The sequence below is a fragment of the Paenibacillus shirakamiensis genome (assembly GCF_017874255.1).
GTDB lineage: Bacteria > Bacillota > Bacilli > Paenibacillales > Paenibacillaceae > Fontibacillus > Fontibacillus shirakamiensis.
The window spans coordinates 57672-173014 of the sequence record NZ_JAGGLD010000001.1 but is presented as its reverse complement, the minus strand read 5'-3'; the positions used below and the strand labels follow the sequence as shown (position 1 = coordinate 173014).

At 42.9% G+C, this 115343-nt stretch carries 93 protein-coding genes, 3 CRISPR repeat arrays and 1 other annotated feature (2 of these 97 cut by a window edge); of the genes, 20 read left to right on the top strand and 73 right to left on the bottom strand.

Annotated features, from left to right (window positions below):
- Positions 1-202 (bottom strand) — a binding site (T-box leader) (it extends 58 nt beyond the left edge of the window).
- A 101-nt stretch (positions 203-303) separates the two neighbouring features.
- Both J2Z69_RS00715 and namA read right to left on the bottom strand, forming a co-directional pair.
- On the bottom strand, positions 304-1575 hold the full coding sequence (locus J2Z69_RS00715; RefSeq protein ID WP_209858287.1) for a methyl-accepting chemotaxis protein: 1272 nt from the start codon (positions 1573-1575) through the stop codon (positions 304-306).
- Positions 1576-1804: 229 nt separating this feature from the next.
- On the bottom strand, positions 1805-2824 hold the full coding sequence (gene namA, locus J2Z69_RS00710) for an NADPH dehydrogenase NamA (protein WP_209858285.1): 1020 nt from the start codon (positions 2822-2824) through the stop codon (positions 1805-1807).
- A gap of 197 nt (positions 2825-3021) precedes the next feature.
- Here namA and J2Z69_RS00705 point away from each other — a divergent pair, with 197 nt between their 5' ends.
- Complete coding sequence (locus J2Z69_RS00705; protein WP_209858283.1) at positions 3022-3333, top strand: ArsR/SmtB family transcription factor; 312 nt, start codon at positions 3022-3024, stop codon at positions 3331-3333.
- Positions 3334-3391: 58 nt separating this feature from the next.
- On the opposite strand, the gene J2Z69_RS00700 is transcribed toward J2Z69_RS00705, so the two are convergent.
- The 14 genes from J2Z69_RS00700 to spoVAC all read right to left on the bottom strand — a co-directional run bounded on the left by J2Z69_RS00700 (position 3392) and on the right by spoVAC (position 15318).
- The gene (locus tag J2Z69_RS00700) at positions 3392-4165 is read right to left on the bottom strand and encodes a class I SAM-dependent DNA methyltransferase (protein WP_209858281.1); all 774 of its coding nucleotides are present in this window, start codon (positions 4163-4165) and stop codon (positions 3392-3394) included.
- A gap of 23 nt (positions 4166-4188) precedes the next feature.
- Positions 4189-5109 carry a CvfB family protein gene (locus tag J2Z69_RS00695; protein ID WP_209858279.1) on the bottom strand — a complete coding sequence of 307 codons (921 nt, stop codon included), beginning with the start codon at positions 5107-5109 and terminating at the stop codon, positions 4189-4191.
- Positions 5106-5453: a ribosome silencing factor gene (gene rsfS, locus J2Z69_RS00690; protein ID WP_209858277.1), complete on the bottom strand. Its 348-nt coding sequence runs from the start codon at positions 5451-5453 to the stop codon at positions 5106-5108. The genes J2Z69_RS00695 and rsfS overlap by 4 nt, the downstream gene beginning before the upstream one ends.
- Before the next feature lie 11 nt (positions 5454-5464).
- Positions 5465-6067, bottom strand: a complete 603-nt coding sequence (gene yqeK, locus J2Z69_RS00685; protein ID WP_209858275.1) for a bis(5'-nucleosyl)-tetraphosphatase (symmetrical) YqeK — start codon at positions 6065-6067, stop codon at positions 5465-5467.
- Positions 6051-6644, bottom strand: coding sequence for a nicotinate-nucleotide adenylyltransferase (locus tag J2Z69_RS00680; protein WP_209858273.1), 594 nt, complete (start codon positions 6642-6644; stop codon positions 6051-6053). The genes yqeK and J2Z69_RS00680 overlap by 17 nt, the downstream gene beginning before the upstream one ends.
- Positions 6645-6658: 14 nt before the next feature.
- Complete coding sequence (yhbY, locus tag J2Z69_RS00675) at positions 6659-6955, bottom strand: ribosome assembly RNA-binding protein YhbY (RefSeq protein ID WP_209858271.1); 297 nt, start codon at positions 6953-6955, stop codon at positions 6659-6661.
- Between the two features lie 56 nt (positions 6956-7011).
- Positions 7012-7872 carry a shikimate dehydrogenase gene (aroE, locus tag J2Z69_RS00670; RefSeq protein ID WP_209858270.1) on the bottom strand — a complete coding sequence of 287 codons (861 nt, stop codon included), beginning with the start codon at positions 7870-7872 and terminating at the stop codon, positions 7012-7014.
- 54 nt (positions 7873-7926) lie between these two features.
- The gene (gene yqeH, locus J2Z69_RS00665) at positions 7927-9054 is read right to left on the bottom strand and encodes a ribosome biogenesis GTPase YqeH (RefSeq protein WP_209858269.1); all 1128 of its coding nucleotides are present in this window, start codon (positions 9052-9054) and stop codon (positions 7927-7929) included.
- Positions 9051-9578 (bottom strand): YqeG family HAD IIIA-type phosphatase, encoded by a 528-nt coding sequence (locus J2Z69_RS00660; RefSeq protein ID WP_209858268.1) that lies wholly within the window; start codon positions 9576-9578, stop codon positions 9051-9053. The genes yqeH and J2Z69_RS00660 overlap by 4 nt, the downstream gene beginning before the upstream one ends.
- A gap of 123 nt (positions 9579-9701) precedes the next feature.
- On the bottom strand, positions 9702-11927 hold the full coding sequence (locus tag J2Z69_RS00655; RefSeq protein WP_209858267.1) for a transglutaminase TgpA family protein: 2226 nt from the start codon (positions 11925-11927) through the stop codon (positions 9702-9704).
- Entirely contained in the window at positions 11920-13161 is a 1242-nt protein-coding gene (locus tag J2Z69_RS00650; RefSeq protein WP_209858266.1) for a DUF58 domain-containing protein, read from the bottom strand. The genes J2Z69_RS00655 and J2Z69_RS00650 overlap by 8 nt, the downstream gene beginning before the upstream one ends.
- A 3-nt stretch (positions 13162-13164) precedes the next feature.
- Positions 13165-14121: an AAA family ATPase gene (locus J2Z69_RS00645; RefSeq protein WP_209860390.1), complete on the bottom strand. Its 957-nt coding sequence runs from the start codon at positions 14119-14121 to the stop codon at positions 13165-13167.
- Positions 14122-14434: 313 nt separating this feature from the next.
- The gene (gene spoVAE, locus J2Z69_RS00640; RefSeq protein ID WP_209858265.1) at positions 14435-14785 is read right to left on the bottom strand and encodes a stage V sporulation protein AE; all 351 of its coding nucleotides are present in this window, start codon (positions 14783-14785) and stop codon (positions 14435-14437) included.
- A 41-nt stretch (positions 14786-14826) separates the two neighbouring features.
- Positions 14827-15318, bottom strand: coding sequence for a stage V sporulation protein AC (gene spoVAC, locus J2Z69_RS00635; protein WP_209858264.1), 492 nt, complete (start codon positions 15316-15318; stop codon positions 14827-14829).
- Positions 15319-15802: 484 nt separating this feature from the next.
- Here spoVAC and J2Z69_RS00630 point away from each other — a divergent pair, with 484 nt between their 5' ends.
- Complete coding sequence (locus J2Z69_RS00630; RefSeq protein WP_209858263.1) at positions 15803-16876, top strand: M42 family metallopeptidase; 1074 nt, start codon at positions 15803-15805, stop codon at positions 16874-16876.
- 890 nt (positions 16877-17766) lie between these two features.
- On the opposite strand, the gene J2Z69_RS00625 is transcribed toward J2Z69_RS00630, so the two are convergent.
- Entirely contained in the window at positions 17767-18240 is a 474-nt protein-coding gene (locus J2Z69_RS00625; protein WP_209858261.1) for a CBS domain-containing protein, read from the bottom strand.
- Positions 18241-18473: 233 nt separating this feature from the next.
- Between J2Z69_RS00625 and J2Z69_RS00620 the strand changes: the two genes are divergently transcribed.
- The 4 genes from J2Z69_RS00620 to J2Z69_RS00605 all read left to right on the top strand — a co-directional run bounded on the left by J2Z69_RS00620 (position 18474) and on the right by J2Z69_RS00605 (position 21326).
- The gene (locus J2Z69_RS00620) at positions 18474-19154 is read left to right on the top strand and encodes a helix-turn-helix transcriptional regulator (RefSeq protein WP_209858259.1); all 681 of its coding nucleotides are present in this window, start codon (positions 18474-18476) and stop codon (positions 19152-19154) included.
- A complete protein-coding gene (locus tag J2Z69_RS00615; protein ID WP_209858257.1) occupies positions 19154-19438 on the top strand; it encodes a hypothetical protein in 285 nt (94 codons plus the stop codon). The genes J2Z69_RS00620 and J2Z69_RS00615 overlap by 1 nt, the downstream gene beginning before the upstream one ends.
- A 153-nt stretch (positions 19439-19591) precedes the next feature.
- Entirely contained in the window at positions 19592-20053 is a 462-nt protein-coding gene (locus J2Z69_RS00610) for an SRPBCC domain-containing protein (RefSeq protein ID WP_209858255.1), read from the top strand.
- Positions 20054-20915: 862 nt separating this feature from the next.
- Positions 20916-21326 (top strand): NUDIX hydrolase, encoded by a 411-nt coding sequence (locus J2Z69_RS00605; RefSeq protein ID WP_209858254.1) that lies wholly within the window; start codon positions 20916-20918, stop codon positions 21324-21326.
- Between the two features lie 290 nt (positions 21327-21616).
- Here the strand turns inward: J2Z69_RS00605 and J2Z69_RS00600 are convergent, their stop codons facing one another.
- The 5 genes from J2Z69_RS00600 to J2Z69_RS00580 all read right to left on the bottom strand — a co-directional run bounded on the left by J2Z69_RS00600 (position 21617) and on the right by J2Z69_RS00580 (position 34452).
- Positions 21617-22129, bottom strand: coding sequence for a hypothetical protein (locus tag J2Z69_RS00600; protein WP_209858253.1), 513 nt, complete (start codon positions 22127-22129; stop codon positions 21617-21619).
- 4 nt (positions 22130-22133) lie between these two features.
- Positions 22134-28337: a toxin C-terminal domain-containing protein gene (locus J2Z69_RS00595; protein WP_209858252.1), complete on the bottom strand. Its 6204-nt coding sequence runs from the start codon at positions 28335-28337 to the stop codon at positions 22134-22136.
- 37 nt (positions 28338-28374) lie between these two features.
- Positions 28375-30840, bottom strand: a complete 2466-nt coding sequence (locus J2Z69_RS00590) for a chitobiase/beta-hexosaminidase C-terminal domain-containing protein (RefSeq protein ID WP_209858251.1) — start codon at positions 30838-30840, stop codon at positions 28375-28377.
- Between the two features lie 200 nt (positions 30841-31040).
- A complete protein-coding gene (locus J2Z69_RS00585; protein ID WP_209858250.1) occupies positions 31041-33071 on the bottom strand; it encodes a fibronectin type III domain-containing protein in 2031 nt (676 codons plus the stop codon).
- A gap of 940 nt (positions 33072-34011) precedes the next feature.
- The gene (locus tag J2Z69_RS00580; protein WP_209858249.1) at positions 34012-34452 is read right to left on the bottom strand and encodes a hypothetical protein; all 441 of its coding nucleotides are present in this window, start codon (positions 34450-34452) and stop codon (positions 34012-34014) included.
- A gap of 184 nt (positions 34453-34636) precedes the next feature.
- Here J2Z69_RS00580 and J2Z69_RS00575 point away from each other — a divergent pair, with 184 nt between their 5' ends.
- A complete protein-coding gene (locus J2Z69_RS00575; protein ID WP_209858248.1) occupies positions 34637-35488 on the top strand; it encodes a TolB-like translocation protein in 852 nt (283 codons plus the stop codon).
- Positions 35489-35803: 315 nt separating this feature from the next.
- Here J2Z69_RS00575 and J2Z69_RS00570 read toward each other — a convergent pair whose 3' ends face one another.
- From J2Z69_RS00570 to J2Z69_RS00535, 8 genes are all read right to left on the bottom strand, one after another.
- A complete protein-coding gene (locus J2Z69_RS00570) occupies positions 35804-37642 on the bottom strand; it encodes a fibronectin type III domain-containing protein (protein WP_209858246.1) in 1839 nt (612 codons plus the stop codon).
- A gap of 354 nt (positions 37643-37996) precedes the next feature.
- Positions 37997-38627: direct repeats of the CRISPR family, unit length 32 nt; unit sequence ATTTCAATCCACGCACTCACATGGAGTGCGAC.
- A gap of 225 nt (positions 38628-38852) precedes the next feature.
- Positions 38853-39656: a type III-B CRISPR module RAMP protein Cmr6 gene (gene cmr6 / locus J2Z69_RS00565; protein WP_209858236.1), complete on the bottom strand. Its 804-nt coding sequence runs from the start codon at positions 39654-39656 to the stop codon at positions 38853-38855.
- Positions 39653-40093: a type III-B CRISPR module-associated protein Cmr5 gene (gene cmr5, locus J2Z69_RS00560; protein ID WP_209858234.1), complete on the bottom strand. Its 441-nt coding sequence runs from the start codon at positions 40091-40093 to the stop codon at positions 39653-39655. The genes cmr6 and cmr5 overlap by 4 nt, the downstream gene beginning before the upstream one ends.
- Positions 40090-41004, bottom strand: a complete 915-nt coding sequence (cmr4, locus tag J2Z69_RS00555; protein ID WP_209858232.1) for a type III-B CRISPR module RAMP protein Cmr4 — start codon at positions 41002-41004, stop codon at positions 40090-40092. Before cmr4 ends, cmr5 begins: the two co-directional genes overlap by 4 nt.
- Before the next feature lie 16 nt (positions 41005-41020).
- Positions 41021-42259, bottom strand: a complete 1239-nt coding sequence (gene cmr3, locus J2Z69_RS00550) for a type III-B CRISPR module-associated protein Cmr3 (RefSeq protein ID WP_209858230.1) — start codon at positions 42257-42259, stop codon at positions 41021-41023.
- Complete coding sequence (cas10, locus tag J2Z69_RS00545; RefSeq protein WP_245338902.1) at positions 42252-44132, bottom strand: type III-B CRISPR-associated protein Cas10/Cmr2; 1881 nt, start codon at positions 44130-44132, stop codon at positions 42252-42254. Before cas10 ends, cmr3 begins: the two co-directional genes overlap by 8 nt.
- Positions 44081-45454 (bottom strand): type III-B CRISPR module RAMP protein Cmr1, encoded by a 1374-nt coding sequence (gene cmr1 / locus J2Z69_RS00540; RefSeq protein ID WP_209858228.1) that lies wholly within the window; start codon positions 45452-45454, stop codon positions 44081-44083. Before cmr1 ends, cas10 begins: the two co-directional genes overlap by 52 nt.
- Positions 45451-46356 (bottom strand): DUF6602 domain-containing protein, encoded by a 906-nt coding sequence (locus J2Z69_RS00535; RefSeq protein ID WP_209858227.1) that lies wholly within the window; start codon positions 46354-46356, stop codon positions 45451-45453. The genes cmr1 and J2Z69_RS00535 overlap by 4 nt, the downstream gene beginning before the upstream one ends.
- A gap of 347 nt (positions 46357-46703) precedes the next feature.
- A CRISPR array of direct repeats spans positions 46704-48460; the repeat unit is 32 nt; unit sequence GTCGCACTCCATGTGAGTGCGTGGATTGAAAT.
- Between the two features lie 370 nt (positions 48461-48830).
- Between J2Z69_RS00535 and sigK the strand changes: the two genes are divergently transcribed.
- Positions 48831-49529 (top strand): RNA polymerase sporulation sigma factor SigK, encoded by a 699-nt coding sequence (gene sigK, locus J2Z69_RS00530; protein ID WP_209858225.1) that lies wholly within the window; start codon positions 48831-48833, stop codon positions 49527-49529.
- A 211-nt stretch (positions 49530-49740) separates the two neighbouring features.
- A CRISPR array of direct repeats spans positions 49741-52093; the repeat unit is 32 nt; unit sequence GTCGCACTCCATGTGAGTGCGTGGATTGAAAT.
- A gap of 89 nt (positions 52094-52182) precedes the next feature.
- Here the strand turns inward: sigK and bshB2 are convergent.
- From bshB2 to J2Z69_RS00515, 3 genes are all read right to left on the bottom strand, one after another.
- Positions 52183-52842, bottom strand: a complete 660-nt coding sequence (bshB2, locus tag J2Z69_RS00525; RefSeq protein WP_209858223.1) for a bacillithiol biosynthesis deacetylase BshB2 — start codon at positions 52840-52842, stop codon at positions 52183-52185.
- 22 nt (positions 52843-52864) lie between these two features.
- Complete coding sequence (locus J2Z69_RS00520; RefSeq protein ID WP_209858221.1) at positions 52865-53212, bottom strand: YojF family protein; 348 nt, start codon at positions 53210-53212, stop codon at positions 52865-52867.
- A gap of 348 nt (positions 53213-53560) precedes the next feature.
- A complete protein-coding gene (locus J2Z69_RS00515) occupies positions 53561-53875 on the bottom strand; it encodes a hypothetical protein (protein ID WP_209858219.1) in 315 nt (104 codons plus the stop codon).
- Between the two features lie 377 nt (positions 53876-54252).
- Here J2Z69_RS00515 and J2Z69_RS00510 point away from each other — a divergent pair, with 377 nt between their 5' ends.
- On the top strand, positions 54253-54702 hold the full coding sequence (locus J2Z69_RS00510; protein WP_209858217.1) for a DinB family protein: 450 nt from the start codon (positions 54253-54255) through the stop codon (positions 54700-54702).
- Between the two features lie 73 nt (positions 54703-54775).
- Here J2Z69_RS00510 and J2Z69_RS00505 read toward each other — a convergent pair whose 3' ends face one another.
- Entirely contained in the window at positions 54776-55132 is a 357-nt protein-coding gene (locus J2Z69_RS00505) for a hypothetical protein (protein WP_209858216.1), read from the bottom strand.
- 161 nt (positions 55133-55293) lie between these two features.
- Here J2Z69_RS00505 and J2Z69_RS00500 point away from each other — a divergent pair, with 161 nt between their 5' ends.
- On the top strand, positions 55294-56160 hold the full coding sequence (locus J2Z69_RS00500) for an SDR family oxidoreductase (protein WP_209858214.1): 867 nt from the start codon (positions 55294-55296) through the stop codon (positions 56158-56160).
- Positions 56161-56633: 473 nt separating this feature from the next.
- On the opposite strand, the gene J2Z69_RS00495 is transcribed toward J2Z69_RS00500, so the two are convergent.
- The 7 genes from J2Z69_RS00495 to J2Z69_RS00465 all read right to left on the bottom strand — a co-directional run bounded on the left by J2Z69_RS00495 (position 56634) and on the right by J2Z69_RS00465 (position 66857).
- Positions 56634-56963 (bottom strand): SCP2 sterol-binding domain-containing protein, encoded by a 330-nt coding sequence (locus J2Z69_RS00495; protein ID WP_209858213.1) that lies wholly within the window; start codon positions 56961-56963, stop codon positions 56634-56636.
- A 14-nt stretch (positions 56964-56977) separates the two neighbouring features.
- Positions 56978-57439, bottom strand: a complete 462-nt coding sequence (locus J2Z69_RS00490; protein ID WP_209858212.1) for a PaaI family thioesterase — start codon at positions 57437-57439, stop codon at positions 56978-56980.
- An 80-nt stretch (positions 57440-57519) separates the two neighbouring features.
- On the bottom strand, positions 57520-59205 hold the full coding sequence (locus J2Z69_RS00485; RefSeq protein ID WP_209858211.1) for an AMP-binding protein: 1686 nt from the start codon (positions 59203-59205) through the stop codon (positions 57520-57522).
- A 26-nt stretch (positions 59206-59231) separates the two neighbouring features.
- A complete protein-coding gene (locus J2Z69_RS00480; protein WP_209858210.1) occupies positions 59232-61010 on the bottom strand; it encodes an acyl-CoA dehydrogenase family protein in 1779 nt (592 codons plus the stop codon).
- A gap of 28 nt (positions 61011-61038) precedes the next feature.
- On the bottom strand, positions 61039-62223 hold the full coding sequence (locus J2Z69_RS00475) for an acetyl-CoA C-acetyltransferase (protein WP_209858209.1): 1185 nt from the start codon (positions 62221-62223) through the stop codon (positions 61039-61041).
- A gap of 42 nt (positions 62224-62265) precedes the next feature.
- On the bottom strand, positions 62266-64671 hold the full coding sequence (locus J2Z69_RS00470; RefSeq protein WP_209860388.1) for a 3-hydroxyacyl-CoA dehydrogenase/enoyl-CoA hydratase family protein: 2406 nt from the start codon (positions 64669-64671) through the stop codon (positions 62266-62268).
- Complete coding sequence (locus J2Z69_RS00465) at positions 64671-66857, bottom strand: heterodisulfide reductase-related iron-sulfur binding cluster (protein WP_209858208.1); 2187 nt, start codon at positions 66855-66857, stop codon at positions 64671-64673. The genes J2Z69_RS00470 and J2Z69_RS00465 overlap by 1 nt, the downstream gene beginning before the upstream one ends.
- Positions 66858-67049: 192 nt before the next feature.
- On the opposite strand from J2Z69_RS00465, the gene J2Z69_RS00460 reads away from it, so the two are divergent.
- The 4 genes from J2Z69_RS00460 to J2Z69_RS00445 all read left to right on the top strand — a co-directional run bounded on the left by J2Z69_RS00460 (position 67050) and on the right by J2Z69_RS00445 (position 70149).
- Positions 67050-67631: a fatty acid metabolism transcriptional regulator FadR gene (locus tag J2Z69_RS00460; RefSeq protein ID WP_209858207.1), complete on the top strand. Its 582-nt coding sequence runs from the start codon at positions 67050-67052 to the stop codon at positions 67629-67631.
- 29 nt (positions 67632-67660) lie between these two features.
- A complete protein-coding gene (locus J2Z69_RS00455) occupies positions 67661-68428 on the top strand; it encodes an electron transfer flavoprotein subunit beta/FixA family protein (protein WP_209858206.1) in 768 nt (255 codons plus the stop codon).
- 24 nt (positions 68429-68452) lie between these two features.
- On the top strand, positions 68453-69427 hold the full coding sequence (locus J2Z69_RS00450; RefSeq protein ID WP_209858205.1) for an electron transfer flavoprotein subunit alpha/FixB family protein: 975 nt from the start codon (positions 68453-68455) through the stop codon (positions 69425-69427).
- 71 nt (positions 69428-69498) lie between these two features.
- Positions 69499-70149, top strand: coding sequence for a peptide-methionine (S)-S-oxide reductase MsrA (locus J2Z69_RS00445; RefSeq protein WP_245338901.1), 651 nt, complete (start codon positions 69499-69501; stop codon positions 70147-70149).
- A 293-nt stretch (positions 70150-70442) separates the two neighbouring features.
- Here the strand turns inward: J2Z69_RS00445 and J2Z69_RS00440 are convergent, their stop codons facing one another.
- Together J2Z69_RS00440 and J2Z69_RS00435 are read right to left on the bottom strand one after the other, a co-directional pair.
- Positions 70443-70859: a hypothetical protein gene (locus J2Z69_RS00440; RefSeq protein ID WP_209858203.1), complete on the bottom strand. Its 417-nt coding sequence runs from the start codon at positions 70857-70859 to the stop codon at positions 70443-70445.
- On the bottom strand, positions 70856-71350 hold the full coding sequence (locus J2Z69_RS00435; protein WP_209858201.1) for a zinc ribbon domain-containing protein: 495 nt from the start codon (positions 71348-71350) through the stop codon (positions 70856-70858). Before J2Z69_RS00435 ends, J2Z69_RS00440 begins: the two co-directional genes overlap by 4 nt.
- A gap of 494 nt (positions 71351-71844) precedes the next feature.
- Here J2Z69_RS00435 and J2Z69_RS00430 point away from each other — a divergent pair, with 494 nt between their 5' ends.
- Positions 71845-72150 carry a hypothetical protein gene (locus J2Z69_RS00430; protein WP_209858200.1) on the top strand — a complete coding sequence of 102 codons (306 nt, stop codon included), beginning with the start codon at positions 71845-71847 and terminating at the stop codon, positions 72148-72150.
- A 337-nt stretch (positions 72151-72487) separates the two neighbouring features.
- Here J2Z69_RS00430 and J2Z69_RS00425 read toward each other — a convergent pair whose 3' ends face one another.
- From J2Z69_RS00425 to J2Z69_RS00410, 4 genes are all read right to left on the bottom strand, one after another.
- Positions 72488-72973, bottom strand: coding sequence for a disulfide oxidoreductase (locus J2Z69_RS00425; protein WP_209858199.1), 486 nt, complete (start codon positions 72971-72973; stop codon positions 72488-72490).
- 3 nt (positions 72974-72976) lie between these two features.
- On the bottom strand, positions 72977-73624 hold the full coding sequence (locus J2Z69_RS00420; protein WP_245338900.1) for a DsbA family protein: 648 nt from the start codon (positions 73622-73624) through the stop codon (positions 72977-72979).
- 282 nt (positions 73625-73906) lie between these two features.
- Positions 73907-75733: a WIAG-tail domain gene (locus J2Z69_RS00415; RefSeq protein ID WP_209858198.1), complete on the bottom strand. Its 1827-nt coding sequence runs from the start codon at positions 75731-75733 to the stop codon at positions 73907-73909.
- 177 nt (positions 75734-75910) lie between these two features.
- A complete protein-coding gene (locus J2Z69_RS00410; protein ID WP_209858197.1) occupies positions 75911-76537 on the bottom strand; it encodes a 50S ribosomal protein L25 in 627 nt (208 codons plus the stop codon).
- A 324-nt stretch (positions 76538-76861) separates the two neighbouring features.
- Between J2Z69_RS00410 and ppk1 the strand changes: the two genes are divergently transcribed.
- Positions 76862-78955: a polyphosphate kinase 1 gene (gene ppk1 / locus J2Z69_RS00405; protein WP_209858195.1), complete on the top strand. Its 2094-nt coding sequence runs from the start codon at positions 76862-76864 to the stop codon at positions 78953-78955.
- Here ppk1 and J2Z69_RS00400 read toward each other — a convergent pair.
- From J2Z69_RS00400 to J2Z69_RS00350, 11 genes are all read right to left on the bottom strand, one after another.
- Positions 78915-80471 carry a Ppx/GppA family phosphatase gene (locus tag J2Z69_RS00400; RefSeq protein WP_209858194.1) on the bottom strand — a complete coding sequence of 519 codons (1557 nt, stop codon included), beginning with the start codon at positions 80469-80471 and terminating at the stop codon, positions 78915-78917. The genes ppk1 and J2Z69_RS00400 overlap by 41 nt on opposite strands.
- Positions 80472-80632: 161 nt before the next feature.
- Complete coding sequence (ptsP, locus tag J2Z69_RS00395; protein WP_209858192.1) at positions 80633-82345, bottom strand: phosphoenolpyruvate--protein phosphotransferase; 1713 nt, start codon at positions 82343-82345, stop codon at positions 80633-80635.
- On the bottom strand, positions 82338-82613 hold the full coding sequence (locus J2Z69_RS00390; RefSeq protein WP_209858190.1) for an HPr family phosphocarrier protein: 276 nt from the start codon (positions 82611-82613) through the stop codon (positions 82338-82340). Before J2Z69_RS00390 ends, ptsP begins: the two co-directional genes overlap by 8 nt.
- 82 nt (positions 82614-82695) lie before the next feature.
- The gene (gene ptsG / locus J2Z69_RS00385) at positions 82696-84861 is read right to left on the bottom strand and encodes a glucose-specific PTS transporter subunit IIBC (protein WP_209858188.1); all 2166 of its coding nucleotides are present in this window, start codon (positions 84859-84861) and stop codon (positions 82696-82698) included.
- A gap of 236 nt (positions 84862-85097) precedes the next feature.
- Complete coding sequence (glcT, locus tag J2Z69_RS00380) at positions 85098-85955, bottom strand: glucose PTS transporter transcription antiterminator GlcT (RefSeq protein WP_281069356.1); 858 nt, start codon at positions 85953-85955, stop codon at positions 85098-85100.
- Between the two features lie 116 nt (positions 85956-86071).
- Entirely contained in the window at positions 86072-87595 is a 1524-nt protein-coding gene (locus J2Z69_RS00375; protein ID WP_425354971.1) for a flotillin lipid rafts scaffold protein FloT, read from the bottom strand.
- A gap of 25 nt (positions 87596-87620) precedes the next feature.
- The gene (locus J2Z69_RS00370; protein WP_209858184.1) at positions 87621-88133 is read right to left on the bottom strand and encodes an NfeD family membrane protein; all 513 of its coding nucleotides are present in this window, start codon (positions 88131-88133) and stop codon (positions 87621-87623) included.
- Positions 88134-88284: 151 nt separating this feature from the next.
- On the bottom strand, positions 88285-89448 hold the full coding sequence (locus J2Z69_RS00365) for an iron-containing alcohol dehydrogenase (protein ID WP_209858182.1): 1164 nt from the start codon (positions 89446-89448) through the stop codon (positions 88285-88287).
- Between the two features lie 179 nt (positions 89449-89627).
- Positions 89628-91220, bottom strand: a complete 1593-nt coding sequence (locus tag J2Z69_RS00360; protein ID WP_209860382.1) for a UDP-glucose--hexose-1-phosphate uridylyltransferase — start codon at positions 91218-91220, stop codon at positions 89628-89630.
- Between the two features lie 38 nt (positions 91221-91258).
- On the bottom strand, positions 91259-92245 hold the full coding sequence (galE, locus tag J2Z69_RS00355; RefSeq protein ID WP_209858181.1) for a UDP-glucose 4-epimerase GalE: 987 nt from the start codon (positions 92243-92245) through the stop codon (positions 91259-91261).
- 1 nt (position 92246) lies between these two features.
- Positions 92247-93425 (bottom strand): galactokinase, encoded by a 1179-nt coding sequence (locus J2Z69_RS00350; RefSeq protein ID WP_209858180.1) that lies wholly within the window; start codon positions 93423-93425, stop codon positions 92247-92249.
- Positions 93426-93601: 176 nt separating this feature from the next.
- On the opposite strand from J2Z69_RS00350, the gene J2Z69_RS00345 reads away from it, so the two are divergent.
- Positions 93602-94489 carry an AraC family ligand binding domain-containing protein gene (locus tag J2Z69_RS00345; protein ID WP_209858179.1) on the top strand — a complete coding sequence of 296 codons (888 nt, stop codon included), beginning with the start codon at positions 93602-93604 and terminating at the stop codon, positions 94487-94489.
- Positions 94490-94602: 113 nt separating this feature from the next.
- Here J2Z69_RS00345 and mgrA read toward each other — a convergent pair whose 3' ends face one another.
- The 3 genes from mgrA to J2Z69_RS00330 form a co-directional block, all read right to left on the bottom strand.
- Positions 94603-95613: an L-glyceraldehyde 3-phosphate reductase gene (gene mgrA, locus J2Z69_RS00340; protein WP_209858178.1), complete on the bottom strand. Its 1011-nt coding sequence runs from the start codon at positions 95611-95613 to the stop codon at positions 94603-94605.
- A gap of 105 nt (positions 95614-95718) precedes the next feature.
- Positions 95719-96486 (bottom strand): NAD-dependent protein deacylase, encoded by a 768-nt coding sequence (locus J2Z69_RS00335; RefSeq protein ID WP_425354970.1) that lies wholly within the window; start codon positions 96484-96486, stop codon positions 95719-95721.
- Positions 96483-97244: an HAD family hydrolase gene (locus tag J2Z69_RS00330; RefSeq protein WP_209858177.1), complete on the bottom strand. Its 762-nt coding sequence runs from the start codon at positions 97242-97244 to the stop codon at positions 96483-96485. The genes J2Z69_RS00335 and J2Z69_RS00330 overlap by 4 nt, the downstream gene beginning before the upstream one ends.
- A gap of 215 nt (positions 97245-97459) precedes the next feature.
- On the opposite strand from J2Z69_RS00330, the gene J2Z69_RS00325 reads away from it, so the two are divergent.
- From J2Z69_RS00325 to J2Z69_RS00315, 3 genes are all read left to right on the top strand, one after another.
- Positions 97460-97720 carry a KGG domain-containing protein gene (locus J2Z69_RS00325; protein ID WP_209858176.1) on the top strand — a complete coding sequence of 87 codons (261 nt, stop codon included), beginning with the start codon at positions 97460-97462 and terminating at the stop codon, positions 97718-97720.
- A 204-nt stretch (positions 97721-97924) separates the two neighbouring features.
- On the top strand, positions 97925-99610 hold the full coding sequence (ilvD, locus tag J2Z69_RS00320; RefSeq protein ID WP_209858174.1) for a dihydroxy-acid dehydratase: 1686 nt from the start codon (positions 97925-97927) through the stop codon (positions 99608-99610).
- Positions 99611-99799: 189 nt separating this feature from the next.
- Positions 99800-100633 carry an alpha/beta hydrolase gene (locus tag J2Z69_RS00315; protein ID WP_209858172.1) on the top strand — a complete coding sequence of 278 codons (834 nt, stop codon included), beginning with the start codon at positions 99800-99802 and terminating at the stop codon, positions 100631-100633.
- A gap of 105 nt (positions 100634-100738) precedes the next feature.
- Here the strand turns inward: J2Z69_RS00315 and J2Z69_RS00310 are convergent, their stop codons facing one another.
- From J2Z69_RS00310 to J2Z69_RS00255, 12 genes are all read right to left on the bottom strand, one after another.
- Complete coding sequence (locus J2Z69_RS00310) at positions 100739-102133, bottom strand: polysaccharide deacetylase family protein (RefSeq protein ID WP_209858170.1); 1395 nt, start codon at positions 102131-102133, stop codon at positions 100739-100741.
- Positions 102134-102204: 71 nt separating this feature from the next.
- A complete protein-coding gene (locus tag J2Z69_RS00305; protein ID WP_245338898.1) occupies positions 102205-103995 on the bottom strand; it encodes a peptidoglycan D,D-transpeptidase FtsI family protein in 1791 nt (596 codons plus the stop codon).
- Positions 103996-104125: 130 nt separating this feature from the next.
- Entirely contained in the window at positions 104126-106360 is a 2235-nt protein-coding gene (locus J2Z69_RS00300) for a methyl-accepting chemotaxis protein (RefSeq protein ID WP_245338897.1), read from the bottom strand.
- A 224-nt stretch (positions 106361-106584) separates the two neighbouring features.
- Positions 106585-107919: a peptidase U32 family protein gene (locus tag J2Z69_RS00295; RefSeq protein ID WP_209858168.1), complete on the bottom strand. Its 1335-nt coding sequence runs from the start codon at positions 107917-107919 to the stop codon at positions 106585-106587.
- 25 nt (positions 107920-107944) lie between these two features.
- A complete protein-coding gene (locus J2Z69_RS00290; RefSeq protein WP_209858166.1) occupies positions 107945-108877 on the bottom strand; it encodes a peptidase U32 family protein in 933 nt (310 codons plus the stop codon).
- A gap of 13 nt (positions 108878-108890) precedes the next feature.
- The gene (mltG, locus tag J2Z69_RS00285; RefSeq protein WP_245338896.1) at positions 108891-109943 is read right to left on the bottom strand and encodes an endolytic transglycosylase MltG; all 1053 of its coding nucleotides are present in this window, start codon (positions 109941-109943) and stop codon (positions 108891-108893) included.
- 128 nt (positions 109944-110071) lie between these two features.
- A complete protein-coding gene (locus J2Z69_RS00280) occupies positions 110072-110398 on the bottom strand; it encodes a DUF1292 domain-containing protein (RefSeq protein WP_342591541.1) in 327 nt (108 codons plus the stop codon).
- A complete protein-coding gene (locus J2Z69_RS00275; protein WP_209858162.1) occupies positions 110367-110678 on the bottom strand; it encodes a DUF1292 domain-containing protein in 312 nt (103 codons plus the stop codon). The genes J2Z69_RS00280 and J2Z69_RS00275 overlap by 32 nt, the downstream gene beginning before the upstream one ends.
- A 12-nt stretch (positions 110679-110690) precedes the next feature.
- Complete coding sequence (gene ruvX, locus J2Z69_RS00270; RefSeq protein ID WP_209858160.1) at positions 110691-111107, bottom strand: Holliday junction resolvase RuvX; 417 nt, start codon at positions 111105-111107, stop codon at positions 110691-110693.
- Positions 111108-111136: 29 nt separating this feature from the next.
- Positions 111137-111397, bottom strand: coding sequence for an IreB family regulatory phosphoprotein (locus tag J2Z69_RS00265; RefSeq protein ID WP_209858158.1), 261 nt, complete (start codon positions 111395-111397; stop codon positions 111137-111139).
- A 137-nt stretch (positions 111398-111534) separates the two neighbouring features.
- Positions 111535-114159 (bottom strand): alanine--tRNA ligase, encoded by a 2625-nt coding sequence (alaS, locus tag J2Z69_RS00260; RefSeq protein ID WP_209858155.1) that lies wholly within the window; start codon positions 114157-114159, stop codon positions 111535-111537.
- A gap of 349 nt (positions 114160-114508) precedes the next feature.
- A protein-coding gene (locus J2Z69_RS00255; RefSeq protein ID WP_209860376.1) for an AI-2E family transporter crosses the window boundary here: on the bottom strand, positions 114509-115343 show its 3' portion. It continues 209 nt past the right edge of the window; only the last 835 of its 1044 coding nucleotides appear in the window; the start codon falls outside the window, past its right edge; its stop codon occupies positions 114509-114511.

Genomic DNA, 115343 nt, shown 5'->3' with positions numbered 1-115343 from the left:
TGCCTTGCACTCACTCAAACCCTCTTATCGCGAGGCACACGATGATCTTTCACCTGTTGTAACCGTCACAACTCACGGCACCTTTCAGGCTTGCATCATAACTCCGAGGCGAGTTCACATTCCATTCTCCATCCGGCTTACACCCTTGCACCGGTTCTCTGAGTGGAGAACATACGTTACTACTCCTCATCATCGTCTACATATTCCATTGAATTAACATTTATTATATAAAATTATACGCCCTCTAGTCAATGAGCTCGATATACAATCTAAGCATTCCTGCATAATTACTCTATAGTTCATTTACACCGTAAATTCCTGCGTCTTTGCAAATAACTTATTGGTCATAGTCATTAATTCTTCTGAGGACGTAGTGATCTCCTGCATAATAGCCGTCTCTTCATGCACCGATTCTGAAATCATCTTCGCCACGCCTGAGAAATTATTCGTCATTTCTAATACATCTGCTGCATTTTGATGAGACCGTTCCACCCGTTCTGTCTGGGCCGTAATAGCCGTCTCAATGAGTTCTATCGAATCAATAAACGTGTCCGCAATGCCAAATAGTCCATCTAAGTCCTTCGATGCGGCGCGGGTATATGTAGATTCTTCTTGAATTAGAGCCGTCTGCTCCTTCATCAGTTCTACGGTCTGCTGGATCTGAGCTTGCACCCGGTTCACAAGTTCGGTGATCTGATGCACAGACTCTGAGCTCTGACCTGCCAGCTTACGTATTTCCTGAGCCACTACCGCAAAACCATAGCCATGTTCGCCTGCTCTAGAAGCTTCAATCGAAGCGTTCAAGGCTAGCAAATGAGTCTGATCTGCAATTTCTTTGACCGTGAAGGTAATCGCCTCAATATCACTAGCTTCCTTAGCAAGTCGGTCTGTAGTATCCTTCGAGGAATCATAGGACGCAGTCAATTCTTGCATTCCAGTCGTAAGTTCAGAGAGGGAAGACTTCGTGCGGGTTACCGCTTGTGACATCTGACCCGAGAGCTGTTTCATTTGAACGGATTTATCTTTCATGGTTCTGAAAGACTGCAACATCTCGTCCGCATCCTCCAAAGATTCCTGCGAAGAATGACGCTGCTTCTCTACGCCTGCATAGATGCCATCCACGACATCTGACATCTGTCCAATTTGAGTTGTAGCTTGCGTAATTGCTTCTTTTAAAGTCTCTGCATTTCTAGAGGTAACATCACTACTTGCTGAGATATCATGAATCATATCTTTGATGCTATCCGTCATCATCTGAAAGGAACGATATAATACAGCAATCTCATCCTCGGATTGACGAACGGGAAGCTGTACTAAAAGGTTCCCCGACGAAACTTCTTTAGCAGCAAAGACCAATTCTGTAATGGGTTTGGTAAGCCATTTAGAGATCAGCCACCCTAGAATACCGCTCCACAAAATACCTAACAAGAGAACAACGGTTATGTACAGCCATTCCTGCATTGAAGCCGCAATCATAGAACGCAGATAGAAAATAAAAAAGGCACTTGTTCCAAACGTAACGATGGAAATGAGTACAAAAGCAGCGACTAATTTTGAACCTAGTGACATCTTCATCTTGCTCCACCTCTGATTTTATGTATAGTCATGTTACTTATGACCTAATTATATAGCGATTCTCAGATTTTAATAGGTATTTTATTCCACAACTTGTGACAACTTTACTTGACCATAATAAAAATGCATTATTCTAACTAGTTCAATAGAAAAAGGACATCCCCTAGCCAGTATAATTATGGCGTTTGGAGACATCCTCTTTATTTTACTTATTTACGAATTCTATTTATTACCAGCCCCTAGCATACTGCTCAGGAGCATTAATCTTGGCTTCGAGCTTCTCAGCGGCACGGCGCGGCCAGTAGGGATCACGTAATAATTCGCGGCCTAGGAAAATAAGATCGGCTTGCTCATTCTTCAGAATTTCTTCTGCTTGCTCTGGCTCTGTGATGAGACCCACTGCACCTGTAGGAATACTAGATTCCTTACGAATCTGTGCAGCAAATGGCACTTGATAACCTGGATAAATTTTAGGAGGAGCTGCCGGGAAATTCCCACCTGAACTCACATCAATCAGATCTACACCTAGCTCTTTTAGTTGTTCGGAAATTGTAACGAAGTCCTCGGGTACTAGCCCTTCTTCGTGATAGTCATGAGCAGATACTCTTACGAATAACGGACCTGACCATACGTTCTTAACGGCAAGCACGATCTCTTTTAAGAAGCGGAACCTACCTTCGGCATTCTGGCCATACTCATCCGTACGATGATTGCTGAGCGGGGAAAGGAATTCATTAATAAGGTAGCCATGAGCTGCATGGAGTTCTATAACATCATAACCCGCTTCTTTGGCGCGGCGAGCTGCATCCGCAAAGGACTGTATAGTAGATTGAATCTGTTCCGTAGTTGCTTCTTCAGGCAATTGATATTTATCGTTAAAAGCGATGGCAGACGGAGCAAGAATGCTACCCGGCACTTCTGACTTACGTCCAGCGTGGGCAATTTGAATGCCAATATGCGTATTTTGCTCATGGACAAGATCAGTTAATTGTCTGTGTCCTAAGATATGTTCATCAGACCATATGCCAAGGTCATTAAGGGAGATACGTCCATTAGGCGTAACTGCCGTAGCTTCAACAATAATTAATCCTACTTGACCTACAGCGCGCGCTGGATAGTGAATTTTATGCCAATCCTGAACTTTTCCAGACTCATCCGCAACAGAATACATGCACATTGGAGCCATCACAATTCGATTCTTCAACGTCAAGTCTTTAATTTGATAAGGGGTAAACAGCATCCTTCTCACACATCCTTTTCCAGATCTCTATAATCTAGTATGAAATTTTCTGTCCGTTACTATACGATTGTATAAGCTTTTCAACCTATGCATGGAGCACTTCTAAGACCAACTATACACTTTATCATGATATATCGCAATATCTAGATTAACAAATAAATAACTTTCCTCTTTGTTTTATACACTAAATTCCCTATAATGAAGCCATGGATTATTTAATGATATTTAAAGCACTAGCCAATGATACGCGCCTACAAATGATGTTATGGCTCAAAGAGCCTGAAGTGAATTTCCCTTCCGCTGTGCCGCTCACCTCGGAACACCATTTCGAAGGGGGTATCTGTGTAGGCAAGATTCAAGAAAAAACCGGATTATCTCAATCCACGACTTCACAATACCTTTCTTTGCTTCAACGTTCTGGATTACTAGAGGCAAGAAGAATCGGACAGTGGACCTACTACCGCCGTAGTGAAGAGACGCTCCAGAGATTATCCGAGTATATCGGAAAGGAGTTATAATAAAAAAGCAGCAGTCGATCATTCTGGGGAATGAGGGCTGCTGCTTTTTCGTATGCGTTTATTTTATGGCGACAAAAAATAACCTTGCGGCATCTTCCCCTGCTTCGGTCCATTCGAAATCAGCGTAACACTCTACCTGCTTAAATCCAGCCTGTCTCAGTTCATGCTTGAGCCAGTTCATCTCATAAGCTCGCTGCGTATGCACTTCTTCAAAGCGGCGATACATATCCTTGCCCTGTTCTTCTTCATGTGCAAAAATCGTCAAGTGGTGCTCAATTTCATGACGATTTGCATCTCGTTCACAGGTCCAGATATAAGATACCGATTTCTCGTCCCAGATGAATGGCTGTTCCTCTTCATAGCGGATGAGCGTATTTGGATGATGAACATCGAACAGGAAAGTACCCCCTGACTTCAGGCCATCATATGTCCTGCGAAATGTTCGAATAATATCTTCTTCTTCCAGCAGATAATTCAGACAATCACAGAAGGAGATCACCGTATCTACAGGTTCCGGCATTTCCCAGTCACGCATATCTTGCTGAACCCAACGAACGGAACCTTCTCTGAAAAGACGTGTCCCCCGTGGGGTCTGTTCCATTTTGCGCCGAGCTACTGATAGCATATCCGCAGACAAATCCATCCCGGTTACCTCGAAACCCGAGTTCACTAAGGGAATCGTGATACTTCCTGTACCGCAACCGAGTTCCACTACGGTCTTGGGCATCCCATAAGTCTCCCAAGCCGTTCGCGCGAACCGAATCCACTGCGGATAAGGCATATCTTCCATCAGTTCATCGTAGACGTAGGCAAATTTGCGATAAGATGACATACGTATTCCCTGCTTTCTGTAACTTAAGCTTGTCCATCCATCTCTGGAGCTGTATCTGTCGTTGACATAGGTTGAACCAGATAGGTCCAATTCTCTTCTTGACGAATCTTCCCTTCCTTCAATAGCTTACCCATAGCTCGCTTGAAGGCCGCTTTGCTAATCCCAAAGCGCTGCTTGATGACATCTGGAGGTGTAGCATCAGAATAGGGCATTCCACCACCCGGACGGTTCGTAAGATACTCCAAAATGTGTTCCGCATCTTCACTGCGACCGATTTCTTTACGAGGAGCCATGGATAAATTAACTCTTCCGTCCTCACGAATATGAGCTACACGAACTTTCAGCTGTTCGCCTAGACGAAGCAATCGATTGCGTTCAGATGAGTGAATCATGCCTATGGCACCAAATCCAAGCACACCGCCGTCGATGACCACAAAAGTACCCATTTGCAAAGGCTTATAGACCGTGACGTCTACCCACTCGTTATTCCAAGTCGTCGGAGCATGGAAAGTAAGGGGAATCAAATCTAGTTCATTCGCAATCTTGGCCTTGAGCCGCCCCTGTTTGTCATGATCCATAATGACAAAGACTTGGTCTCCTACCTGAGGTTGTAATTCTTTAAGTTCTGGCAGTTCCCGAATCGGAAGCAACAGCTGGCGTCCGAGACCCATCTCTAAGAAGCAACCCAGCCGAGGATGCACATCGGCAACTTCTAGCTTCGCTAGCTCCCCAAGCTGAATATAGGGCTTTTTCATTGTCGCTGCCAAACGATCTTCGGTATCATAAAATAAAAATACGTCTACCGTATCCCCAGGCTCTACTTCATGCGTAAGTTCGGTGTAATGAAGCAGTACATCCTGAGCGCCGCTCTGTAGAAAGAAACCGTAGGGCGATACCTCTCTATCAATCATCAGAGAGACTGTCGTACCTGCGATAAAATTCATACCGTTTCCACCACTTTGGCATCTGACCACAGACGCTCGATATTATAATATTCCCGCTCATCTCTATGGAAAATATGCACAATGACATCTCCAAGATCCATCAGCACCCAACGTGCCGAGTTCACACCCTCCATACCACGAATGGTGGAACCGGCTTCCATTACACGCTTGCGAACTTCACTTGCGATGGATTGAACTTGTGTATCAGAATTACCGTGACAGATTACGAAATAATCTGCGATGGAAGAAATTTCTTTGAGATCCAGGGCAACAATATTCGATGCTTTCTTATCATCTGCTGCTTCTAGTGCAATCGTTAACAATTCTTTTGGGCTTACCGTCATTCACTTACCTCCTAGGTTATAGAAGAGTCTTTAGTAGAAGCACTCTTCATCTGTCCAACCAAATCATTGCGTGCAAGAATGGTCAGGGGATAGATCACTTTCTTTTTGTCGAGCAAAAAACGAATTGTGGAGTCAAAACCTGCAATTAATCCTTCTTCAAGGCTTTGGTTAGCTTGTTCTCTAATATAATCCACGCCTGGGAAATCTCGTCCAGGTTCAATATAATCGGCAAGACATATGATTTTGTCCATTAACGTCATACCGATACGTCCTGAGGTATGGTAACGAATTGCATCAAGCACTTCAATATCGCTAACTCCATAATCACTTCTTGCAACGAAGTAACCTACTTCCGAGTGCAGTAATTGTTTATCATGGTTCAGAAGATCTTGATCCAATAAAGGATGATTACGGACTACAGCCTGCTGCTCCTGAATAGGCCAGTACTTAGCGACATCATGAAGAAGCGCAGCAAGATCTGCCTTTACGGGATCGCCGCCATACTTATTAGCTAGCTGAACAGCAGCAGCCATGACACCTTCCGTATGTTCCCAGCGCTTTATTGGCATCTGTCCTGATACGGCTGTCATTAGCTCTTCACGGCTGTAATCCATAGATTCCACTCCTTCTCATGTAATCATATACGCGCTCAGGTAACATATACCGAATGGACCGTCCTTGAGCTAAGTTCCTGCGAATTAAGCTAGAAGAGATATCGACAAGCGGCATATCTGCCAAAACAACGGCTTCTTCAATGAAAGCAGGCAGGGTATCCAATTCCAGCATAGTACCCGGACGCTGCAAACCGATAAATGTCAGTATATGCACAAGCTCATCAATGCCTTCCCACTTAGGCAAGTAATTAATCATATCGGCTCCGATAATAAAGTGAAAGTCTAGATCGGGGTACTGACTATGCAAGGCACGAATCGTATCCACTGTATAAGAGATACCGCCCCGAACCAGCTCAATATCGAGCGGCTTGAATGCGGGGTTCCCTTCGATAGCTAGTTCTACCATCTCCAGCCTTTGCTCTCCACTGACTCCTGCCTCACGTTTATGGGGAGGAAGATGAGACGGCATGAACCAGATTTCCTCCAATGTGAACTGATCTCTGGCTGCTTCCGCTGCAAGCAAATGTCCATGATGAATTGGATCAAATGCCCCACCCATAATCCCAATCTTCTTCATAGATCGATCCCTTCTTACTTCTTCGGAAGCTCGATTTGTTTGTTATCTCTGGATTCTTTGTATAGCACAATCGTTCTACCAATGACTTGCACTAATTCAGCACCCGACTCTTCGGCAAGTTCTTGACCGATAGCTTTGGGATCTTCTAGACAATTGTTAAGAACAGACAACTTAATCAGTTCTCTGGATTCAATGGCATCTTCGATGTGACGAACGATTTGTTCGTTCATACCAGCTTTACCCACTTGAAAAATAGGTTGTAAGTGATGAGCTAGACTGCGCAAGTGACGCTTTTGTTTACCTGTAAGCATGTAATTTCATAACCCCTTAAATGTCCAAAGCATCGTGCTCTGACTTATTCTTATCTTTAAATTCTAGTCTTTAGACTGAGACTATCCAATACAGCTTGACGCATCTTTTCAATGTCGGGTGTGACACCCGTCCAATATTCAAAGGCGTAAGCTCCTTGATAGATAAACATTCCAAGACCGCTATGAACACGGCAACCTTGTAGTGAAGCCTGACGCAAAAATTCCGTCTGTAGTGGATTGTAGATTAGATCACTAAAGACTGCACCTGATCGATAGGATTCTACAACGAGTGGAAGTTCATGTATATCCGGGACCATACCAACGGATGTCGTATTAACCACGATATCTGCTTCAGAAGCCGCTTTACTTGCATCATCCATAGAAATAGCTGTCAAATGGCCTATATCCGACCACTCCTCCACCAGCTTCTCAGCTTTGTCCAGTGTCCGATTCGCTATGATAATCTGCGCTGGGCGTTCTTGGAGAAGCGCATAGATGATTCCCCGCGCAGCGCCGCCTGCACCAATGACTAGTATGGTAGACCCTTCAAGATTAGATGTCACTTCTTCCTTCAAAGAACGTACATATCCTATTCCATCTGTATTGTATCCTGTTAGTACCCCGTGATCATTCACAATCGTATTCACAGCACCTATACGGCAAGCGGCTTCATCGATGTGATCCAGCAGCGGCATAACTTCCACTTTATGTGGAACCGTCACATTGACGCCCCGAAAATTCATGGCGCGTATCCCCTCTATAGCACGCGGCAAATCCCGAGCTAGTACATGCAGGGGAACGTAACGCCCTTGTATTGAACTTGCCTTCAAGGCCGATTCATGCATCAAAGGTGACTTAGACTGAGCGATAGGATCGCCCATAACGCCAAGCAGAAGTGGTTCAATGGGTTGACTCATGTATGAAGTACCTCCAAAGGCCCCTTCCGCCAAATAGAGCAGTCAGGCCTAAAATTAGATCAGTGACGGACGAACCAGCACTTTAACCCCTTTAGGAACATGAACAGCAATGACACAACCTGTGTCACCGTTTATTTTGATCCATCCGAGTCCCGACATAAATACATCGACATTGCTATTTTTTGTAATTCTGAACTCATGACGAGTCCAAGCTGGCAGTTTCTCTAATGCTTCACGGCTCGGAGGCGATAACATCTCACCCGCATGCTGTGCAAATAATTCATCGGCGCGCTCGAGCTTAGTCCGGTGTATCTTAATTCGACTACTCACGTAACTTGTGAACGATTGATGCTCGCCTTGAATGAAATCAAATCTCCCAAATCCTCCAAAAAATAGCGTCTGCCCTGCATTTAGCTGATTCACTGCAGGCTTAAGCGGCTTGTCCGCCATAATAATGCCGAGATCCGATGGACTAACTAGTTCACTATATCTTGAAGGATACACTATGCCTGGCGTATCAATAATATACTGGCCGTCATCCAGCGGAATGTTGACCATATCCAGCGTGGTTCCTGGGTATCTTGAAGTCGTAAGTTCCTGCTCTAGATCACTGTAATCCCGAATTAAGCGGTTAATGAGCGTGGATTTGCCCACGTTCGTAGCTCCGACCACATACACATCACGATCTCCGCGATGTTCTTGTACCATATCGAGAAGTCGATCAAATCCTTGATTCTGCTTCGCACTACAAAATACAATATCCAGCGTCTTCAAGCCCATTTCCTTCGCTTGCTTCTGTACCCAGTTCCGCACTTTGTTCCAATTCGTGACCTTCGGTAACAAGTCAATCTTATTGACAGCTAGAATCACTGGGTTGGAACCTACGAAACGCTGCAATCCACCAATCAGACTGCCGTCAAAATCGAAGATATCCACGATATGGATGACCAATGCATCTTTGTCTCCAATCTGGCTCAGCAGGCGCAAAAATTCATCCTGCTCTACCGTTACCGATGAAGATTCATTATAGTTCTTGATACGGAAACAGCGCTGGCAAATGACCGGTTCACGGTCCAGCGCTTGTTGAGGGATATACCCCGGCTTGCTGGTGTCTTCGGCTTGCAGCTGTATGCCGCACCCACTACACCGCATTCCATCTGGAATAGGTGATGCTTCTGTCATTTCGTCTTGTCCTCCTCCATCCATAATCCAACCTTACGCCAGCGACGATGCACATAACGTTCCACTTGGCGGTTGAATCTCGTACCGAATCCTTCATCTGCAATGGAAATGGGATCTACTAACACCGTGTGCAGACCCATACGATTCCCACCATACACATCTGTAAGGAGCTGGTCACCCACAACGATCGTCTCTTGTGCAGTGAAGCCAAGCATACGTAGTGCCTTATGAAAAGGTAAATTAGATGGCTTTCTCGCTTGATGTATAAACTGAATATTTAAAGGGGCCGCAAATGCCGAAACCCTGTTCAAATTATTGTTTGATACGATAATCAGTTTGAATCCACATTGCTTTACTTTCTCGAACCATTCCACTAAAAGCGGAGTGGCCAGCGGTTCCTTCGCCCCTACCAGCGTATTATCTAGATCTGTAATAATCCCGCGGTAGCCCGAAGCGTACAAGCCTTCCAAATCAATATCGAACACCGTCTTCACCCGTAATTTGGGTATCAACTTCTCAAACAATGACGTCACCTCAGTTTCTAAAGCAAACTATACCATAATCTTTGTGTCGAGTAAAAAGAAAAGGCCCCTGGAAACCCATCATCCAGGGACGTATTAACTCATTCTTATAGCTTACTATCAGCTCTATCTTCGAGTGCTCTTCTTGGCCTTTCGGTAACATTCTTCAAGAAGTCTATGGATATTCTCTATATCCGTTTCCTCTATCTGATGAGGACTATATTTCGCCTTCTCAAATATGGCTAGAATTCCTTCTAATTCAGGATGCAAGAACGGTGCATCTTGCTGCCAGCGAACTACAGCTTCTCTTACCGTCTGATGTTGATTCCGAGTGAATCCTTTTCGTTTCATCTGAGCTAACCATCGATTGGTATCCCCTACAACATGTTCACTGAACGTAAGGGAGCGACCTGCTCGAAGGCGAAGTCTCAGGAAGTATAGCGCTCTACGATGTCTCCACAGCATATATCCAGCCCAAGCAGCTAAGATGCCGACCGCAGTAAGAATAATCCAAGTCGTATTCAAGTTCGTTTCTTGTTTGACCTTTTTAGCGGGCTCTTCTGGCTTAGATTGAGGCTGTTTTTCCGGCTCATTGTCTTCCTGTGTCTTATCTACTGCCGCTTCTTGATCTACCGATGGAAGAGCAAAGCCGGGCGTAGCCTCAAACGAAATCCAGCCATACTCTCCGAAGTATATCTCTGCCCATGAATGTGCATCTGAATTTGTCACGGTGTAGGGGCCTTCTGGTGCTTTGGCTTCCTTATTACCGCTCAAATCAGGAGCCCCTTCATTTTGGTGGCCCGGAGCAAATCCCTTCACCCATCGAGCAGGAAGACCAATAGAACGTGCCATCGTCACCATCGATGTGGAGAAATAATCACAATACCCTGCCTTAATCTCAAATAAGAAACTATCTACAAAATCATCGCTTTTCTTGAGCGTAAGACTAGGTGTATTAGAGTAGGCGTAATGACCCTTCAAGTAATCTTGCAAAAGAATACTTTTCTCATAAGGTGTCTTCCCATTTTTCGTAATGTCGAGGGCAAGGTCCTTAGCACGCTTCGGGTAATTATTCTGAAGTTGCAAATACTTATTGTCGACGCCTTTAGATCCATATAGCTGGCTGTACGTCTCCGTTTTGATTGTATCTACAGGAATAATCGGGATTTCAGATATGAGCTTATACTCAGTCGGGTAATTCTCCTGCCGGGATGGAGCACGCTCGAAGCCGTTCCATCTAAGTACGCCATCCCTTGCACTCCATGACATACTAGGCCCATGATGCGCCGTATCCTCCACTACCGTAACTTGAGAAGCTGCAAAGGCACCAAATAAAACGGGGTACGTGTCTTTACCTAACATCTGAATTGTCTGTTCGACCTTGACGGTCTTCACTTTGCTGCTTACTTCATTTCCCGGCGTTAAAGGCTTGTTATCATATACATTCTCATATTGATCATCGGGAAGACTAATCCAACCCTGCCCCGTATAGAAACTAAGTGTCTCACCCCGCCAATAGGAACCTCTGGGGGTACTGATCGACATGACAGGACTATAATCATATTTGAATCCTCCCCCAAGCTCGCTATCACTACGACTATAGCCAGAAGAAGAGTTCGTGTGTCCATTCTTCGATGGTTGCTCAGACACTTTAAGCTTTCCTGTCCGATCATGCCAAGCAGAATAAGGGTCTGTGAGCAGCGGATCAATGGAGGGCATATTGATTCCGAGCAGCAGCACACAAGAGATCACAACTACTATATTTACCAACACTTTAAATGGATATAATCGCAATTGTCTCCAGCCCACAGGATACTTCGTCTGATATTTACGGAAATGATAACTAATTAAGATCAGCAGACCCGCTAACACAGTCCAAGCAATCTGAGGCCATAAATTATATAGAGTAAATGAATCCAGTATGCCAAATCCCGCGATATTGAGCGTTAAGAAGGCAAATATAAACCTTCGGCTCACAGATAGACGCACAGTCACTTCGAATAAAGCCCACGCTGGTAAAGAAAACCATAAGTAAGGAAGAACCGTTGTAAGAAATTGAATGAATCGTTCAGGAAAAAGAGGTCCAGAGCCCACGTAGATCAGATAAGATGTCATTATGTAATAATGAATCAGTACGATGGCTGCAAGCTTGACACCCCATTTCAGCCATATGTTCCAAGGTAGCAGAACTTCAGCTGCTCCTGCTGCGCAGAGTACATAGAGTACAAGTACAGACGTCTCATCATACCAGATGGGTCTGGCAAACGTGATCCATTGGAAGGATACTATCAATATCCATATCACACTTATGACGTAATACCAGGAATAGGGCATTCCCCAGCGTTTATTCATGACGGCCTCCTCTCATAGAGACCGGGAGTTCCTGCAGATTCGGTACATAAATTCCTTTAAATCCACTGCGTCCAAGAATCAAAGGCCATTTTTTGTTATCGCGCCCATCTCCCGTCAATATATGATAAGGCGTCATCTGTTTGGATTTGGCCCATTGAAGTACATCAAGTACTTCGCTACCCTTTGATGCGCTGATAAACACGAAGAAAGTACCGGGCTGAAACAGTTCTTTTTTGGCTATGAGATGCTTGGTAATCTTGCCCTCTCCTTCGCTACTCACTTCCACCAGATGCTGGATCATCCGCTGACGATCCGCTCCACTGTTGGCGGGAAAATAAGACCTAACCTCCCGTCCAAGCGTACATAGACCCATACTCATTCGCTCTCTTGAGCCATAATCGAGTAGCGAAGCGGCGGTAGATACGGCAAGTTCGAAGTCCGCAGATGTAGCATAATTGGCGGAAGTCGCATCTAGTACAAGCACCGTCTTTGGTAGAGATTCATGTTCAAATTCCTTAGACTTCCAAGTGCCTGTCTTCGCTGTAGCATTCCAATGGATTCGAGACATGCGGTCACCATATACATAATCACGCACGCCATTAATCTGGGTTGTCTCTCGCCGAGAAAGGGATTGAGCAGTCTCAGGACCTGCTAACTGGGAATTACGATCAAATAGCTGCCAGTACGGAATAAATACAGTTCTAGGTAGGACTTGAAATTCACCTGGGAAGCTGAATAAATGTACGTGTTTGACGATGCCGAAAATATCTTCTGAACTACACTCCGTCTCTTCGAAATAATATCGTCCTCTCTCAAGAGGCGGAGTATGAAAGGAAAGTTCTGCCCCATTGCGAAACTTCGGAATAACACTATCTTCAATAATCCATGACTCATCATTATGACGCTTTAGTACTTCTCGAACGACAATATACGGATGAGGCATCCACCCACTTAATTCCAGGTGCAACTTGACATGAACTTGATCACCAGCCTGCATCTGCATGCCATGCGTTCCATCTAGGGCAAGGGAGCGCATTCCTCGAATCGTAGATAGCCCAATCCAAGAACTCAACCCCCAGTAAACCATTAAAATGGTCATCATCGTGAGTAACATAACAGGTGTCTTGCCACCTTGAAACAGCATATAAAGTAGGCACCCGCACCACAGTAGTCCTGCTTTCCAGATCCAAGATGTCTTAAGTCCCCTCCGAACACGAAGTAAGATGGTATTCATAGTTCATCGCTCCAACGCTACAGGCACATGGACTTGTCTCAAAATATGGCTCAGTACAGCTTCAGTATGAAGGTTATCCATACGGGATTCGGGCCGAAGCAAGATTCGGTGCCCTAGCACATAAGGTGCCAGCATTTTGATATCATCAGGAAGGACATAATTCCGTTCATGTAAAAAGGCGTAGGCTTTAACGGCTTGAAGGAAAGCTAAAGAAGCCCGAGGGCTTGCTCCAAGCAGCACACTGTCATGTTCTCTTGTATGTCGGACGATGCTCACGAGGTAATCCATTACTTTGGATTCCACATGTACGTCTCTAATTTCACGCTGAATAGCCGCAATCTCATCCATACTCGTAACGGGAACCAATTGGTCTACAGGTTGTCCAGCATGATGAGCATGAAGCATCGATCTTTCTGTTGTTTCGTCAGGATAGCCAATTTTAATCTTCATCATGAAACGGTCAAGCTGTGCTTCAGGCAGCATATATGTCCCTTCAAAATCAATGGGATTCTGTGTAGCGCATAACATGAACGGATGTGGTAGAGCATAGGTTACCCCATCCACCGTAACATTTCGTTCCTCCATGACTTCAAGAAGTGCCGACTGTGTCTTAGTCGTAGCACGGTTAATCTCATCCGTTAGCAATATATTAGTCATGACAGGTCCTGGCCGAAATACAAAACGCTCCTCATGAGGATGATAGACGGATAAGCCTGTAATATCACTGGGTAAAATATCGGGGTTACACTGAATTCGTCGATATTCCCCGTCCATAGAGCGAGCTAGGGCCTTAATTAATTGGGTTTTTCCAGTTCCAGGCACATCTTCAATTAGAACATGTCCACCTGCTAAAAGAGAGGTCAGGAGCAATTTTATCTCAAACGTTTTCCCCAGAATGCAGGATTCTAAATTTAATCTGAGGTTCGTGATCGTCTGCACAGAATCATGTAGAACCGTCATGTGAATAAGTTCCCCTTTCGCTGTCATTACAGTTAAAAATAAGATAAGTCTGTATATATCTTCCTATTGTACATGATGAAATGGTCCTGCGTATACTTTTGTCTCCCTGTATAAAGTCACAAGAGCGGTATATGCTACGCCCTTTTATCAGGAAATCAGTTATGCACACATAGCAAAAAAGAGTATTTCATGACCATCTTCATGGTGAATGAAATACTCCTTTTATTGTATGGATAGATATCCTTTGATATAGATCCACTTCCTCATAACCTTAACCTGAAAAAATTATTCAATCCGATTTGTAACTATAGGATTAACCTTTTGGCTTAACTAACACAGCGGCGAAAAAGGAAAAAATAATGGCGGAGGAAATCCCCGCGCTGGTGACATCGAAAATCCCAGTAACTACGCCAATCCAGCCATCCCGCTGTAATTCCGTGAGCGCTCCATGCACTAATGCATTACCAAAACTCGTAATCGGCACAGAAGCTCCTGCACCCGCAAATTCTACTAATGGATCATACCAACCCAGAGCATCCATGAGTGCACCAACCACAACTAAAGTGCTCATCGTATGCGCTGGTGTTAACTTCAATACATCGAACATTAACTGACCCACTACGCAAAATAATCCACCGATTAGAAAGGCCCATAAAAAAATCAATGTGTTTTCCTCCTGTCTTCAAAGTATCGCTTTAAGTAAAGTTAGTGGACACCATTCAGACCAAAAATAATATGAACGATGCCAACCAAAAAAGCCGCTACAACGCCGAAAACGATGACAGCACCTGCTAATTTGAACATATTAGCTGCTAGCCCAAGCACCATTCCCTCTGCCTTATGTTCGATCGCCGCAGAGCACATGGAGTTCGCAAATCCGGTTACTGGAACAGCTGAACCCGCGCCCGCCCATTGCGCTAATTTGTCATATAGTCCTAAGCTTGTAACTACGACAGAGATGAAGATGAGGACAGCAACCGTGGGATTCCCCGCTTCTTTGGTCGTCATATCGAAGTAGGACATAAAAAACTGCTGAATACATTGTCCAATCAGACAGATTGCTCCTCCCACCAGAAAAGCTTTGAGGCAGTTCGTCAGGATATTTTTGCGAGGTTCATGCTGTTTGGCAATGGCTTGGTATTCCTTCGGGCTCAATCCTTTTACCTGTGAACGTGAGCTTGTTGGTTTTGTCGCCATATTTACTCCTCCTAACCCTAGTTCTGACTATGGGTTGATCCGGGAATGCTTTTTCTTCCTTATCAGTATGGTTCAAATATTAAATTGTTATGATTGGTAAATCATCCATATGGCTGAAGTGTATAAGGCTCAAATGGACATTGGAATTCAGACTTCAACATAAAAAGAACCCTTCCAAAGGATGGAAGAGTCATCGGTGCTCTGCTGCGCTGTTACATGTTCTTAGTGGACTAAAGATAGCCGCATTGATGAAGCACATATAACACCAATACCAACACAATAAATAAAAGACAAATGGTTAGCAGTTCCTTCACTTGAATCGTCAGCATACTAGTTGCCCCCCGCCTGAGATTCCGGCATTCTTCAACTAACGTATTCCTCTAGGCATCAGGTTGTGCCTGTCTTCTCTAAATCAGGTACGGGTTGCACAACTCGGCTGGATGGGTTCATACTAAGAGTACTGAACTTAAAGGAGGACATCATCATGAATGAACAAACACTGGATTTATTTCGTAATCTCACCGAATTCCCTTCAGCACCGGGCTTTGAACGTGAACTTCGGGGATTCGTAAAAGACAAACTGTCTGCTTATACCGAGGAATTTGTACAGGACCGACTCGGAAGCCTTTTTGGCGTTCTACGCGGCGATGAACAAGGACCTAAAGTTATGGTCGCAGGGCATTTGGATGAAGTCGGATTCATGGTGACCGGGATTACGGCCAAGGGTATGGTCACCTTCCAACCGCTAGGTGGATGGTGGAGCCAAGCCGTTCTAGCTCAGCGTCTACAGATTATTACGCCTAAAGGCCGCATTGTAGGAGTTGTCGGTTCTATTCCTACCCATCTTTTAGATGAAGTGACTCGTAACAAACCTGTGGATCTAAAGACCATGTACCTCGATATTGGTGCAGACAGTCAGGAAGAAGCGGAAAGCTTTGGCGTACGTCCCGGGCTACAAATTGTGCCGATCTGTGATTTTACACCGATGGCGAATCCTAAGAAGATCATGGCCAAAGCTTGGGACAATCGTTACGGAGTTGGACTTGCTATAGAACTTATGGAAGCACTACATACCGAACAACTTCCGAATGTATTATACTGCGGCGCTACCGTACAAGAAGAACTTGGTCTTCGCGGCGCGCGTACGGCGGCGAATTTGATTCAGCCGGACATCTTCTTCGGACTCGATGCCAGTGCAGCGAACGATATGATGGGTGATAAGCGTGCTTTTGGACAACTAGGGGAAGGCGCGCTTCTTCGGATCTTCGATCCAACGATGCTCACGCACCGAGGTATGGTCGAATATGTGCAGGATACGGCAGATACACACAAGATCAAATATCAGTATTTCGTATCTCCGGGCGGTACGGATGCCGGACAAGTGCATTTGAGCGGAATCGGTGTTCCCTCCACGATCATTGGTATCTGCTCCCGTTACATTCATACTTCGTCCTCCATCATTCATACGGACGATTATGCGGCTGCCAAAGAGCTGTTAGTGAAGCTGGTCAAGGGACTTGATCGCACAACGCTGAATACCATTTTGGAGAATAGCTAATAGGCTTGGATGCTTGGATGGTTCATCTAATGGACGCAGATATGCGCTAAGAGAAAGAGACAGTTCTGGATGAAAATTAGTGCTTAGAACTGCTGAATAGCTATGACTTTATAGCTTTGGAATTGAATAGAAGAATAAAATCAGCATAGAAAATCAGATGCAAAGACAAGAAAAGACCCTTTTTTGAGCTACCGGCTCGGAAAGGGTCTTTGTTCTGTAAGATCTATATGGAATTTGCTGTTGGATGAACTGTTGGATAATGTTGGATATACGATTGAATATCTGTATAAGTGAAGAGTTGGAACATTACTAGTTAAGTTTTTTAGTATTATAAGATCTTAGTAATAATTGATTTTTACTGTAGAATGGGTAATCGCACAATATGGATTAGTTATAAACTTCTACTCAAATACATTTTTACGAAAAACATGGATACGCAGTGTGTTTGCATTGAAGATATCTTTGCTGATGATTTTTGAGGAGCTTTTGCATAAATATCAACTTATAGTTATCATCTCTACTAATCTGAATCTAATACATTAATTTTTTTCTATGAATTTACTCGATTACTTATACTCTTCTATTCACTTATACTATTTATTCACTTATTGCATTTTGTACTTTTTTGTTTCATACAAATTTTCTGTTGTTTTCTTTTTATTCTTTTTCAATTGTCTTCTTCATCTAATTTTGTTTTTCACCCTCTCTTGAGTCTATTAATTACTATTAAGTTCAATTAAGTTATTTGAATTCTTTTTTAATTTCATGATTCTTTTAATCTTTTTGCTCCTCTTTTTAATTCTTTAAATTCCAATGAATTTCTTTGAAATTCTTAAATCACTTTGTTCTCTATCTCTGCTCTCTTTATTATTTATTATTGTTACATAGTATTAGCTTGGTGAAGGGGAATCTAGTACATACGTGTTCACTAACTGCCGAATGACATCGCCCCGGCTGATGACGCCCACTACTTTATCGCCATCAACGACAGGTATTTTTTTAAAATGATGTTTAGATAAAATGTCCAGCGCAGTGTCTATCGGATCATTCGAAGAGACCTTATAGAGCCCTTTTTTCACCATAACCTTGTCTACGCGTGTTTGCAATTTACTTGTCACGGATTCATCCAACGTCTGTGCATCCGTCTGAATAGTATAAGAGAAGAAATCATAGACTCGTCCGCTCATCGGCCGAATATACCTCAGAACGTCGCCATCGCTGATCATCCCAATAAGCTGATGTTCTTCGTTCACCACAGGAACCCCACCAATTTTGTTATCCACTAAAAGCTGAAGTAACTCTCTTAAGGTTGTACTACCACTTGCTGTAACGGGAGTCTGAATCATAAACTGTCTGACTTTCATAAAAAATCCCCCTTCTCTGGCTGTGTGTGACATGTCATACTTTGACTATACACTTCTATGTACATATATTATGTGCATTTTGTCACATACTTAATTGTTATTTTGTTATTTTGTTATTTTGTTATTTTGTTATTTTGTTATTTTGTTATTTTGTTATTTTGTTATTTTGTTATTTTGTTGTTTTGTTATTTTGTTGTTTTGTTATTTTGTCAGGCTTACAGGAGGTTACTCTATTGGCTAAAGCAGATTATATGATGTCCATTTTGTGGATTCTTCAAGCACGCCGCAGTGTCACTGCGCAGGAATTAGCTACAGAATTAGAAATTAGCACTCGCTCTGTCTATCGATATATCGATGGTTTATGTGCTAGCGGCGTACCTATTATTTCAGACGCTGGTCATCATGGAGGATACCGATTACACGAGGGATTCACATCAGCCCCTCTTTTACTAGATGTGTTAGGTCAGAGAACGTTAATTCAAGCCGTAAATTTTGCACTGGACACCGGCTTTCCCCATTCAGAACAATTACGCAAGATTATACATAGCTACAAACAATATATTGGCCCGGATCAAGTGGAATTAGCCAAACGCCATGAGAAAACACTTCAGGTGTTAGCGCCTTCCTCTTCTGCATGGGAAGTTTATTTGAAGTGCTTAGAACAAGGAGCGGCTGAGGGTTTTTCCGTTCAGATGCGCTACCGTAAACATAGTGACACGGAGGATGTTCAGCGAACTATTGATCCGTATGGCTTAGTCCAGTGGAAAAGTACTTGGTATGTCGTTGGCTACTGCCATCTTCGGCAGGATATTCGCAGTTTCCGGGTCGATCGCATGGCGGATGTAAGACTAACTGAGTGTTCGTTCGAAATTCCGGAGAATTTTGCAGCGGCTGATTATTCATTCAGCATCTAGTGCCAGGTGTTCAATCGGATGACACGCTGATAACAGTCATTATTTCCGGTCAGAACCAAGCTCTTGACGAACTATGTCGTCACTGGCTATTTTCATATGCCCTACAAGAAAGAGATGTAGAACGAGCGGTATTTCGCATTCAAAAGAAGGCAATACATACGTATGTACCTTATTTTCTACTTCCTTACGGACGGGCGATTGCTGTCGTGGAACCTGATATTTTACGCAAACGAATGATTGAAGTATTAGAAGAAATGATGGGTCATTATCGGCAACAAATCTGACATTGAACTTCATTGAAATTCACTCAACTCCACTAAATTTAACTGAACTTTACTGATCTTTACTGAACTTTACTGATCTTTACTGACCGTAACTGTCAGTGAATGCCCCATATAATGAATGAGAATCTATAATCTAAGGAGGTTTCACTTTACATGCATCCCTTAAAATATCAATTTTATATCGCGACCACACAAGACAAAGTATGGAAAGCCTTGGTGGAGCCCGAGTACGTTGCTCAAATCTATTTTGGTTGTATTATTCAGTCTACATATGAGAAAGGGAGTGCTTTAGCCTACGTTGGGCCTGGCAAAGATGGTGACGAGACGGTCCACGTGTTCGGAACGTTGCTGGACTACGAGCCGGGTCGTCTGCTTCAATTCACCCATCAAGTAGGTCCCAGTTATTTAGAGCAGCCGGACAGCTTCAATCCGACGTCCCGAATTACTTGGGAAGTAGAACCTGCTGGCTCAACTACTAAACTTATCCTTACCCATGATGAGTGGCAGGCAGAAGATCCTAACTATGAGCGCAGTGACGCATCATGGTGGTTTATTTTAAGCAGTTTAAAGTCGCTGCTGGAGACAGGCAGGCCGCTGGAGTATAGTGCTGAATAGTTGGGAAAGGCTAGATAAAGAGGAACTGGAGTAAGATAGAGATAGAACGAATACAGATTTAAAAAACGAAATGCACTGTTTAGATAAACACCTGAAATTAACCTATTATTTCAAAGTGTTCTCTGAATGGTGTATTTTATTATATGAATTATGGGACGACAGTACTCAAATATGCTTTTTTCACCTAAATAAAATTGCATCCAATCGTCTATATAATTAAAGATAAGCTAATTGTGTTACATGTAATGAGTTGTGAACAGTTGAATTTGGATGGAGGCTTAGGAGACAGAACTAATGTTATTTGTAATTGTTATCATTAACTCACTGCTATTTGGATTTAGTGGACCAGATCTCTAGTGAACATATCTAAGTAAATAAATCATGTATTCATGCCCCTCTTAGCCTCTTCAGAATACAATTTAAAGACATGGACGGAGCCTAGATTCATTTTATTAACTTTTTGAACTTTACTAGGATCAGTTCCATTTTTGAATTGTCAAACCAATGAATTTCCTTCCAATAGTCATTATAATCCTTAATTTGTGCATACATGGATAGAAGGATGCTTTTATCATAGGATGTAGATTCTTCGATAAGTAGGCTATGTAATAGAGCAAAACATTGTAATGGTAGTCCATTGACTTTCATGTCTTGGCATAGTTCTTTAGCTAACTTTATTTCTTCAAGTACATCTTCCGTAAAAATCTGCTCTCGAAAGTTCAACTGTATCCCTTCTTTACTATTGATTTCTCAATTTTTGTCGATTATGAATATAAGGATGTTAGGCTTGGTTTCAAAATTGTATATCTTAAGAAAAAAAGTGTAAACTACATAATTTCCGAACTAGCAATGGAGGATTCACATGAAAAAAATTTCCGTAGCCGCATTTATCACCGATGGAACACAGTTTCTCGCTTGCCACTCGACCGGCAACTCATTTTATGATCTGCCTAAAGGGCTACAAGAACATGGTGAATCACCTATTGAAGTGTGTCTAAGAGAGACGCAAGAAGAGACGGGACTGATATTAGATATACATGAACTTCAAGATTTATCTGTATTTCCTTATATGAAGGATAAAGATCTGCATGTATTTAGATGGCTGACGCCTCAATTGCCAGAGCTAGAAAAGTTAGAATGCACCTCCTATTTTAAACACTATCACAGCCATCAGATGCTACCCGAGGTAGATGGATATAAGTACGTGAAATATGAAGAGACTGAAAAGTATATGACGAAAAGTATGGCTGGGGTGATCAATAAACTTTTATGAGCAAGTTAGATATATTTCTATTATGTAAGATTGGGATTAGAATGAAAATTAGATTTATTATTCTTTTTTATATGATTGAATTCATAAAAATTGTATACCTAAAACATACTTTATTATAATGCTAGCTCACTTTAAATTACCTACCGAAAGAACCCCATAATTTAATGAAGATATACTGCAAATAAGACCTGATTAATGGTTGAGTGATAGATTCGTTCGTCCCAGGGTAACCCCACAAAAAAAGAAACCTTGAAAGGCATGAAGCCAATCAAGGTTTCTTTTTTAAAAAGTTAGCATAGATACGGTGAAGCAAATGGCTCTACAAATAACCCTGCCTTCCTAATTTCGTTTAACTTAAGTGGACACTCTTTTTGCAGTCCAATATACATATAGTAGTCGTAACCAAAATGAACAAACATGGAAGACATCGACAGCTTACCCCATAAATGATTTCGAAGAATTAGTTTACATAAATCGGGTACATTTGTAATGTCAATATGATCTCCATTTTTTATAGTTGCTAAAAGCTCAGTCATGCTTCTCGAAATATACTGATTATGACTTGCACTATCGTTATATTTCTCTACATTTGTAATTTTCAGTGAAAATAAATTCATATATTCCATTAGAGACGTTACTGCATTAATATATTTACTTTCTATAGACAGATAATCTGTTATGGTAAATTGACTTCCTTCATAAAATCTCCCAATATCAGAAAATGATGTCCATTCTTCTTTTTTAAATCTTCCTTCATTATCACGAAAAACTGGGTCATACTTTGTTATTCTCCAACAATACATTTTATTAATCCCCTATCCTTTTTAAATCTTTATTATAAGTACCCTTTCTTGTAGACTTGCTTCCTAAATTTTTTACTGAATCAGCCATTTTCCATACCCCACCAATATGACTATCGACATCAGGGGTAATATACTTGTTTCCCTTCCTAAAGACAGGGGCTCCATTAGAATAGAAGTTTGTCTTAGTATATCCAAGCTTTTTTGCTGCCGCTTCGGCCGCTTGAGAATTCATACGTCCAAACAGTTGCAAATCTAACTTTAACCTATACGTGCTCTCAACTTTAGTACCTCCAGTAATGGCTGTCTTAACCCATTTAAATCCATTCCATGCAAATCCAGCTCCCTTAACAATAACGAATTCGCCTCCAGCAGCTGGTGGATAGGCTAAGGCTGCTTCATTGGCTATATACCAAATTGTTTTTGCCGTTACTGTAATTACTTTAGCAGCTTTTACAAAACAGTCTCCAGCATCTTTCCAACTTTTTATACCGCACATTCCCGAGGGATCAATATAAATTAATGGATTGTTCGTAACATACGTATATAAATTAAGGCTCATCGGATTATTAATCTGGCCCTCGTACGTATCCTCACTAATAAATCTTCCTTCGCTTGGATTGTACCATCTAGCTCGAAGATATTCTAATTGAACAGTATTATCCCATAACTCCCCTGAATACCGGAATGGATTATATACAGTTTCCTCTTGCTTTAGGATGTTTCCCCAAATGTCATACTCATAGTGGTTTAACTCTGCTCCATTCTCATCTCGAATCTCAGTGATATCACCATGTCCATTAGTAAATGGATATACTTTCTTGCCATCTGGGTATTCAATAGCTTCCAGCTTCTGACCTCTTATATATCGAGCTTTCAGTTGAGGTTTATCATTAATAATTGATGCTTCCGCAATAATTTGATCGCCATCATAATAGTATCTACTCTTGGTACCATCCTCGGTACGATTTACGAGAAGTCCATCGCCATCATATTGATACTGTACCGATTTACCATTGACTTTCACTTGGATCAATTGATTTTGAGTATCAAATGTGTTCGTTTTTTCCTCAGCATTATGAACTTGATTGGTTGTTAATGATGAACGATTGCCTACCTTATCGTAAGCATATTCTTCATCAAATGCAGATGAAGCAGAAATACGATTCAACTTGTCATACTTGTAGGAATTCAACGTTCCATTGGGAGCAAGATCACTGATGATATTACTATTGGCATCATAACCATACTCGAAATTAGTTAACAATTGATCGCCTTTTTTGCGTTCAACTGATAATAATTTCAACCCCTCATAATTGTTTTTCGTGGTGATGTTGGACTTCACACTTGTCTGTTGCAACAGTCCGTTTGCTTTGTAAGCATATTCAGCTAACGGAATATCATCTTTACTACTTCCAATAGTCTTAAGTCTATTCATGTTGTCATAGGTATACGTCACGTTAAGTCCAAAAGGACCTGACAATGCTGTACGATTGCCCGCTGCATCATAATCCAACTTCAATATTTGACCATCAGAATATGTCTTCTGTTTTAATTCCTCTGTAGATGGATCATATTGATATAATGTCGTGCCCGTCTTATCTGTCATACTCACTCGTTTACCAGTATCATCATAAGCAAAGCTCACTGTCTCATCGGGGCTTATGCGTTGTATCAAACGCTCCTTCAGATCATACGTTAGATTCTTCGTAATTCCATTGCGGTCCACACTCTTAATTAGACTGTTGTTGGCATTATAATACTGCTTAGTTAGTTGTCCTACTTTATCTTTGGTTATTATAGCTCTTCCTAATTCGTCATAGGTACTTTCTTTCACACTCCCATTGGGATCTGTTTTAGAGATGAGCTGACCAAACATATCATAATTATACTTAGTGGTGTCTCCATTTGCGTCAGTCACACTCATTAATTGACCTAAGAGATCATAATTATAATTTGTGGTATTCATATTCGCATCGGTCTGAGTGAGTAACGACCCATTGATTTTATCATAGGTACTCTTGCTCATCACTTTCAAGGAAGTAGCCGCAGCAGTTTTTTCTTCGATTTTTTCTGTTCTTCCATATATATCCGAACTACTGGTTTGTACATTTCCTTCCGCATCGATTTGTGTCTGAGTTCTTGCACTATCATTGTAGGTAGTTCTTGCTTCCGTTCCATCTGCGGAAACTGTGGAAGTATTGCGTCCCCAAGAGTCATAACGATATTTCGTTCGATTTCCTAGAGCATCTTCACTCCAGTCTACTCTTCCATAGGGATCATACCCAGATTTCTCTTTTACTTCATAACCCTTGTTACCTATTATCCCCTTTTCGATCTGGGAACCTAGAGGATTCCATCTTGTCATGGACTGTATCCCTAATTCATTCGTTACTGTCCCTGTATTCTGAATATCATCATAAGTACTACTTAACGATGTGTGGTCAGGATATATGACTTTGGTAGCTCTACCTAAAGCATCATATTGATACTCCGTCCGATGATTCTCACCATCTACACTAGCTGTTACGTTGCCTCTCAAAGAATCATATTCCAAGGAGGAACTGACTGTACTCACTTTACCATCTGCATCAGTAACATTGACACTTTGCTTTGTCGGAAATGCTGATTGATAGACTGAGCTGTACTCCGTTGTCGTAGTAATTTGTTTGGAACCATTTAATAGCGTCTGCAAAGTCATATTACCAAAAGAATCAAACCCACTATAATTCACTTGTTGTAATAACGGTCCTGTGTTACTTCCCTTACGAACCACGATTTGAGTAATATCTCCAAATGAGTTCCTAGATAGTTCAGTGTATTTAGAATTATTCATGTCTACTTGTTCAGTAGAACTTACAAGCCAGTGCTTGTTGGAATCATAGGTATTGGTTACTGCAGCGCCCTTCTCATTCGTAGAGCTAGTTACATTCCCGTAATCATCATATTGCGTTAAAGTGGACAAGGAATCCCCATTTAAATTGTTAGTTGTTACTGTTCCTGTAGGGGTAGCTGAAGCAAGAGGATGATTAGCCACCGTCTTCCCATACGTATACGCTGTCGTCTTCTCTAATCCATCTGCTTTTATTACCATCTGATCCAGATAATATTGTGATGACTCTGAACTATATCGCTTCTTATACGTAGATTTAGTATTTGTTAATCCATTGTCCATGACGGTAGAGAATGTCATATCTTGATCGTACGAGGAACCTAAGTCACCATTATAAAAGAATGTCTGACGGTTATTATCACTCTTCGTACCATCTGCGTAAGAGATTTGATCTTTACGTGAACTCATACGATAATGATCTTCCACAGAACTCGTTCCTAAATAACGCTTGACTGGTGTTGCTTCGTACGTATAAATTGTTGCCGCACCGGTTGGATACTGAACTTGAGACATTAATACATATGGATTGGAAATTGCTCTTTCTGGATAATCATTCATCAGGTTGAATTTAGCATCGACTAACTTATAGGAATATGTCGTCTTTCTTCCGATCTCGTCCGTCACAGAATCTAGGAGTTCTATACCTTGTTCTGTATGCTTGTTATACTGCACCACTTTGTTACCTTTGCTTAAGGTCACTTGGGTCGCAGAGTAAGAGATTTGAATTGTATTACCAATTGCATCTTTCACTTGAGATAATAATTTACGGCCATAAACCGCATTCTGTTCGTACATGAATTGAACTGTATTCTTATAAGCATCTGAAATTTGTAAAATGCGACCATCTTGTGCAAAATATTGATTCGATGTTCCATCTACATTCGTCAGTACATATTGTGAAACTTCCCCATTGACTGTAACGGTTGTGTCTTTATTAAAAGTAAGTCCTTCCCAATCGCTTCCCTTGAGCTTGGTTCCCTCTACTTCATAGGATCCACCCTCTGCAAGATAGACTCTCTGCTTTCCATCTTGTGTGTCTACATAAGGAAGTTTCCAAGACCACCCTTTTCCAATAGGATAGAGTTTTTCATTGAGAGGCTTAGATGTGCTATTGTAATACGTCTCGCCTTCTCCAACATCATATACAAAGGACTGAACAGTTGCATTTGGGCTTGAAGATATATAATCATTATATTCGCCTTCATCATCATCATATAATTCTCCGGGATTATTCATAATTAGATTTTTAAAATCATTTGCTTCGGACCATGAATCAATTGGAACCGAGCTTAGCGATATGCTGGTACCTGGTCCTTCAATTATGGAAGTCTCCACGAAAGGTAGTTCTTTCAATGTGTATGCATATCTCTGCTTCGCACCACCTCCTAGAGATTCCCATTCTGTATATTTGGTATCTGTAGTATAAGAGGGTTTCGTTATCGTTCCCTTGTAATTCTGCTTATATTGACGGGTATCATATCCTGGCTTAGTTACATCACCTTTATACGAAGCCACATAAGTAACGGTGCAAGTATAAGTTGCGGAAGCTTTGCTAGGGGAAGGACAAGCTTTGGTCTGATTTGTATCGACCCGATTTAATGTTCCGCTGAAACCTCCTGAATTATAACTAATGGATGTAGGGCAAGGATGGTCGGATTCTGTGGGAGACCACACACCATTTTTGTCATATTTCCCTTGCTGTGCATTGGTACAAGAAGTACTTTCAGTCCTTGACTGCGTAGCTTGATAAGAACCTGATGTTACAACAGCAGCTCCATCTTGATATAAAGTTCCTCCCAAACCATTAGATGTGTAGAAAATGGATGAAGGAAAGCTATTCGAAGAGCTTGTTCTAGAATCCTTGATTTCTATAAATTCTGCGGGAATGGTATATGTGACACGTCTACTAGCCACTTGATTTGCTTCTGCTGCTGTTGCATAGACTCCCTTTGTAAGGGTCTGTGTGTCCAAAACGCCATAATCTGTGTCCGGAACCCCATCATTATTAAAATCAATTTGAGGAGTACGACTCTCAATGTACTTGACAGTATACTGAGGAATTTTTTGTTTCCTAATTCCATTAAATTGTACAAAATACTTATACATATTGTATGAATACTTGTTAACACCATGACCTACTTCGTAAAATTTAGAATCATCTGAATTATATTGACGACTCAGGGAGAAGGATAGTCCATTTCTACCAGGTAATGTTGCATCGGTCTGCTGTAATCCTAATCCCCCAGAAAGACTAGATACGGATTCATTGTTACTCCCAATAGAGAATGGCGCTGTATTAAACGAATTTTTATCATATTTCGGAGCTTTTTCTAATACAGGCTTGACTTCTTGTGCATCTCGTAAGAGCGATTTATTAGACTTTTTCTTTTCTTTAGCAGATTCTTTCGACTCTGTGGAAGCTCCTTGCTTCCCTTCATCTTTTGCTTTTTCTGTAGTTCCTTCTTCCTCATCTGTAGAGGCTTCTGTATTGCCAGTTTTATCTTTCTTATCCCCCTCAGAAGTGAGATTTTGTATATCAGCCTTCTGGTCTGTTTCTATAGTTGTCTTATCCGTCTCTTCTGTAGCTGCTGAATTTTTGCTATCTGTTGCAGAGTCTTGAGGATTTCCTTCGTCAGGCTTAGTATTAGGATTATTGTCTGTTGTTGGCTTCTCTGTTGCAGGTTTTTCTGTTGTTGGCTTGTCTGTTTCTGATTTATCCGTTGCTGGCTTATCCGAATTCACTTCATCTTGAGCACAATCCGATGGTTCACCCTTTTTGCTATCCAGCGTGCTCTCTTTTTCTGTATCTGTTTCCTTATTTTCCGGTGAAACTTGATCATCAGAAGGTGTACAACCCTTCTCCTCCTCCGTAGGCTTGTTCTGATCTGGCGTTCCTAGATCATGATCTGCTGGGAAAAAGTCTTTCGTCTTTACGATACTAGACTGACTACTTTCAACGGCATTAAATTTCTCAAATAATGGATTCACTAGTTTGTTAATTACTTTGGTTGTAGCTTCAGCTGATTTATTAACTTCTTTGGGATAAAGACTTGCTAAGGCAACGTCAAAGCTAGTCTTATCTTGCCTCGCTTTATAAAAAGCAGAACCAATCTGTCCAAGAGAATAGCCCTTGTCTCTATAATCTTGAATCACTGCTTCTGTTGTAGAAAATTGACTAACAAGGAACTGGATCTGTGGATCCGAAGTATCCTCTTCTGCATAGGCCGCTGTAGGCTCTATAACATCTGTTGCAAAGCTAGCAAGTAATGTAGCCGTTAATAAAACAGATAAGGCCTTTTTAAACTTCAAAAAATACATTATTTAATATTCTCCGTTCTATTGTTAATAGGTTGGTTTAATTGATAGTTATCTTGCTTTGTAACTGATTCCCTTGTGAATCATAAGTGTAGTTCATAGTGTAGTTTTTATTATTCAGCGTGTATTGAATCGTTAATAATCTACCTGCAGCATCATAGGTATATTTATAATTCTGCTTTGATCCATATCCATACATAAAAGTATAAGAACTAATTACTTTTCCTAATTTAAGAGCTGCTACTTTTACTGTAACGTTCTTGGCGATCGTTATAGGAGATATGAACACAGTGCCTGACTCTGGTGCTGAACCATCTAATGTATACTTTATTTCATCTGAATCTACCGAGCTAAATGATAGATTAAACGCAGTATTATAGGTACCAGAAGGTGAACTAGCCATAATAAGACTAGGTTGTTTCCAACTGTCTCTCTTAATCTGTGTATAAGACCATGCATATACTTCACCGAACTTTTTGTTGAATCCATCATTAATTGCCTGATTCATCCTGTTCCAAATTTCAGATTTATTAGGATCTTTCACAAATCCTGTAATGTAATGAATTTTATTCGAGGGATAATTTAGATTGCTTTGAATAAGATCTAGAGTTTGTAAATGTTGATCCATACGATTGTCAATAATATAGTCATAGTCTTCGAACATAACAAAATCCAGATTAGGATATTTCCACTGTTCCTTCGGGAAATTTACAATTCCCATCATGGGAGGGGTCTTTTCCTTATCCATAATGGCTGGCGTGTATAAGAGAACTGTAAATTTAGCGTTAGCAAATTTTGCTTTCAGAGCATTTTTCAAATACAGCGAGAATTCACCGTTCTTATCTCTCAACCAATTTAGCATTTTCTCATGTCCCTCGATGGGGTCATGACTCGACTTGTATTCGTACATGCTCTCGCCTGACTCTTGTTGGTATAACTGGCGTGTAGATTGGTCATAAAATGCAGGAGATGAAATAGAATTACTATCTGCTGTCCACCATGCAGGCTCTCCCAGTTGAACAATTGGCTCTAGATTATTTGTGGAAGCAATGCGTCCAAGCCCTTCAACCAAGGATTTATAATAATTTTTCACTTCCGCATTGGTAAAACTGAGTAGATAAGGAGTAGGGTCCCATCCCGATGTAACTGGTGTATTGTTCCAAGTTCTCTGCCACCAAGTCTCAGGGGCATTCACATTCTCCATGGATATGGAATTGATTAATTTGTAATGATTGCGTTGTAGATTTTGACAGTAATTGGAGTACCATGATTCAAATGCAGCATTAAATGGATGATCTTGAATAATCTCCATGTGGGTACCATTATACTTTCGATCGTAATACCTAGTAGTCCCAATATAGTTGCTTACCGTGCCTGTATATCCTAGTTTGCTATAATCTGAGACTATACGTTCTGGGGTTAGATTGTACGTATCATCATAGTCATCAGTCATTCTTAGGGATGTCTGGGGAGAGGTAATTGGATCTCTCATTAAAAATGTATTCCCTGTAACATTCCAATTGGACATTGTGATCGTGAATTCTTCTGAATTCTTCAAATAGGGTGAAGCGGAATTATAGTCATAATTTAAAGGAGCATAAGACCACATAATTTTTTTGATATTATTCACAGGAACTTTCACCCAGTCCGGATTAGGACTCCACTTGTCTACCATCATCGGAACACCATCGCCATATTTCATTGGCTGTCCATTGGCATCTAATAGGGGAACACTGGACCACACATAAGGAGTCCATCCAGCATACAGATTATTGAAATCTATCTGAATAGAACCTGTTGCACCATCTGCTTGTCCAGCAACACGATGCTGAGGGAAAGTAGTTCCAGTTGAAGTTTCCCAATTATCAGTTGGTCTATTAACCACGTAATTCCAGAGCCTCACATAATAATACTGACCATCATTCGTCTCAACTGTGAGTATAGGAGCTGCTCCACTATCCAGCGTGGGCGTATATCCCGTTATATTGTAGTTATAGCTGAGATTCACATCTGTAAAATCGGGCTGAGTTGGATATTTTAACGAAGAAGGGCTGTATTTATCTTCTACTTCCCATGCCATCCCACTTAGATCTTTTGTGGTTCTGAAATTTCCTTTTGTTATAAGGGTATGTTCATCATTCGTTACAGTGGACGAAGACATATCTGAGGAAAAATTATTCGTCATATATTTGGATTGGAATTTATAAATGTCCGTTGAAGGAATACTTCTCGGGTTCATGGTGGAAATAACTTTGGAACCTATACTAAATGGTTTGATAGGCTTATTAAGCTTATCTGTAGGTGCCATCTGCGATTTCCATTTTTTCAACTGTTCCGCATACTGGCTATTTAGTTTATCCATGTCTTCATTGGGATTCGAGCCATTTGACTGTCTGCTAGATTGCCTACTCTCTTCAGACGAAGCTGAGTTCGCAAACAAAGTTTGTGAAGGAAGAACTAACCAAATTATTATGCAAGTAACGAACAAAATACTAATCTTTTTCATATTTCCCCCTAGATTCTTAAATGATTGTTATGAACTAAGACTTTCCTCCTATATTTTTAAGCGCAAGATTTAATATACAAGATCTTACTTAGAAAAAACAACCATTTTTTAGGGGGGGGGAACTTTTAATTTTTCACCATATTTACTCGTTACACTTGGTAATATTATCCGTTATATTATTTTGAAATTGAAATGTGCATTTAATTAGTTATTAATGTCTTCGTGAGATGACTAGCAATACAGTTCCCATTGCTGTCGTAATCATATTGGATCACATATTGATATAGACCTTGTTCGTATTCAAGCTTGGTCAAACGACTCGCAGCATTATAGGTATAGACCTTATGCGGTGGTGGTGAGATTCTTATGAGGTAAGGACCCGAGCCATACGCTCCTAAATCATCATAAATGCGTAAATATACCGATTCATCATTTGCCACACTAAAAGATACATCGAGATCTTGTTTGTTAAGCGTTGTTCGTATAGCTATTTTTTTACCGGATGCATTGACTGCCTCTAACTTGTAATTCTTCACGGTAGGAGATTTCAATGTAAGAGAGTAGCTCCCGCCTTTTGTAGGAGTAAACTTATAATAATCTTGATCCGATGCACTAGAGATATTCGATGAGATTGTGTGAGATAGAGGTATATCTGATGCCGTTTCTATAGAATTGTTAGGTTCTAATGTGTCTTCAGCTACAGCTTCTTTAAGATAAAATGCATCAAGTGCCACAATATAGTTGCTGCTTGCCGTGTTCTTACCTGTTATCACAAATTTGATTGCATGTGTAGCACGGCTATCTAATGTGACATCCCCAACTGTGATGTTCTTATAACTTGCACTTGAATTGTAAAAGTCGATAGGTTTGCCAACAGCAGCTCCATCCACATACATCTGTGCCATTCCTCGGTTAGTGAATTGTTTTAATCTAAGATCAAGTTGATATTTGCCTGCTTTACTTATCTGAAAAGGATACTCAATGTAATCATCTGTTACATTGGATTCATAAAACGTATGATATCCATCACTAGAATCCTTTTCTCCAATTTTAGAAAGAACTTTTCCAGAGTGTTTGACACCTGTAAGAGATTCGAATTCCAAAACCGTCATACCAGTTAACGTACTAATATCTAGTACATTACTCCAGTCCGAATATACATTATCCTGATTTTTGGCTTTCACTTTGAACTTGTATGCCTGTCCGGAAGTTAATTTGGTTGCAGTGAAGTAGGTCTGAGTTCCTGGTACAGCTCCTATCTTCTGATTCTGTTCATAGATTTCATAACTAGATATCCCTTTTGCATCAGTTGCGGCTGTCCATTCTAAATTCACGCTAGTATCCGATTGAATCGTAGATTTCATTGCTGTAGGTGCTGAGGGAATTGTTGCTGCTTCTTTCTTACTTAAATAGAAACTATCAAGTGCCAGTATATAATTGCTACTCGCTTCATTTTTCCCAATTAGCTTAAATTTAATAGAGTGTTTTATAGACGCATCCAAATCCATAGACCCAATCATCGTATTTATATATCTTGCTGTTACATTATAAAAATCTACAGGATCACCGACTGGAGTATTGTCCACATAAACTTGTGCAATTCCACGATTTGTGAACTGCTTCAATCTGAGATTAAATTCATAACTCCCATTAGCATCAATTTGAAAGGGATATTCAATATAATCATCTACCTCATTCGATTGATAGAAGACGTGATATCCCCCACTTGCTTCTTTTTCATTTACTTTAGATAAGGCATCTCCAGAATGTTTAACATCGGCTAATTTCTCAAATTCGTAGACTTTTTTTCCTGATAGAGTTGTAAGGCTGAGGCTCTGACTCAAATCGGAATAGACTCCGCTAGTATTCTTGGCTTTCACCTGTACCGTATATGTTGTTCCTGCAGTCAAACCAGTAACTGTATAAAATAGCTGAGTTCCTCCTACCGTACCAGCCAGAGCATTATTAATATAAATCTCATAATTTGCTATACCCGAATCATCTGTTGATGCTGTCCATTCCACATTCAACGTAGTATCCGATTGTATTGAGGATTTAAGATTAGTAGGTGTTGTAGGAGCAAGAGCTTGGACTGCCAATTTGGACATAGTTTTGGATTTCGCACTTTTTAAGTTGGAGCTTAGAGCTTCAGTAACTCCCCCTGTACTTACGGAATAAAGAGTAAACAGACTAACGACCGATAATGTGAGTGTTTTTTTAAGTGAAATCAAAAGTAATTCACCTCTTCTAAAAATTTTACATCTTTTTTTAATAAATTTGATAAACCTCTAACATTTGAAGAACCATTAACCGATAGAATAATAGACTAGAATTATTCATTATTTATCCGCCATTTGTCTTATATATTTATATTTATCAGAGCCTTTCCGCCTATATTTTGAGTCGCAAGGACTAATATACAAGAATTAACATGGCAAAAACAACCATAATTTTAAGATTTTCAGTACTTTTTTTACTTTTATCTTAAAATATGGTTTTTTGTGATGATATTTTTATGTAATTTGTAATTTTTTTACTATTTAATACTAAAGATACAGCTAAGCTGTTATTGGATTATTCCAGACTATATGAGGCTCGTAATCTTGTAATATGTATATTCTAATAAGTTCTTTAATTTAAATATTAGAGCTAAGAAATCGCTTACAATAATTGGAGGAAATTTGTTCCAAATGTTGTAAGTCACCATAGTCTGTAGTACTATATGTATAAAGAACATCTGCGTAAGATACAATGAAATAAGGGACCGGCGGCTACCGATCCCCTGCACAACAACTTGAGTGGGCTACTCCCTCGAGACTAGAATTACACGAAGAAGTGACCTGCACGGTTCGCCAACCTTGCGCAGGTCACTTCTTTTTTCGTTCGATGTAGGTCAATAGCGCAATCAATAATGCACCAAACCCAATCACATCTGAAAAGGAGAAGTTCATAAGCCTCACCTCCTTCCGGAGGGAGACTTGCCTACTCAAGGCGTGTTGTACTAGCTAAGTATAACATGAGTATTTGGTTTTTATTAACAGTAATTTGAAATGCATACAGCCTTAAATCTGATTTGCGAGTTCTTGAAACAGGACAAGATAGATGCTACCCATGTTTTTATGTATCTTTAGTGAATTCGTAGTTCATTTTGTCTTTTCACTAGTTCTTTACTCAGAGGTACACACCAAAACTTACGTGTGTAAGATTAACATAAGCATTACAGATTTGAGAAGAATAATAAGGTTGAAGTTTTGGTATAATTCGCCTAGTAACAAATGATCCAAAATTTTCTATATTCTCATTGTTCTGTTCGTAGCTTACTACTGCAAAATGAGTGTCGTCATTACCTGCAATGAAATCGATTTCATGTGATACTGTTTTTAGAATCTCTTCATAAGCAAAAATCAATTTGTCAATATCATCGTAAATCCGTTCACTGGAAAAATCCACGTCAAACAAATCATTATCAAATTCACGATATTTGCTGTCATCATAATAAAAACTTTGAATTTCATACTTCTTGTTAAATTGAGATCGTAGAATATCTGTAGCTTTTGAAATATCGCTATCTGACATTTCTGTTTCTGTCATCATTGTCGTTACTAATCTCATTTAACTAACTACCCCCGTCTTCTCAATTAAGTATGCCAATGGGCATGACTCACTTTAATCGAATTACTCTTCCCCTCACCCCTACCATATTGATAGTCCAGCGCATTATCTATTCAGCGGAAACATTTTACCAAATTGTGGAGTCTAATGAATAATACATTTCAATTAAAAGGAGACCTCTAACGTGAAAAAGATCAATTGTACGTTAATGATCATAACTTTACTTTCGGTTTCACTTATAGGATGTGGTAATAGCTCTCCTCGGGTGAGCCAAGAACAGTCCTCTACTCAGACTCAGCTTCCAGAGAAAACTGCTGAAAATCAGAAAAAGGTAACGGTGTCACCTACGATGAAGAATAATGATAACGAATACGAAAGACTTAATTATTTTATGCCTAGCAACAAGGCGGAGATCACATCGAGCAAAAATCAAATTACGTGGAAAAAAGATAACATCTCCCTGATTGCCAGAACCTCATCTACAACAATTAATTCCATACAGGTCACCAACAGTAAGGCCCATTATGACATCCACATTCCAAAAGACATTCAAGTTAATCATGCTAAACTTACCTCCATCGCCTTATCCCCAAGCGGACGATTTTTAGCAATCAACATCTTTGTTGCAAATGTAGGTAACCAGTTAATTGTCGTTAATCTCGAGAATGGAACAAGTACAATAATGAATAAGTTAACCCAAGTTACTTACGAAACCATTCACGCTTATAACTGGGCCCCTCTAGGCAATAAACTTGCTTTTTCCTATGGAGATACAAGCTCCAGTACAATAGCTATATATGACTTTAAACATCAAGAGGTAAAAACCTTACCTCATAATAGCAATTTAATTAACACCCTATACATCATGTGGAATACTGAAGGTACACATGTAGATTTCATAAGTGAGGCCCCCTCTGATAAGTTCAAATTATATAGATATGCGGCAGGTGCGAATACCCTAAAAGAAATATCTGCGATCGCTCTAGATGAACTACCTAAATATAGTAAATATGCTCCACAACCCTTAAATCTTTAAATTAATGTTGTACTCGTGAGACATAGCTTAATTTTTTTGTTAATCGTCTAGAATTTTCAACTTGCTAAAAAATAAAAGGTAAACCATATTCGAAAGATACCGCTCTATATTAGAAAGTAGTGATTTCTAGATTGGATTTTCTTAGCCAATCAGAAAGCAATCTTATACAGAGTTATTAGAGTAGCAAAACGATAATGATAAAGTGATGGTAAATTTAATCAATAACGATTACATCAAAAAAACTCCCCCAATCTGCCAAAGCCTAAGTTGAGGGAGTTGTTTCTTTACTCTAATTTTTCCGCTTACAAACTAAATTTATTGAACTTGCCACAAAGCAGGAACGTTAGACGGTTCCCAGCCTACCAAAGATGTATGAGGCTGACGGCATACATAAGTTTTGCCACTATACGATACAACATCGCCAACTTTGTAGCTTACATTCGGTGCCCAAGCTTGCGGACCATTGTTAGCCGCTGTAGTAACACTAACATTGGACCCTGTGGACACGTTTCCAGCAGCATCTTTTGCCGTCACCGTGAACTGATATGCTGTGTTCGCTGTTAGTCCATTAATTGTAGCTGTGGTACCTGTTACATTTACACTGTTCGTACCATAAGTCACAGTATAACCAGTTACACCCACGTTATCTGTGGAAGCTGTCCACGTCAGTGTTACGCTAGTCGCTGTTTTTGCAGAAGCAGTTACGCTACCCGGTGCTGTTGGAGCTGTTTGGTCGCTACCTGTGCTTGCCGCATCTGTTTTTACAGTTAGAGCCGTACTAGCGGCGGAAAGATTGCCTTTTGCATCCTTAGCTTTTACTGTGAATACATACGAAGTGTTCGGCGTAAGACCTGTGATAGCAGCGGAAGTTCCTGTAGCGTTAAAAGTCTGTGTGCCATAAGACACAACATATCCCGTTACACCTACATTGTCTGTCGATGCTGTCCAACTCAAATTGACCGTAGTGGAAGATTTGGATGCAGCTACTACATTCGTAGGAACCGTTGGAGCTTGTGTATCTACTACTGGAGGACTGAAGGAATCTAGGTATGCCCGGTGGCTATTAGAAAATTCAAAATTGTTGAATTTGTCCCAGTTAATTGACCAAGTCATCAGACCGCGGAAGTCTGGGAAGCCACTTGTGCTACTGCGCATTTTATAACTGGATAGTTGAACGCCTTTCATTAGTGCATCGAGTGCTTTTTGCACTTCGGCTACAGAAGTAAATCCTCCACCTGCATTTGCATTAGCAGGCAGACCAAGTACGACTTGATCGGGACGAAGTGCCGGGAAGAAACTATTTGCATTTTTGGCAATAGGGAAACCGGCCAACAACATATCAGCCATAGCTACATGGAAGTCGGCGGTGCCCATATTGTGATATTGATCATCTAATCCAGTAATTGGACCAGAGTTGTAGTTCTGTACTTGAAGCCAATCTAAAATATCACGAGTCGCATAGATGACTGGTAAGTAGGCACCTGCACGACTATCACAGCTAATGCAGCTTCCACCATAGAAGGAATATCCCAGTTGTACAAAGAACGTCTCTGGAGCCATAGTCAGATAAAATTTATCTGTACCAAAGTGGCTGTTAATAGAACGTAGTGCCGAGATGAGATTAACGATAACTGGAGTTGTCGGATTTTTAAAATCACTGTCTCCTGCATTTAGGAAGAGAGAATGACCTTCAAAATCTACATCAAGACCATCAAATCCATATTTTTCAATAATAGCGGTTACTGAATTCACGAAATTATCGCGAGCAGCTGTAGTACCCAGTTGCACTTGACCATTGGCTCCACCAATCGAAATAATGACTTTTTTGCCTTGGCTTTGCAGATAAGCTACGTCTGCTTTGAAGTCCGCATCCGTATAGTTATAGGGTACGAATCCAATCGTTCCGTTCGTAACCCCCGCACTAGGTTCTGCAAAAGAAACGTTGATCACATCAAACTTAGGCGATACATCCCGCAATTTAATAAATCCCGAACCATTATCGAAATTGTGCCAATACCCTACAAGTGTCTTGCTTGCTACAGCGGCATTCGCTTTCGGAGCTCCCATACCTGAAAATGCAAAGAGTGACAAAAATAAAGCCGTGATTAATGCGATCATTAACGGCTTGCTTGAACGTGTGTGATTAACATTCATTCGTAATTTTCCCCCTTTTATAATAAAACTGATATCGTATCGTGACTAAGGCCTTTTATGTTCGTGGTCATGAATTGACTAACCTTTCTCACCTCCTGATAGACTGAAGTTATGGAATGAAATCAGTCTTCAACAAGTTTCGGAACCGCTTTCATTCTCCTTCATTATCAAGAAAATACGCTAGGCGCATAAGGGGGAATATCCAATTATAGGGGATAAATTCTTCTGTTTAGGTTAAGAAGATGACAAAAAAAGCCTGAGGATTCAGGCTTTTAAGAGAGCAATATCATATTTTATAGGATATGAGTCTGCATACATTAGGGCAACAAAAACTACAGGCGAGAGAAAGTGTGTCAATCTATCCACGCACTCACATGGAGTGCGACATAAGCTACACGCAATTCTTAAAATATGCACCGAAATTTCAATCCACGCACTCACATGGAGTGCGACCTCAGCCCATATATCTAAAGGCACACCGCCCTTGCATTTCAATCCACGCACTCACATGGAGTGCGACTGATCTTGCTGATGTACCATTGGGAACACAAGTTATTTCAATCCACGCACTCACATGGAGTGCGACTTACGCAAAGCTTCTTGATGCTAAGAACCTTCAAGCCATTTCAATCCACGCACTCACATGGAGTGCGACTCGATGAGGAGAGCGAGCTAATAGCAAGTGTGGAATTTCAATCCACGCACTCACATGGAGTGCGACTATTCCCCATTTGTTCCTGGTAAATCAAGAGCTGATTTCAATCCACGCACTCACATGGAGTGCGACAAAAACATCAAGTATCTCAATGACATTTTGTTAATTTCAATCCACGCACTCACATGGAGTGCGACTTCACACTGATTGGAAATGCGGTTTTAGGTCCTATTTCAATCCACGCACTCACATGGAGTGCGACTGTGTTTGGTAGGGGGTAGGGTATGCATACCACGTGATTTCAATCCACGCACTCACATGGAGTGCGACAGCAAAAATACGTTAATTTTAGTATTAAATTGATAAATTAATGCGTTTCATACTACATAACCTTAACAAGAATAAAAATTGATCATATTATTTTAAAAAAACGCGTCAACATCCCTCTAATTTCGACAAATTATGAGGTGCGAATCTCCCAGGGATTTCGTGGGAGCTTGAGGTTCGCACCTTAAGGTCCAACTCATCCAATGTTATTGGGAACTGCACTCAAATCTAAGTCTGTTCTCCATTTATTTCAACAAAAACTCCGTATCCTGCGTTCGTTTTGGCCCCAATTCCTTCATAATGGAGAGCTTCCACAAGGATGTCTTTAGCGAGATTTAGCCATGGGGTTGCTTCAGCTTCATTCCCTTCAAAAGATAATGCGATAGTGAACTCACCTTTTGCAATCAAGAAAGGAATAGGAATGGGTGAATCCATATCACTGGGTGCTGGATAATCCTGAGTGTCATTGTAAAGATCTACTGAAATCTGATTATACAGTTGATGGTGAGGAGTAAGAACATCTTGCTTAAGTGAATTTGCAGCCGTAGATGGTGTAATCCAGGCATCATGAAAATGGACATATCCCGCACACCCCTCTGTTCCAAACAACACCTGATAATCATACTCTGTTTTACCTAGGGCTGATGTATGAAGACTCAACGTGTGAGAAGCATATCTGGCTGCTAGTCCCTTTAGAGCTGAAGCGGGAATGTAAGGTATCCCGTAAATCGGATGAAGGGATAGATTGGTCTCCAAGATGGACACTCCTCCATGTCCAACAGCCAGCGGAGAGATAGAGCGGACCAAGAATGAACACATCACATGGTTCCCGAAATGACGCATATTGTAGTACCGCTCATATCCTTTTTGGTACACATTATACTTTTCTCTATCCCATGATTTTATATAGAATTCAATGAAATCTGAATAAAACTCACTCTTTTTTTCACTTTTTTGTACTACTTGATCTAACGTCGGGCCGAAAGGTTTCAGACTCCATTGGCTTTTGTGAAGTTCCAGATAGGCATTCATAATGAACTCCCAGATGAGGACGGGCCTATAGAATCAAGCAGACTGTCATTCATTTCGGTTGCCTGTTCCACTTTCAGAATAGCCTCCGCATATCTTTTGAACCACACTGAAGCACGCAACACCTGCTGAGAAATGAATAAATATTCATTATTAGCAATATTAGCATTGAACTCAGGACCTATCGCTTTCTCCATATGTATCAGAAACAGAGCATAGGGGTGTTCCTGGGATGTGGATACATTTGCCTTAGAAGATTTAGCTTGAATAAATATCTTAGCTAGACGTAGCCCATTCGTCAGCACTAATGAGGGGAACCGGTGGCACAATTGCCCGTATTCGCTTGCAAATACATTTTTCCCAGCCTGTTCAGATAGCTTCTGAACCTCCATAATGCTCTCATAAGCTACCTGAGCATAGTAGTGTTGACTCGACTTCATGACCGTCCTCCTGTGATCCGGCAACGTATTCTACCCTTGCCAAGGGTAATATTCCCGCCCATATGTAGCACCGTTTCACGCTCAAGTTGATCTAGAAATTGATCTCTTCCGATCGTGCTGGAACTTCCTCCTACACGATCGCACCAAATTAGTGCATAGAACACTGCCTCAGTGGGGACATATTCTTCGTACCATAATGCACCATGTTGGACGGTTTTGGTATCTTCGTTCATACGAATTCTTGGCACCACTTCGCAGCACATCGCCGCGAAATATTGAAATGTCTCATCACTCACGAGGACAACACGCTTCTGCCATAACTCCTGCGAAGGTTTATCTTCAAATAATTGTTGGCCCATCATTTGAGCCCAGTCAGCTAGACTCTGTGCTCGTATTCCGTTACCCGTAAATTCATCTAAAAACAGATTATCCGCATCTCTTCCTACATTAGGATGTAACAAGCCTGTATCGCTAACCCATGCTAACTGGGGTTGTACCGTTGCTTCTTGCTCGAATCTAGTCATATCAGGGAGCGTCATGGGAAGACCTGATGCCACTGCATCACGCTGAAACCTTTTTAATACTAACGGGCATGTCACATAAGCAAATATTCCGAAACGACTGGCCACGGGGAAGGCGAGCAGACGGCCATCCGTAAATACCAGAGCGCCTGCATTTCCCTCAACCTCCCCCTGTTGTCCAAATGCTGCATCTAACCATTGTGCAGAACGGTAATATCCACGCTGAGCTCCCTTAAGACTACTGCCCGGAATGAACGGCCACTCCGTTACTTTCTCACGTTGAATAGGCATATCTATATTACCCAAACCTTCTCCCGAACCTATATGTAGTGGTGACAGACAGTGCATCCACAGCCATCGACTTACTTGTGATCTCTGAACTTGTTCCATGAAATTTGCCCCTCCATCATTCTTTCGTTTGATCTGGATTCCAAGTGCCCCACACGGCTAATCCAGCACCATCTTCGTGGTCGAATGCACTTTTACGCCGATTGGCATCGGACACCGAGTGTAACCATGCATGCTCGGCTAATTGTGCTGCATTTCCTTCTATAACTTCAAAGAAATACACACTTCCTGCAGGTACCAACCTGCGAACTGCTTTTTCTCTACCTTCTTCAATCTTGGTGGAGTGACTCCATCCTGATATCGGTTGCCAGCGCGAGATGCAGGCCCATACTAGACGCAACTTAACGTTTGTTCCTTGGAACAACGGAGATTCTAATTGTTCGCTCAACCATCCGGGCTGCCACCCTTTTTCAAAAAAAGCAGGGGTGACTAACATCATCCGTACATACTTTGCGTCGTTCATAGCTGTGATGATTGCTGAAGGACATGCCCAAGAAGAGGATGCCTCGGGGGCATCATGAAAATGCACCAATCTTCGTTCTCCGCCCATGGTGTGTATGTCGGATAAATTTCCAGTCCAACCCTGATCCTCATTTGATAAATGAACTGCGGTCTCAAGCACCAGATCGTCTGGATATACGATAGACTCTGTTGAATATAAATGCTTATCCTTAGCGATCCCTCGCTCAAGATCTATTTCAATGTGTGTACGTTCTTGATGGGGGAATGCATTTAGGAATAACGGACTTGTATCACTTGAAGAACCTTGTAACCAAGCTGTCATCTGGGCGGCGCCAGTAGTCGTATCCAAAGATTCAGTAAGCCAGTCCTGTAGCCACTGAGCAGATACATAGGCTGGCCATTTCTGTACCTTCTTTCGCGTACCCGATCCTAGAGGAGGCCATAATTTGTCATGCAAGCGTCCTTCCGTCCCAACACCGTAGAATCCTAATCCGTCTTCTTCCAACCTCTCCGGACGTATGGGAACAATACATTGCAACCTAACTTGATCCTCATCTTCAAAAAATTCAGCATCTTGTGGCATAGGAAAATACAAATTCCCTCTCCAGCGGTGGAGGGGTCCTCTAATGATTAATTTGGAGAAATAAGATAATGGCGAAGCCTGCCCTAGCTCGTGTTGTCTTCTCTTAGCTAACATCGTCCTTATGGTACCTGCCATTACACTCGGAGTTACATCATTTAGCGTATACGCCCGAATGCCAGGTGTTCTGTTAAATGGCCTCCCATCACGAATCATCAGCGGATCTAATGGAGTAGCTTGCAACCATTTAATCATAGCTACATTCAACCTCCTTCATCTGCATCATGACAATACATTGTTCAGCGATACGTTGCAAAGACTTAAGCGGTTCATGCTGAAGATGTATCCATGGTTTCCACTCCGCTATGAACCAATTAGTCAACTCTTCGGTACTTATACACTCTGGCTTCTTTTTATATATGAGTCGCTCTATTTCCATGAGAAGCAAATCTCCCAAGCTAGACGGATCTTGCGACCACGCCGAGTGCTGAATCATACGCATATATGTGCGATATAGTTCTCGGAGTTCGTAAGCGAACTGAGCTGAGAAAAAGTTTTTTTCTTTCCAGCCTTTCATTTTTTTCATCATTCCAACCGGATCAGATGAGAATGGAAATGCCACCCTCATGTGATCTCCTCCGCTTCGTTTGTAGAAATGAATAGCCAGTGTATCTCTAGTTTCTTTGGCTAATTTCTCTGAAGCGCTTGCCATCCTGCGTACTTCCTCCAAAGGTTCTAACATATGTGCTATTACGATACCTATGGAAAGAGTTGAAGGTTGCCTAGAAGGGGTGTTCCCTTGCATACATGTGGAGAAACAAATTCTCAACTCCTCGGCAGCATCAAGGCAACGGTGCACAGGTAAGTAGGCCATAACATCATCCCCTCCACCATATACCAGTCTTCCTTGATGTTGTTCCATAATCGAAGCCGCCTTGTTAGCAAAGTTGGACAGCGCTTCCGAGAATTGAATATGCTGTTCCGTCTCTCTGATTTTACGTAATTGCCGTCCCATATGGTCACCATCGGCAACCAGAAAAGCATAGTAAGGTGAAGGTCTGCCTAACGCACGTCCATATTTCTCATCTTGACTGAATTTGCCTGTATATAGTAGTTCAAGACGTTCCAGAATTTTTTGCTTTACAATTATGTTAGTATCTTCGGTAAGTTCAAACCTCTCAGCTAGATAATCTTCTACACGGCGTGGATAAAAAAGCCGCGCATCTACAGGAGTCTCAGCTTGAGTTACCTCGCTAACTTGATCCAGATAGGCCTTAACCGCTTGTTGAAGATTAGGATTGTGTCGGATTTCGTGCTCGTAAGGTAAAAAAGCAGTCTCACACACCGACTTGAATGCCTGCTGCTCAGGAACAAGACGTAAAGACAGGCGCTTGATAACAGATATCGCATCTAATTCTTCATGGATGTGGATGCCAAGTGCAGGAAGCTTCTCCCTCTTATCTTCAGGTCGTCTCCATACCGATTCCCGTCCTCCATCTAGGGAAGATTTCTTCTCGCCATAGAGCATGCCAGGCACGTTCGGTTTGAAATCTCGGAGTAATTTTCTTGCTGCCATTAACGATTCCACGTGATGTAAGGCATAACTGTAGGGTGTAACATGCTCTGAAGTATGTATGGCAGTCTTGTAACGCCCCGATGATTCAATTTTGTCCAGATCTGCCCAAGTCGCATAAAATTCTACTAAATCGCTAACCTGTCTGTTCCAAGTACCGATGTTCACGTATGGCTCGACAAGCTCCATTGCCGCACGAGCATATCTTTTCCAGATTCCTGTAATTACATAGCGGATCTGCTTCGCTATTGCTTCAGGATGATCGCTGTGAATACGGCCGAGAATCTTATTAGGCGCATTAGAGCGATATCCTTCTGTAGTCGCATGTTCTTCCTTAACCAGTGCAGGATAGATTAATCTGCCGCCAAGACGAACAAATTCGCTAGCACCAGCACGACTCATCTCAGAGAGTAGAAATGAACCAAACCATAGATCTCTCGTCCTCCGCGCTTGATTAATAAATTCTTGTACAGGACCGATAGAGAACAGCATTAGGTATTCAATTACTTCCCTTTGTAGTGCTTCTTGTCCTGTTCGAAGTTCGTTGACTGACAAAATTTTCTAACCTCCCAGCTATCTAAAAATGCCTCTATGGCAGAGTTATAAAAAGTGTGACCATGTTTCCAGAGCGGATTTTGCTTGTACACAACGCGGTGTTTCACTTTAAGTTTCTTCAACAACCCCTCACCATTATGTTTCAGGGTCTGCCCAGAATTGTATTGTCCCTCTTTAAGCTCCTTCAACCTCTGACCCTTCTGTTTCAGTTCAACCTCTTCTAGAGGAGGATGATTCAATACAGCAATAACCCCAATGGCTCCCGTCTTACTATAGGCTAAAGGCTTCAAAATAACGGGTGAAGTGAGACGTTCTCTATCCACAGGCAAAAGCTCAGTGTCTTTAGGGTCTTGTTCTATCCCGTTCTTAACATCAGCGTCATTCTTTCGAAATTTAAAAATGATAGGAAGACCAAACTCGGCACGTGGAAAAGCGATTAATTTCTCCTTTTCCTCAGGAAAAGGTATTTTATGTTTAGGATGGGATGTATCAGTTAAGGCCCGAATAGAATCTGCCTCAGGCCAAAAGCTTCTTTTCAAATTATTCTTGTTCGCACGACCGCGAAATAACTTGTAAGCTTCAATGACTTCATGCCAGTTCTTATTCACACTAGAAGAATGCGTTCGCACTTTCATCTTTCGGGATAAGGTTGGCCACTCCCTATAGGTACCTGGCTGTAATTCAGAAATGTCTCGCATGCTAAGTTCATGTTCGAACCAAGACATGAACTGACCATTATGAATATCCTCCCTCTTTGGAGAGAATTGAGGGGAGTACAGACTCCCACAACCTCTTCGTGTTCTGGAACCCAGTCCTCCGAAATTAATCCAAGCCCATAGTGCTGCCTCCACCTCTGGTTTAAGTTCGGAATTTTTATAATTAATAGTTAGAAAAAAGGTAATACCGCATGTTTTTAAGGCTTCTGATTTGTTCGATTCATTACCAAAAAACAAAGCATATTTAGGAAATATCATTGTGTTATGTTTAGAGGAATGTTCTTTATCATTTTTAAGTATGACGGTTACTCTAATGTTACTGGGAAGGGTTGTGTCACCAAAAATCTCAATCTCATGCTTCCGAAGATCAAAGACATTTGTATATTTTGCTCCGCGAGTGGCTCTCCACCAGAAACGTAACTGCCCTCGAATAGAGCTCTCACGAATAATATGATCGGTGTCAATTCTCCCAGCAATATATCCCCCACCATACATGGGTGTAACAAGTGTAATCTCGTAATTTGCCTTACATGATGTAGAACTCTCTAATGAAGATCTAGAGGTATTAATTTTTGCGGTATGTGGAGTTCCCGGGCTTTGTCTCAAGACAAGATGCTCCCTTCTGGAACTTCTGTACTATTAGCTGTGAGCTTAGCAAAAGTTCGAGCATAAGCAAAGTGAGGGAACAACATAGGATTGTTAATTAGCATCAATAGTTGATTCAGTTGAAAGTTCAGACTTAACAAATCATTATTAGGAATGCGCAAATCGCTTAGTGGTTGCTTGAGTGCTTCTATGACGTGACCACCTTTACCTATTTCCTCTGCTTCTCCTATCCCATTTAGTTGCCTTCCCCACCAACCCAGAGTGTTATCTTCAAAGGGAACTTTTAACTTATACTCTTGTCCGCCATCGGTAGTAGAAGATTCTAATTGCTTTAATAGAATAAAATCGAAAGACTTTTCAAGTCCCTTAACAGTTTTACTTAGAGTACTATTATTTACCCTTTGAAAGTTACTAGCTAAAATGCGAATCGGCCGTGTCCTTGGCTGCATTGTATTGGTATCCCCCGTTACAAAGCCACTAAAAATTCTAGCTAATCCCGATGGCACAGGTTGTAGTTTCTTAATACTGTTAGCCCATAGTTCTAGATCATCAATATTTAATTTTTTGCTTTTACATTCAATCACAATAGCTACTGCTTCTATAGGAATGAATTTGAGGGTATTATATTGAAAAACATACGGCGTGTATTGTTCATCGTATACGGCGATATCCACTTCACTTGAGCGACGATTCTCCGAATCTATAATAATGACCCCTTGAGCTAACGAGTACTTAAGAGGAATAATATTACGAAAAAAATTCATCCACATGACTTCACGATTACTGCCAGATACTCCATCATGTGAAGAAGCCATATCAATTTCCTCAGACATCATTTTGTTCAACTTCTGATAATTACTAGAAATCAGTTCCATTGCGCTTTTTTCATTATTAGAACTCATCGCTTCCCCTCCTCACAAAATTTTACATAGGTTGAATTATATTATATAACCTAAAATTCCCCTTTAATTTTAATATTCGACATTTCTGACTAGCAAACCTTTAACAAAGCAAGAAATTAAAAAAGCGTAAGCAAAAGAAGATAGATTCAAACAACAATATAATGTGGTGCGAACCCCAAGCTCACATAAAAACACTAGGCGATTCGCACCTCAGTTTTTGTCGAATTATGAATTAATTAGGCTGCTTGCTGTGAAGTCAAGGATTGATTTATACTATTAATCAGGAAAATATACTGAAGTCATACCCAATTCATCTAGTTAATAGATCATTTGTGTGTAATTTTGCTGTCGCACTCCATGTGAGTGCGTGGATTGAAATTCCCAAGTGAAGCACCTCCATGTGGTTTGTTTGTCGCACTCCATGTGAGTGCGTGGATTGAAATTGTGTAGTGAGTGACTTTGTAATAATCGTCTGGGTCGCACTCCATGTGAGTGCGTGGATTGAAATCAAAGTATAAGGATACTGTTATTGATCTTGCAGCTGTCGCACTCCATGTGAGTGCGTGGATTGAAATATAAAAATCGTAAATGGCAACAACGAAAAAGGAAGTCGCACTCCATGTGAGTGCGTGGATTGAAATATAAAAATCGTAAATGGCAACAACGAAAAAGGAAGTCGCACTCCATGTGAGTGCGTGGATTGAAATAAAAACAGAAGCGGAAGCAGATTTCGTAATATATACGTCGCACTCCATGTGAGTGCGTGGATTGAAATCTGAAAAACCGTATCCGGGAAACCCGTACATTAGTCGCACTCCATGTGAGTGCGTGGATTGAAATAGTCAAGTCACCACAGTTTTCAAAAAACACTTCAGTCGCACTCCATGTGAGTGCGTGGATTGAAATACGTCTATCTAGTCCCGATGCGTCACCAATTTTTGTCGCACTCCATGTGAGTGCGTGGATTGAAATTTGCTAGACATTTCAAAGGTATCTCGGGAACGTCCGTGTCGCACTCCATGTGAGTGCGTGGATTGAAATTGCTGTCAAAGGGACTTCAAAAGCCAATGATCCTTGTCGCACTCCATGTGAGTGCGTGGATTGAAATAAACTATTCGGAGGTGTCAGGTAAGTATGAATGAGTCGCACTCCATGTGAGTGCGTGGATTGAAATTATGGATGACAAGACGCTCTCTTGGAGAGCTAAAGTCGCACTCCATGTGAGTGCGTGGATTGAAATCTCTATTTTACCTATTCTTACATGGGTAGATGCCGTCGCACTCCATGTGAGTGCGTGGATTGAAATATTACTGTTACTGAAACGCTTGGCGGAGTCAAAGTCGCACTCCATGTGAGTGCGTGGATTGAAATCATGACGCTTGCCAATCAGATAAAAAAGGTACAGTCGCACTCCATGTGAGTGCGTGGATTGAAATAACGTGGTCATTATCCAACCCCCTCTGCAATACCTGGTCGCACTCCATGTGAGTGCGTGGATTGAAATTACAAAAATCAATGATCTCAGATCCTTTAGTGAGTCGCACTCCATGTGAGTGCGTGGATTGAAATTTCTGAGTCGTCCGAGATACCCCGGGCAACAACTGTCGCACTCCATGTGAGTGCGTGGATTGAAATACCTTCGCTCCGCTTGATTGTTGTGGTGCAATTGCGTCGCACTCCATGTGAGTGCGTGGATTGAAATATAGGTGGATTGGCTTATCCATTTACTGATCTAAGTCGCACTCCATGCGAGTGCGTGGATTGAAATATAGACGACACTCCGGCGTTATCTGTCCATGAGATTGTCGCACTCCATGTGAGTGCGTGGATTGAAATATCTAATTCCGCACTGCTTGTCTTGTCCGGATCCTCGTCGCACTCCATGTGAGTGCGTGGATTGAAATTCCGTCTACTCTTACAAATTGAGCATCAGCGCCGTGTCGCACTCCATGTGAGTGCGTGGATTGAAATATAGTGCATATCAGCGGGTACCTGATAGTACCGACCGTCGCACTCCATGTGAGTGCGTGGATTGAAATACCGTTATCAATCCGTTTAGCTCTGTACTCTCTGTCGCATTCCATGTGAGTGCGTGAAGAAAAATTTTTTCATGATGTAACCGCATATACAGGTCCTCAATCGCACTCCTTGCAAATATCTGATTTCAATTAGATATAGTCTCTATTAAGTTCACTAACCTTGGATCTCCACATTATTCCTTGATCTCTTAGAAATCTTTAAATTCTGCTTTACAGTACAATTATTTTTCTCAAGTCGTCCTGTACATACAGGATGCCTTTTTTTTAGATGTTCCTTCTAATCTTAATGATCGGGGTCTTCATTCGATGTCATAAAAAAACGGATTTAAATCATCAAAGTTACTTTGCAGCGTACATGCACTTCTAGGCGACGGCCTACATACAATGAACAGACCGCAAAGCCAGGTTGCATGCATTCTGCAGGAGGTGGCACCATTGCCCGGATTATTTACCGCAATTGCCCTGTTCATTAAGCAGCTCACACTACTCGTATCGTATGTCAAAAACAATGCATTCCCCCAACCTCTTACCGAGGAAGAGGAAACCAAACATCTCCTCCGTATGGCAGAAGGAGACCCCGTCAGTCGAAATTTGTTAATTGAGCATAATCTACGGCTTGTGGCTCACATTGTGAAGAAGTTCGACAATACCGGCGAGGATCTGGAGGATCTAATCTCTATAGGGACGATTGGCTTAATCAAAGCCATTGAGAGTTTCCGTCTTGGAAAAGGCACCAAACTTGCTACTTTCGCGGCACGCTGTATTGAAAATGAAATTTTGATGCACTTACGTTCCTTGAAAAAGACACGTAAAGATGTCTCTCTTCATGATCCTATCGGTACGGATAAGGAAGGGAATGAGATTACATTAATTGATATTTTGGGTAGCGAAGCAGATGACGTAGCCGAACATGTACAACTCAAAATGGAGAAGAGCAAAATCTACCAAAATCTTGACATTCTCGACGAGCGGGAGCAAGAGGTCATCCGTGGACGATTTGGACTGGAACAAGGTGGCGAAGAGCGAACGCAACGAGAAATTGCAAAAGAATTAGGCATAAGTCGGAGTTATGTATCACGTATTGAGAAGAGAGCATTAATGAAGTTGTATCATGAATTTTATAAGAAAAAGTAGAATTACTGATAATTAAAAATATAAATAATGAGGTGCGAACCCTAAGCTCACATAAAATCCCTAGGAGATTCGCACCTCATATTTTGTCGAATTTTAAATTAATTAGGGTGCTTGTTCAAAAGTCAAGGATTGATCTATACTAGTTATAGCGATAAATTACAAGTTTCCTATTAATTCATCTATTATATGGATGAATTAATAGGGATTTCGCTGTCGCACTCCATGTGAGTGCGTGGATTGAAATATCAAGTACCAGGTTGTAGAGGAGAGTGTTTATGTGTCGCACTCCATGTGAGTGCGTGGATTGAAATAATAATATCCTCCAGAGCATGATACGACTTGCCCGGTCGCACTCCATGTGAGTGCGTGGATTGAAATCACCGGAGGACTTCAGACAGCTTGATATCCGGTTAGTCGCACTCCATGTGAGTGCGTGGATTGAAATCAACGGATACGTAGGCATAGCGAATACAGATCCGTCGCACTCCATGTGAGTGCGTGGATTGAAATAATATCATCAAGATGATAGAGACTCACAAGGTTGTCGCACTCCATGTGAGTGCGTGGATTGAAATTACATTGGCTTTGTTCTTGCGTTTCATAATGTCGTCGCACTCCATGTGAGTGCGTGGATTAAAATTATCCTCTTGCGACTTTAATCCATCGAGCGGGTCGCACTCCATGTGAGTGCGTGGATTGAAATAGCCCTTAGCGGCAACAGGATCTAAAAATATAGTCATAGTCGCACTCCATGTGAGTGCGTGGATTGAAATACCAACCGCTTATCCTAAACAGCTTCCAGATTATTGTCGCACTCCATGTGAGTGCGTGGATTGAAATAAATATTGTCGAGGGCGTTGTCAAAACGATTAGCGTCGCACTCCATGTGAGTGCGTGGATTGAAATCAGGAATGCCCTTTAAACATCTTGATATAGTTAAGTCGCACTCCATGTGAGTGCGTGGATTGAAATTATTCTGGGGTGAGAAATATTCCAGTAATCCTTCGGTCGCACTCCATGTGAGTGCGTGGATTGAAATTTCGACTTTCCCGAGATGGGCCACCTCATCGAGATAGTCGCACTCCATGTGAGTGCGTGGATTGAAATACCGGACGCTCCGTTGCGTTTTACTCCTCTATTGTGTCGCACTCCATGTGAGTGCGTGGATTGAAATCAGTTGATTTAACCGCCGGTTTACGTGTTAATCCAGTCGCACTCCATGTGAGTGCGTGGATTGAAATATGCATGTGACTTACTGGAAACAGTCACGGCAGCGGTCGCACTCCATGTGAGTGCGTGGATTGAAATCAGTAGTCACGGAAGTGTCCGTTTTCTCGGCACGTCGCACTCCATGTGAGTGCGTGGATTGAAATTAACTCAGCTAAACTGCTATATTGCGGCACTATCGTCGCACTCCATGTGAGTGCGTGGATTGAAATTCTCATCTGGTTTGGATGGATGTTTCCTATCCTTGTCGCACTCCATGTGAGTGCGTGGATTGAAATTCTTTGGGCTCGTCTATCATCACCTCATCATGTACGTCGCACTCCATGTGAGTGCGTGGATTGAAATTTAATTTCATAGATCTCTCCGTTAATAAATCCGCATAGTCGCACTCCATGTGAGTCCGTGGATTGAAATAAAGCAGGTATCTGACCTCAACAACGGTTTTGCGTCGCACTCCATGTGAGTGCGTGGATTGAAATCAATTCTGTGTCTGTCATCTGCAATCATTCCTTTTCGTCGCACTGAATGTGAGTGCGTGGATTGAAATCAGCTCACCATTCATACGTGCTAAGGCTGCCTCGTCGCACTCCATGTGAGTGCGTGGATTGAAATCTTCGTATACTTTTGTTGCAACACAGTTTGAAAGCGTCGCACTCCATGTGAGTGCGTGGATTGAAATTTTTGGCCTTTGCACATAGCACATACGCATTGCGTCGCACTCCATGTGAGTGCGTGGATTGAAATATCTTAGACCTCACGATTTCTAGAACATCTTGATGTCGCACTCCATGTGAGTGCGTGGATTGAAATCCCAGAGGATATGAAGCTTTTTATCGCGGCCGGAGTCGCACTCCATGTGAGTGCGTGGATTGAAATTACATTCTGAAAAGTACAATCGCTTTTTGTTACTCGTCGCACTCCATGTGAGTGCGTGGATTGAAATCTCCTAGAATACAGGTACAGGCGGTCGATGAATGTCGCACTCCATGTGAGTGCGTGGATTGAAATTCCTGTCCACTCTCTGTGACGGGCATCTTGGTTTTGGTCGCACTCCATGTGAGTGCCTGGATTGAAATCACTACGGCAGCCACTGCCAAAGATGCGGCAACAGTCGCACTCCGTGTGAGTGCGTGGGTTGAAATCAAGGACGAACGCTCTGCAAGCTCATCCATGATGTCGCACTCCGTGTGAGTGCGTGGATTGAAATATCGAATGGATCTCGCAGCAGCTCAAACATAACGTCGCACTCCGTTTGAGTGCGTGGATTGAAATCTCCACGTGCATCTGCGCTGTCAGCTTTATTTTGTCGCACTCCGTGTGGGTGCGTGGATTGAAATAAGTAAGGTTAGTTGCGCCCACAACAAGAAAAGGACGAGCTAATTAGCTCGTCCTTTTCCCTCTTCTATCTAACTATCTTGCCACTGACCTAGGACCAAGAGTACGTATAAAACTTCTCTGTTCCGAAGCGCTGTAGCAACTCAGCCTCAGCCATCTCTTCTTTGCCCATCAGTTCGGCAGCTTGGAACTGGGAACGGTGCGCACGAATGGATTGCAGCTTGTTTTGTAGAAATTCCTTAATATCTACACTTACGTCTGGATTGCCCAGATCTTTTTTCGTGTCCTTGGAGAAGGCCAAGCACTGCACGATTGGTCGTTCCGAAGCAGCTAGTCTTTCCACAATACGAACGACCGCTGCTCCAGTTGCATCATGATCGGGATGAACGCTATACCCTGGATAGAAGGTGAAGATCAGCGTAGGCTGAATTTCATGAATGAGATCGAGTAACGTCTGATCCAGCACCTTCGGATCTTCGAATTCAATTGTCTTGTCATGAAATCCCAGCATTCTGAGATCTTGAATACCAATAGCTCGGCAGGAAGCTTCCAGTTCTTTTTGACGAACGGCTGGCAAAGTGACGCGATTGGCAAAGGGTGGAATTCCCATGTTCCGCCCACGTTCACCCAAAGTTAGACATGCATAAGTAACCTGAGCGCCTTGCTCAATATATTTGGCTAGTGTACCTGATAATCCAAAAGCCTCATCATCTGGATGAGGAAGGATGACCAAAATTTTATCGTGATTCATATGCTCATCTCCTTTGGTAAGTTTAGAAAGGTTCCCGGCTCAATTGCAAAGACACAACAAGCTTACCTTGTGCATCATGCCCCGCTAGAATCAGCTGATCCGCATCCGTCTCGTCCCACTCGGTTAAGCCCTCGGTATAAATCCAGCCATGATCCATCTTCAAGCCGACGCGATAAAATGGTCCATCCCCTGCAATAGTACCGTGCGAATAACGAACGACAGCGTTCGTAAGAAAGTTCGCGGCAGGCTGTTTGTTGCTATCAAAATGGGCGGCATAGGCCCCCATCGTCATTTCCAAATGAACATAAAGATCCTGGTCTTGCCAAGAATCGATTCGATGCTGCACTTCTTCCTTGTGAATTACCTGCATGGGCCTGCTCCTCCTCAATATTAAGGTATCAATCTAGATTCAAAGCTAATTGAACTACTATACCACATTATACATCAAGTTGAAAAAAACCTACTAATTTTATCGGCAATTGCATTCAGACGTAAATTTAAAATTACAGAGCTGCTCCTATGATTTAAAAAAGGATCTGTATTCTGAATTCGCTACGATTTTCTTGAATTAATCACATGCATTACATGTACCTCATACACCTCTTACACAGCATGTATCTCATGCACCGCATACACCGCCTGTACCTCTTACAACTCATGCATCCCAAGCACCTCAAAAGCTTAATGGTTAAGCTCGGAATTCAAGCTACTTTCGTTCTCAAGACTCGTACAGTTTGATCTGGCCATATAACCTCTCGGACACCGTCATCAGTTCGAACTCTTTCATCTGAATTGCTAATAAAAGTAATGCATCTGCCTGTTGTTTTAGCAGCCGCACTCCTTCGGTAACTTTCCCCTGCTCAATCTGTATAAGCGCCGTCTCTACTGCTGAAGCCGTATTTAGGAGAACTTCATTTTTATTCAAAAGATACACATGAGACATAGACAAAAAGGATATTACATCCTCATGATTACACGATGGTGTGGATAAATGGTTATCATAGACATCGATCGTTGAGTTTTTATTAGACACCACAAAGCGACCTCCTTCAACATGTTCCGACAATTTATAAAACTTGAACACAGAGAAAAGAAGTTTAGTTTGGTTAATGTGCAGTAAAAAATTAAAAAAGCTCATCTAATAAAAATAAAAAAGCTTATCTAATAAATAAAAAATCGCTCTATAGACCAGACCGTGCTCATCTCTCAGCAGGTCTGACAATATGATTATCGACTTAGGAAAGATAAGTATACAGATTAATTACTTGAACATGGCTATGCATGAGCTTTACAGCAGCGGTATTGTCTTCTTTTTCCATTTTTAATAGAACCATCCATAAGCTGAAAAAGGAATTCATTCTGCATGGATCGAATCTTTATATACAATCATAAATTTTAGGAGGCAAATGGATGAGTACGATTCATAAGATGTTTGAACATGTGCACTGGGCAAATCAGAGAGTGCTAGAGACATTACAGCAAGCGGAGTCTGTTCATGCGGAGACTATTAGATTGTTCGCTCATATCTTGCATTCAGAGCAAGTGTGGCTTACTAGATTGCAGGGAAAGGATAGCTCCCATCTCCCCATCTGGTCCGATGCCAACTTGATAATCTGTGAACAGCTCGTGGTACAGAATGAACAAGGCTATAGGAGCTATCTACATGCTACTGAGGATAAAGATTTCAATCAGTTGATAACGTATAGAAATAGCAAACAGCAGCAATTCAGTAAGAGCATTGGCGATATACTAACGCATGTGGCGCTTCACGGACAGTATCACCGAGGCCAAATCAACCTGCGGCTCCGTCCAGAAGGAGTAGAACCTATCTCTTTGGACTACATTCTTTTCGTCGATTAAAGAAACATGAAATTTCAGGAATGACCATGATGAAGCGGCCAACTCGCGGCAATACTTTTTATAATATGATGGCTTATATCTTCTCTACTTGCACTAAGGGAATCGTTCGCACAGCAAATGTCTGCGCTAACTGATGTTCACTCAAAATATTTAATTTTAGAAGACTTGTGACTTTTGCAGGGTCTACTTTAGATAATAGCCGCCATAGGCCGGCTTCAGGGAGCGCCTCATACACTTTGAGATCATCATAGTCCTTACGCTGCTGCAAAGTCACTTTTAACCTATACCCGTCTACTTCTTCTACGATACCTACATCTAACGCTCCGTAAAAAGCCAGAATGTGTTCCCGTAAAATTGCGAGTTCCCTTTCCATCTCCTTCTGCTGTTGTTTAAGTGCATAATATCTCTGTACAAGCTGCGAATCTATCATCTGAATCACGCTCCTTTTATTCCTATGTCTATGAACAGGAAATAAATAATAGGACTTGCGGATAGATCAGCCTGATATCTACGACTCTGGAATATATTATAATAGGCATAGATTCAGAGTCTTATGCATATCCTATATCATAATAGAAAAGAGGAAACCTATTGGGACCTTTCAATAACGAACTTTTGAAAGATAAGGTGATTCTAATCACAGGTGGCGGAACAGGCCTAGGCCGCGCGATGGGCGAACATTTCCTTGCTCTAGGTGCTTCCCTAGCTATTGCCGGGCGCCGAACAGAAGTGTTACAAGACACTTGTGAAGCTTTTATTGCAAACGGTTACAATAAGGTTTTCTACAAAGGCTGTGATGTTCGCGATCCAGCGCAAGTAGAGGCGCTCGTCACTGCCGCGGAGGATCACTTTGGACGTATTGATATTCTGATTAACAATGCCGCAGGTAATTTTATCAGTCCGACTGAACGTCTATCTCCGCGTGCCGTTGACTCCGTTCTAAATATTGTGCTCCATGGCACGTTCTATACAACACTTGAGGTAGGCAAAAGATGGATCGAACAGGGGAGGGGGGGCACGATGCTGAACGTTGTGACAACCTATGCTTCCACGGGTTCGGGATTTGTAGCTCCTTCCGCGGCAGCCAAAGCTGGCGTATTGTCCCTCACGCGCTCCCTTGCAGTAGAGTGGGCCAAATACGGCATCCGACAAGTAGCTGTAGCCCCGGGTCCTTTTCCTACCGAAGGGGCATGGTCTAGGCTATCGCCAACCCCCGAACTAGAAGAACAAATGGTGAACCGCGTACCTCTTGGACGGGTGGGAAGCCCTGAGGAACTAGCAAATTTATGTGCTTTTTTAATCTCGGATTATGCATCTTATATCAATGGAGAAGTTGTTACGATTGATGGGGGAGAGTGGCTTCAAGGCGCAGGACAGTTCAATGATCTTCGTCAGGTTACGGACAAGCAGTGGGACGTCCTTGCAGACTTAACTCGCAAACCTAAAACATCATCTTAAACGGTTCCGATAACCTACAATACAATTTTAAAATAATTTAAAAGAATTTAAGAGAATTTAAAAGAATTTAGTTGAAGACACCTAAAAGGATTTAAACAAAGTTGGCTCCCCAATGTGTAACCATTTTTTACAAAATTGTAAATATACAAATCAGAAAAAAAGGAGTTACAAAAGAAGAGATGAATATGACACAGCGTAACAACGATTCTACTGCGAAGTTACATTACGAACTCTCATTACGAACTCTCATTACGAACTCCCATTACGTTACTAAAAACTAATATTCTTCATTCGTCAAAAGCTCCACTCCAAATCATAGGTTCTGCTTATTATTAGGAAGTTGATGGCTTGAAGTAGTTGCGCTACCACCACTAGGATGTGAAGCATCCATTTCTGCTTTCCATTGTAGAACAACACAAATAGGCAAGCAAAAGACCTCGTCCTCAGCTTGCCTATTCATTTACGCTCGCACCTCATATACGCGGATAGTTCTTCAAAATTTCTTGGAGTTTCAAAGCGAGACCTAGCTTGCCCTCGACTTTTAGCGTTCCCGTCATAAAAGCCATCGTCGTATTCAGCTCATCATTCAGTAGTTTGCGAAGATTCGCCTCGGACAGAATTAATGTACAATCGGGACTATATGTGCATCCATCTACCACTTCTACGGAACCTTCGCGAAAAGCCACTTGTACATCTTCCGCATCTTTCATCCTAAAATCGTAAATGGCATACAGTGATTGAATGGGCTCAGGTTGACTCGTCATATGGGCAGCAAGCTCGGCTAACTCTTCACGGATACTCATCCCTTCATCCTCCCTTAACCTCTTGAATCTCCTTTATCCTGTTTTTCAGGAATAGCTTTATCCAATACACGGAACGTTCCCGTACCGAAAGCTAGCAGTTCCCCAGTCTCTTGACGTGCATAAGCCTCAGCCGTAATCAGTTTGCGCGTGCTGTGAATGATATTCGCAGTTACGAGCACTTTGCCCTGCTTCGTAGGGGCTACGTAGTTCATATTCAGATTAATCGTGACCACACTAGATTCCGGTCTAGCTAGCATCACAATCAGACCCATGGTCGAGTCAATTACAGAGGCATGCACCCCGCCGTGCAGGATGCCAATCAAGTTCAGATGATGCGGCTGTATGTCGAAAGAAACGACGGCCTTCTCCGTGTCCAGCGACTCGATCTGGCACCCTAAATAATCCCAGAAAGTATCCTTGGCGGCTCGTTCCATACGTCGAAGCGCAGCCTGATCCACTACTGCATTAGTATCCATATTCCAGGCCTCCTGATGTCTAGTTAAAGGGTAAAGCCCTTCGCTAACGATCATCATCATTATGCGAAGAGCTTTCAATGTTATACACTTTTATTAAACGTGTCGGCTTCCTCATCAATCAGCTTGCGGCGTAATACTTTTCCTACCAGTGTCTTAGGAAGCGCTTCCCTAAATTCATATACCTTAGGAACCTTATACACAGCCAGCCGTTCTTTACAGAAACTTTTTAACTCGGCTTCGGTAGTCTCGCACCCGTCCTTCAATACGATATAAGCCTTCACACTCTCGCCCCGATAGGGATCTACGATGCCTGCCACGACAGCTTCAGCCACATCTGGATGTTCGAACAGCACTTCTTCCACTTCGCGAGGATAGATGTTGTAACCCCCAGCGATGATCAGGTCTTTACGACGATCCAAGATGAAAAAGAATCCTTCTTCATCCATTCTCGCCAAATCTCCTGTATATAGCCATCCATCTCTTAACGTAGCCGCCGTATCTTCTGGACGCTTCCAGTAGCCCTTCATTACTTGCGGGCCACGGACAATAAGCTCCCCAATCTCTCCAAGAGGTAGATCTTCACCTGTCAGACCATTGACAATTCTCGCTTCCGTATCGGGAAAAGGAAGACCAATCGATGCGGGCTTACGCCGTCCCCATATGTTGTTCACATGGGTCACGGGGGAAGCTTCTGTTAGACCATATCCTTCAATGAGGCGCCCCCCCGTAAGACGTTCGAACTTCTCCTGCACTTCTACAGGAAGCGGAGCTGCCCCGCTAATGCACGTCTCAATCGAAGACAGGTCATATTTGACAACTTCAGCGTTGTTAATAATAGCAATATACATCGTAGGCGCACCGGGAAAAATAGAGGGTCGCTGCTTATCAATCGCCTTCAGCACCTGCTTAATCTCAAAGCGAGGCATCAAGATCAGTGTACCTGCCGTATATATTGCCAAATTGAGTAGCACCGTCAAGCCAAACACATGAAAAAACGGCAACGCCGCTAGATACTTCTCCTTGCCCTTCTCACATTTGTAGAACCAGAGATTGGCTTGAATCGCATTCGAGACCAGATTCATATGCGTAAGCATAACCCCTTTAGCGAACCCTGTAGTGCCTCCCGTATATTGAATAAGGGCAAGGTCTTCCTCGGGATTCACCTCTACATGTACAGGGGCATCCGAAGAAGATTCAAGTAATTTTTTAAATGAAAGCACATGGTTACTATACTTCACGGGCACCGCCGCCGTTCCATCCTTCTTAGCTTTTAGAGGATAGAGCACATTTTTGGGAAACGGCAAATAATCTTGAACACCCGTCACTAAGGTGTATTCTAAGGGATGGTTCTCCATTGCTTTGGTAACTCTGCCAACGAGAGCATCGAGTGTCACAATCATTCGCACACCCGCATCCGTTAGTTGATGCTCAATCTCACGCGGGACATAGAGTGGGTTCGTCATAACGGCGATTCCACCAGCAAGCAGCGTCCCATAATAGGCAATGACGCCCTGAGGACAATTCGGAAGCATGACCGCAATCCGATCCCCCTTGCGAATACCCAACTTTAGCAGGGCATTCGCAAAACGGTAAGCGGATTTCAATAGTTCTCGATAGGATATTTTCTTTCCCATGAAATCCAGTGCCGTGTGGTTCGGATAAGCCAGCGCCGAGTCGACCAAAATGTTCGCAAGGTTCATTTTTGGATAATCATAAGAATGCGGGACCTCTTGCGGGTACTGATTCATCCATGGTTTGTTCGGCATTCAAGACACCCCAATCTAACGAATGGTTACAGTGCGTACTTCTCTGTCGCTATGACTCGATCCCCAATGTTACGTTTAATCTCCAAAGTGTTCATTACCGGCTTGCGCGTGAGCTTCTTGAGTATGGATAACTGAGTACGTAGCGTATCTCCCGATTCCATCGCAGCCAAGGTCTCTCTTGTGTAATTCTCAATCTGTCCAAAAGCTTCCTGTACAAAGACGGTGGTCATATATATAGCCAGCTGTGCTTTCGCTTCACCGGAACGATCAATGAGTTTGCGTGTACGCAGAATCGCACTTTCCATAGCAAAGACTTGAATCATAATGTCGGCTAGATTCGCTAGAATCTCTTGCTCTTCTTCCAGCTTCATTTGATATTTCTGCACCGCTTGGGCACCTGCCATCAGGAAGAGCTTTTTGGCCATTTTGAGCAAGTGTATCTCTTGATCCAGCGTATTCTCCAGCACGGGGGCAGGAATCGGTTCCATGAGTTCAGCTTGCAGGGCCATGGCCTTTTGCATCAAAGGCAGTTCGCCTTTCATCGCCCGCTTCACAAGTGTACCCGGTATAAGCAATCGGTTGATTTCGTTCGTGCCTTCAAAAATACGGTTAATGCGGGAATCTCGGTAATTCCGTTCTACACGGTACTCTTGAATGAATCCATACCCACCATGAATTTGTACACCCTCATCTACGACAAAGTCTAATGTCTCGGAACCAAACACTTTGTTAATCGAGCATTCCAATTGGTATTCCGCAATTGCTTTTGCAGATTGTTGTCCTACGTTATCGCTATTGTGGTCCACTTCGGCAAGGCCCGTGTCGAAAAGTCCCGCCGTACGGTACACCATGCTCTCCAGCACAAACGTACGAATGTTCATGTCCGCTAGCTTTTTGCGAATCAGAGAGAAAGAAGAGATCGATTTGCCGAATTGAGTACGTTCATTCGCATATTTAGCAGCATATTCAATCGTATCCTTAGAAGAACCTACACAACCTGCGGCTAATTTGAACCGACCAATGTTCAGGATGTTGAACGCAATCAGATGTCCTTTACCCACTTCCCATAGCAAGTTCTCTGCTGGCACTTTTACATCTTCTAAAATAAGCGGACAGGTCGATGATCCTTTAATCCCCATTTTCTTCTCTTCTGGTCCGATACTTACCCCATCCATCGTGCGCTCCACAATAAAGGTACTGAAGTCTTTGCCATTTACCTTGGCATACACAATGAAAATATCCGCAAATCCCGCATTCGTAATAAATTGCTTGGTTCCATTTAATGTATAGTAGGTTCCATCTTCACTTAGCACTGCGGAAGTCTTCGCACCAAGCGCATCCGAGCCCGATGAGGGTTCTGTTAAGCAGTACGCTGCGATCTTCTCTCCGGATGCAAGCGTCGGCAGATACTTTTGCTTTTGTGCTTCGTTACCGAAATAGACGATGGGCAAGGTACCAATTCCTACATGTGCCCCCACAGACAAGGCAAAAGAGGAAGCTTTCGTCAAACGTTCATTTAGCAGTGTAGCACTTACTTTATCCAGACCTAGACCGCCGTAAGCTTCGGGTACTTCTGCACCTAACAGACCGACATCCCCCGCTTTGCGAAGCAACTCCCGAGTAAGATCATAGTTCAATTTCTCAATCTCTTCATGACGCGGCTCAATCTCACCTGCAACGAATTCAGTAGTCGTCTCCCCTATCATGCGATGTTCTTCGGTAAAATCCTCGGGCGTAATGATCGTGTCAACATCTTCGATAATAAAGCTGCCACCAATGACTTTGTTATTTAATGTTGTACTCATAATTTATTCGCTCCTTTGTTCCTTCATGTTATTGAGGATGAACTTCGAATACACCAGCCGCGCCCATACCGCCGCCAATACACATCGATACCACACCATACCCTCCGCCTCGGCGACCTAACTCGCTAATTAAGGTCGTAGTAAGCTTTGTTCCTGTGCAGCCTAGAGGGTGACCAAGTGCAATAGCACCTCCGTTGACATTTACTTTATCTTCATCAAGCTGTAGTTCCCGGATGACCTGTATACACTGCGATGCAAATGCCTCATTAATCTCGAACAAATCTACATCGGCAAGCGTAATACCTGCCATATCCAGCGCCTTAGGAATGGCCTTAATCGGCCCCACGCCCATAATTTCTGGCTCGACGCCGCTTAGCGCGAAGGACTTGAACGTAGCCAGTGGCTTGAGTCCCAGTTCATCGGCCTTTTCCCGGCTCATCAGCACCACCGCTGCTGCACCATCGCTGATCTGCGAGGAATTACCCGCAGTGACCGAACCACCGAGCTTGAACACAGGCTTTAACTTACCGAGCCCTTCTGGTGTAGTGTCTCGGCGTACGCCCTCATCTGTATCGAACAGGAATGTATTTCGAACTACTTTCCCTTCCTCATCCACTTTCGTCAGCACTGCCTCAAAAGGCACAATCTCGTCTTTGAATTTACCTTCTGCAATCGCTTTTGCAGCTTTCTCATGAGAACGTGCAGCAAAAGCATCCTGGTCCTCCCGAGACACGCCGAAGCGTTCCGCAACTTGTTCCGCTGTGTGTCCCATGCCTATATATACTTCCGGCATCTCGTCAACAAGACGGGGATTCGGCGAGATCTTGAACCCTGTCATGGGCACATGACTCATGCTCTCTACTCCTCCGGCTACCATCACATCCGCATTCCCCAGCATAATACGCTCCGCCGCAAAAGCGATGGACTGCAACCCTGACGAACAGAAGCGATTAATTGTAAGCGCTGGGACGGTGTTCGGATATCCTGCATACAAGGACATAATTCTTGCGAAATTCAGTCCTTGCTCACCTTCAGGCATGGCACATCCAATGATGACATCCTCCACGTCTTCTTTACGCAGTCCAGGCGCCCGCTCGATAACAGCCTCTAGCACCACTTTGCCTAGATCATCGGCCCGTGTCTCTATGAGACTGCCTTTATTCGCTTTCCCGATGGCCGTCCGTGCCATGGACACGATTACAGCTTCTTTCATGGAATTTCAACTCCTTCAGAAAGTTAATAAGAATGACTAGAATTAGTTGCGTAGTGCTTTGCCTTTGGTGAGCATATGCTGCATCCGTTGCTGAGTTTTCGGTTCTCCGCACAGACTAAGGAATGCTTCCCTCTCTAGATCAAGCATATATTGCTCCGTCACAAGCGTACCTGCAGGGACGTCGCCCCCCGCTAGAACATGCGCTAGCTTCTTCGCAATCAGGAGATCATGGTCACTAAGATAACCGCTTTGCTTCATGCCAAGTGCTCCTAATTGAAGCACCGCTTTACCTTCTGAACCTACTACCTGAATTTTGTCATGTGGAATCGGCTCGTAACCACTTCTAGCTAAGCCAAGTACGGCTTGCTTCGCTTCATAGATCGAATGATCTTGACTGGCTACTACACGATCAGTAGCTCTTAAGTAACCAAGACGTTTGGCATCGTGTCCACTTGTAGATACTTTCGCCATACCTACCGTCTCGAAGATTTGGGTGATATACGGCTGCAAATCCGAACCTGTCAGCTTTACACTTTGACTAGCGCGCTGCGTAAGTTCCTTGCATCCGCCTCCGGCAGGGATTAGACCTACACCTACTTCCACCAATCCGTAATAGGTCTCTGCATTGGCTAACACAAGATCCGCGGGCATACACGCTTCTACTCCACCACCAAGACACATCTTGTGCGGAGAAGCAACGACGGGCTTCAAGGAGTGCTTAAGCTTGAACATCGTGCTTTGGAATGTATGGATGATGTTATCAATCTCATCCCACTCTTCATCTTGAGCTTCCATCAAGAGCAACATGATGTTCGCACCTACGCAGAAGTTCTTGCCTTGGTTAGCGATGACCATCCCTTCAAAATTGCGTCCCACTTCATCTACACTCTGGCTAATCATGGATAGAATGTCTTCGCCAATTGCATTGTTAGGAGAGTGGAATTCGAGGCAAGCTACACCGTCGCCAAGATCAATGAGACTTGCACCGGAATTGCCCTTTACGATTTTGTTTTGCTCTTTCAAATTTCGCAACGAGATGATCTCTGGTACGTGCTTAACTTCCTTGAACTGTCCCGTACTGATATTGGCCGTGTACAAGCTGCCGCTATCTTTCTTATAAAAGGAAGTATTACCGGCCGCAATCCACGATTTCACCCATGCGGGAACGAGGAGTCCTTCGGCCTCCATACGCTCCACAGAACGAACCAGCCCAATGGCATCCCAGGTCTCGAATGGACCTAAGTCCCAAGAGAAACCCCATTTCATCGCATCATCAATATCTTGAATGGAGTCCGAGATCTCCCCGACTTTATCTGCCGAGTAGATCAATACTTGCTTCAAAATATTCCACGCAAGCTGCGCATATCTGTCCTTGCCTGATATCATTGCTTTCGTCTTTTCCGTAGTCCCTTTGGCGGCCTTCGCCGCTTCAAGCGAAGCTCCCTTTGGCTTCTGCTGTACGGCATAGTCCAGCGTCTCCAGATTCAGAGCCAAAATCTCATTCCCTTTTTCGCCTTTTACTTTGCGGTAAAAGCCCTGACCTGACTTTTCGCCAAGCCATTTCCGCTGGGCCATCCCCTTGAGGACTTCCGGTGTACGGAATACTTCCTTCTCTGCCCCTTCCTCTATCTGATGAAATACGTTATCTGCGACGTGTATGAATGTATCGAGTCCCACCAGATCTAGCGTACGGAACGTAGCACTCTTCGGGCGACCCATCGCTGGCCCTGTAACGGCATCCACTTCTTCTACGGTATAGCCGCCGTTTTTTTGCATTTCCTGTAAGGTCACAAGCAGTCCATACGTCCCGATACGATTACCAATAAAATTCGGTGTGTCCTTGGCGATAACAACGCCTTTACCAAGCACACGCTCACAAAATTGCTTCATGCTCTGTACTAATTCAGGATCTGTATGTTCACCTGGAACAAGTTCCAATAACTTCATATAACGAGGTGGATTAAAAAAATGTGTGCCTAGAAATTGCTTCTGAAACTCTGCACTGCGCCCTTCAGCCATCGCATCGATCGATATACCTGAGGTGTTAGAAGTAATGATGGTGCCTGGCTTACTATACTGCTCTATCTTCTCAAAAAGACTCTTCTTCACATCCAGATTCTCCACAACCACTTCAATAATCCAATCTACATGAGCAATTTGAGATAGATCATCTTCCAGATTTCCCGGTGTAATACGGCTAGCGAACGAAGGATCATATAAAGGGGCGGGTTTGATCTTGGCTAATTTGGCGATGGCCGATGCCGCATATCGATTTCGAACAGCCGGGTTATCCAATGCTAGACCCTTACGGGCCTCCTCCTCCGATAACTCCTTCGGTACAATATCGAGCAGAAGTGTTGGAATCCCTACATTAGCAAGATGTGCAGCAATTTGTGAACCCATGATCCCTGATCCGATGACAGCAGCTTTACGAATCGTTCCATTCATCATTTGCTTACCTCCAATTCAAGTCCTTGGTTACGTTCAGCCGGTGTACCGCCGAATACAGAGAGTTCTAATATTTCTGCGATATCCTTAGCTTTCACGTGGTCGTCAACTTCCTTCATTTTGGTACCATCCTCCATCATGGTTAAGCAGTACGGACAAGCGCTACTGATAATGGTCGGATTCACTTCCAGCGCTTGCTCAGTCCGAGCCAAATTAACTCGTGTGCCGGATGTTTCTTCCATCCACATCATCCCTCCCCCCGCTCCGCAGCACATACCATTCTCGCGAGAACGTGCCATTTCTGCCAGTTCCACGCCTGGAATTGCACGCAGTACATTACGAGGTTGATCGTACACATTGTTGTATCTGCCTAAGTAACAGGAGTCATGATAGGTAATGCGTTCCTTGACTTCATGCTTTGGATTCAGCTTCCCGGCTTGAATCAATTGATCCAGCAGCTCAGAGTGATGAAGCACTTCCACATTCTCCAGACCGAAATCTGGATATTCATTCTTAAATGTATTAAAAGTATGAGGGCATGCCGTAACGATTTTGCGGACGCCATACTTCTCAAAGAGTTCGATGTTCTCCATGCATAGCTGCTGGAATAACATCTCGTTGCCCATCCGGCGAGGGGTATCCCCTGAGTTCTTCTCCTCGTTGCCAAGGATCGCGAAGCTTACACCTGATTCGTTCAATAACCTTGCCAAAGCTCTGGAAATCTTGCGACTACGCAGATCATAAGAACCCATCGATCCTACAAAAAATAAATATTCAAATTGCGGCTGATCCTTCACCGTTGGCACCTTGATGCCTTCGACTTCCCCGCTCCATTCCGCGCGGGCATTCCGGCTTAGACCCCAAGGGTTCCCTTGTCGCTCAATATTCTGAAGAGCGCGTTGCCCTTCGTGTGGCATGTTGCCTTCCATGAGAACTAAATGTCTGCGCAGGTCGATAATTTTATCTACATGCTCATTGCCAACAGGACATTGATCTTCACAGTTCCGGCATGTGGTACAGGACCAGATTTCTTCTTCAGTCATAACATCGCCAATGAGATTCAAGTGTTCAGGCGCTTTATCTTGCACGCTCCATGTTGATTTCTGCCAAGCCAGTGTGGGACGAATGTCCGTGATGCCCTCACTGTTCCACTGTGCCCCTTCACTTTGCACCTCTGTAGCTAAGGCATGGGCACCGTGAGTAGAGAATGCAAACTCAGGCACATAAGGAGACTTCCCGGTAACTGCGGTCCCTTTTTCAGTAAGATGATCTCTAAGCTTTGTAATCAGATGCATAGGTGAGAGCACTTTACCTGTATTGGTAGCAGGACATACATTGGAACATCTACCGCATTCCACACAGGCGTAGAAGTCAATCATTTGTTTTTGCGTGAAATCTTCGATCTTCCCGACACCAAAAGACTCGGCTTCTTCATCTTCCAAATCGAGCTTACTCAGCTTGCCTACTGGTGTAGAGCGACGCAGCCAAATGTTAATGGGTGCAGTAATGATGTGAAAATGCTTGGATTGCGGAACATACACCAGAAAAGATAACAAGATGATTAGATGCGCCCACCAACATATATAGAACAGAACTTCTGCGGCCGCAGGAGATATGCCCGAGAATACAGCGGCGATCCCCGAAGAGATCGGTGCATAAGCGGAACCCTCCATACCTAACCACAGTCGTTCGAATCCCAGCGATAACACGACAGAGAACATTAAAGTGAAGATAAAATAAACTACGATACTTGGCTTCACACCTCGTTTTAGTCTAGCTAGCTTCTCCCCATAGCGGCGGTATGCCGCATACCCCATCGCCACTAAAATGGCGAAGACGGTAAGCTCTTGAGAGAGTCCGAACCATGCATACAAAGGGATGGGAAGATGCCATTTCCCTTTGGATAATCCCTTGATAATGAGATCTAATGCTCCGAACTGCAGAATAATGAATCCATAAAAGATAACAATGTGCATGATGCCACTTTTTGGATCTTTGAGCAGTTTCTTTTGCCCAAATACCTGAGATAGGAATTCTCCCCACCTTCCTTTGCTCTGGATGCGAAAGTCTGAAGGCTTACCCATCTTGATGTACAAGTACCTGTGATACACAGCCTTGTAGAACAAATACACTCCATACGCGGAAATTGCCAAGAATAGTAATAAGTTCATAATCTGTCCTGCCATCATTCATCCGTCCTCTCTGTTACTTCAGAATAAGTTGTGACGGCTCTCTCATTAGTAAGCGGTTACATTTATTCTTCAAAATAAAATCTTAGTCTGAAACATTGACATCCCTTGCTGTTTCCCATAAGATTAAGAAAAATGAATGAGTATTCATTCAGTTGTTAATTCGAATTCTAACACCGAGGTGGCATAATGGCAAGTAGAAAAATGGATAAATATGAGCTCATTCTGGAAGCGGCCCTTAAAGTCATTGCAGAGAACGGCTTTCATGGATCGCAAATTTCCAAGATAGCTAAGGAGGCGGGCGTTGCCGACGGTACGATATATTTATATTTCAAGAAAAAAGAAGATATCCTTATTTCTCTATTCCAAGAACGATTGGGCGGACTGATTGCGCTCTTCCATGAAAGTGTTAAGGATTCAGCTTCGGCAGATGAAGCTCTAAGAACCGTATGTAACATTCACTTAAGTGAGCTTGAGAACAATGTAAATTTAGCCTATGTCACGCAGATTGAACTTCGTCAAAGTAATCTAGAACTTCGCGTAGCGATAGGTAATGTAGTGAAGCCCTATATTCAATTGATTGAGCATATTCTGGAAAAGGGGGTTCAGGAACAATCGTTCCGCGCAGATCTGGATATCAAGTTAACTCGGTTACTGATCTTTGGTAGTCTGGATGAAGTCGTCACCTCTTGGCTGATCTCAGGCCGTAAGTATTCACTCATCGGACAGGTCGACAAGACGGTCGAATTCTTCTTAAGAGGACTTAAATAATCTGATTATTTTAGAGGGGAGCTTGGCACATGAATATCTATGTATTGTTGAAGCAAACATTTGACACGGAAGAAAGAATCGTGATTCAGAACGGGGAAGTCTCCGATGATGGGGTGAAATATGTAGTCAATCCTTATGATGAATATGCTGTGGAAGAAGCACTTCGTCAAAAGGATATTCACGGCGGCAACATCACCGTCATCTCTGTAGGACCTGATCGCACAGCAGAGGCGCTTCGTACTGCACTTGCGATGGGAGCAGACGATGCCGTTCTTATGAACGATGATCGCATTCCAGCGGATGAATACAGCATATCTCGTGTATTAGCAGCATTCCTAAGCAATCAATCCTATGATCTGATTCTTGGGGGTAATTTCTCCGTGGATACTGGCGGCGGACAGGTAGCCGTTCGGCTAGCCCAGCTTCTTGGTATTCCTCACATTTCCTCTATAACGAAACTTGATGTGGAGTCCGGCAAGGCCAAGGTCCTTCGTGATGCGGAAGGAGATACAGAGACTTCTGAAGTGACGCTTCCTGCCGTCTTTACAGCGCAGCAGGGTCTGAATGAACCTAGATATCCCTCTCTTCCTGGCATTATGAAAGCGAAGAAAAAGCCGTTCCAGAACCTTACGCTGGATGATGTGGGACTTAGCCTAGCCGATATTACTGCCAAAACTCAGCGTCTCTCACTCACGTTGCCTCCTGCACGCAAAGCAGGTCAAATGATTCAAGGAGATCCAGCACAGCAGGCCGCTTCATTAGTTCAACTGCTTCGTACGGAAGCCAAATTAATCTAAGTAGATAAAAGGAGGATTTCACATATGAGCCAGACTTATTTGGTAGTTGCAGAAGTTCGTGGTGGAAGCTTGCGTCAAGTCACCTTGGAAGCGCTTCAAGCTGTGTCCCAAATCAAGAATCAGGATGATCTTGTGGCAGTGGCCTTAATTGGATCTCAAATCACTCCCCTTGCAAGCGAACTCGCCGGGTATACTCAGGGAAGTGTCTACGTTATCGATCGTCCAGAACTCGAGACCTATCATCCAGAACTGTATCTAGATGCGCTTCAGATCGTAATGGATAAAGTGAATCCCGAAGTCATTCTACTGGGTCATACAGCTATAGGTCGTGATCTTGCCCCTGCTGTCGCTTCTCGTCTGCACGGCGGGCAAATCTCTGATGTCATCTCTATCGCTAAGGAAGATGGCAAAGCTATATATACGCGCCCTCTCTATGCAGGCAAAGCTTTTGAGACCAAGCAGTTCTTAGAGGGCCCCCAAGTTATTACCATTCGCCCTAACAATATTAGTGCCGCAGCAACCGTCCCTACCCCTGGAGATATTGTGGAGCTTGAATTTACACCCAAAGCAGATCTACGATCCATTATCAAAGATGTCATTCGCAAAACCTCCGGGAAAGTAGACCTGACCGAAGCTAAGTTTGTTGTATCTGGTGGACGAGGCGTGAAAAGTGCAGATGGCTTCAAGCCACTGGAAGAACTGGCCGAAGTATTACAGGGTGCCGTAGGTGCCTCACGGGGAGCTTGCGATGCAGGTTACTGTGATTATGCCCTTCAGATTGGTCAGACAGGAAAAGTCGTAACACCTGAGATTTATATCGCATGCGGCATTAGCGGAGCGATTCAGCATTTGGCCGGCATGAGCCAATCTCGCGTCATTATTGCAATAAATAAAGACCCCGAAGCTCCAATATTCAAAGTAGCAGACTACGGCATCGTTGGTGATTTGTTCGATGTTGTACCTCTACTCACTCAAGAGTTCAAAAAGGTACTCGTCTAATCTAATCTCGGACTCGGTTTGGGGTATAATGTATACAATTATACTTAGATGAACAGGAGGCTATCTGGCTCATGCAATTTCCTGAACACATGCTTCCCCGAACTGAGACGATTACGTTAGCTATGGGATGTTTTTGGTCCCCAGATGCCTTATTCGGGCATCTCCCCGGTGTAGTTCGTACACGTACAGGTTATGCAGGAGGGACTACACCTCTTCCTACTTACCGCAATATGGGGGATCACTCCGAATCGCTTGAGATCGACTATGATCCTGAGATCATTTCTTTGAAATCACTGATCCATCTGTTCTGGAATTCGCATCAACCTTTGAACATTAATGATTACAAAGGACGCCAATATCAATCCCTCCTATTCTATAGAGATGATTATCAACAAGAAGTTAGCTCACACGTCATTCATGAACGACTGCAACAGGGCCATGATGAACCTGCCACAGAAGTCCTTCCCTATGAAGGTTTTGAACTAGCAGAAGAAAGACACCAGAAATACTATCTCAAACGCTTTCCTGATGCACTCGCTACTATGCTGGAACTCTATCCTAGCTTAGATCGTCTTACAGATTCGACCTTAGCCGCCCGATTAAATGGATTAGCTAAAGGCTTCACCAATCGTGAACGCATCATCGCTGAGATCGAGCAATGGCCTTTGCCCTTGGAAGAACGCGAGAGAAGGGTGTACTTAATCAAGTCGATTAAATGGTAATGCAAACAAGGAGGGACTTACACAGCTTGTTATAGCTGTGTAAGTCCCTCCTTGTTAATTTGTGATGCTAGAAAGAACGGGTATACTTGTGATTCATTTCGTTGTAAAAATTGTTTTCCATGTCATTGTAAGATTATCTCACTCTTAGATCATATAGGATGTCTCATTTTATGTCATTCAGAGTATCTTATTCTATATCTCATTAATAGTATCTTATTCTATATCTCATTAATAGTCTCTTATCCTATAGCCTATTTAGAGTACCTTGTGCTGTAACTCATCTATATCTTTTCCTATAGTTCCCGCGCTCCTGATTTTGCGGTATACTGCATCAATGCATAGCCCAATATAGCAAAGACGATAGCTGGTACTAGCGTAGACAGCGTAATATTCGGATATTCTAGCAGTCCGATAAGAGCGTAGATCCACAGCGCATAGGGAAGATATTTTACATTTGAGGAGACGAGTGAACCCCACACACCGACCCAGAATGCTAGACGACCTAGCTCATAGAGAGGCAGGTCAATGAAGAAGATATCTAAGGATGGATAGGCGGTGTAAGGCAGAATGAATTTTAAAAATATAAACAGCAGCATAATGCCAAGCCCACCGAATAGTAAGTGCAGTTCATAAGGTTTGAGAATGTAATAGATTTTGAACTGTTCCAACCATGCACGAATTTCCCGCCTGACCACAGAGAATTGATTCATTTAGGCTCCTCCCGCGTAGAGGACTGCTCATCTGTATCGGATATTCTAGCAGCATGGCCGTGCTGTTTAGATTGTTCCTTACTATCATCCAGGTCATAATCCACTTCGCTATTGTGACTGATCTCGAAAGTCGCTCCACAGGCTGTGCAGAATTTGGCTTCAGCAGGCATCTCTGCTCCACATTTTTTACACGTTTTGTGATCCTGTAAGTTCTGTATATGTAATGTATTCTGCTCGATCTCCTGCTTCAATGCACGGATTTTATTAAAAATCACATTCATTCCAGCATTGGAGATGTCTCCTCTTTCCGAATTTTGATGCTGATCTGGACCAAATTTATCATAGACCAGACGGCCGATATCTTCGAAATGTTGATTCATTTGATCTTTCAGATCTTTATTCTGTAACTTAATTCGATTGATCTCTACAAGCAGTTTTGCCTTATTCCCGGCTTCCGTCACTCCTGCTTTAAATTTATCAAAAAAACTCATCGTCATACACTCCCTTTTATAACATGATTCGACATATTCGGTATCTCTTCATAGATTTACCTATCGCTCAACTAATTGAAACAAAAAGCCTGATTCTCCCCCAATTACCCTAGACTCACTGGACTTTTGAGCTTTTTGTGCTTTTTGTGCTTTTTGTGCTTTTAGTAAATTCTATGATTTTTTTGCTTCTGAAACATTTTCCTATGCTTTATGCCTTTTATATTTATTTATATTTTATGTTTTTTTCATGCCATAAAGCGAACGACAGACACTTTCTGCTTCAGTTTGTCTCCAGCTTTTTCTTTGAAGTCTGTTATACTGTTATACTGTTATACTGTTATACTGTTATACTGTTATACTGTTATACTGTTATACTGTTATACTTTTAAACCTTTATACCTTTTTATCTTGTTGCCTTTATACCTTGATGTCTCGTGTAATTCTACAGTTTACTTGGTATAATAAAAGCACTACTCAGATTAGGGATGATCGATATGGCATTTGGCATTCAACGTTCCGAACTTAAAGCGTGGAAAGCAAGCGTGGCTGATGGAGAGATCGCTTATCTCACGCATTTTTGGTATGATTCACGCTTTCCAGACATCACAACCGTAACCAAGGTAGGTTGCTCTGATCTCACGAAACTCACACAGTGGTGTCAAAAGCATCAGCTTAATCCTAAATATATTCATCTTCGACCACCCTTTCCACATTTTGATCTTATGGGAAGAAGACAAAGAGAGATCCTCAGGCAAGAAGAAGTCTGGGAACAGATTGATAGATTTCATCTGACGGACTAACCTTCGCAGATGACCCTTTATTGCATCGTGTCGGCCATGTTTAATTTCTCCCCTCTCAGAAAATGCAACACAAAAGATGTAACACAAAAGATGTAACATAAAAGATGTAACATAAAAGATGTAACATAAAAGATGTAGATCAAAAAAGGTTGAGCAGCTAACATAGCCGCTCAACCTTTTTTTGATCTACATTTCTTTTAAATTATAACTTATACTTATTAGATCTAAATTTTATGAGTTCATACTTTTCTTTAAAAAACTAACGTTATCAGCAATCAGTGATACTTTTATAACCAATACTTAAACCTCTTCATTAATTCATTGGGTCTATCTAAGGTTACCTCACCCATTCCCGATTTATTCCTTCCTCCTCATCCATATCTAGATCCGGATCTTCTCCGCGTCTAGCCACAAACAAAAAGATCGTAATGAGAGCAAAGGCAATCAGAGCTAACAATGGAATTGTAATGAAACCGAACCAATCTAAGTAATCTGCATTGCAGGGTACACCTACTTTACAGGGTAAAAGCTTAGCGAAAGCCGGAATCTTTTGCTCCGCATAATGATAAATAGAGATACACCCTCCGATGATACTCATTGGGAGTGCATATCGGATAATGGAACGGTCATTGCGGTAAGCTGCGATGCCAAGCCATAATACTAATGGATACATGAATATACGCTGGAACCAGCACAACCGACAAGGCTCAAACAGCATCACTTCGCTAAGAAATAGACTGCTAGCTGTAGCTATAATAGCAACAAGCCAGGCTAAATATAATCCATACTCTTGTACAAATGAACGTTCCGTTCTCTGATTCATTCCCTACTCTCCTTCTGCAGCTTTATTAATCATCGTCTTCAGACTATTATAATCGAGATAGTTCCCAGTATACTGCAAGCCATTCACATAAATAGTAGGGGAGTATTGAATTTTAAGCTCATTGGTCTTTGCTGTATGCTCATCTAATTCTTTTTGATATGCCGCCTTTTCGATATCTTGCTTCAACTTATCATAATCGATAGGGAGCTTCTCTTGCTTAGCTAGGTTCACTAGGTAATCCGTGGTGAGCTTCCCGCCATTTTCTTTTTCATTTTGCTCACGGTACAAAGCTTCATAGTAGGTCCAGAACGCCCCGTTATTCTGATGATAGACCGATTGGGCTGCTAAAGCGGCGCGCGTAGATTCCTCACCTATAAAGGCAAAGTTCATGAAATAAAACGCCGCCGTTCCTTTATCAAGAAAATCCTTTTGAATCTCAGGCTTCACAGTATCTACAAAGCGCTTACACGAAGGACATTGATAATCACCGAACTCCACGATCTTGACCTTGGCATCCTTGTTACCTAGAACTGGTAATTGGTCGTAAGGAAATGATTGTGTCGTAGTGCTGGACTTATCCTTCGGTTTGTAACTGAATACAGCTGAGATGAGTACAATCAGTACGACAACGGATGTGATCCAGATCAACATCTTCATTCTTTTTTTGCGGATAGCTTGTTCCCTTTTGCTCTGAGCATAGACATTATTCTGTGGCTTAGGTGGCAGTGTAATCCCCTCTTTTCTATAAGTAACCTGCCCCAATTTTATGTTAACTTGGAAGCGTTCGTCAAGTTAAGCTAAGCCAACTTCCTTGCGAGATATTCATAAGCAGGAGTAAGAATGAACTTCGCTAGGACTTCAGGTATAGTCCTTTTGTAACCGCTATCATATTATTGAAAAAAAGATCAGGCACCAAGTGCCCAATCTTAAATTTTATGCTCCCTGCGCACGGCCGATGGCAATCCAGTTGATGATGACTTCATCCACCATACCTGGCTCATCCGTTCCTTGATCGCTAGAGTACACTACTTCATTTCGTACCGATACAAAAACCGCTGACTGAGGTGTTTTTTCCTTAAGAGATACTCGCCATGCAACATGGTTACTTGTAGCTACCATAACATAGTTCGCATCTACGAACGGTTGCTCGAACTCCACTACCACCTGAATGCTAGCTTCTCCTTGAGTAGAGGAGAACGGAACAATTCCGCATTGCTGAAATGTAGGTTGGCCCTTCTCTGTTCTCACAGCAGGGAAAGTCAGGTGCTTAGGCTCAATGCATGCACTAGACAAAAGATCTCCGGTTATCGCCTCTTGTGCAACATGATGCGATTGGACACTAGAAGCAGCTAGATGGATGCTCTGAACAGCTCCCTCGGCAATTTTAGCAGAAGTGACCGCTTGATCGTGCAATGTCGCTTCGCCAACAGCCCCTGCAGCAACATGATATTCATAGATAGACTCTGCTTGAAGATGAGTGAAATTCACAGCATTCGGTGCTAGATGAGCCGATTGCACGGCACCTTCCCCAATCGTCTTGGATCTCACACTGCCTGGAGCAAGGTGTTGATGATGTATGCTCTCCGTGGAGAGCTTGAGACTTGTCACTGCGTGATCCTGTAGATGATGTTCAGCAATCGATTCTTCGGCCACATGGATGGACTGGACCGCATCGTTAGCCAGAATCTCACTGGTAATAGCTTGGAGGGCTAAATGTTCCGTATTCACACTGCCGGTTGCTATATGACGTGAGATAATTGCTTCATCTGCCACTTTATTGGCTACCACACTTTGATGAGCCAACTTCCCCGAAGTAACACTCTGATCAATTAAGTGCACAGTACTGATAGATTTATCTGCAATTTTAGCTGCATTCACGCTTCGATCTGCTAGATGTGCACCTAGTATCTCTCCATGACTAATTTCCTTATGCCCAATACTCCCATGACCAATATGCTGTTGACGAATCGCTTGGGAAGCCAGATGCTCCGGCTGAATACAGCCCTCGGCAAGATGATCAGAGATGATCGCTTTTTTGTGGATTTTTGTAGAGGTAACCGCCTGATCTTGCAGAGAATCGCTATGAATAATGGCTGGGCTTAGATGCTGCGAGTGGATGGAACCCTCTGCAAGTTTTTCACTCCGTATCGATTGATCTTTCAGCTTTTCGGCGGATATTGAATTATCCTCCAAATGTTCCCCGGTTAAGGAATTCAATTGAACTTTAGAGCCGACAATTGCACGGTCTGCAATATTCATGGTGGTTACGGCGTAATCTGCAAGCCAAGCGGTTCCAGCTGACCCTTTAGGTTCATCTATACTGTTGATTTCTTCGCTATCCCTACGTAGCTCGCAAGTTTCGGAATGAGTTAACATGGTAGCTTCTTCTTCATCATCTTTTTGCCCAAAAGATTCAGGCTGCACATAGAGGCGACTTACTGGGGGCAGTTTATCTGAAGTACCTACAGTACTTTTCTGTTGTTCCTTAGTCAAAGTAGATGCTGCGTTTAATTCAGACTCATCGCTCTTAACTTGACGTAACAATACTCCCAGCTGCTCATCCCCCTCATCCGCAAACTTACTTTCCGCCTGATTCCGTTCATCTATAGATACCTCTGCTTGAGCAATTCTGACCTCCGCCTGACGAGCACGTCGATTGTTCTCCTGATCTATAAGCCGTAATTCATTTAAGTTCGGATTCTCGTTACGGTAAGCTTTAGACTTGCTCCTCAACGTCTTACTTGTTCTTCCCTTCTTCAAGTCATCGCTCCTTTCTACATACCTCTATTAGAGGCATTCTATGCAGGAAGATAGGCGAGTGCCACCCGTTCTCTAACCATCAAAGAAAATATCTCATTGCCTTCCACACAAAAAAACAAGCGGACAAGGATAATCCCTTGTACCGCTTGCTTAATAAATCTATAACCCGTGGGTTTCTTATTCTTTAGTGGACTCCGCTTCATTGGAAGCCTCAGCACTTTCAGCTTCTTCTGTCTCTTCTGGAAGTTCAACCGCACGTGGGATCACTACAGAAGCAAGAAGAGTGTCATCTGGAGTAACTAAATTTACGCCTTCTGGAAGAACAAGTTCTGCTGCTGTCAACTTATGACCATTATCGAAAGGCGTTACATCGATATCAATGCCCGCTGGCAATGCATCTGGAAGACCTTCCACTTCTACTTGATTCTCAGAAATTTCAAGCATCCCGCCTGATTTTGTACCTTCTGCTGTTCCGTTATAATGAAGAGGTACATTTACGCGGATCGATTTATTTTTAGATACATGTTGGAAGTCAACGTGAAGGATTTTACCTTGTTGTTGTTGAACATCCTTGATCAAAGCTGGGAAGCTTTCGCCACCAGCAATGGTAAGCTGGAAGAACTCAGAACGGCCTGTCCGAGCGACTTTAGCCAATTCCTTTGCATCTACATGAAGAGATACGCTTTCCATCTCCGTACCATATACTACGCCTGGAACGCGACCTTCTTGTCTTAGTTGACGCATAGAGCTATTCGATTTACCGTTTCTTTTCTCTGCATTTAATTTCACATTATGTTCTGACATCTGATTACCCTCCTCAAAGTTTTGCCAAGGCCTAAAATTCATCCTTCGCAAACTGACACAAAGACTACGATTTACTTCTAGCTTTTACTTATTTAAGAAGTTTAAGCCACCTACGAAGCAAATTCCTTATTTATTATGTACCCAAAAAGATCTAGATGCTTTCACTTTTGGGTAAAAAATATTTAGAAAGTAAAAAAACCTTACATGCCGTCGTAATTTTTACATAGAGATTACAAAAGTCGGCTTTTCAATTCTCTACATCAGAGTAAAATGATAAGGATAGCGCTCGTCCACAGACTGAATCGATGTGAAAGGTTGTTATATATGACACAAGTAGAAATGAAAGACACGGGTTCACGTTATCTCAACCGAGACTTGAGTTGGATTGAATTCAACTGGCGCGTACTGCAAGAAGCCCAAGACCCCCTTACTCCTCTTTTAGAAAGAGCCAAATTTTTGTCGATCGTCTCCAGCAATTTAGATGAATTCATGAGTGTACGTGTAGCTGGCATTCAGGACCAGATTCGTGCAGGGTATAGCAAAAAGGATTTCACAGGATACACTCCTGCGGGCTTGTACAAGCGATTGATTAGTAGAGTAGATAAAATGGTCAGCGCTCAGTATCGCACATACAGAGAAATTTCGAGACTTCTCGTCAAAGAACATATCCAGCTTCTTAAATACGACGATCTGAATGCTACTCAGTGTAAATCTATGGAATCCTATTATCATGATATTATCTTCCCAGTTCTAACGCCTATGGCCGTGGATCAGAGTCGTCCTTTCCCCCTAGTTCACACACAGTTCGTCTATCTGGCTGTCGTCTTGAAAAAGGAAGGTGACCGTCCCGAGGAGGAACCCTATTTCGCTATTGTACAAATTCCTTCGAATTTAGCGCGCTTCGTTAAGCTTCCCCTGCATTCCAATAGTAAGAAGCAGGCTTACATCTTAATTGAAGAATTGATCAAGCATCATATTCAGACCTTATTTAGTGGCTACATTCCACTTGCTGTTCACGAATTCAGAGTAACCCGGAATGCGGATTTGACCATTGATGAAGAAGGTGCAGAAGATCTACTAGAAGAGATTGAGAAAGAACTACGCAAGCGCCGCTGGGGTGCGCCTGTTCGGTTGGAAGTGCAGAAAGGATTCCATCCATATGCCTTGGAGCTTCTGCAAGAGGAATTTGAAATCCCAGATGCTATCTTTGAAATAGATGGCCCGCTAGATCTTACCTTCTTGCGCCATTTTACAGGAGCAGTAAAAGGCAATCCCAAACTTCGTTACCCTCAAGATGATCCACCGTATCCTCGGGAGTTCGAGGGGCATGATGATTTCTTCGAAGTGCTGAGAGAACGGGACGTACTCATGTATCACCCTTATGAATGTTTTGATGCGCTCACAGATTTCATCGTGCAGGCCTCTGAAGACGTTCAAGTTATGGCGATCAAGATGACGCTGTACCGGGTAAGTGGAAATTCTCCGCTCATTCAAGCACTAGCGGATGCTGCGGAGTCAGGCAAGCAGGTAACGGTTGTGGTCGAACTTAAAGCACGCTTCGATGAGGAACGGAATATTGCTTGGGCGCGTAAGCTGGAAAAAGCAGGCTGTCATGTCGTCTACGGGCTCGTTGGGCTTAAGACACATGCCAAAATTCTTTTGATTGTCCGTCAAGAAGGTAAAGACCTGAAACGCTATGTTCATGTTGGCACAGGAAATTATAACGACAGTACAGCACGCCTTTACACGGACATTGGGCTATTTACGACGCACCCAGCAATTGGTGAGGATGCTTCCGAATTATTTAATCTCATGACAGGCTACTCCGCTGTACAAGATTGGCAAGCAATCACACTCGCACCAGACAATATGCGAACCAAACTTGAAGAGCTAATCGATAGAGAGACTGAACATGCTAAGGCCGGCAGACCTTCTCGAATCATAGCTAAAATGAACTCTTTATCAAGCCAAGATATTGTCGATGATCTGTATGCGGCTTCCCAGCAAGGAGTCTATATCGACTTGATTATTCGTGGTGTATGTTGCTTGCGGCCAGGCGTTGAGAATTTAAGTGAACGGATCACCGTTCGAAGTATTGTAGACCGCTTCTTAGAGCACTCACGTATTTATTACTTTGAGAACGGGGGACAACCCGAAATCTGGCTATCGAGTGCCGATTGGATGACCCGTAATCTTACACGGCGTATTGAATTAATGTGTCCCGTCTATGACGAGAGAGCCCGCAGCATCGTGATTCAGATTCTTCGTTTATCCCTTGAAGATAATGTAAAAGCAAAGCAGCTTATGCCAAACGGCAAATACGAGAGCATCGCGAACGACCTCCCGTCTTGCCGCAGTCAATTTGCTGCGATGGATATTAAGATGTGGAAGAAGGATCAATCTCCCACTTCAATTTAATGTCCCATACCTTTTGAAAATGTTTGGCTGCCGCTTCCAGCTCTTTGAGTTCCACAAAGGGTTGGGCGCGGCATTTTAATTTTAAAAGGAGAACTCCGTCCTTCTGCTCTGCTTCTAGACGAACAACAGGCTGCGTCTCAGTCACGTCCAAGGCAATAGCTAACTGGAGAAGCGTACTGAGCTTCGGAATCCACACTGCATCTTCATCTGTTATAATGTGTTCTTGGTACTGATCGGTACTGAGCTGCTTCCCTTTGGCCGCGCGGTATTCAGCGATGAGTGCAATCATGACTACCTCTCGGTGAGTTAACGCTCCAAGCGGAGCATTCAACAACCAATAAAATGTATGCTTCTCATATTGATGATACCAAAGTGAGCTACCAATTCGGTAAAGCATAGAAGATACATAGATGAGTCGCTCCAGTTCAGCCTCCTCATCTTCTTCCTTTAATTCGGACACCAACGAACGAAGAATGCCCTGCGCTAATGTATGCACTTGGTCCAGATGAACTCTAGGTGAGGAAGAGTGGAAGGCCAGCAGACCATTCACTTGACCCTTAATTACATCCTTCGCTCGCGGGAGCTGCACTCCTATTCGATCTTGAAGCAATCCTTCCCGCAGCCCCGTACCGCTAATCATGCATACTTCTGATTTCAAATATTTCAGAACCGTATGGAAAATAAGCACGCCCGGCACAATTAAGTCCACACGATTTTTGGAAAGACCATTCAGTCGCTTACGCTGCTCCACAGAAAGAGAAGGAAGCAGTTCAGCATAATGATCGACATCCTCGTCTCGGATGACATAGTGATGCGTCATGGGAAGAGGATATTTATTGCGGCGTTGGTCGAGCTTCCCTAAAGAACGGATCGTTCCTCCAAGCCCGATCATGGGAAGTCCTGCATGTTCCTTAATCCAAGCATGCTCTTTAAGATGCGTTCCTACATCCTTACATAATTCATGAATACTTTCTTCAGACCATTTCGTCCGATCCGCTGGACCAAATCTCGCATTAGAATTCACGGCTCCAATGGGTAAAGAGACACTCTTTTGCAGCTCCCGATTGCGGTACAGCGTAATCTCTGTACTTCCCCCTCCAATATCAATAATGAAGCCATTCTCAATCGGCATACCATGAGCCACGCCGAGGAATCCATAATATGCTTCTTCTTCACCAGATAAAAGCTCAATCGCAAGTCCTGTTCTCTCATCTAGCATCTCTACAATTTCTGTTGCATTGACAGCATTCCGAATCGCTGCCGTTGCGGCGCATCGAACCGAACTACATTGATAAGCATCACATATGTTTTTGAATTCGCGCAAAACCGGTACGATGGATAGAATCCCTTCTTGGGTCATCGATCCAGATAAATCTATTTTTTCACTTAGACGGGCAGACTCCTTGGACTCCAATATCACTCTATAGAAACCTTCCGGTGAGATTTCATAGACAACTACCCGAATGGAGTTCGACCCAATATCAATAATGCCGATGTTGCTCAAGGTGCTTTTCATGGATTTACCACTCCTTTATCTTCTACCACTTTAGCCCATTAGCGCCCAAAAATAAACGTCCACCCATTCAAATTGCAAAAAAAAGACCGATATCCCAAGGATACCGGTTAGGCATAGACCTAATATGAATTGGAAAAAGAAAACGTACAGAACCCAAATGACTATACGTCGAGACTATTCACCAAAGCGATAACTTGGTCATTCGTCTGCATATCCAGTGCTTTCGCAGCAAGTTCTTGCATGTCCGCTTTGGACAATTTCGAAATTAAAGAACGGGCTGGAAGTATGGACGTTGCACTCATACTGAACTCATCCAGTCCAAGACCTAATAACAATGGAATGGCCGTAGTGTCGCCCGCCATCTCTCCGCACATTCCGGCCCAGCGGCCTTCTTTGTGGGCTGCATCAATAACCATTTTTACCAGACGTAGAATGGCTGGGTTATAAGGTTGATACAGATAAGATACACGTTCATTCATCCGGTCAGCAGCCATCGTATATTGAATAAGGTCATTCGTTCCAATACTGAAGAAATCAACTTCTTTGGCAAACTGATCCGCAATAATGGCCGTGGACGGAATTTCAACCATGATACCGAGCTGGATACTATCGGAGACCTCTATACCTTCAGAAGCAAGCTTCGCTTGTTCTTCCTGAAGCAAACCCTTCGCATTTCGGAATTCATCCAAAGTGGCAATCATAGGGAACATAATTCGCAAGTTACCATACACACTTGCACGAAGCAAAGCACGAAGCTGGGTACGGAAAATATCTGTACGATCCAAGCAGAGACGGATGGCACGGAACCCTAAGAAGGGATTCATTTCTTTCGGAAGATCTAAATAAGGAAGCTCTTTATCTCCACCGATATCCAGGGTACGCACTACGACCGGCTTACCTTCCATACGCTCAAGTACCGTCTTGTAGGCATTGAACTGAATTTCTTCACTCGGAAGTTTGTCCCGGCCCATATAGAGGAACTCTGTACGGTAAAGACCTACGCCTTCGCCGCCATTATCCAGAATCCCTTGTACATCGTTCGGCGTACCAATGTTGGCTGCAAGCTCTACATGCACACCATCTTTGGAAACGGTATGCTCATCACGTAGCTTGTTCCATTCTGCCCGCTGCTCTTGGTACACCTTCTGCTTGTGCTTGTATTGTTCTAGTAACTCTTCGGTCGGATTAATGATAACCTTACCATCCAGACCATCCACGATAATCAAATCGCCGTTATTTACTTTGGCTACGACTTCTTTAGTTCCTACTACCGCAGGAATTTCAAGGGAACGAGCCATAATGGCGGAGTGGGACGTACGCCCACCGATGTTCGTGGTGAAACCTAGAACGTATTTACGGTTCAGTTGCGCTGTATCCGATGGAGTCAAATCTTCAGCGATCACGATCACTTCTTTATCGATCTCTGCGGGATTCACATAAGTTAGTCCTAGAAGATGCGTCAAAATACGCTTTGTAACGTCCCGCATATCCGCCGCTCTTTCTTGAAGATAAGCGCTCTTCATATTTTCGAACATCGAGATGAACTGAGCAGCCGTCTCATTCAAGGCATACTCTGCGTTTATGGAATCTTCCGTAATTTTATCTCGAACGGGATTAATCAACTCGGGGTCATTCAAAATAAGCAAATGAGACTCAAAAATCTCAGCCTTCTTATCTCCTAGCTCCTGGCGTGTACGTTCCTTGATACTTTCAAGTTCCTGTTGAGATTTGGCAAGCGCCTCGTCCAACTTTGCGATTTCAGCGGGAATATCTTGAATATCCCGCTTCGTCACGGTGTAATCAGGGTGTTCAAGCTTGAAAGCAGGAGCTATCGCCACGCCCGCAGATGCGGCAATACCCTCCAATTTAACCATTGATTTCGCCTAGCCCTTCATTAACCATAACTTCAGACAAAGCGTTCAATGCAGCTTCTGCTTCTTCCCCTTCGGAAGAAAGAACAATGGAATCTCCTTGTTCAAGGCCCAGAGAAAGAACACCTAGAATGGATTTTAGTGTAACTTTTTTACCATTTGCTTCAGCAAATGATTCAGCACCTTTAAATTTATTAGCTGTATTTACCAAAGCTGTAGCTGGGCGTGCGTGGATTCCATCTTCATCAACGATTTTAAAGTTCTTTTGCATAATTCAAACATCTCGCTTTCTTCTTATAATTTGGATTGTTGTTAGCTATATAGATGAGGTAAGTTACCTCGGATAAAAACAATTATTTGATCTCAATGATGTCGCCTTGGCCTCGCTTCGTCGTGCCTGGTGTGAGGAGCGTCACCTCTGAGCCTTCCGGTAAGTTAGAGAAGATGATCGGTGAAATGATTGAAGGTGCATGGGCTTTCACATAATCTAAATCCACTTCCATGATCGGTTGCCCTGCGGAGACTAAGTCTCCTTCTTTGATCAAGACATTAAATCCTTGACCTTTCAGCTTAACCGTATTCACACCAATATGAACGAGTACTTCCTTACCGCCGTCTGACATGATACCAATCGCATGTTTGGTTGGGAAGACATTGAATACTTTGCCGTATACGGGCGACCCAATGGTGCCATCCGAAGGTAAGAATGCAAATCCATCACCCGTCATTTTCTCAGCAAATACAGGATCGGGTACTTCGGTAATCGGCAGCAATTCACCATTCGCAGGAGCGACAATGTCTTCTTTAATTAGAGCATCTCCGTCTTGCGCAGCTTCTTGTTCCGCCTCGGCTGGCTTAGTTCCCGCATTTACTTTAGCTGTATCTTGATTGAGTTCATCTTTCTTCAATACTACTGAATCCGAACCCGGAGTACCTACTTCTGGAATTGTCTCTGCTACTTCTTCAGCAGAAGGGACTTTTACTGTAGGCGTCTTGCCACTAATGATGTCTTGAATCTGACTCTTAATTGTATCTGAACGTGTCCCGAAAATCGCTTGTACGTTGTTACCGACTTCGAGTACACCGGAAGCACCTAGTGATTTGAGACGATCTTTCTTCACTTGACCTTTATCCTTAACCTCTACACGAAGTCTTGTAATACAAGCATCCAGATGAGTAATATTCGCCTGACCTCCAAGAGCCGCTAGAATATTACCAGGTAATTCATCATTCGTAACTTTACCCCTTGGAGCTTGGTTATCCTCTGCTTCATCTGTAGGATCTTCGCGACCCGGAGTCTTCAGATTGAACTTACGGATAATAAAGCGGAATCCAAAGTAATAAATAACCGCGAACACAAGACCTACCACAATTACTAAGTACCACGGCGTTCGGTTAGGAATGACACCGAAGATTAAATAATCAATTAATCCACCCGAGAACGTCATCCCGATCTTCACGTTCAGTATGTACATGGTCATAAAGGAAAGACCTGCGAACACACAGTGAACGGCGAACAAGATAGGAGCTACGAATAAGAAGGAGAACTCTATCGGCTCTGTAATACCAGTTAAGAAAGATGTCAGTGCCGCAGAACCCATAATCCCTGCAATATACTTCTTATGTTCTGGGCGGGCTTCATGATAAATCGCTAGCGCCGCAGCAGGAAGTCCGAACATCATGAACGGGAATTTACCTGTCATAAATGTACCGGCAGTGAATGGCACGCCATCACGTAATTGTTGCATAAAGATATGCTGATCTCCTCGAATCACTTGCCCTGCCTTGCTTGTATATTCTCCGAATTCGAACCAGAATGGCGAATAGAAAATATGATGGAGACCAAATGGAATCAAAGATCGCTCGACAACACCAAAGATAAATGCTGCCAGTGTTTTGTTGGTATCAATCATGTTGTGAGACAAGTAATTCAGTCCATGCTGAATCGGGGGCCACACAATAACCATAATCAACCCAAGCAAAAGGGAAGTGGCCGCCGTCATAATGGGAACGAACCGCTTTCCTGCAAAAAAGCCTAAGTAAGAAGGTAACTCAATTCTGAAGAAGCGATTGTACATGGATGCGGCTAAAATCCCGACAATAATACCACCGAAGACGCCTGTAGCCAGTGTCGGTATACCGAGCACACTAGCATACGCTTGATTTTGACCAACCATCGCAGGGGTTACACCGATGACACCACTCATCGTGATATTCATAACTAGGAATCCGACAATGGCTGCCAAAGCGGCTACGCCTTCTCCTCCAGCTAATCCTATCGCTACCCCCACTGCAAATAGGAGCGACAAGTTATCAAAAACAATTTGTCCTGCATTCATGAGTACAAATGCTACGGCATGCACACCTGAATTATTAAGGAATGGTACTAATTTCAAGAAGTCCTCACTAATTAACATGTTCCCAATTCCCAGAAGCAGGCCTGCAGCTGGAAGAATCGCAACCGGAGTCATCAAAGCCTTACCTACTCTTTGGAGAACACCGAAAAACCTCTTAAACATTACAAATCCTCCTCAAGGAGCACAAAAAAGGCATGAGCTCGAAAGTAATTTATGTATTTCCTCGTTAGGGATATAATACCCCGCCAAGTGAAAATACAATCAAATTCCTCTCATCAACTCATGCCTGATCGAATCAGTTACACATTTGATGTACACTTATTTAATTCGCATGCCTATAAATGGATTATAGCATTCTCCTAAAGCGCAGTGCAACACTTTCCAGAACGTGTAAATTTTTAGGATTTCTCTGTCAAATCCCCCTCCGGAACAACCCGGTGTAAATGCATCGTTAGATAGGATGTCTCTGCTTGATATACAGGCTTCTGTAGACGCGCTTCCATCATTTGTGTTAATTCCATAGCAAGATGATATAGACTCGGATATTCCTGACGCAAAATTGCAGCCAGCTTGTCCGGTTCACTGACTTTATCTCCTTTACGTACCCGTTCTATAGCGAATCTGAGGTGCGTAAGTAACCGAGCATAGTCTAAAGAACTACGTTCAAGCTGAATAGCTAAGCGAGTCTCGATCATCTGAACTAAGTCTACAATCAGTTCCGAATGCATCTTGACGTCCGTAATATGTTGATTCGTTAAGGAGCTATGAATATGCAGGGCAATGAATCCAATCTCATCTTGCCCCAAGTCAATCCCAAGCTTCTTGTGTATCAACTTAATTGCATATTGAGCTAGATCATATTCCAGCGGATAGATTTCCTTCGTCTCGAATAAAAATGGATTGTGAATCACGATATTCTGCTCTAGTCGCTTGATGGCAAACGCAATATGATCTGTAAGAGCAATGTGAATATGCTCATTTAATTTCTGATCGATCTTGGAACTAATATAAAGGATCACTTCGTTGATAACTTCAATTAATTGTTCATCCACTTGAGGAAGAAGCTGCTTATATTGTTCTTGTTCTTGTATGTTTTTCAGAAAAAACATCTTCTCAACCGAATGGCTAGGAATACTCTCCCCTGCTTTTCGATTGAATCCGATACCTTTACCAATGACCACCACTTCCCCTTGATCTGGATGCTGGGCAATGATGACATTGTTATTCAACACTTTACCTACCACTATACTACTCAATATGTGCACCTCTCTACCCGTTGCCATGAAAGGGTTCATAGCTTATAGGCTAATTATAATCTTTCTAGTCAACCTTGGCAAAGATGGTGCACAATTTATTGTTTTCACACTTGGAGTTATACTTCTTTGGTAGCCACGGCTTCACTATAAGCGATTTCCCGCACAGGTTCGGGTTCAGGCAAAGTTGGATTAGAGCGTTGTGTAAGCCCTTTAACCAGCCCCTCCAGATCAATTCCAGATACACTTCGCAGCATTTCAGGCGCAGTAGCCATAAGTTCCGTTACATAGTTACTAACTCGAGCGGCCCCTTCGCCTTTCCCGGTATCCACTACTGTCAATTTATCAATTGAACTCAGAGGTGCAGCGATTTTGCCTGCAAGTTCTGGAAGCATTTTGACCACGATATCCAAGATCGCAGCTTCGCCATATTTTTGAAAAGCCTCGGCTAGCTTCTCTTTGGCTTCCGCTTCAGCCAGACCTCGCAGACGTATAATTTCGGCATCTGCTGTCCCTTTAGCCCGCTCTGCATCCGCGATAGCCAATCCTTCAAGTCGCTTCTGCTCAGCTGAAGCTTTGGCCTGAGTCTCGATGGAATATTGAAGAGCATCCGCTTCCCGCATTCTCCGTGCCTTATCTGCTTCAGCCGCTTGTTCTACAGCATAACGATCTGCATCAGCTTTCTTCTTCACTTCTGCATCATATTGCTTCTGACGTACCAGAATCTCCTTCTCTTGAAGATCAATTTCGCGATCTTTCCTTACTAACTCCACCTTCATTTGTTCTTCTACCATGGTCTGCTTGGCCCGCGCTTCTTGAATGTGATAAGCTTGATCGGCTTCCGCCTTAGCGGTATCTTGATCTTTCTTAAAAGATGCTACTTTCAGTTCCTTTTCTTTGCCCGCTTCGGCAATGTTCGTATCCCTTAGCAATTCGGCCTTCTGTCCTTCTTCCTCAGCACGCGCTTTTTGAATTCTAGAGTCACGAATCGCTTCCGCTTCCGCAATGTCAGCATCTCGCTTCACGGCAGCAATACGAGGTTTCCCAAGCGCTTCCAAATATCCATGCTTATCGCGTACGTCTTTAATTGTAAACGAAACAATCTGAAGTCCCATTTTCTTCAAATCTCGAGCGGCGACACCTTGGACTTCTTGAGCAAATTTATCACGATTACGGTATACTTCTTCGACGGTCATTGAGCCTAAAATAGAACGCAGATGGCCTTCTAACACTTCTTGAGCTTCGCCTTTTAAGGACTCTATAGGCTTGCCCATGAACTGCTCTGCTGCCGTAGCAACATCTTCAATGGAACCCCCAACTTTAATGATAGCAACCCCATCAGCAGAGACTGGTACCCCCTGCTCCGTGTAGACTTCAGGCGTAGTCACATCCAGCTTATGAGATAACAAAGACAAAAATTCAGATTTCTGAAATACAGGCCAGATAAAGGCTCCGCCGCCGCGGACAATTTTAATTTTGCGTCCCGCCTCATCGTCTGAAATATTTTTGTTCCCTAGGAACGTACCCGTTACAATCATTGCTTCATCCGGACCCACTGTCTTAAATCTTGCCCAAAAAGCCAAACCCATGATCAAGATTACACCCACGACGATTGCAGGAATAACCAAATATTCTGGAATCATATACAACATCTCCTCAAGATTAGACTTAAAATGCTGCGACCTGAACTACGCCTTCCTTCACATCGACAACTACTACGCGTGAACCCACCATAATTGCCGTTTGATCACAGCTGGAAGCAATATGTAACGTATTGCCTGAGATCATCGTAATCATAACCTCACCATACCCTATAGCAGGCAGGGGAATCGTTACCTCACCAATTTTGCCAGGTAGATCCGTATTGGAATAACCTGAAGAATTCTCACTATTCTCCATCGGTTTAACGTAGCTATAATAGACAAGGATACCTAGAGCTACAGCTATAAGCATAGATAGAATGAATTCAACGCCCCAACTCATGTTAAAGTACTTGTGAAAAAGAATGCCCGCGCCTCCAAAGCCTGTAATTGATCCGGCTAAGATCATCGGTTTGAGGATATCTAACGATAAAAAATCAAGTAAACCTCCTAAAACATCACTGATGACATCTCCAACAAGCACACTTACTAAGGCAAACATTACGCCTCCTATCAGACACCCCCAATATAGGGCTTCCAAGTTTGCTCCCCCCTTTAAATATCTATACCTTACATACGTATTAGATTTTACATTGTTTCAATATATTCCCTTTATAGTAAAATAACTAAATAGCAAAAAAGCCCCGCACAAGGCGAGGCTTAGGATCACAATGCTTGATATTAAATCAGGTCTACAAAGAGGCTTTGTAGATTTCCAGCACATCAGCTTTGTCCATTTTGGCAAAGTTACCGAAAGATCCAAATTTCACAGCCTTATCGGCCATAAGCTCGAGATCACTATCATTGATGTCATAATCATGCAAGCGGCTTGGCGCTCCGATAGAAGTCCAGAATGCACGAAGCGCGGCAATTCCTTCTTGACCCACTTGTTCATCCGTTTTACCTTTAGCATCTACACCGAATACATTCACAGCCAGACGTTTGAAGCGTGCAGGATCCACGTTCAAATTATGACTCATCCAGTTCGGGAAGAGAATCGCTAGACCTCCGCCATGAGGAATATCATATACGGCAGACACCGCATGCTCAATGTTATGTGTACCCCAGTCGCCTACAATACCCATACTGATCATACTATTTAAAGCCATCGTACTGCTGTACATAACCGTTTCACGGAGTTCATAATTTTCTGGATCTTCAATCAGTTTGGGAGCCGTCTCAATGACGGTCTTGAGAATCGTCTCACAGAATCCATCTTGAAGTGGGGCATTCACCGGCTTATGGAAATAGTGCTCCAATACATGGGACATGATATCTACAACACCATACACCGTTTGATCTTTAGGCAAAGAGTACGTATGCTCTGGATCTGTAATGGAGAAAACAGGTGCGGCAAACGGACTTCCCCAACCTAATTTTTCCTTAGTGTCATCATTAGTAATTACGGAACCCGAATTCATTTCGGAACCTGTAGCTGACATTGTCAGCACGGTAGCGAGAGGGAGTCCATCGGTTGCTGCGGCTTTGCGCTCTGCAAAGTCCCACATATCTCCGTCATATTTTGCACCTACGGCAATAGCCTTCGCACAATCAATTACACTACCGCCGCCCACAGCCAAAATGAGATCGATGTTTTTTGCTTTGCATAGATCTACACCTTTATGTACAGTGGATAAGCGAGGGTTAGGCTCTACACCTGCAAGCTCAGTAACTACAGCACCAATTTCACTTAAGTTCGCAAGTACACGCTCGTATAGACCACTGCGTTTGATACTTCCTCCACCGTATACTAAAAGCACGTTATTACCATATCTCGGGACTTCTGTCTTCAAGGCTTCTAATTGGCCCTTACCAAAGATCAGACGAGTTGGATTATGAAATGAGAAATTAATCATATTGTATTTCCCTCCATCAATGCTAAATTGGTAAATCGCAAAAACTAAATACAAGTTCGGACTTCATTATAACGCTTCTCCCCTCTGGAAAACAAATCCGCTCTTGGCATGCCCTGAATCATTCTCTTTTATTCAAGATAATTCTCAACTTGCTTACAGGTACAAAAAAAGCCGCCCAATTAGGACGACTTTGAATACCCTAGATGTGTGATGAACTTGTGGAGAGCTATACGGCCGGCATCTGTTCGTTTGAATACACCCGCATGGGCTAGTATTTCGGAGAACTTTCTTCCTACCTCTTGACGAAGAAGTTCTTCGGCTGCCTCGAATGTGAATGTATTGCCATGTTCCAAAATAAGCTCCTTGATCCACCGCAGATGCGGAGACAATTCTGGATGTAGCCCTTCGGTTGTCTCGTTGTACAGTTGCTCATTCCCCGCAAGGATCAAGGCAATGGTTCCAAGCTCATCCTTAAGACGACCCGGAAGAATGGCTAGACCCATCACTTCTATAAGTCCGATATTTTCTTTCTTAATATGATGCATATCCTGATGTGGATGATAAATACCATCAGGATGTTCAGCGCTCGTTAGATTACTCCGAAGCACTAAATCCATCTCGTAACTACCTTCAGCTCCCCGGCGTACAATGGGCGTCACGGTATGATGAGGAATTGCATCCTCCCCCAGCGTTGAATGAGTGTAAGGAATGATCTCTGAATCGGCATCTTCATACTCTTTCCAAGTGCTATAGACTTCATCAGCGGCATGTAACAATGCATCGGGATCTTGGCTATTTAATCGCAGCACAGACATTGGCCAGTCTACGACGCTCAATTGAACGCCCGGATGTAAAGTGTGTCCATAATTCGCATCGATCTTGGCTTTTTCCAGCGGAAAGACATGTCTTCCGGCCTGGAAATGATCATGCGTAAGAATAGAGCCTCCAACAATAGGCAGATCTGCATTCGAACCGATGAAATAATGAGGGAACTTGCCTACAAAATCTAACAATCGTTTGAATGTACTTTTTGTGAGCTTCATAGGTACATGATCATGATGGAATACAATAGAGTGTTCATTGTAGTAGACATACGGAGAGTATTGGAAGAACCAAGCTTCCTCATTTAATTCCAGCGGAATTACCCGTAAATTTTGTCTACCTGGATGATTCAACCTTCCCGCATAACCTACATTTTCTCTACATAACTGACACTTCGGATAAATCGGTGGTGGCAAAAGCTTTGCCATAGCAATCTCTTTGGGATTCTTCTCTGGTTTGGATAGGTTGATGGTAATCTCCATCTCCCCATATATCGTCTCCTTTGTCCAATAGAGATTCTCTACGACGCGGTCCATGCGGATATAATTAGATGCCACCGATAATTGATAGAAGTCATCTGTAGCCGCTGCAATGCCTTCGCTCTCTGACAAATTTTGAAACTTTGCAATCACTTCGGATGGGCGAGGGGTAAGCAGACCCATAATTCGCGCATCTAGCAGATCTCGGTAGGTTGTACTATTATCTGGGATTAATCCAATCTTATATCCATAGTCAATAAGGGTGTGCAGAACATCTGCTGGGGTAGTTGGTATGTTAATGGTTTCTTCCCCTTGATAATTCTCATCCATTCCATACAATTCTAGCAACTGATTCCGTCCATAATCCGCATCATAGGTGCCTAAAAGACCTTGATGTAATGCATAGCCTACGAGTTGTTCGATCGCATACTTTGCCAGCTCGGATGGTACCTGTGTATCGCCTTCATTCATCGCTGTCATGGTAATATCCTCACTTTCACAAAAATCTACTAGTTCCCATATCCATCTGGATGTTCTTGATGCCATGTCCATGCACTGGAGATGATCTGATCTAGTCCACTACGACTTGGATTCCAGTTCAAAGTTTCACGAGCTTTCTGCGAAGATGCAATGAGCACCGCTGGATCACCTGCACGTCTTGGGTGTACGGATACAGGAAAATCGATTCCAGTGATGTCTTTTACTTTAGCAATCACTTCTTTTACTGAGAAACCTTGACCATTTCCTAAGTTGAAAATGTTGCTATCCGCACCCTTACGCAAATATTCGACCGCTAACACATGTGCATCTGCCAAGTCACTGACATGGATATAGTCCCGGATGCAAGTCCCATCTTCTGTAGGATAATCTTCTCCGAATACAGAGATCTCTTTACGCTGACCAAGAGCTGTCTGTAAAATTAGTGGAATGAGATGGCTCTCTGGACGATGATCTTCCCCAATTTTGCCACTATCATGCGCACCTGCTGCATTGAAATAACGTAAGGACACGTATTTTATACCGAGAACCTGGTCGAACCACTTCATCATTCGCTCCATCGTTAACTTTGTCTCGCCATATACATTCGTAGGCTCAGTGCGGTCTGTCTCCTCAATCGGCACTTTCTCGGGCTCTCCGTAAGTTGCTGCGGTCGAAGAGAATACTAATTTTTTCACGCCAGCCTGTTCCATCGCTTCAAGCAGACACAGCGTGCCATAGACGTTATTATCATAATAACGAACCGGCTTTTGCATACTTTCACCTACAAGAGAGTTGGCTGCAAAATGAATGACGGCATCTATTGTATTCTCAGAAAATACATTCGCTAGAAATTCCTTATCTCTCAAGTCCCCAACGTATAACTTGCCTCCAAGCAAAGCTTCCTTGTGTCCTGATTGCAAATTATCTACGATTACGACCTCTTCACCACGAGCAAGCAATTCGGCTACCGCATGCGAACCAATATAACCCGCACCACCTGTGACTAATACTGCCATTTTAATTCTCCTCCTTCAGTTCAGATACGCCTTGCCCTACACTGCATACATAGAACTCGCCTTGAAGTTCAGTACGCTCTTGATAAGCGGTTCCTACCTGATCTACAAATTGTTCCACAGAATCCTTATGGACTAGAGACACGGTACAACCACCAAATCCGGCCCCGGTCATCCTTGAACCTAATGTGCCTTCAATTCTCCTAGCCTCTTCTACCATCACATCAAGCTCCCTGCAGCTCACTTCATATAAATCTCGCAAAGAATCATGGGAAGCATTCATATACTGACCAAAACGCTGAAGCTCACCTTGAGATAAAGCATCTACGGAAGACAGCACACGTGCATTTTCTTGTACTACATGCTGCGCTCGTTTCTCCAATATATCGTCCTGTAAAGTCCCTTTTACTTGCTCGAACTGCTCTGGAGTAAGTCCAGCTAAATGTTTAAGTTCTGGCATAAGCGTATGGATTCGGCGTAAAGCTTCATCACACTCACTTCTGCGCTCATTATATTTGGAATCTACGAGTCCTCTACGCTTGTTCGTATTTCCAATGACCAGTTTGTAATCGCCTGCTTCAAAAGGGACCAGCTTGTACTCGAGCGTACCGCACATCAATAAAATTGCATGATCCTTTGCGCCATTAGCGGATGCAAATTGATCCATAATACCGCTGTTCACACCCACATATTTGTTCTCTGCACGCTGAGATAATTTAGCAATTTCAACCTTGTCGATTGTAGCTTTTTCCATTTGAGAGAGTGCATATGCTGTAACTACCTCAATAGATGCAGAAGAAGATAATCCAGCTCCGTTCGGAATTTCTCCGAAATACATCAGATCATATCCACAGGTAAGCTTCACACCCAACTGTTCTAATTCATGGATGACACCGCTAGGATAATCGATCCACTGGTCTATTTTACCTTGAGCCACTTCTTCTAGTGGAAGAACGCTAGTATATTCGTAATGGTGAGATTTAAATGAAATCAAAGAATCCTTACGTCTACGCACCAACAAAGTCGTGCCAAATTCTAAAGCTGCTGGAAGTACATAACCTCCGTTGTAATCAATATGTTCTCCAATGAGATTGACTCTCCCCGGAGCTTGAAAGCTATACACTTGCTCTTGGTGTTCCCCATAATAATTAGCAAACTGTTGTTTCATTTCCTTCAAGTTCATGCCCTTCCACCTGCTTCTTCAAATTGTTGGTAGCAATCATGTTGTCTATGAGTAAAGTATATAGGTTCGCTTCAGTTTTGATAATGCAACTATGCGTTTTTCACATGGATTAATGTGACTTTTTAAGCTATGCTAATTTCATATCGTATTGTCAATATAGAAAGAAGTGAAATTCTGTGCAGCCTGAGACGTATGTTGCCGCCGCGAATCCCGCACCTTCGATTGATAGCCCTGTACAGGTTCTTTTTTGCGGGGCGAGTCAGACTCGCCCGAACCACTTGCTTGGGCCCAAAGTTGTTGATTATTATTTGTTGCACCTTATTGAAGAAGGACAAGGTACTTTCACGAACGAATGGACAAGCTATAGCTTATCCGCAGGGGATGGATTTCTAATTCACCCCGAGCAGCTGATTAGCTATGGTTCTCATTCTGAGAATCCTTGGCGCTACCGCTGGATTGCTTTTACGGGAATAGGAGCTTCATCAATCGTTGCTGAAGCTGGATTCGATTTACATCATCCAGTTATTCATGCCTGTAATGTGGAGAAATTCTCGCAACATTTTATTAACGTACTAGCCGCTTTTCAGCAGCGCCAAGGTCATGCACACCTCCTGTCTTTAGGGCATCTCTATATGTTACTAGCGGAAGCTGAGGACACGCTGAAGGAGACCGCTATCCCTCTAGAAAGTGAATCCGGCCTTCAATATATTGTGAAACAAATGATTCAGACGATGACTTCACAATATGCGTATCCTGTATCTATCGAAGAAATGTCCAAGAGTATGGGATATAATCGGGCCTATCTCTCCCGCATTTTCAAAAAACAAATTGGCGTATCTCCAGTAACCTATCTATTAAGGCTGCGTATGGATAAAGCCCGTCTTTTGCTGCGAGAACGTCCTGATTTATCCACTCAGCAAATTGCTGCGTCTGTTGGGATGCCTGATGCCTTATACTTTTCACGCCAATTCAGCCGCCTTCATGGCCGCCCACCTAGTAGTTATCGCAAAATGACCGCAGGTGATCTCAATGGATCAGCTCTAATCCAAGATTCAGAACACTAGATCAAGGAATATCCCTATATTATTGCACACAAAAAACCCGCTACAGTGTCTGTTAGCGGGTTTACTTTTTTAGAACCTATTACACATAGATTTGATTATTTAGAGTTGATTATTTATTGTTCTGAATCATTTTCTGTCTTTAATATAGTCTCCACACGACTCAGCTCTTCTTCAGTGAAATCAAGCTTGTTAAGTGCAGCTACATTCTCCTCAATTTGGCTAACTCGACTTGCCCCAATTAAAGCAGAACTTAATCTACCTCCACGGAGCACCCAAGATAAGGAAAACTGAGCTAGACTTTGACCTCGGGAAGAAGCCACTTGATTCAGCGCCCGGATTTTGCGAAGGGCTTCTGGCGTAATTTGATCCTTCTGTAGTGCTCCTGTGGAACTCGCAGCGCGGGAGCTCTCTGGCACACCATTCAAATATTTACTGGTCAGAAGGCCTTGTGCCAATGGACAGAAGGCAATGCTCCCCACGCCTTCTCGGTCCAGAACATCCTGTAATCCATGCTCAATCCAACGCTCGAACATTGAATATTTAGGTTGGTGTATCAAGAGAGGCGTACCTAATTGTCTCAGGATATCCACAGCTTTCTCCGTTTGTTCCGCAGAATAGTTGGACAAGCCAACATAGAGAGCTTTACCTGAACGAACCATGTGATCGAGGGCCTGCATCGTTTCTTCCAAAGGCGTATTGGGATCTGGGCGATGGGAGTAAAAGATATCAACATATTCAAGGCCCATCCGCTTCAAGCTTTGGTCGAGACTTGCGATCAAATATTTACGTGAGCCAAAGTCTCCATAGGGACCTGGCCACATCGTATATCCTGCTTTGGAGGAAATTATAAGTTCGTCTCGGTAAGGAGCCAGATCTTTTTTCAGCACTTGTCCGAACATTTCTTCTGCTGAACCTGGAGGCGGGCCATAATTATTCGCCAAATCGAAATGTGTGATGCCTAAGTCAAATGCTCTTAAAAGCATATTCCGTCCATTCTCAAATGTATCTACCCCGCCAAAATTGTGCCAAAGTCCCAAAGAGATTGCCGGGAGTTTCAGACCAGAACGGCCAACACGGTTGTACTTCATAGTCTCATAACGGTTCTCTTGCGCACTGTATACCATGTTTTGTTTTCTCCACCCTTCTTCATGTGTCTAGAGGTATAATAGCTCTTTCCTGAATGTGATTGCAAGAAACCGCTTCCTTTTGAAACCTAATTTTATCGACATTCAAATTAAATTAAGCCGTTTACGAACACCGCTGAACACGCTGCCTATAGGAGCTTGGAGACACAAATCCACCTTGGTATCATAAGAAGTTGAGGTTATATTCACGAGTACGCTATGTCTGCCTTCGAAATAAGAAACAAAATGAGCCGCTGGTTGCACCGTTAGAGAAGTCCCCCCAACTAAAAGCAGGTCAGCTTGCCGAATCGCATCTATGGAAGCTTCCATGATTAATGGATCTAGCATTTCTTCATATAGGACGACATCAGGCTTCACCATGCCATGGCAGACATCACATCTAGGGACTAACTCGTCTTGGTTCATTATCTCGGCAAGTGAGAAAAATTTACGACAATAAATGCAATAATTCCTATGAATAGATCCATGTAGTTCAAGGACCTGCTCGCTTCCCGCTTTTTGATGTAGTCCGTCTATATTTTGAGTGATAATCGCATGTAATTTCCCTTCACGCTCTAGCTCCGCAAGAAGTTGATGCCCTGCATTAGGCTGGGCTTCTGGATGAAGCATCTTGGACCTATAGAAGTCATAGAACACCTCAGGATGCCTATCAAAAAAGGATCGGCTCAAGATCTGTTCCGGCGTATAAGGAGTTTGATGTTCGGTCTGATACAGTCCTGCGGCCGATCTAAAATCCGGAATGCCGCTCTCCGTTGAGATCCCAGCCCCTCCGAAGAATACAATTCGACTACTGTCCTGAATCCATTCACTCAGTTGGTCCAGTTGTTCTTCCATATTCCCTAGTTGCCTCATTCCCGCACCTCCAAATCAGCGTAACTACGTATACATATCTCGGCATCCTTTAGCAAGACCTCATCTTTACGATCTGGACAGTAGCCGATAGTTAAGCCTACGTTAGCCGCTTTCCCCATCTGCATATCGGCATTGCTATCTCCTATAATAACCGCATCTGATAGTCGTGTCCCAAGTTCATTACAAGCGAGAATTACAGAATCTGCCGCAGGTTTGCCCTGCTTGACTCGATCATTACCTACAATGGTATTAAAATAATACGTTAAGCCATCTAGATGTCGAACTGCATGTTTAGTAAGATCGGTGCTCACGACGCCCATAGGAATACCATGTGCGCGGCAATTATTTAGAAAAGGAATTAGATCTGGCATAGGATCAGCCTGTTTCTTATACTCTATCTCTGCGCTAGCTGATGCACAAATTTCGCGTATTTCGCTGATCGCCTCGTTCCAAGGCATGCCAGCAGCATATAGTTGCCAAGCTAGCAGACCTTCCGTCTCTTGAACGGATGCCATAGCAAGCGGCCCCTTTTTATCATAGCCTATAAGCTGATTCAGTTCATCATAATACAGCCCGAGTATATCTCTTCCTCTGTGAGGAAGCTGACCACCTAGCGAGGTAACCCGGGTATACATCTGATGTGTTACCTGCTCAGCCCAATGTCCCCAAAGTCGCATGAAATCAAGTAAAGTTCCATCCTTGTCGAACAAAATACAAGAACATGCATAGGCCTTTCCATGCACATGAAGCGTAGTCATAACCCACCCCTCATCGATCAATTCTTCTTTATTTAGTTTACAGGAATTTACTGTGTTAGCCAAAAAATTCTTGTCCTGCTTAGTCTATTTCGGTAATAACCCACCTTACTTTTCCATTTATATGGCTGTTTTATGTTTCAGCTTCCAGCCCGGTGGTATATACAACTAAGCAATGTAACAACCTAAATCCAATACTTAATAAGGAGTGATTTTTGATGGCACGTAACACCAAAGCAAAGCTGAGTCGGGAAGAAGCAGGTCGTCTTGGAGGCGAAGCAACAGCCAAAAATCACGGTAAACAATTCTATCAAAATATTGGTCAGAAGGGCGGACAAGCTACCTCTAAGAATCATGACCGTGAGTTCTATCAAGAAATCGGTCAAAAGGGTGGCGAAGCGACTTCAGATTCCCATGACAAAAACTTCTACCGTGAAATTGGAAAAAAAGGCGGCGAAGCCCGCAGTAAAAACAGTTAATTTGGGTTCATCCCCATATAGTTAAGATTAAGGTCAGTCTTCTCTCCATTTAGGGACAGGAGACTGGCTTTTTTCTTTAAATTTTCACGGATAAAGTGAGTAGGTGTCTATGCTAGAAAAAAATTCCCGGTTGTGATAGACTTTGATAAAGCTTTAGCGGATTACATTCTTAAACTATTATCATATACAGGGGGAAGCGACATCATGAAACCAAAAAAAATGCGTTCAGATATGATCAAAAAAGGCTTTGACCGAGCACCTCACCGGAGTTTGCTCCGTGCTGCAGGCGTGAAGGAAGAAGATTTCCACAAACCTTTTATTGCAGTATGTAACTCTTATATTGATATTGTACCGGGCCACGTGCATTTACAAGAGTTCGGTAAGATTGTAAAAGAAGCGATTCGTGAAGCGGGCGGGGTACCTTTCGAATTCAATACTATTGGAGTTGATGACGGAATCGCCATGGGTCATATTGGTATGCGTTACTCGCTTCCTTCCCGTGAGATTATTGCAGATTCCTTAGAGACTGTAGTATCCGCTCACTGGTTCGATGGCATGGTCTGTATCCCGAACTGTGATAAAATTACACCCGGCATGATGATGGGCGCACTTCGTGTGAACATCCCAACAATCTTTGTGAGCGGTGGTCCGATGAAGGCTGGCGTGGATAGCAAAGGGAATAAATTATCACTTACGTCTGTATTCGAAGGTGTAGGTGCTTATCAGGCGGGTAAGATTAATGATGCTGATCTTCTTGAACTCGAACAATTTGGTTGTCCAACCTGTGGATCTTGTTCAGGGATGTTCACCGCGAACTCTATGAACTGTCTTGCTGAAGCTATGGGTCTTGCACTACCAGGTAACGGTACGATTCTAGCGGTTGCAGAAGAACGTCGTGATTTTGTTAGACAATCCGCTCGTCAATTAATGGAACTAATTCAACTAGATCTCAAACCACGTGATATTGTAAATATAGAAGCGATTGATAATGCATTTGCTCTAGATATGGCTATGGGTGGATCTACGAATACTGTACTTCATACTTTAGCGCTAGCGCATGAAGCTGGATTAGAATATCCATTGCAACGCATTAATGAGGTAGCTAATCGCGTACCGCATATTTCCAAGTTAGCACCAGCATCGAACCATTTTATTGAAGATGTGCATCGTGCGGGCGGCGTAAGTGCCGTAATCAACGAATTGCTGAAGAAACCAGGTGCAATCCATGGAGACTGTATAACGGTGTCCGGCAAAACATTGCGCGAAAATGTAGAAGGCGTTGAAATTCAAGACTTTGAAGTCATTCATGCAATTGACAATCCTCACTCCGAACGTGGAGGACTGGCTGTACTATATGGTAACTTAGCACCTGAAGGATCTGTAATCAAGGTGGGTGCTGTGGATGCTTCCGTAGGAGGCTATCACAAAGGCCCAGCCATTTGCTTCGATTCCCAAGAACAAGCGCTCGAAGGCATTGCGAACGGCAAAGTTAAAGAAGGCCATGTTGTCGTGATCCGTTATGAAGGACCTAAAGGTGGACCAGGTATGCCTGAGATGCTTGCCCCTACTTCCCAGATTGTAGGTATGGGCCTTGGTGCAAAAGTCGGCTTGATTACCGATGGACGCTTCTCTGGCGCATCACGCGGAATCAGCATTGGTCATATTTCTCCAGAAGCTGCAGAAGGTGGACCGATTGCCTTCGTTGAAGATGGTGACATCATTGAACTAGATCTCAACAATCGTAAAATCGAGTTGCTAGTAGATGAAGAAGAATTATCCGTTAGACGTTCTCATTGGAAGGGCTTTGAACCTAAAGTGAAGACAGGTTACTTAGCTCGTTATTCCAAATTGGTTACAAATGCTAGCTCTGGCGGCGTTCTGAAGATCTAATCCAGCACTTATTTTATTTCCTATATTGCTTTTAACTTGTAACAAAAAACCTATCCTAACCATGATGTAGGTTGGAGATAAATATTTTTCTTATTATACAGAGGACATTACAAACTGCGACAGTTTGTAATGTCCTTTTCCTTTCACAACGCTTGAGGCTATTTAAAATGAGAGGAGGATGTTCGTAATATGCAGAGCGAATTTATTAGTAGAGATGAGGGCTTCACAACCCACTTTTTACACTGGACACCCACTATTGCATCGGATAAATTACCTATAGTGTGTATACATGGGAACCTATCTAATGCACGAATGTTCAAATGGATGGGAGAATTGTTGTCCTCCGAGGTGAGCAAGAACCCAAGACAAGTTGTAGCTGTGGATCTCCGAGGACGTGGAGATAGTGGACTCCCGGATACCGGATGTACCTTACAACATATGAGCTCTGATATCGAAGCTGTACTTCATCATTTGGGTATATCAAAAGCTCATTTTATAGCGTATTCTATGGGTGTTCCTTATACACTTCACTATGCGTTAATGCATTCAACACATGTGCATGGGCTTGTAATTGGAGACTATCCTACACAATATCCAAAATTCAATGAAGAATGGGCTCAGAGAATTCAACAGTCTAACAAGCCCTATAAATCTTGGAATCAGTTGTTCACAGAAATCTCTACAATTCATAATATTAGCCGGGAAGAATTTGAATATAAGAAAGATGAATACTACGTTGAAGTTGACGGAATCATTCGCAATAGGTATTCCGCAGATCTACCCATGCGGATATATCGCGATTCAACAGCATGTAATGTTTCAGCGGGGTTAGAATATGTTCAGGGGAAAATATTAATCTTCAAAGGTACAGAGGAAGGATCTTTATTAAATGAGGAACAATTGCAAGTGTACCAAGCATATGATCCTGCACTTGTCCATGTAAGTAACGCAGGGCATGATGTTTCTGAACCGAGACCTCATGTAAAAAAAGCATTATTAACTTATTTTAATGACGTTATTTAAATAAAAACACAAAAAGGATGGCACATACATAGCCATCCTTTTCACTTTCATTACCTCTATTTGAATTCCTACTTTAGATAAAATTAAAATCATTTTTCATTTAGATCAACATGGAATGGTAGCTTCCAGCCCTTCGGGATCGTTCACATGATTAGCTATAGGACGATGCGATCCTTTATCAGCAAAACGACTTAATAACAAATCGGTAGGCATCACAATAAGCTTAGGAACTAGCTGCTCCGCATGTCTTCGTACATGTTGGTTCCCTCCAGGATGAATGACTCTCATCAAAAGCTTCAAATAGAGCTGGGACGATAAGGCAAAGAATCCTTTGGGTAAGTCTGCTACGGTAAAGCCAAACTGTTCAGGACCTCTGTTCAGCATACTCACGCCATACAGTGCCTTAATTTTACCGAGTTCTGGATGATTTCGGATGTATGCAGCAAGTTCCGGGAGTGTCTTCTCTACTCCACGAATCATTTGAATAGCTAATTGAACGGTTGATTTGGAACGTGAACCAATCTCAAATAACTTCTTGTTATCAAAATGAAGTTCCAGCACTCTATCTCCTTTTTCAAGGCGGGCTCCCCCCTGCATTACCACGGCTTCCCCTTGGTAGGAACGACTTCTGAAATGGAAGATGGGATCTTCTTCATTCGTAGTCTCCAAATGGAACACCAAATGAAATATCTTTTCCCATACCAGCCAAAGGAAGACCAGCACTTTTTTGTACCACGGTAAAATAGGCACCTTATGCCGACTTTTCCAAGCTTCATCTAGCCTTGCGAGATTACCGGGATTCGATAATTCAATCATTTCGTCAATTCTAATGCTGCGCAGTCCTCTCTTCGATGCTTCATGTAGTACATGCTCTAGCGCTTCAAGCATATGAGAAGGTGCGTCACGGTTAGCACCTAGCGTAGCCCCACAATCGTGAAGGAGAAAGATTTCACCAGGTGACAGCTTTTTCAGCATGCGCCGAGTCAAACGTTCTGTCCCTACTCGGTAACGCCAATCTCCGAACATAGAAGACCATAATACGATTTGAGTATCATTTTTCTTAGAGAAATCAAACAAATTAACAATGCCCCAAGGCGGTCTATAGAAGTAAGTTCGTTCTCCAGTTATCTGGTGTATAATATGATCGGTCTGGGCTATTTGTTTTTTTACCATAGCTGGACGCATCAGCCAATTGGTCTTGTGGACATAATTATGAATTCCAATCTGATGACCCTCTTCATGGATTCGCTTGATTATTTCGGGGTATCGCTCTGCATTCGAACCCACTACAAAGAAAGTAGCCTTGGCATCGAACTGCTTGAGTAGATCAAGTAGTTGAGGTGTGTATAACGGATCCGGCCCATCATCAAAAGTTAAAGCAATCTGTCGTTGTGTCCGCCCTTTCCTAAATACCCGAAAACCAAACATCCGGCTGATCATCCCTGGAATAAAGGCGTAAAGCGTTGAAATGTAGAATAACCACAGTAGTAAAGTCTCCATGTGCTCTCCCCACTTTTTTGTATCTCGTATCTAATTATTTTATCATAGGTGAATGAATTATAGACAGTTTTTTATCTAGCTAATTGATTCATAGCTTCTTTAAATACAGCGGTAGCTTGATGTTCAGAACCTGGTGTTCTGCTTTGAACTAATACGGCTACTGCATATTTAGGTTGCTCGGTAGGACCGTAGCCTATGAACCACTGATCATTTAACTTATGTCCTGAGCGTTCCACTTGCGCTGTTCCCGATTTTCCAGCTAAGTTCCATTTTGCATTCTGTAACGATTTACCTGTTCCTTCTGTGACGACTTCTCTCATCCATCTCAAAAGTTTTTTCGAGGTTCGACCGCTTACTTTACCTTGTGTAGAGATCGATGTGTGCGGTTCGAGGCTTGCCATTAAGCTTCCATCGGCATATCGAATTTCACTAACCAAACGTGGAGACATGACCTTTCCTCCATGCAAAAGAGTGACTACTAAGTTGGCTGCCTGCAAAGGGGTCACCAGCACATCTCTTTGTCCAATCGCCGCTTGTGCACGAGTGCCCCCATCTGTATTAGAGTTTGCTTTTGCAAATATCACTCCACGCTCTTCTTGATCAATCTGTTGCAAATTACCTCCTCCGAGGAAGTGTTGTTCTTGCCATCCTATTTTACGACCCATCCCTAATTGATCTGCGGTCCGCTCTATCTCTTGAGAAGTAAGACGCTCCCCTAGTGAAGCAAATACAATATTACAGGACTTAGCAAAACCTTCTTCTAATGTAATTCGTCCATGTCCATGTATTGCAGAGCATGATAAATTATATTTCCCATAATCTCCATGACACTCAAAATTTTCACTTGGTTTTGCTTTGTTGGTATCTAAAGCCGCTGCTGCAATAATGCTCTTAAATATAGAACCCGGAACCGCTGCTTTCACCGCTCGGTTACTCCAATTCCCCTGGTCTAACTCAATATGCTGAGGGTTGAAAAAAGGCCTGGACACCATGGCTACTATATCCCCTTGATGTGCATCCAGTACGACAATTGCTCCTTCTTTCATGTGCATATTTTCTGTCATTTGTTCTAATCTGCTCTGGATCCCTTGATCTATAGTAGTTCTAAGACGAAGAGGATAATAATGATTTGTGGGGCTTGAAATTCTACTAGGTGTCTTTGGCAGAGGTTGTTTTCTTCCATCAACCATAACCATGGCTTCCGTGACCCCTTGCGATTGCAGCAATGAATCAAAACTTCGTTCGAGCCCGGCACTTCCCACTTTTACATTTGTAGGCAGATGTTGTGTTCCAAGGGAACCTTTTGCTCTAACTACATAATCAGGCCGCTCGGAAATGAAGCCAAGCCACTGACTACCTGAAGAAGTAGAGGGATATCTTTGTGCAAAAGGTAACAATGCTACACCTGCAATGCCTAAATTAGTCCATTCTTTCGAAGGCTGAATATCTGCCGTTTGCGTGTGAATATTTTTCCAGATATAAGGCTGTTTTATCGTGGACCACGTATGAGAAAGTTCTTTCTCCGATGTATGAAGCAAGGCAGCTGCCCTCTGCATTTGTCTAGCAGATGTACCCGTATGTATAGGAAATAGAACGGGAGACCACTTGATGTGACCTGTAAGGAGATGACCATGTCGATCTGTAAAGTGCCCTCGACCAGAATCAAGCTGAATTCCCAATTGCCGTTGACGCACAGCCATTTCATTCAGACTATATCCAGCAGCGGTCCAGTTTTTACGAGCTGCCATCCATTGTATCCAGCCCAAGCGTACAGCTAATAAAAGCAACAATGAGGTCAGCAAGATGAGCACCCACAATATGCGTTTCCTCTGTTCTAGTCGCGTCACTCCTTGAGCTGCCAATTCGTTTCCCTCCTTTTGTGGTTAGTCTTTCCGTTATGACTACAATTCACTCTTGGTCTAATTCATTAGTGTATACAAAACAAGCTATGTTCCTCTCCATTTAGAGAAGACCATAGCTTGTTAGTAAGGACTATACTGTGAACTCCGATAAAGCACTCTTCAGTTCATTCGAAACACTGCTGAGCTTGTTAGAAAGAACAACAAGTTGCTGTCCGATATTCTGCTGCTCATTGCTTAAGGATGCTACTTCCTCTGATGTAGCGGATGATTCTTCGGCAACAGCACTGACGTTACTCATCGCATCGGACAATACAGACTGGGATTGATTTAAATTATCTATTGACGCGGTGACTGAGTCCAAATGATTAATGAATGTACCCATCTGATCCTGCACAGATACAAAAATTTGGCTAGTCTCTTGAACTGAACTAATCTGCTCTTCAAATAATGGATTGGCCGCGGCAATAGCTTTCACGGTTTCATTCATTTCCGTTTGAATCTGATCGGTTATCTGACCCACCATTGTAATAGATTGGCGAGATTGCTCGGCTAACTGGCGAATTTCATCGGCAACTACCATGAATCCACGCCCCGCAGCTCCCGCTCTTGCAGCTTCTATCGTTGCATTGAGGGAAAGGATATTGGTCTGCTTCGTAATATTTTGCATCACTTCCAATACTTTACGAACAGAGGTAGTACTGGCTCGAAGCGATTCAACTTTATCACTTAAGGAGTGAGTAATCTCAACGGTCATATGCGTTTTTTGAAGTAATGCATGTAAATATTCTGTTCCCAACTGACTGACTCTTTCAACTTCTTTGGCTGACGTCTGCATTTCTCCGTTGGCCTCAATAACAAGCTCCATCTGTGAGCCAATGGCTTCAGTCAGTGCGTTCCCCCGTTCTGCTTCACCAGCAAGACTTCCTGCTCCGTTAGCAATTTCTTCTGTAGCAACGGCAATCTCCCGAGCAGATAAAGCGGTTTTGTGCGAGGCATCTTCAAGCTCTGAAGCTGTATCTAATACTTCTTGCGCAGAAGTATTGGTCTTCTTCACTAGTTCGGTAATCTGTTCCATCATCAGATTGAAACTGCCTGATAGCTGTCCAATCTCATCTTTGGAATGGTGATCTATCCGCACATTCAGGTTACCTTTCGCACCTTCTTGCATGAGGTTCATCAATTTTCTCAATGGCAATGAAATCATTCTTACCATCCATAACCCGATTAGTACAGCAATCAGAGCAACTACAGCCGCAGAAATATACGTAGTCATGAGAATACCTTTGGCATCTTTGACTAGAATATCTACAGGGACAACACCAAGTAATCTCCATCCCGAAGTGGAAAGTGTACTATAGATGCCAAGAATAGACTTTTTGTTAGCATCCTTAGTATAGGCACTATTCGACAAGGATTTATTCCCGTTAGCATAGGTATACGGAGTAGGCTTTCCGTTATCTTCTTCCTTTGTAGCAGAAACAATAATTCCTTTGCTATCGACTAACTGAATCTGAGATCCTTCTCCTAAATTTATTTTCTTCAGTTGATCTGCAATCATTTGAACTTTGATATCTGCAATTACATAATAGCTATGATTGCCGTTCACGTTAGACATCGATTTCACAAGACGGAATACGGGTTCTATAGTTGACATCGCATTAGCTGGCTTCACTACTTGAACCCACATCTTGTTGTTGCTAGCCTTCAAAGCATCCTTGGTATACATCTTGCTGTAATCATTTAGTAAAGTCTTATCTTGAATACCTGTTGTAACTGGTGCGAACGTGTCATTCTGAGGGATAATATATACAGCTTGAACGCCTTCAGATGAGAATGCCCAGTTGTTCAATTTGGTCGAGATCTTCGTAGAGACCGTAAATTTCTCATAATCATCTGCACTTGCTGCTGCTAAATCTGTGAGCCAACCCTGAACATCTTTGTCAAAATACGCCTGTTGCAGTCCTTCTTCATACCTTTTAAGAATAATGTCCAGCTTTTCTGTCGTCTGATTAATCGTCTGTTGATTAGCTATTAGTGCGTTGTCTTGAATAGTTTTCTTAGCCATCTGGTAAGATAAAATCCCTAAAGAGAGCACAAAAATCATTGTGGCTACAAAAAAGATGAGAAACAGTCGTACGCCTACCGATTTGGTAGGATCCATTCGATTAAGTTTTATGTATTTTACTAATGATACTGCTTTGTTCTTCATATTTTCTAGATTATTGGACTGTTTCGTGTGAACTTCAGGAACGTTGGGGTCTTCAGCTTGCTCTGACTCAGGCTGTTGTAACTTAGAATCTTTTTCAAGTTGTACATTGTTTCTTTTCCCTTTACCCGGCTTGTCCTTCATAGGATTCCACTTCATCAACATCACCCGCCGATTCTATAATATGACCTCCCAATAGGTTCTCAGACCTACAAGAGTATTTCGATCTTACCATAACATTCCTTTCTTCTCCATTTTAAATCAAAACATCTACCAAATGATAGGGGTAATTCTAGTATTTTATTATAAAATACAAGCTTTTTCGATAAATTACTACATAAAAAACCCCCTCATCTAAGATGAAGGGGCTATAGACCTATTTCCTATTTATGCTTACGCATCATATCAAAATATTTCACTGGACGATCTACTTTAAATTTCACTTTTTGTAGAGGATGACGAGCTGCATCAAGTTCATTGCCCGCTTCATCAAAGAGTTGGCCCACAACTTGCTCAAAGCAAGCATCTCCTGGACCAAAGAATTCAACGATTTGCCCTGGCTTGAAATGATTACGTTGTTGAACGGTCGCCATGCCAGTCTGAGCATCATAATCCATGACAAGTCCTGCAAAGTCATAGGGTGCAGCCTTCTCTTCTGGCTCGTAGATATGATCTTCATGGTCTGGCGTATCATAGAAGAATCCTGTATTTAAAGGACGGTTGGCAGCTTTATTCATCTCGTCTACCCATTCCGGTTTCAGTACATAATTCTCTGGGTCCGCCATGTAAGCATCAATCGCTTGACGATAGACGTTCACTACTGTGGCTACATAGTGAATGGACTTCATACGTCCTTCAATTTTGAAGCTATCTACCCCTACATCAATCAAGTCTGGAATATGACCGATCATACATAAATCCTTGGAACCCATTGTAAATGCATTGTCTTCTTTCTCAAAAAGAGGCAACTGCGTTACACCCAAGTTAAACTGCTGAAGTACACGGCTATCTTTGGCTTCCTCTTCTGAAATCCACACTTCTTCAGGACGGCCATCTTCGAAGAGGTCATATTTCCAGCGGCATGACTGGCAGCAGCCCCCGCGATTAGAGTCCCGATCTGTAAAGTGATTGGATAGCACACAGCGACCCGAATAAGAAGAACACATTGCCCCATGAATGAATGCTTCTATCTCTATATCCACGTTGTTCTTTATTTCTGCAATCTCATCCATACTAGTCTCTCTACCTAATACTACACGGGGAAGCCCTTCTTCTTTCCAGAATTGAACGGCTTGCCAGTTCACTGTAGACTGCTGTGTGCTTAAATGAACTTCAAGCCCTGGCACCAGACGTTTGGCCGTGTCGACAATGACCGGGTCCGCCACAATGATAGCTGAAATTCCAGCTTCATATAAATTTCTAAGGTATTCTTCAATACCTTCGACATCCTCATTATGTGCATAAATATTTGTAGCTACGAACACTTTTGCACCGTATTTCTTAGCGAATTCAACACCTTCGCGCATTTCTTCAAAGCTAAAATTGTCGGCGTTGGAACGCAAACCGTATTTTTGTCCTCCGATATATACTGCATCTGCTCCATAATGGATGGCAAATTTCAGTTTCTCTAGATTCCCAGCTGGTGCTAGAAGTTCTGGACGATCCAGACGATGACGTTTACCTGTATATTTAGGCGTATGTTTTACCGTAGTTTGCATGAGTAGTTCACCTCTTCGTGTTCAATTAATAGACTTGCTCTTTATAAAAGAATCCAAACGAAAGTTCACGTTCCGGGTCTTGAACATCACGGATACGATCCATCCATTCCTCTTGGAATTCATATTGTTCAGGATTATTGTAATAGGCTTCTATAGCCTCTCGGTAAATGCGGATGACAAGTTGGTTATAAGCAGTAGGTTTCAGAATTGTCTCAATTTTAAGACTATCTACCCCAGCTTCAAGAATCATATGCAGGTCTTCCAAAATACAAATATCATCTGAACTCATAATATGTGTTCCGTTACTATCTTCATAGATCGGGAATTTCTCATCTTTGCGTTCTGCTTCAATCAGGAACAAAGCTCTATCGATGCCTAGAACTTCACCTTCTACCGGTCGACCTTGTTGTGTCATATAACTGCGTACCAAGCTTCGCTTAGAATGATATATATTTGTCATGCCATGAACCTGCACTTCGGATTCAATCTTGAGGCCTGGCTTCATGTTCGTAATTTCATCCATATTCAGTTCTCGGGCTAGTACAACTCTAGATGCCCCCCGCTCACCCCAATAATTGGCCGTAGCATAATTCGTTGAGGTCATCTCCGCGTTCCAATGCAGTTTCATAGTAGGAGCATACTGACGAACTGCTCGCAATACGGCAGGATCACCAAAATCAACACCATCTACACCCGCTTCAGCTAAGAACTGGATATAAGCAGGTAGATCATGTAGTTTATCATTATCCATTAGATTATTCAGACTTACATATACTTTAGCACCTAGAGCATGAGCCTCTTTAACTGCTACCGCTACATCCTCCCGGGATACATTCCCAGGAAGACGAGTACCAAACTTCTCCTCACCAATTAAGACAGCCGTAGCGCCGGCCTTAATATAATCAACAACCTCCTGCACAGAAGCGGCAGAGGCTAGTAATTCTGGTTTTTTAACCAAGTTATTCACACCTTTATTTAGCTGTTTCTTGACTCTTCTTAATATTTACAAGATGTTCTGCGTACGTCTTCGCAAATAAATGTTCTTGGCTGCCATCCTTCTTCGTCACGTAAAATTTATACGCTGTGATCTCAGGGTTCAGCACCGCTTCAATCGATTTCAGACTAGGGCTTGCAATAGGCCCAGGTGGTAGTCCTTTGTAAATATACGTATTATATGGATTATCTATTTTTCTCAGATCACTGTTCACTAGACGTTCTTTAGGTTTCCCCAACAAATACTGTACAGTGGCGTCAATTTCAAGCTTCATGCCATCTTTCAGCCGATTATCAATCACACTCGCAACCCGACTTCTTTCTGGATCGGCTACAACTTCTCTTTCAATCAGTGAAGCAGCGGTGAGCAATTCATTCAGTGACTTATGGCTTGTCTCAAGCTTTGCCTTGAAATCTGGTATGGAATCCAACTGGGACTGCGTCTCGTTCAGCATTCTTGTGATAATCTCTGCTTCGGTACTTCCCTTTTTCATGTCATACGTCTCTGGAAAAAGAAGACCTTCTAGTCGATACAACCGCTTGTTATCCGCAGGAATCTCCTTTAGAAGAGGACTATTTATCCCCTCAGGATTCTTAGCAAGGGCTAGAAATTTCGCGGAATCAACATCGTGTTCCTGACTTAATTTCTCAGTAATCTGCTTAATCGTATAGCCTTCCGGAATCGTGAACTTCATCATTGCTGCCTTTACAATGTCACCATGATTTAGCTTGTCTATAATCTGATCATACGTAATGCCAGGATTCATCTCATAGACTCCCGCTTGAAAATGGCTACCTTGTGATTTTACTTTAAGATACACCTTGAACAATAATCCATTTTTTATTACGCCTTCTTGCTCCAGGCGGTCCGCAATGCTGGCTGTGCCTAGACCTTTATCCAGTGTAAGTTTCTTCGATAAGGTGCTTACTTTGACGGGTTGCATTTGAGTGTAGACATAGGCCGCGGCGCCGCCCACAAGGATGATGAACACGATGATGAGGGCAAGCAGGACCTTCAACAATTTCTTCAACCAGGTTTCAACTCCTCTGTACCATACAAAAAGAGCGGTAGGCTCCGCTCTTTTTGTAGACATGCTATAGCTTCAAGAACAGGGGTGCATTCAGCAGATGCTGAACGCATCTATTCTAACTTGGATATTTATTCAGGAAAACTAAGTTCATCATAGAGTTCAGAAATGTTTTCCCACTCATCATCATCATCAATCGTTACAAGCTCCAATTGACCCTCTGGTGAGGTTACAATCTTGAGGATTTCAGGTTCCTCAGCTTTGCCTTCATCATCCGGAAGGAGAACTACATAGGCTTGACCCGCAATATCGAATTCCTTCTCAATGCGATAATATGAAGCGTGTCCTTTCTCATCCTGTAATTCCACGATTGGACCAAATGCTTCTTGCACACATGATGTATAAACGACTTTGTCTAATGAATACTCAGTCATTCTTACCTTCACCATCCAGTTCATCTAGTAGGGTATTGAAAGTCTCTTCAACAATCTCCCACTCTTCATCACTTTCAATCGTGTACAGCTTAAGATCGTCGCCATCCTCTTCATAACGGAAGGCGTACACTTCTTCACTCTCGTCATCTTCATCGGAATCCATCGGAACGACCATCATATACTTAGCATCAGAACCGTCTACTTCGAATTTCATAATAACTTCGAATTCTTCTTCTTTTCCCTCTTCATCAGGGATATAAATAATTTCCGGTTCTTCTTCTTGATTCACGCGATCGTTAGCCATTTGCCATCACCCTCACCTTATACTCTTAGAATCCAAAAAATTTTGCAATATGAAGACCGCAGCCAATTTATCCACGACCTGCTTGCGTTTTTTGCGGCTGACATCTGCCTCAATCAGCGTCCGCTGAGCCGAGACGGTTGTTAGTCGTTCATCCCAAAGGTGAACAGGTAAAGCCAGAGCCTGCCTTAGTTCTTCGGCAAAAGCTATGCATATTTCACCACGAGGACCCACCGTACCGTTCATATTCTTAGGAAGACCGACAACAACTTCTGTCACATCGTATTCGCGAACAAGTTCCGCAATACGTGTGTGTTCAGCTCCATTCCCACGGCGTTCAATTACCTCAAGGCCTTGAGCTGTCCAGCCAAAAGCGTCACTTACGGCTACCCCAATCCGGCGGTCTCCATAGTCCAAACCTATAATTCTCATTAAAGCTCTCCTATAAACCCGTATGAACCTTACCGATGACCAGCAAGGTAATATCTTACCATTTCCTCAATCAGTTCATCGCGTTCCTTTTTACCGATTAAGCTTCTTGCATTGTTGTGACGCGGTATATACGCCGGATCTCCCGACAATAGATAACCGACAATCTGGTTGATCGGATTGTACTCTTTCTCCTGCAGTGCCCCATATACCGTGAGAAGAATTTCCTGCGCTGACGCCTCTTGCTCATCGCCCTTGACGTTAAACTTAACAGTCTTATCCATGGAATCCATGATGACACCTCAATTCTTCAAACATTTATACTGCAGCATAGCCATGGTTTAAAGAGCCTGCCTACTTCACTATAACATATTCCATGTTCTATAAGGAAATAATTCAGGCTCTGTACCCATCTAATTTGTGAATAAAATTAGGCCCCTGATGCTATCAATTGTTCGGCTAATTTCAGAGCTTCATCCAGCTTAGAAGCATCCTTCCCTCCAGCTTGCGCCATATCAGGACGACCTCCGCCGCCTCCACCGCATAGTGTTGCCACTTCTTTAACAAGCTTGCCGGCATGAAGCCCGCGCTTTACTTCTACAGGAGGGACAGCGACGATAAAGTTCACTTTATCTTCTACAGCCGCACCAAGGACCAATACTGCATCAGGCAACTTCGTTTTTAGTTCATCAGCCAATGTTCGAAGTGTATCCATGCTGCCTGCTTGTACGCGGGCTACCAGAACTTGAGTACTACCTACGGTTTGTACTTTGCTCGTTAATTCTCCGGCTTCGATCACACTAAGTTTACTTTGAAGCGATTCATTCTCGCGCCCTAGATCTTTAAGTTGTTGATGGAGAGATTCGACACGGCGTGGTACCTCATTTACATTTGACTTCAATAAGCCTGCTGCTTGTTTGAGCACATCAATTTGACTATCCATGTACTCGTAAGCTTGTCGCCCCGTTACAGCTTCAATCCGGCGTACACCAGAGCCTATGCCACTTTCACTTATTAGTTTGAAAAGTCCAATCTGCGAAGTATTGGATACGTGAATACCCCCGCATAACTCCAAACTGTAAGATCCAACTTGAACGACACGTACGATATCACCATATTTCTCTCCAAATAGGGCCATAGCGCCCATAGCTTTAGCTTCATCAATTGCCTTATTCTCAATGACAACATCTAGGCTATTCCAGATTTGCTCATTTACCTTCTTCTCAATCTCCACTAGCTCTTCCGGGGTAATGCTTCCTAGGTGAGAGAAGTCAAATCTTAGACGCTGAGGTTCTACAAGAGATCCTGCCTGATTGACATGACCACCGAGCACTTCTTTTAAGGCCTTGTGAAGTAAATGGGTTGCCGTATGGTTCTTGATGATGTCCCCACGCAGTGAACGATCTACTGCTGCATGAACGGATGTCCCTGTATGCAGCTCACCCGATTCGACTGTTACTACATGAACAAATTGTCCATGCGGTGCTTTGAACAATCCTTCCACTTTAGCTTGTCCACCATCATTACGAATAGAACCTTGGTCACTGACTTGTCCGCCGCTCTCTGCATAGAAAGGCGTCACATCCAAAATCAATTGAGCGCTCTGACCTTCAGACACCATATCAACGAACTGATCATCCACAATAATAGCCATAATCTTAGCTTCTATAGCAAGCTCATTATATCCAACAAATTCCGTTTTAGTCGTAAAGTCAGACAATACCCCGCCCTGAACTTTCATACTTGCATTATCATGCCGAGCTGCGCGGGCACGCGTCCGTTGCTCTTGCATCGCTGTCTCAAAACCATCCCTGTCTACAGTAAGACCTTGTTCAGCTGCATAATCTTCCGTTAAATCTAACGGAAAACCATACGTATCATACAGCTTGAAAGCGTCCGCCCCTTGAATCATCTTACGGCCAGCTGCCTTTGCTTCTTCACTCATCGCAGACAAAATGCCTAGTCCATCACTTAACGTTTCATGGAAACGCTCTTCTTCATTACGAATTACTTTCTCAATAAATTCACGTTTTGTGACGATGTCTGGATAGAATTCACCCATAATCTCGCCAACGATATCTACTAAATTGAACATAAATGGACGACCCAGTCCAAGCATTTTTCCGTACCGAACAGCTCGGCGAAGCAGACGGCGAATGACATATCCCCGACCTTCATTAGATGGAAGAACACCATCTGCTACAGCAAAAGCAACCGTACGAATATGATCCGCAATCACTTTCATAGCCACATCATGTTCAGGGGATGAACCATAGGCCACTTTGGCAATTTCACTTGTCTTAGCAATAATCGGCTTGAAAATATCTGTATCGAAGTTGGAATCCACATCTTGCAGAATGGAAGCAAAACGTTCAAGTCCTGCACCCGTATCAATATTTTTGTTCGGAAGCGGCGTATAGCTGCCATCTTTGTTGTGATTGAATTCGGAGAATACCACGTTCCACACTTCTAGGAAGCGCTCATTCTCGCCACCCGCGTAACATTCTGGATCTGATAAATCTCCGTATGCATCTCCCCGGTCATAGAAGATTTCCGTACAAGGTCCACATGGTCCTTCCCCGATGTCCCAGAAGTTATCTTCCAGCTTAATGATACGTTCAGCAGGTAACCCTAATTTCTCATTCCAGATTCGGTACGCTTCTTCATCTTGCGGATATACGGTAACTGACAAGCGCTCAGGATCGAAGCCAATCCATTTGGGGTCGGTTAAGAACTCCCATGCCCAAGTCACAGCCTCTTCTTTGAAGTAATCTCCAATCGAGAAATTCCCTAACATTTCAAAAAAAGTATGGTGACGACGCGTTTTGCCGACATTTTCAATGTCATTGGTACGGATACACTTTTGTGAGTTCGCCATACGTGGGTTCTCTGGTTTCACTCGGCCGTCGAAATAGGCCTTAAGTGGCGCCATACCGGCATTAATCCACAATAAGGAAGGGTCATTGTGAGGAACAAGCGATGCACTAGGCTCAATTGCATGCCCTTTAGAAGCAAAGAATTGAAGCCATTTGGAACGTATTTCATTAGCTTTCATAAAAGAAATCCTCCTTAAAATATCTAAAAATATAAAAAAGCCCCTGTTAAATACAGGGACGAATCGAATCGCGGTACCACCCTGGTTATCGTTATAGCTAAGCTATGAACGATCTCCTTGATTAGCTTCATAACGGGTGCAAACCGGCGGTATTTACCCGCACTCTGAGATTAGCTTTCGGTCCACCTATCATTCAGGTTCTCTCACCCATCAAAATAACAAAGTATTATGAAGGAACCTCTCTCTGGACAATTCAAAGTGTAGACGTACTTGATCTCATTAACGTGTTCTGCTGTAAACTTAATCATAGTTCAGTATATAAGCCCATATAAGGCCTGTCAATCTATCACTAAATCGTCTTACGGCGCAAGTAATACGCATAAAAGTGTTGAATGATTACCTTAATGACAGCGAAGAAGGGAACGGCAAGAATAAGTCCCGGAATTCCTCCAATCTCCCCGCCAACCAGTAACGCAAAAATAATAAACATCGGATGCAAATGTAGGGTTCTGCCCACCACTTGTGGAGATATCACATTGCTCTCTAGCAACTGACAAGCTAAATTCACGAGGCCCACCATCAGCACCATTTTCCAAGATATCGTAGAAGCCATAATGATAGCCGGCGCCGCACCCAGAAACGGACCTAAATACGGAATGATATTACAAACGGCGACCACACTTGCCAAGAGCAGGGTGTAAGGCATCCCAATAATCATATAACCTACATAAGCCAGCACTCCGATAATAAGACAGACTAGAAATTGGCCGCGAATGTAGCTCCCCAGAGCTTCATCGATCTCCTTAAATAACATCACAATTGATTTGCGGCGTGAATGCGGTAGATACGTGATGATCATTCGCTCGAATACTTCGAAGTCTTTTAACATGTAGAATATAAGAAAAGGGACGATAAAAGCGTTGAAAATGACACCGATCGTCGTTCCAATGTTATTAAGAAAATGTGAAATGCCACCCGCTAATTTCTGTTCGAATTGCACGAAATAATTGTTCATCCCCATGCGAACGCCTTTAGGTAAAAGAGTAGCATCCCAACTATCCATAATCTGCTGCGTATGTAGGGTCAGTTCAGGTAAATGTTCTCCTAATTCCTCTAACTGATTCATAAATAGAGGAATCATGTTCGCTAGAATGATCCCCAGACTCGTCAGAAACACAGCATAA

Bases quoted from the DNA above. Each gene is read 5' to 3' on its own strand.
- J2Z69_RS00595 (WP_209858252.1), bottom strand. From the start codon at position 28,337: ATGTATTTTTTGAAGTTTAAAAAGGCCTTATCTGTTTTATTAACGGCT.
- J2Z69_RS00315 (WP_209858172.1), top strand. From the start codon at position 99,800: ATGCAGAGCGAATTTATTAGTAGAGATGAGGGCTTCACAACCCACTTT.
- J2Z69_RS00455 (WP_209858206.1), top strand. From the start codon at position 67,661: ATGAATATCTATGTATTGTTGAAGCAAACATTTGACACGGAAGAAAGA.
- J2Z69_RS00490 (WP_209858212.1), bottom strand. From the start codon at position 57,439: ATGGATACTAATGCAGTAGTGGATCAGGCTGCGCTTCGACGTATGGAA.
- J2Z69_RS00705 (WP_209858283.1), top strand. From the start codon at position 3,022: ATGGATTATTTAATGATATTTAAAGCACTAGCCAATGATACGCGCCTA.
- J2Z69_RS00610 (WP_209858255.1), top strand. From the start codon at position 19,592: ATGCATCCCTTAAAATATCAATTTTATATCGCGACCACACAAGACAAA.
- J2Z69_RS00265 (WP_209858158.1), bottom strand. From the start codon at position 111,397: ATGGATTCCATGGATAAGACTGTTAAGTTTAACGTCAAGGGCGATGAG.
- cmr3 (WP_209858230.1), bottom strand. From the start codon at position 42,259: ATGATTAAATGGTTGCAAGCTACTCCATTAGATCCGCTGATGATTCGT.
- spoVAC (WP_209858264.1), bottom strand. From the start codon at position 15,318: ATGGCGACAAAACCAACAAGCTCACGTTCACAGGTAAAAGGATTGAGC.
- cmr4 (WP_209858232.1), bottom strand. From the start codon at position 41,004: ATGGAACAAGTTCAGAGATCACAAGTAAGTCGATGGCTGTGGATGCAC.
- yhbY (WP_209858271.1), bottom strand. From the start codon at position 6,955: ATGCTTACAGGTAAACAAAAGCGTCACTTGCGCAGTCTAGCTCATCAC.
- J2Z69_RS00505 (WP_209858216.1), bottom strand. From the start codon at position 55,132: ATGATAGATTCGCAGCTTGTACAGAGATATTATGCACTTAAACAACAG.
- rsfS (WP_209858277.1), bottom strand. From the start codon at position 5,453: ATGACGGTAAGCCCAAAAGAATTGTTAACGATTGCACTAGAAGCAGCA.
- J2Z69_RS00580 (WP_209858249.1), bottom strand. From the start codon at position 34,452: ATGAGATTAGTAACGACAATGATGACAGAAACAGAAATGTCAGATAGC.
- cmr5 (WP_209858234.1), bottom strand. From the start codon at position 40,093: ATGAAGTCGAGTCAACACTACTATGCTCAGGTAGCTTATGAGAGCATT.
- J2Z69_RS00460 (WP_209858207.1), top strand. From the start codon at position 67,050: ATGGCAAGTAGAAAAATGGATAAATATGAGCTCATTCTGGAAGCGGCC.
- ruvX (WP_209858160.1), bottom strand. From the start codon at position 111,107: ATGAGAATTATAGGTTTGGACTATGGAGACCGCCGGATTGGGGTAGCC.
- J2Z69_RS00325 (WP_209858176.1), top strand. From the start codon at position 97,460: ATGGCACGTAACACCAAAGCAAAGCTGAGTCGGGAAGAAGCAGGTCGT.
- J2Z69_RS00295 (WP_209858168.1), bottom strand. From the start codon at position 107,919: ATGCAAACTACGGTAAAACATACGCCTAAATATACAGGTAAACGTCAT.
- J2Z69_RS00430 (WP_209858200.1), top strand. From the start codon at position 71,845: ATGGCATTTGGCATTCAACGTTCCGAACTTAAAGCGTGGAAAGCAAGC.
- J2Z69_RS00470 (WP_209860388.1), bottom strand. From the start codon at position 64,671: ATGAATGGAACGATTCGTAAAGCTGCTGTCATCGGATCAGGGATCATG.
- bshB2 (WP_209858223.1), bottom strand. From the start codon at position 52,842: ATGAATCACGATAAAATTTTGGTCATCCTTCCTCATCCAGATGATGAG.
- J2Z69_RS00605 (WP_209858254.1), top strand. From the start codon at position 20,916: ATGAAAAAAATTTCCGTAGCCGCATTTATCACCGATGGAACACAGTTT.
- J2Z69_RS00510 (WP_209858217.1), top strand. From the start codon at position 54,253: ATGAGTACGATTCATAAGATGTTTGAACATGTGCACTGGGCAAATCAG.
- J2Z69_RS00570 (WP_209858246.1), bottom strand. From the start codon at position 37,642: ATGAATGTTAATCACACACGTTCAAGCAAGCCGTTAATGATCGCATTA.
- J2Z69_RS00435 (WP_209858201.1), bottom strand. From the start codon at position 71,350: ATGAGTTTTTTTGATAAATTTAAAGCAGGAGTGACGGAAGCCGGGAAT.
- J2Z69_RS00535 (WP_209858227.1), bottom strand. From the start codon at position 46,356: ATGAGTTCTAATAATGAAAAAAGCGCAATGGAACTGATTTCTAGTAAT.
- J2Z69_RS00485 (WP_209858211.1), bottom strand. From the start codon at position 59,205: ATGCCGAACAAACCATGGATGAATCAGTACCCGCAAGAGGTCCCGCAT.
- J2Z69_RS00390 (WP_209858190.1), bottom strand. From the start codon at position 82,613: ATGCAAAAGAACTTTAAAATCGTTGATGAAGATGGAATCCACGCACGC.
- J2Z69_RS00425 (WP_209858199.1), bottom strand. From the start codon at position 72,973: ATGAATCAGAGAACGGAACGTTCATTTGTACAAGAGTATGGATTATAT.
- J2Z69_RS00600 (WP_209858253.1), bottom strand. From the start codon at position 22,129: ATGTATTGTTGGAGAATAACAAAGTATGACCCAGTTTTTCGTGATAAT.
- J2Z69_RS00350 (WP_209858180.1), bottom strand. From the start codon at position 93,425: ATGAACTTGAAGGAAATGAAACAACAGTTTGCTAATTATTATGGGGAA.
- J2Z69_RS00630 (WP_209858263.1), top strand. From the start codon at position 15,803: ATGAATGAACAAACACTGGATTTATTTCGTAATCTCACCGAATTCCCT.
- J2Z69_RS00300 (WP_245338897.1), bottom strand. From the start codon at position 106,360: ATGAAGTGGAATCCTATGAAGGACAAGCCGGGTAAAGGGAAAAGAAAC.
- aroE (WP_209858270.1), bottom strand. From the start codon at position 7,872: ATGAGTCAACCCATTGAACCACTTCTGCTTGGCGTTATGGGCGATCCT.
- J2Z69_RS00645 (WP_209860390.1), bottom strand. From the start codon at position 14,121: ATGACGGTTCTACATGATTCTGTGCAGACGATCACGAACCTCAGATTA.
- J2Z69_RS00365 (WP_209858182.1), bottom strand. From the start codon at position 89,448: ATGATTAATTTCTCATTTCATAATCCAACTCGTCTGATCTTTGGTAAG.
- J2Z69_RS00700 (WP_209858281.1), bottom strand. From the start codon at position 4,165: ATGTCATCTTATCGCAAATTTGCCTACGTCTACGATGAACTGATGGAA.
- ptsG (WP_209858188.1), bottom strand. From the start codon at position 84,861: ATGTTTAAGAGGTTTTTCGGTGTTCTCCAAAGAGTAGGTAAGGCTTTG.
- J2Z69_RS00420 (WP_245338900.1), bottom strand. From the start codon at position 73,624: ATGTTGATCTGGATCACATCCGTTGTCGTACTGATTGTACTCATCTCA.
- ptsP (WP_209858192.1), bottom strand. From the start codon at position 82,345: ATGGTTAAATTGGAGGGTATTGCCGCATCTGCGGGCGTGGCGATAGCT.
- J2Z69_RS00275 (WP_209858162.1), bottom strand. From the start codon at position 110,678: ATGGCTAACGATCGCGTGAATCAAGAAGAAGAACCGGAAATTATTTAT.
- J2Z69_RS00695 (WP_209858279.1), bottom strand. From the start codon at position 5,109: ATGAATTTTATCGCAGGTACGACAGTCTCTCTGATGATTGATAGAGAG.
- ilvD (WP_209858174.1), top strand. From the start codon at position 97,925: ATGAAACCAAAAAAAATGCGTTCAGATATGATCAAAAAAGGCTTTGAC.
- J2Z69_RS00410 (WP_209858197.1), bottom strand. From the start codon at position 76,537: ATGTCAGAACATAATGTGAAATTAAATGCAGAGAAAAGAAACGGTAAA.
- J2Z69_RS00465 (WP_209858208.1), bottom strand. From the start codon at position 66,857: ATGGCAGGACAGATTATGAACTTATTACTATTCTTGGCAATTTCCGCG.
- J2Z69_RS00445 (WP_245338901.1), top strand. From the start codon at position 69,499: ATGCAATTTCCTGAACACATGCTTCCCCGAACTGAGACGATTACGTTA.
- alaS (WP_209858155.1), bottom strand. From the start codon at position 114,159: ATGAAAGCTAATGAAATACGTTCCAAATGGCTTCAATTCTTTGCTTCT.
- J2Z69_RS00375 (WP_425354971.1), bottom strand. From the start codon at position 87,595: ATGATTCCAGAATATTTGGTTATTCCTGCAATCGTCGTGGGTGTAATC.
- J2Z69_RS00450 (WP_209858205.1), top strand. From the start codon at position 68,453: ATGAGCCAGACTTATTTGGTAGTTGCAGAAGTTCGTGGTGGAAGCTTG.
- J2Z69_RS00330 (WP_209858177.1), bottom strand. From the start codon at position 97,244: ATGACTACGCTTCATGTGCATGGAAAGGCCTATGCATGTTCTTGTATT.
- J2Z69_RS00650 (WP_209858266.1), bottom strand. From the start codon at position 13,161: ATGAATACCATCTTACTTCGTGTTCGGAGGGGACTTAAGACATCTTGG.
- J2Z69_RS00475 (WP_209858209.1), bottom strand. From the start codon at position 62,223: ATGAAAGAAGCTGTAATCGTGTCCATGGCACGGACGGCCATCGGGAAA.
- J2Z69_RS00655 (WP_209858267.1), bottom strand. From the start codon at position 11,927: ATGAATAAACGCTGGGGAATGCCCTATTCCTGGTATTACGTCATAAGT.
- J2Z69_RS00590 (WP_209858251.1), bottom strand. From the start codon at position 30,840: ATGAAAAAGATTAGTATTTTGTTCGTTACTTGCATAATAATTTGGTTA.
- mgrA (WP_209858178.1), bottom strand. From the start codon at position 95,613: ATGGTATACAGTGCGCAAGAGAACCGTTATGAGACTATGAAGTACAAC.
- yqeH (WP_209858269.1), bottom strand. From the start codon at position 9,054: ATGACAGAAGCATCACCTATTCCAGATGGAATGCGGTGTAGTGGGTGC.
- J2Z69_RS00715 (WP_209858287.1), bottom strand. From the start codon at position 1,575: ATGAAGATGTCACTAGGTTCAAAATTAGTCGCTGCTTTTGTACTCATT.
- cmr6 (WP_209858236.1), bottom strand. From the start codon at position 39,656: ATGAATGCCTATCTGGAACTTCACAAAAGCCAATGGAGTCTGAAACCT.
- galE (WP_209858181.1), bottom strand. From the start codon at position 92,245: ATGGCAGTATTAGTCACAGGTGGTGCGGGTTATATTGGTTCGCATGCG.
- J2Z69_RS00520 (WP_209858221.1), bottom strand. From the start codon at position 53,212: ATGCAGGTAATTCACAAGGAAGAAGTGCAGCATCGAATCGATTCTTGG.
- J2Z69_RS00440 (WP_209858203.1), bottom strand. From the start codon at position 70,859: ATGAATCAATTCTCTGTGGTCAGGCGGGAAATTCGTGCATGGTTGGAA.
- J2Z69_RS00335 (WP_425354970.1), bottom strand. From the start codon at position 96,486: ATGAGGCAACTAGGGAATATGGAAGAACAACTGGACCAACTGAGTGAA.
- J2Z69_RS00480 (WP_209858210.1), bottom strand. From the start codon at position 61,010: ATGAGTACAACATTAAATAACAAAGTCATTGGTGGCAGCTTTATTATC.
- J2Z69_RS00400 (WP_209858194.1), bottom strand. From the start codon at position 80,471: ATGAAAAGCACCTTGAGCAACATCGGCATTATTGATATTGGGTCGAAC.
- J2Z69_RS00280 (WP_342591541.1), bottom strand. From the start codon at position 110,398: ATGAACTGGATGGTGAAGGTAAGAATGACTGAGTATTCATTAGACAAA.
- J2Z69_RS00625 (WP_209858261.1), bottom strand. From the start codon at position 18,240: ATGAAAGTCAGACAGTTTATGATTCAGACTCCCGTTACAGCAAGTGGT.
- J2Z69_RS00360 (WP_209860382.1), bottom strand. From the start codon at position 91,220: ATGAATGAAGGCGATACACAGGTACCATCCGAGCTGGCAAAGTATGCG.
- J2Z69_RS00495 (WP_209858213.1), bottom strand. From the start codon at position 56,963: ATGAGTATCCGTGAAGAGTTAGCCGAGCTTGCTGCCCATATGACGAGT.
- J2Z69_RS00310 (WP_209858170.1), bottom strand. From the start codon at position 102,133: ATGGAGACTTTACTACTGTGGTTATTCTACATTTCAACGCTTTACGCC.
- ppk1 (WP_209858195.1), top strand. From the start codon at position 76,862: ATGACACAAGTAGAAATGAAAGACACGGGTTCACGTTATCTCAACCGA.
- J2Z69_RS00680 (WP_209858273.1), bottom strand. From the start codon at position 6,644: ATGAAGAAGATTGGGATTATGGGTGGGGCATTTGATCCAATTCATCAT.
- yqeK (WP_209858275.1), bottom strand. From the start codon at position 6,067: ATGGATTACAGCCGTGAAGAGCTAATGACAGCCGTATCAGGACAGATG.